At 32.0% G+C, this 115,343-nt stretch carries 127 protein-coding genes, 1 other RNA gene and 1 pseudogene (1 of these 129 cut by a window edge); 49 read left to right on the top strand and 80 right to left on the bottom strand.

Annotated features, from left to right (window positions below; translation table 11 throughout):
- The 4 genes from G5V56_RS18195 to G5V56_RS18180 all read left to right on the top strand — a co-directional run.
- Nucleotides 1-722, top strand: partial view of a glycerol-3-phosphate dehydrogenase/oxidase gene (locus G5V56_RS18195; RefSeq protein WP_166967837.1) — the end only. Its footprint begins 838 nt before the window's first position; 722 of the gene's 1,560 nt are visible here — the last part of the coding sequence; its start codon lies off the left edge, out of view; its stop codon occupies nt 720-722.
- Between the two features lie 45 nt (nt 723-767).
- A complete protein-coding gene (gene glpK, locus G5V56_RS18190; RefSeq protein WP_166967833.1) occupies nt 768-2,264 on the top strand; it encodes a glycerol kinase GlpK in 1,497 nt (498 codons plus the stop codon).
- A gap of 27 nt (nt 2,265-2,291) precedes the next feature.
- A complete protein-coding gene (locus G5V56_RS18185) occupies nt 2,292-3,029 on the top strand; it encodes an MIP/aquaporin family protein (protein ID WP_166967830.1) in 738 nt (245 codons plus the stop codon).
- 326 nt (nt 3,030-3,355) lie between these two features.
- Complete coding sequence (locus tag G5V56_RS18180; protein ID WP_166967826.1) at nt 3,356-3,967, top strand: class I SAM-dependent DNA methyltransferase; 612 nt, start codon at nt 3,356-3,358, stop codon at nt 3,965-3,967.
- A gap of 44 nt (nt 3,968-4,011) precedes the next feature.
- On the opposite strand, the gene G5V56_RS18175 is transcribed toward G5V56_RS18180, so the two are convergent.
- Genes G5V56_RS18175 through G5V56_RS18165 form a run of 3 tightly spaced genes read right to left on the bottom strand, consistent with a single transcriptional unit; the run spans nt 4,012 to nt 6,277 of the window.
- On the bottom strand, nt 4,012-4,647 hold the full coding sequence (locus G5V56_RS18175; RefSeq protein ID WP_166967823.1) for an HAD family hydrolase: 636 nt from the start codon (nt 4,645-4,647) through the stop codon (nt 4,012-4,014).
- Between the two features lie 3 nt (nt 4,648-4,650).
- Nucleotides 4,651-5,334: an SDR family NAD(P)-dependent oxidoreductase gene (locus G5V56_RS18170; protein WP_166967820.1), complete on the bottom strand. Its 684-nt coding sequence runs from the start codon at nt 5,332-5,334 to the stop codon at nt 4,651-4,653.
- On the bottom strand, nt 5,327-6,277 hold the full coding sequence (locus G5V56_RS18165) for a M28 family peptidase (protein WP_166967818.1): 951 nt from the start codon (nt 6,275-6,277) through the stop codon (nt 5,327-5,329). Before G5V56_RS18165 ends, G5V56_RS18170 begins: the two co-directional genes overlap by 8 nt.
- Nucleotides 6,278-6,424: 147 nt before the next feature.
- On the opposite strand from G5V56_RS18165, the gene G5V56_RS18160 reads away from it, so the two are divergent.
- A complete protein-coding gene (locus tag G5V56_RS18160) occupies nt 6,425-7,531 on the top strand; it encodes a nickel-binding protein (protein ID WP_166967816.1) in 1,107 nt (368 codons plus the stop codon).
- Nucleotides 7,532-7,639: 108 nt separating this feature from the next.
- Entirely contained in the window at nt 7,640-8,014 is a 375-nt protein-coding gene (locus G5V56_RS18155; RefSeq protein WP_166967814.1) for a group I truncated hemoglobin, read from the top strand.
- Between the two features lie 75 nt (nt 8,015-8,089).
- Here G5V56_RS18155 and G5V56_RS18150 read toward each other — a convergent pair whose 3' ends face one another.
- The 4 genes from G5V56_RS18150 to G5V56_RS18135 form a co-directional block, all read right to left on the bottom strand.
- Entirely contained in the window at nt 8,090-8,494 is a 405-nt protein-coding gene (locus G5V56_RS18150) for a rhodanese-like domain-containing protein (RefSeq protein WP_166967812.1), read from the bottom strand.
- A 6-nt stretch (nt 8,495-8,500) separates the two neighbouring features.
- On the bottom strand, nt 8,501-8,809 hold the full coding sequence (locus tag G5V56_RS18145; RefSeq protein ID WP_166967810.1) for a rhodanese-like domain-containing protein: 309 nt from the start codon (nt 8,807-8,809) through the stop codon (nt 8,501-8,503).
- A gap of 77 nt (nt 8,810-8,886) precedes the next feature.
- Nucleotides 8,887-9,474, bottom strand: coding sequence for a thioredoxin family protein (locus G5V56_RS18140; RefSeq protein ID WP_394366214.1), 588 nt, complete (start codon nt 9,472-9,474; stop codon nt 8,887-8,889).
- A gap of 33 nt (nt 9,475-9,507) precedes the next feature.
- The gene (locus G5V56_RS18135) at nt 9,508-10,053 is read right to left on the bottom strand and encodes a TlpA disulfide reductase family protein (RefSeq protein WP_166967806.1); all 546 of its coding nucleotides are present in this window, start codon (nt 10,051-10,053) and stop codon (nt 9,508-9,510) included.
- Nucleotides 10,054-10,309: 256 nt separating this feature from the next.
- On the opposite strand from G5V56_RS18135, the gene G5V56_RS18130 reads away from it, so the two are divergent.
- From G5V56_RS18130 to G5V56_RS18055, 16 genes are all read left to right on the top strand, one after another.
- Entirely contained in the window at nt 10,310-11,713 is a 1,404-nt protein-coding gene (locus G5V56_RS18130; protein ID WP_166967804.1) for an anthranilate synthase component I family protein, read from the top strand.
- A 2-nt stretch (nt 11,714-11,715) separates the two neighbouring features.
- Nucleotides 11,716-12,282, top strand: a complete 567-nt coding sequence (locus G5V56_RS18125; RefSeq protein WP_166967802.1) for an anthranilate synthase component II — start codon at nt 11,716-11,718, stop codon at nt 12,280-12,282.
- Nucleotides 12,283-12,285: 3 nt separating this feature from the next.
- On the top strand, nt 12,286-13,278 hold the full coding sequence (gene trpD, locus G5V56_RS18120) for an anthranilate phosphoribosyltransferase (protein ID WP_166967800.1): 993 nt from the start codon (nt 12,286-12,288) through the stop codon (nt 13,276-13,278).
- A 104-nt stretch (nt 13,279-13,382) separates the two neighbouring features.
- Entirely contained in the window at nt 13,383-14,168 is a 786-nt protein-coding gene (gene trpC, locus G5V56_RS18115) for an indole-3-glycerol phosphate synthase TrpC (protein ID WP_166967798.1), read from the top strand.
- Nucleotides 14,165-14,827 (top strand): phosphoribosylanthranilate isomerase, encoded by a 663-nt coding sequence (locus tag G5V56_RS18110; RefSeq protein WP_166967796.1) that lies wholly within the window; start codon nt 14,165-14,167, stop codon nt 14,825-14,827. The genes trpC and G5V56_RS18110 overlap by 4 nt, the downstream gene beginning before the upstream one ends.
- A 64-nt stretch (nt 14,828-14,891) precedes the next feature.
- Entirely contained in the window at nt 14,892-16,073 is a 1,182-nt protein-coding gene (gene trpB / locus G5V56_RS18105; RefSeq protein WP_166967794.1) for a tryptophan synthase subunit beta, read from the top strand.
- 140 nt (nt 16,074-16,213) lie between these two features.
- Nucleotides 16,214-16,978 (top strand): tryptophan synthase subunit alpha, encoded by a 765-nt coding sequence (trpA, locus tag G5V56_RS18100; protein WP_166967792.1) that lies wholly within the window; start codon nt 16,214-16,216, stop codon nt 16,976-16,978.
- Nucleotides 16,979-17,138: 160 nt separating this feature from the next.
- Nucleotides 17,139-17,285 carry a hypothetical protein gene (locus G5V56_RS18095; RefSeq protein WP_166967790.1) on the top strand — a complete coding sequence of 49 codons (147 nt, stop codon included), beginning with the start codon at nt 17,139-17,141 and terminating at the stop codon, nt 17,283-17,285.
- A gap of 154 nt (nt 17,286-17,439) precedes the next feature.
- Nucleotides 17,440-18,720 carry an NAD(P)/FAD-dependent oxidoreductase gene (locus G5V56_RS18090; protein ID WP_166967788.1) on the top strand — a complete coding sequence of 427 codons (1,281 nt, stop codon included), beginning with the start codon at nt 17,440-17,442 and terminating at the stop codon, nt 18,718-18,720.
- Between the two features lie 156 nt (nt 18,721-18,876).
- On the top strand, nt 18,877-19,497 hold the full coding sequence (locus G5V56_RS18085) for a TetR/AcrR family transcriptional regulator (RefSeq protein WP_166967786.1): 621 nt from the start codon (nt 18,877-18,879) through the stop codon (nt 19,495-19,497).
- Nucleotides 19,487-20,803 (top strand): TolC family protein, encoded by a 1,317-nt coding sequence (locus tag G5V56_RS18080; protein ID WP_166967784.1) that lies wholly within the window; start codon nt 19,487-19,489, stop codon nt 20,801-20,803. Before G5V56_RS18085 ends, G5V56_RS18080 begins: the two co-directional genes overlap by 11 nt.
- Nucleotides 20,804-20,813: 10 nt before the next feature.
- Nucleotides 20,814-21,896, top strand: a complete 1,083-nt coding sequence (locus G5V56_RS18075) for an HlyD family secretion protein (RefSeq protein WP_166967782.1) — start codon at nt 20,814-20,816, stop codon at nt 21,894-21,896.
- A gap of 3 nt (nt 21,897-21,899) precedes the next feature.
- Nucleotides 21,900-23,480, top strand: coding sequence for an MDR family MFS transporter (locus tag G5V56_RS18070; protein ID WP_166967780.1), 1,581 nt, complete (start codon nt 21,900-21,902; stop codon nt 23,478-23,480).
- An 83-nt stretch (nt 23,481-23,563) separates the two neighbouring features.
- Nucleotides 23,564-25,084, top strand: coding sequence for a carbon-nitrogen hydrolase family protein (locus tag G5V56_RS18065; RefSeq protein WP_166967778.1), 1,521 nt, complete (start codon nt 23,564-23,566; stop codon nt 25,082-25,084).
- 3 nt (nt 25,085-25,087) lie between these two features.
- Nucleotides 25,088-25,312, top strand: coding sequence for a hypothetical protein (locus tag G5V56_RS18060; protein ID WP_166967776.1), 225 nt, complete (start codon nt 25,088-25,090; stop codon nt 25,310-25,312).
- Nucleotides 25,302-25,757, top strand: a complete 456-nt coding sequence (locus tag G5V56_RS18055) for a tRNA (cytidine(34)-2'-O)-methyltransferase (protein WP_166967774.1) — start codon at nt 25,302-25,304, stop codon at nt 25,755-25,757. Before G5V56_RS18060 ends, G5V56_RS18055 begins: the two co-directional genes overlap by 11 nt.
- A gap of 4 nt (nt 25,758-25,761) precedes the next feature.
- Here G5V56_RS18055 and G5V56_RS18050 read toward each other — a convergent pair whose 3' ends face one another.
- Both G5V56_RS18050 and argS read right to left on the bottom strand, forming a co-directional pair.
- A complete protein-coding gene (locus tag G5V56_RS18050; protein ID WP_166967772.1) occupies nt 25,762-26,397 on the bottom strand; it encodes a cation transporter in 636 nt (211 codons plus the stop codon).
- 47 nt (nt 26,398-26,444) lie between these two features.
- Entirely contained in the window at nt 26,445-28,223 is a 1,779-nt protein-coding gene (gene argS, locus G5V56_RS18045) for an arginine--tRNA ligase (RefSeq protein WP_166967770.1), read from the bottom strand.
- Between the two features lie 541 nt (nt 28,224-28,764).
- Between argS and G5V56_RS18040 the strand changes: the two genes are divergently transcribed.
- Complete coding sequence (locus tag G5V56_RS18040) at nt 28,765-30,822, top strand: tetratricopeptide repeat-containing sensor histidine kinase (RefSeq protein WP_166967768.1); 2,058 nt, start codon at nt 28,765-28,767, stop codon at nt 30,820-30,822.
- 2 nt (nt 30,823-30,824) lie between these two features.
- On the opposite strand, the gene ctlX is transcribed toward G5V56_RS18040, so the two are convergent.
- From ctlX to rpsL, 39 genes are all read right to left on the bottom strand, one after another.
- Nucleotides 30,825-31,763, bottom strand: a complete 939-nt coding sequence (ctlX, locus tag G5V56_RS18035) for a citrulline utilization hydrolase CtlX (RefSeq protein WP_166967766.1) — start codon at nt 31,761-31,763, stop codon at nt 30,825-30,827.
- An 84-nt stretch (nt 31,764-31,847) separates the two neighbouring features.
- Complete coding sequence (locus G5V56_RS18030) at nt 31,848-32,762, bottom strand: dimethylarginine dimethylaminohydrolase family protein (protein ID WP_166967764.1); 915 nt, start codon at nt 32,760-32,762, stop codon at nt 31,848-31,850.
- 63 nt (nt 32,763-32,825) lie between these two features.
- Nucleotides 32,826-34,112, bottom strand: coding sequence for a citrate synthase (locus G5V56_RS18025; RefSeq protein WP_166967762.1), 1,287 nt, complete (start codon nt 34,110-34,112; stop codon nt 32,826-32,828).
- Nucleotides 34,113-34,305: 193 nt separating this feature from the next.
- Nucleotides 34,306-35,616, bottom strand: coding sequence for a citrate (Si)-synthase (locus G5V56_RS18020; protein ID WP_166967760.1), 1,311 nt, complete (start codon nt 35,614-35,616; stop codon nt 34,306-34,308).
- 194 nt (nt 35,617-35,810) lie between these two features.
- Nucleotides 35,811-37,100 carry a phosphopyruvate hydratase gene (gene eno, locus G5V56_RS18015; protein ID WP_166967758.1) on the bottom strand — a complete coding sequence of 430 codons (1,290 nt, stop codon included), beginning with the start codon at nt 37,098-37,100 and terminating at the stop codon, nt 35,811-35,813.
- 149 nt (nt 37,101-37,249) lie between these two features.
- Nucleotides 37,250-38,356 carry a glutamine-hydrolyzing carbamoyl-phosphate synthase small subunit gene (gene carA / locus G5V56_RS18010; protein ID WP_166967756.1) on the bottom strand — a complete coding sequence of 369 codons (1,107 nt, stop codon included), beginning with the start codon at nt 38,354-38,356 and terminating at the stop codon, nt 37,250-37,252.
- 54 nt (nt 38,357-38,410) lie between these two features.
- A complete protein-coding gene (locus tag G5V56_RS18005) occupies nt 38,411-39,154 on the bottom strand; it encodes a hypothetical protein (protein ID WP_166967754.1) in 744 nt (247 codons plus the stop codon).
- Nucleotides 39,155-39,170: 16 nt separating this feature from the next.
- The gene (gene rplQ, locus G5V56_RS18000) at nt 39,171-39,653 is read right to left on the bottom strand and encodes a 50S ribosomal protein L17 (protein WP_166967752.1); all 483 of its coding nucleotides are present in this window, start codon (nt 39,651-39,653) and stop codon (nt 39,171-39,173) included.
- A 59-nt stretch (nt 39,654-39,712) separates the two neighbouring features.
- Nucleotides 39,713-40,705: a DNA-directed RNA polymerase subunit alpha gene (locus G5V56_RS17995; RefSeq protein ID WP_166967750.1), complete on the bottom strand. Its 993-nt coding sequence runs from the start codon at nt 40,703-40,705 to the stop codon at nt 39,713-39,715.
- Nucleotides 40,706-40,802: 97 nt separating this feature from the next.
- Nucleotides 40,803-41,408, bottom strand: coding sequence for a 30S ribosomal protein S4 (rpsD, locus tag G5V56_RS17990; RefSeq protein ID WP_166967748.1), 606 nt, complete (start codon nt 41,406-41,408; stop codon nt 40,803-40,805).
- A 175-nt stretch (nt 41,409-41,583) separates the two neighbouring features.
- Nucleotides 41,584-41,967 (bottom strand): 30S ribosomal protein S11, encoded by a 384-nt coding sequence (gene rpsK / locus G5V56_RS17985; RefSeq protein ID WP_166967746.1) that lies wholly within the window; start codon nt 41,965-41,967, stop codon nt 41,584-41,586.
- Between the two features lie 108 nt (nt 41,968-42,075).
- Complete coding sequence (gene rpsM / locus G5V56_RS17980) at nt 42,076-42,450, bottom strand: 30S ribosomal protein S13 (protein ID WP_166967744.1); 375 nt, start codon at nt 42,448-42,450, stop codon at nt 42,076-42,078.
- Nucleotides 42,451-42,452: 2 nt separating this feature from the next.
- Nucleotides 42,453-42,569: a type B 50S ribosomal protein L36 gene (gene ykgO, locus G5V56_RS17975; RefSeq protein ID WP_010519235.1), complete on the bottom strand. Its 117-nt coding sequence runs from the start codon at nt 42,567-42,569 to the stop codon at nt 42,453-42,455.
- Nucleotides 42,570-42,576: 7 nt separating this feature from the next.
- Nucleotides 42,577-42,792: a translation initiation factor IF-1 gene (gene infA / locus G5V56_RS17970; RefSeq protein ID WP_028289261.1), complete on the bottom strand. Its 216-nt coding sequence runs from the start codon at nt 42,790-42,792 to the stop codon at nt 42,577-42,579.
- 11 nt (nt 42,793-42,803) lie between these two features.
- Entirely contained in the window at nt 42,804-44,150 is a 1,347-nt protein-coding gene (gene secY, locus G5V56_RS17965; protein ID WP_166967742.1) for a preprotein translocase subunit SecY, read from the bottom strand.
- Nucleotides 44,151-44,160: 10 nt separating this feature from the next.
- Complete coding sequence (rplO, locus tag G5V56_RS17960; protein ID WP_166967741.1) at nt 44,161-44,613, bottom strand: 50S ribosomal protein L15; 453 nt, start codon at nt 44,611-44,613, stop codon at nt 44,161-44,163.
- 14 nt (nt 44,614-44,627) lie between these two features.
- A complete protein-coding gene (gene rpmD, locus G5V56_RS17955; protein WP_166967739.1) occupies nt 44,628-44,810 on the bottom strand; it encodes a 50S ribosomal protein L30 in 183 nt (60 codons plus the stop codon).
- Nucleotides 44,811-44,821: 11 nt separating this feature from the next.
- Nucleotides 44,822-45,346 carry a 30S ribosomal protein S5 gene (gene rpsE / locus G5V56_RS17950; protein WP_166967737.1) on the bottom strand — a complete coding sequence of 175 codons (525 nt, stop codon included), beginning with the start codon at nt 45,344-45,346 and terminating at the stop codon, nt 44,822-44,824.
- 6 nt (nt 45,347-45,352) lie between these two features.
- Nucleotides 45,353-45,709 carry a 50S ribosomal protein L18 gene (rplR, locus tag G5V56_RS17945; RefSeq protein ID WP_166967735.1) on the bottom strand — a complete coding sequence of 119 codons (357 nt, stop codon included), beginning with the start codon at nt 45,707-45,709 and terminating at the stop codon, nt 45,353-45,355.
- A gap of 10 nt (nt 45,710-45,719) precedes the next feature.
- Nucleotides 45,720-46,262: a 50S ribosomal protein L6 gene (gene rplF, locus G5V56_RS17940; RefSeq protein ID WP_166967733.1), complete on the bottom strand. Its 543-nt coding sequence runs from the start codon at nt 46,260-46,262 to the stop codon at nt 45,720-45,722.
- Between the two features lie 11 nt (nt 46,263-46,273).
- On the bottom strand, nt 46,274-46,672 hold the full coding sequence (rpsH, locus tag G5V56_RS17935; RefSeq protein WP_166967730.1) for a 30S ribosomal protein S8: 399 nt from the start codon (nt 46,670-46,672) through the stop codon (nt 46,274-46,276).
- A 68-nt stretch (nt 46,673-46,740) separates the two neighbouring features.
- Nucleotides 46,741-47,010: a 30S ribosomal protein S14 gene (gene rpsN, locus G5V56_RS17930; protein ID WP_166967728.1), complete on the bottom strand. Its 270-nt coding sequence runs from the start codon at nt 47,008-47,010 to the stop codon at nt 46,741-46,743.
- A gap of 3 nt (nt 47,011-47,013) precedes the next feature.
- Nucleotides 47,014-47,565 (bottom strand): 50S ribosomal protein L5, encoded by a 552-nt coding sequence (rplE, locus tag G5V56_RS17925; protein WP_166967727.1) that lies wholly within the window; start codon nt 47,563-47,565, stop codon nt 47,014-47,016.
- Between the two features lie 2 nt (nt 47,566-47,567).
- Nucleotides 47,568-47,879 (bottom strand): 50S ribosomal protein L24, encoded by a 312-nt coding sequence (rplX, locus tag G5V56_RS17920; protein ID WP_166967725.1) that lies wholly within the window; start codon nt 47,877-47,879, stop codon nt 47,568-47,570.
- Between the two features lie 11 nt (nt 47,880-47,890).
- Entirely contained in the window at nt 47,891-48,259 is a 369-nt protein-coding gene (rplN, locus tag G5V56_RS17915; RefSeq protein WP_166967723.1) for a 50S ribosomal protein L14, read from the bottom strand.
- A 2-nt stretch (nt 48,260-48,261) separates the two neighbouring features.
- The gene (rpsQ, locus tag G5V56_RS17910) at nt 48,262-48,519 is read right to left on the bottom strand and encodes a 30S ribosomal protein S17 (protein WP_072399584.1); all 258 of its coding nucleotides are present in this window, start codon (nt 48,517-48,519) and stop codon (nt 48,262-48,264) included.
- 12 nt (nt 48,520-48,531) lie between these two features.
- Entirely contained in the window at nt 48,532-48,723 is a 192-nt protein-coding gene (gene rpmC, locus G5V56_RS17905) for a 50S ribosomal protein L29 (RefSeq protein WP_019386275.1), read from the bottom strand.
- A 13-nt stretch (nt 48,724-48,736) separates the two neighbouring features.
- On the bottom strand, nt 48,737-49,156 hold the full coding sequence (rplP, locus tag G5V56_RS17900; protein WP_166967721.1) for a 50S ribosomal protein L16: 420 nt from the start codon (nt 49,154-49,156) through the stop codon (nt 48,737-48,739).
- Between the two features lie 21 nt (nt 49,157-49,177).
- The gene (rpsC, locus tag G5V56_RS17895) at nt 49,178-49,900 is read right to left on the bottom strand and encodes a 30S ribosomal protein S3 (RefSeq protein WP_166967719.1); all 723 of its coding nucleotides are present in this window, start codon (nt 49,898-49,900) and stop codon (nt 49,178-49,180) included.
- 9 nt (nt 49,901-49,909) lie between these two features.
- Nucleotides 49,910-50,317, bottom strand: a complete 408-nt coding sequence (gene rplV / locus G5V56_RS17890; RefSeq protein ID WP_166967717.1) for a 50S ribosomal protein L22 — start codon at nt 50,315-50,317, stop codon at nt 49,910-49,912.
- Nucleotides 50,318-50,323: 6 nt separating this feature from the next.
- A complete protein-coding gene (gene rpsS, locus G5V56_RS17885; RefSeq protein ID WP_044399704.1) occupies nt 50,324-50,602 on the bottom strand; it encodes a 30S ribosomal protein S19 in 279 nt (92 codons plus the stop codon).
- A gap of 3 nt (nt 50,603-50,605) precedes the next feature.
- On the bottom strand, nt 50,606-51,430 hold the full coding sequence (gene rplB, locus G5V56_RS17880; RefSeq protein WP_166967715.1) for a 50S ribosomal protein L2: 825 nt from the start codon (nt 51,428-51,430) through the stop codon (nt 50,606-50,608).
- A gap of 10 nt (nt 51,431-51,440) precedes the next feature.
- On the bottom strand, nt 51,441-51,731 hold the full coding sequence (gene rplW / locus G5V56_RS17875; protein ID WP_166967713.1) for a 50S ribosomal protein L23: 291 nt from the start codon (nt 51,729-51,731) through the stop codon (nt 51,441-51,443).
- Nucleotides 51,732-51,738: 7 nt separating this feature from the next.
- Nucleotides 51,739-52,368 carry a 50S ribosomal protein L4 gene (gene rplD, locus G5V56_RS17870; RefSeq protein WP_166967711.1) on the bottom strand — a complete coding sequence of 210 codons (630 nt, stop codon included), beginning with the start codon at nt 52,366-52,368 and terminating at the stop codon, nt 51,739-51,741.
- Nucleotides 52,368-52,985 (bottom strand): 50S ribosomal protein L3, encoded by a 618-nt coding sequence (gene rplC / locus G5V56_RS17865; protein ID WP_166967709.1) that lies wholly within the window; start codon nt 52,983-52,985, stop codon nt 52,368-52,370. Before rplC ends, rplD begins: the two co-directional genes overlap by 1 nt.
- A gap of 141 nt (nt 52,986-53,126) precedes the next feature.
- Nucleotides 53,127-53,432, bottom strand: coding sequence for a 30S ribosomal protein S10 (rpsJ, locus tag G5V56_RS17860; RefSeq protein WP_007650482.1), 306 nt, complete (start codon nt 53,430-53,432; stop codon nt 53,127-53,129).
- 11 nt (nt 53,433-53,443) lie between these two features.
- Nucleotides 53,444-55,570 carry an elongation factor G gene (gene fusA, locus G5V56_RS17855; protein WP_166967707.1) on the bottom strand — a complete coding sequence of 709 codons (2,127 nt, stop codon included), beginning with the start codon at nt 55,568-55,570 and terminating at the stop codon, nt 53,444-53,446.
- Nucleotides 55,571-55,576: 6 nt separating this feature from the next.
- Nucleotides 55,577-56,053 carry a 30S ribosomal protein S7 gene (rpsG, locus tag G5V56_RS17850; protein WP_166967705.1) on the bottom strand — a complete coding sequence of 159 codons (477 nt, stop codon included), beginning with the start codon at nt 56,051-56,053 and terminating at the stop codon, nt 55,577-55,579.
- Between the two features lie 21 nt (nt 56,054-56,074).
- Nucleotides 56,075-56,449 carry a 30S ribosomal protein S12 gene (gene rpsL, locus G5V56_RS17845; RefSeq protein ID WP_166967703.1) on the bottom strand — a complete coding sequence of 125 codons (375 nt, stop codon included), beginning with the start codon at nt 56,447-56,449 and terminating at the stop codon, nt 56,075-56,077.
- Nucleotides 56,450-56,755: 306 nt separating this feature from the next.
- Here rpsL and G5V56_RS17840 point away from each other — a divergent pair, with 306 nt between their 5' ends.
- The 6 genes from G5V56_RS17840 to rlmB all read left to right on the top strand — a co-directional run bounded on the left by G5V56_RS17840 (nt 56,756) and on the right by rlmB (nt 65,364).
- Nucleotides 56,756-58,447, top strand: a complete 1,692-nt coding sequence (locus G5V56_RS17840) for a POTRA domain-containing protein (RefSeq protein ID WP_166967701.1) — start codon at nt 56,756-56,758, stop codon at nt 58,445-58,447.
- A 118-nt stretch (nt 58,448-58,565) separates the two neighbouring features.
- Entirely contained in the window at nt 58,566-61,796 is a 3,231-nt protein-coding gene (locus tag G5V56_RS17835; protein ID WP_166967699.1) for a SusC/RagA family TonB-linked outer membrane protein, read from the top strand.
- Nucleotides 61,797-61,811: 15 nt separating this feature from the next.
- On the top strand, nt 61,812-63,272 hold the full coding sequence (locus G5V56_RS17830; protein ID WP_166967689.1) for a SusD/RagB family nutrient-binding outer membrane lipoprotein: 1,461 nt from the start codon (nt 61,812-61,814) through the stop codon (nt 63,270-63,272).
- Between the two features lie 13 nt (nt 63,273-63,285).
- On the top strand, nt 63,286-64,044 hold the full coding sequence (locus G5V56_RS17825; protein WP_166967687.1) for a hypothetical protein: 759 nt from the start codon (nt 63,286-63,288) through the stop codon (nt 64,042-64,044).
- A gap of 11 nt (nt 64,045-64,055) precedes the next feature.
- Nucleotides 64,056-64,556 carry a lipid-binding protein gene (locus tag G5V56_RS17820; RefSeq protein WP_166967685.1) on the top strand — a complete coding sequence of 167 codons (501 nt, stop codon included), beginning with the start codon at nt 64,056-64,058 and terminating at the stop codon, nt 64,554-64,556.
- A gap of 70 nt (nt 64,557-64,626) precedes the next feature.
- The gene (gene rlmB, locus G5V56_RS17815) at nt 64,627-65,364 is read left to right on the top strand and encodes a 23S rRNA (guanosine(2251)-2'-O)-methyltransferase RlmB (protein WP_166967683.1); all 738 of its coding nucleotides are present in this window, start codon (nt 64,627-64,629) and stop codon (nt 65,362-65,364) included.
- 27 nt (nt 65,365-65,391) lie between these two features.
- Here rlmB and G5V56_RS17810 read toward each other — a convergent pair whose 3' ends face one another.
- Nucleotides 65,392-66,132, bottom strand: coding sequence for a rhomboid family intramembrane serine protease (locus G5V56_RS17810; RefSeq protein ID WP_166967681.1), 741 nt, complete (start codon nt 66,130-66,132; stop codon nt 65,392-65,394).
- 235 nt (nt 66,133-66,367) lie between these two features.
- Here G5V56_RS17810 and G5V56_RS17805 point away from each other — a divergent pair, with 235 nt between their 5' ends.
- Nucleotides 66,368-67,645: a replication-associated recombination protein A gene (locus G5V56_RS17805; RefSeq protein WP_166967679.1), complete on the top strand. Its 1,278-nt coding sequence runs from the start codon at nt 66,368-66,370 to the stop codon at nt 67,643-67,645.
- Nucleotides 67,646-67,652: 7 nt separating this feature from the next.
- Here G5V56_RS17805 and G5V56_RS17800 read toward each other — a convergent pair whose 3' ends face one another.
- From G5V56_RS17800 to radC, 6 genes are read right to left on the bottom strand one after another with little or no spacing between them, the layout of a single operon-like run.
- A complete protein-coding gene (locus tag G5V56_RS17800; protein ID WP_166967677.1) occupies nt 67,653-68,537 on the bottom strand; it encodes a hypothetical protein in 885 nt (294 codons plus the stop codon).
- Nucleotides 68,527-69,894, bottom strand: coding sequence for a DUF5723 family protein (locus tag G5V56_RS17795; RefSeq protein ID WP_240911464.1), 1,368 nt, complete (start codon nt 69,892-69,894; stop codon nt 68,527-68,529). The genes G5V56_RS17800 and G5V56_RS17795 overlap by 11 nt, the downstream gene beginning before the upstream one ends.
- 47 nt (nt 69,895-69,941) lie before the next feature.
- Nucleotides 69,942-70,499 carry a hypothetical protein gene (locus G5V56_RS17790; RefSeq protein WP_166967675.1) on the bottom strand — a complete coding sequence of 186 codons (558 nt, stop codon included), beginning with the start codon at nt 70,497-70,499 and terminating at the stop codon, nt 69,942-69,944.
- 34 nt (nt 70,500-70,533) lie between these two features.
- The gene (locus G5V56_RS17785) at nt 70,534-71,220 is read right to left on the bottom strand and encodes a YjjG family noncanonical pyrimidine nucleotidase (protein WP_166967673.1); all 687 of its coding nucleotides are present in this window, start codon (nt 71,218-71,220) and stop codon (nt 70,534-70,536) included.
- The gene (locus G5V56_RS17780; RefSeq protein ID WP_166967671.1) at nt 71,213-72,514 is read right to left on the bottom strand and encodes a polysaccharide deacetylase family protein; all 1,302 of its coding nucleotides are present in this window, start codon (nt 72,512-72,514) and stop codon (nt 71,213-71,215) included. The genes G5V56_RS17785 and G5V56_RS17780 overlap by 8 nt, the downstream gene beginning before the upstream one ends.
- Nucleotides 72,515-73,213, bottom strand: coding sequence for a RadC family protein (gene radC / locus G5V56_RS17775; protein ID WP_166967669.1), 699 nt, complete (start codon nt 73,211-73,213; stop codon nt 72,515-72,517).
- Nucleotides 73,214-73,269: 56 nt separating this feature from the next.
- Between radC and G5V56_RS17770 the strand changes: the two genes are divergently transcribed.
- Nucleotides 73,270-73,866, top strand: a complete 597-nt coding sequence (locus tag G5V56_RS17770) for an FMN-binding negative transcriptional regulator (RefSeq protein ID WP_166967667.1) — start codon at nt 73,270-73,272, stop codon at nt 73,864-73,866.
- A gap of 1 nt (nt 73,867) precedes the next feature.
- Here G5V56_RS17770 and G5V56_RS17765 read toward each other — a convergent pair whose 3' ends face one another.
- Genes G5V56_RS17765 through G5V56_RS17755 form a run of 3 tightly spaced genes read right to left on the bottom strand, consistent with a single transcriptional unit; the run spans nt 73,868 to nt 75,568 of the window.
- A complete protein-coding gene (locus tag G5V56_RS17765) occupies nt 73,868-74,095 on the bottom strand; it encodes a VF530 family protein (protein ID WP_166967665.1) in 228 nt (75 codons plus the stop codon).
- Nucleotides 74,076-74,300, bottom strand: a complete 225-nt coding sequence (locus tag G5V56_RS17760) for a DUF6500 family protein (RefSeq protein WP_166967664.1) — start codon at nt 74,298-74,300, stop codon at nt 74,076-74,078. Before G5V56_RS17760 ends, G5V56_RS17765 begins: the two co-directional genes overlap by 20 nt.
- Nucleotides 74,301-74,305: 5 nt before the next feature.
- Nucleotides 74,306-75,568 (bottom strand): DEAD/DEAH box helicase, encoded by a 1,263-nt coding sequence (locus G5V56_RS17755; protein ID WP_166967662.1) that lies wholly within the window; start codon nt 75,566-75,568, stop codon nt 74,306-74,308.
- Nucleotides 75,569-75,974: 406 nt separating this feature from the next.
- On the opposite strand from G5V56_RS17755, the gene G5V56_RS17750 reads away from it, so the two are divergent.
- From G5V56_RS17750 to G5V56_RS17740, 3 genes are all read left to right on the top strand, one after another.
- Complete coding sequence (locus G5V56_RS17750; RefSeq protein WP_166967660.1) at nt 75,975-76,814, top strand: MBL fold metallo-hydrolase; 840 nt, start codon at nt 75,975-75,977, stop codon at nt 76,812-76,814.
- Nucleotides 76,815-76,866: 52 nt separating this feature from the next.
- On the top strand, nt 76,867-77,244 hold the full coding sequence (locus G5V56_RS17745; RefSeq protein WP_166967658.1) for a NifB/NifX family molybdenum-iron cluster-binding protein: 378 nt from the start codon (nt 76,867-76,869) through the stop codon (nt 77,242-77,244).
- A 161-nt stretch (nt 77,245-77,405) separates the two neighbouring features.
- On the top strand, nt 77,406-77,888 hold the full coding sequence (locus G5V56_RS17740) for a CIA30 family protein (RefSeq protein WP_166967656.1): 483 nt from the start codon (nt 77,406-77,408) through the stop codon (nt 77,886-77,888).
- Nucleotides 77,889-77,940: 52 nt separating this feature from the next.
- On the opposite strand, the gene G5V56_RS17735 is transcribed toward G5V56_RS17740, so the two are convergent.
- The 3 genes from G5V56_RS17735 to G5V56_RS17725 form a co-directional block, all read right to left on the bottom strand.
- On the bottom strand, nt 77,941-79,176 hold the full coding sequence (locus tag G5V56_RS17735; RefSeq protein ID WP_166967654.1) for an ABC transporter permease: 1,236 nt from the start codon (nt 79,174-79,176) through the stop codon (nt 77,941-77,943).
- 124 nt (nt 79,177-79,300) lie between these two features.
- The gene (locus G5V56_RS17730; RefSeq protein ID WP_166967652.1) at nt 79,301-80,131 is read right to left on the bottom strand and encodes a sterol desaturase family protein; all 831 of its coding nucleotides are present in this window, start codon (nt 80,129-80,131) and stop codon (nt 79,301-79,303) included.
- Nucleotides 80,132-80,176: 45 nt separating this feature from the next.
- On the bottom strand, nt 80,177-80,668 hold the full coding sequence (locus G5V56_RS17725) for a YkgJ family cysteine cluster protein (RefSeq protein WP_166967650.1): 492 nt from the start codon (nt 80,666-80,668) through the stop codon (nt 80,177-80,179).
- 234 nt (nt 80,669-80,902) lie between these two features.
- On the opposite strand from G5V56_RS17725, the gene G5V56_RS17720 reads away from it, so the two are divergent.
- Nucleotides 80,903-81,598 carry a class I SAM-dependent methyltransferase gene (locus G5V56_RS17720; RefSeq protein WP_166967648.1) on the top strand — a complete coding sequence of 232 codons (696 nt, stop codon included), beginning with the start codon at nt 80,903-80,905 and terminating at the stop codon, nt 81,596-81,598.
- Here G5V56_RS17720 and G5V56_RS17715 read toward each other — a convergent pair.
- From G5V56_RS17715 to G5V56_RS17705, 3 genes are all read right to left on the bottom strand, one after another.
- Complete coding sequence (locus tag G5V56_RS17715) at nt 81,595-83,214, bottom strand: amidohydrolase (protein ID WP_166967646.1); 1,620 nt, start codon at nt 83,212-83,214, stop codon at nt 81,595-81,597. The two genes, G5V56_RS17720 and G5V56_RS17715, sit on opposite strands and share 4 nt — an antisense overlap.
- Nucleotides 83,215-83,298: 84 nt before the next feature.
- Complete coding sequence (locus G5V56_RS17710; RefSeq protein WP_166967644.1) at nt 83,299-85,020, bottom strand: TonB-dependent receptor; 1,722 nt, start codon at nt 85,018-85,020, stop codon at nt 83,299-83,301.
- Between the two features lie 37 nt (nt 85,021-85,057).
- A complete protein-coding gene (locus G5V56_RS17705) occupies nt 85,058-88,096 on the bottom strand; it encodes a tetratricopeptide repeat protein (RefSeq protein WP_166967642.1) in 3,039 nt (1,012 codons plus the stop codon).
- A gap of 200 nt (nt 88,097-88,296) precedes the next feature.
- Between G5V56_RS17705 and G5V56_RS17700 the strand changes: the two genes are divergently transcribed.
- The 3 genes from G5V56_RS17700 to G5V56_RS17690 are packed head-to-tail and all read left to right on the top strand — an operon-like array spanning nt 88,297 to nt 90,896.
- Complete coding sequence (locus G5V56_RS17700) at nt 88,297-88,980, top strand: cell division ATP-binding protein FtsE (RefSeq protein WP_166967640.1); 684 nt, start codon at nt 88,297-88,299, stop codon at nt 88,978-88,980.
- A 19-nt stretch (nt 88,981-88,999) separates the two neighbouring features.
- The gene (locus G5V56_RS17695) at nt 89,000-89,977 is read left to right on the top strand and encodes a class I SAM-dependent methyltransferase (protein ID WP_166967638.1); all 978 of its coding nucleotides are present in this window, start codon (nt 89,000-89,002) and stop codon (nt 89,975-89,977) included.
- 19 nt (nt 89,978-89,996) lie between these two features.
- The gene (locus G5V56_RS17690; protein WP_166967636.1) at nt 89,997-90,896 is read left to right on the top strand and encodes a glycosyltransferase family 2 protein; all 900 of its coding nucleotides are present in this window, start codon (nt 89,997-89,999) and stop codon (nt 90,894-90,896) included.
- On the opposite strand, the gene G5V56_RS17685 is transcribed toward G5V56_RS17690, so the two are convergent.
- Complete coding sequence (locus tag G5V56_RS17685; RefSeq protein ID WP_166967634.1) at nt 90,880-91,953, bottom strand: glycosyltransferase; 1,074 nt, start codon at nt 91,951-91,953, stop codon at nt 90,880-90,882. The genes G5V56_RS17690 and G5V56_RS17685 overlap by 17 nt on opposite strands.
- 6 nt (nt 91,954-91,959) lie before the next feature.
- Nucleotides 91,960-93,048, bottom strand: coding sequence for a glycosyltransferase (locus tag G5V56_RS17680; protein ID WP_166967632.1), 1,089 nt, complete (start codon nt 93,046-93,048; stop codon nt 91,960-91,962).
- A 116-nt stretch (nt 93,049-93,164) separates the two neighbouring features.
- Here G5V56_RS17680 and G5V56_RS17675 point away from each other — a divergent pair, with 116 nt between their 5' ends.
- Entirely contained in the window at nt 93,165-94,094 is a 930-nt protein-coding gene (locus tag G5V56_RS17675; RefSeq protein WP_166967631.1) for a glycosyltransferase family 2 protein, read from the top strand.
- Here G5V56_RS17675 and G5V56_RS17670 read toward each other — a convergent pair.
- The 8 genes from G5V56_RS17670 to typA all read right to left on the bottom strand — a co-directional run bounded on the left by G5V56_RS17670 (nt 94,091) and on the right by typA (nt 103,127).
- Nucleotides 94,091-94,510 (bottom strand): sugar 3,4-ketoisomerase, encoded by a 420-nt coding sequence (locus G5V56_RS17670; RefSeq protein ID WP_166968019.1) that lies wholly within the window; start codon nt 94,508-94,510, stop codon nt 94,091-94,093. The genes G5V56_RS17675 and G5V56_RS17670 overlap by 4 nt on opposite strands.
- Nucleotides 94,511-94,526: 16 nt before the next feature.
- Nucleotides 94,527-95,972: an oligosaccharide flippase family protein gene (locus G5V56_RS17665; RefSeq protein WP_166967629.1), complete on the bottom strand. Its 1,446-nt coding sequence runs from the start codon at nt 95,970-95,972 to the stop codon at nt 94,527-94,529.
- Complete coding sequence (locus tag G5V56_RS17660) at nt 95,973-96,971, bottom strand: hypothetical protein (RefSeq protein WP_166967627.1); 999 nt, start codon at nt 96,969-96,971, stop codon at nt 95,973-95,975. It abuts the gene before it with no gap.
- Nucleotides 96,972-97,541 carry an acyltransferase gene (locus G5V56_RS17655; RefSeq protein ID WP_166967625.1) on the bottom strand — a complete coding sequence of 190 codons (570 nt, stop codon included), beginning with the start codon at nt 97,539-97,541 and terminating at the stop codon, nt 96,972-96,974.
- Nucleotides 97,529-98,644 (bottom strand): DegT/DnrJ/EryC1/StrS family aminotransferase, encoded by a 1,116-nt coding sequence (locus G5V56_RS17650; RefSeq protein ID WP_166967623.1) that lies wholly within the window; start codon nt 98,642-98,644, stop codon nt 97,529-97,531. The genes G5V56_RS17655 and G5V56_RS17650 overlap by 13 nt, the downstream gene beginning before the upstream one ends.
- Nucleotides 98,641-99,618 carry a GNAT family N-acetyltransferase gene (locus G5V56_RS17645; protein WP_166967621.1) on the bottom strand — a complete coding sequence of 326 codons (978 nt, stop codon included), beginning with the start codon at nt 99,616-99,618 and terminating at the stop codon, nt 98,641-98,643. The genes G5V56_RS17650 and G5V56_RS17645 overlap by 4 nt, the downstream gene beginning before the upstream one ends.
- Nucleotides 99,619-99,630: 12 nt before the next feature.
- Complete coding sequence (locus G5V56_RS17640) at nt 99,631-100,935, bottom strand: O-antigen translocase (protein ID WP_166967619.1); 1,305 nt, start codon at nt 100,933-100,935, stop codon at nt 99,631-99,633.
- Between the two features lie 392 nt (nt 100,936-101,327).
- On the bottom strand, nt 101,328-103,127 hold the full coding sequence (gene typA / locus G5V56_RS17635) for a translational GTPase TypA (RefSeq protein ID WP_166967617.1): 1,800 nt from the start codon (nt 103,125-103,127) through the stop codon (nt 101,328-101,330).
- A gap of 195 nt (nt 103,128-103,322) precedes the next feature.
- Here typA and G5V56_RS17630 point away from each other — a divergent pair, with 195 nt between their 5' ends.
- The 3 genes from G5V56_RS17630 to G5V56_RS17620 are packed head-to-tail and all read left to right on the top strand — an operon-like array spanning nt 103,323 to nt 105,400.
- Nucleotides 103,323-103,673: a hypothetical protein gene (locus tag G5V56_RS17630; protein WP_166967615.1), complete on the top strand. Its 351-nt coding sequence runs from the start codon at nt 103,323-103,325 to the stop codon at nt 103,671-103,673.
- Between the two features lie 32 nt (nt 103,674-103,705).
- Nucleotides 103,706-104,524: a 3-deoxy-8-phosphooctulonate synthase gene (kdsA, locus tag G5V56_RS17625; RefSeq protein WP_166967613.1), complete on the top strand. Its 819-nt coding sequence runs from the start codon at nt 103,706-103,708 to the stop codon at nt 104,522-104,524.
- A 15-nt stretch (nt 104,525-104,539) separates the two neighbouring features.
- The gene (locus tag G5V56_RS17620; protein WP_166967611.1) at nt 104,540-105,400 is read left to right on the top strand and encodes a hypothetical protein; all 861 of its coding nucleotides are present in this window, start codon (nt 104,540-104,542) and stop codon (nt 105,398-105,400) included.
- A 3-nt stretch (nt 105,401-105,403) separates the two neighbouring features.
- Here G5V56_RS17620 and G5V56_RS17615 read toward each other — a convergent pair whose 3' ends face one another.
- Nucleotides 105,404-105,751: a DUF1801 domain-containing protein gene (locus G5V56_RS17615; protein WP_166967609.1), complete on the bottom strand. Its 348-nt coding sequence runs from the start codon at nt 105,749-105,751 to the stop codon at nt 105,404-105,406.
- Between the two features lie 96 nt (nt 105,752-105,847).
- Here G5V56_RS17615 and G5V56_RS17610 point away from each other — a divergent pair, with 96 nt between their 5' ends.
- The 5 genes from G5V56_RS17610 to G5V56_RS19230 all read left to right on the top strand — a co-directional run bounded on the left by G5V56_RS17610 (nt 105,848) and on the right by G5V56_RS19230 (nt 109,106).
- The gene (locus G5V56_RS17610) at nt 105,848-106,453 is read left to right on the top strand and encodes a hypothetical protein (RefSeq protein WP_166967607.1); all 606 of its coding nucleotides are present in this window, start codon (nt 105,848-105,850) and stop codon (nt 106,451-106,453) included.
- Between the two features lie 45 nt (nt 106,454-106,498).
- Nucleotides 106,499-106,792, top strand: coding sequence for a winged helix-turn-helix domain-containing protein (locus G5V56_RS17605; RefSeq protein WP_166967605.1), 294 nt, complete (start codon nt 106,499-106,501; stop codon nt 106,790-106,792).
- Between the two features lie 52 nt (nt 106,793-106,844).
- On the top strand, nt 106,845-108,221 hold the full coding sequence (gene creD, locus G5V56_RS17600; RefSeq protein ID WP_166967603.1) for a cell envelope integrity protein CreD: 1,377 nt from the start codon (nt 106,845-106,847) through the stop codon (nt 108,219-108,221).
- Nucleotides 108,222-108,417: 196 nt separating this feature from the next.
- A complete protein-coding gene (locus G5V56_RS17595; RefSeq protein WP_166967601.1) occupies nt 108,418-108,723 on the top strand; it encodes a hypothetical protein in 306 nt (101 codons plus the stop codon).
- 125 nt (nt 108,724-108,848) lie between these two features.
- Entirely contained in the window at nt 108,849-109,106 is a 258-nt protein-coding gene (locus G5V56_RS19230; RefSeq protein WP_394366213.1) for a ribosomal maturation YjgA family protein, read from the top strand.
- Between the two features lie 73 nt (nt 109,107-109,179).
- Here G5V56_RS19230 and G5V56_RS17585 read toward each other — a convergent pair whose 3' ends face one another.
- The 3 genes from G5V56_RS17585 to G5V56_RS17575 form a co-directional block, all read right to left on the bottom strand.
- Nucleotides 109,180-109,926: a slipin family protein gene (locus G5V56_RS17585; RefSeq protein WP_166967597.1), complete on the bottom strand. Its 747-nt coding sequence runs from the start codon at nt 109,924-109,926 to the stop codon at nt 109,180-109,182.
- Between the two features lie 155 nt (nt 109,927-110,081).
- Nucleotides 110,082-110,867 (bottom strand): SDR family NAD(P)-dependent oxidoreductase, encoded by a 786-nt coding sequence (locus tag G5V56_RS17580; RefSeq protein ID WP_166967595.1) that lies wholly within the window; start codon nt 110,865-110,867, stop codon nt 110,082-110,084.
- Between the two features lie 38 nt (nt 110,868-110,905).
- The gene (locus tag G5V56_RS17575; RefSeq protein ID WP_166968017.1) at nt 110,906-112,111 is read right to left on the bottom strand and encodes an NAD(P)-dependent oxidoreductase; all 1,206 of its coding nucleotides are present in this window, start codon (nt 112,109-112,111) and stop codon (nt 110,906-110,908) included.
- Nucleotides 112,112-112,391: 280 nt separating this feature from the next.
- Here G5V56_RS17575 and ssrA point away from each other — a divergent pair.
- Nucleotides 112,392-112,786, top strand: a transfer-messenger RNA (tmRNA) gene (gene ssrA / locus G5V56_RS17570).
- Nucleotides 112,787-113,045: 259 nt separating this feature from the next.
- Nucleotides 113,046-114,296 carry a site-specific integrase gene (locus G5V56_RS17565; RefSeq protein WP_166967593.1) on the top strand — a complete coding sequence of 417 codons (1,251 nt, stop codon included), beginning with the start codon at nt 113,046-113,048 and terminating at the stop codon, nt 114,294-114,296.
- Between the two features lie 184 nt (nt 114,297-114,480).
- Here G5V56_RS17565 and G5V56_RS17560 read toward each other — a convergent pair whose 3' ends face one another.
- Nucleotides 114,481-114,786, bottom strand: a complete 306-nt coding sequence (locus tag G5V56_RS17560) for a DUF6730 family protein (protein WP_166967591.1) — start codon at nt 114,784-114,786, stop codon at nt 114,481-114,483.
- Nucleotides 114,787-114,802: 16 nt separating this feature from the next.
- Nucleotides 114,803-115,343, bottom strand: a pseudogene (locus G5V56_RS19115) (relaxase/mobilization nuclease domain-containing protein); the annotation flags it as partial.

Here is a 115,343-nt window from a genome sequence, read left to right as displayed (position 1 = left end):
CTTGGCATAACAAAGTGGTTGTTGGAACTACAGATACTCCTGTAAAAAAGGAATCTTTAGAACCTATTGCTTTAGAAGAAGAAATAGAATTTATTTTAAATACTGCTTCGCGATATTTAATAAAAACCCCTAAAAGAAGTGATGTTTTAAGTGTGTTTGCAGGATTAAGGCCATTAGCAGCTTCGAAAGGAAACGGAAACAAAACAAAAGAGATTTCTAGAAGTCATAAAATTTTTGAGTCTGAATCTGGATTACTTACCATGGTAGGAGGAAAATGGACCACCTACAGAAAAATGGGAGAAGATTTAGTTGATAAAGCAGAGCGAAATCAAGGTTGGCAGCACATTCCAACTAAAACAAAATATTTAAAAATACATGGTTATAAAGAAAATACAAATCGTAATAACCCACTATACTTTTACGGAACAGATGAAGATAATGTATTAACAATAGCTACTCAAGAAGGAATGAAAGATTATATTAGTACCTCTCTTGAAGTTATTAATGCTCAAGTTGTTTGGGCTGTTAGACACGAGATGGCTCGTACTGTTGAAGATTTTTTAGCTAGAAGAACCCGCTGTCAGTTGTTAGATGCAAAAGAAAGCATAAAAATGGCACCAAAAGTTGCTAAAATCATGGCATATGAATTAAAAGAAGACGATGAATGGCAGCTAAAACAAGTAGCCGATTATATAAAAGTAACCTCAAATTATATTTTATAAGAACTAAATTAATGGAATAGACATAACTAATAAACTAAACGTCATATGAAAAACAAGCTGATTCTAGCCCTAGATCAAGGCACAACATCCTCCAGAGCAATTTTATTTAATAATAATGGAGAAATTGTGAGAATTTCTCAGAAACCGTTTGATCAAATTTTTCCAAAGCCAGGATGGGTAGAACATAATCCTAATGACATTTGGTCTTCTCAAATATCGGTCGCCGCAGAAGTTACTGCTCAAGAAGGAATTTCTGGTGAAGGAATTGCTGCAATAGGAATCACAAATCAACGAGAAACAACCATTGTTTGGGACCGAGAAACAAGTGAACCAATATATAATGCTATTGTATGGCAAGATAGACGAACTGCTAAATACTGTGATGAGTTAAAAGCTGCTGGCCATATTGATATGATTAAAAAGAAAACAGGATTAGTACTAGACGCCTATTTTTCTGCGACTAAATTAAAATGGATTCTTGATAATGTTAAAGGAGCAAGAGAAAAAGCAGAAGCTGGTAAATTATGCTTTGGAACTGTTGACACTTGGCTTGTATGGAAACTAACTAGAGGCAAGATGTTTATTACTGATGTTTCAAATGCAAGTCGTACTATGTTATTGAATATTCACACCTTAGAATGGGATGAAGAATTATTAACACTATTTAATATACCAAAAACAATCTTGCCAACAGTAAAAGAAAGTAGCGAAATTTACGGAACAACAGCTACGACCCTATTCTCAACTAAAATTCCTATTTCTGGTATTGCTGGCGATCAACAGGCTGCTTTATTTGGTCAAATGTGTACTAAACCTGGTATGGTGAAAAACACCTACGGCACAGGATGCTTCTTACTCATGAATACTGGAGATAAAGCTGTTTCCTCCCATAATAATTTACTAACAACAATTGGTTGGAAAATTAACGGAAAAACGACATATGCTCTTGAAGGAAGTGTTTTCGTTGGTGGTGCCGCTATTCAATGGTTGCGTGATGGTGTAAAAATGGTTAAAACAGCACCCGGTATAAACCATTTAGCTGAAACAGTTGAAGACAATGGAGGTGTTTATTTTGTACCCGCAATGACAGGTTTAGGTGCACCTTACTGGGATCAATATGCGCGTGGGGTAATTATGGGAATTACTCGTGGGACAACAGACGCCCATATTTCTCGTGCCACATTAGAAGGCATTGCTTTTCAGGTTTATGATATTGTGAAAGCTATGGAAGCAGATGCTGGCGAGAAAAGTATTGAATTAAGAGTTGATGGTGGTGCAGCGGCAAGCGATTTGTTGATGCAAATTCAATCAGATTTATTTGGATTTAAAATTATTCGTCCTAAAACATTAGAAACAACGGCTTTGGGAGCTGCCTATTTAGCTGGTTTGGCTGTAGGGTATTGGGATAGTATTGACGATATTCAATCGCAATGGATAATTGATAAAGAATTTTATCCAGTAACAGATAAAGAAAAGGTGAAAAACATGTTGCACTACTGGCATAAAGCCGTAAAATGCGCACAAAACTGGATAGAAGAATAAAAATAAATCTTTAAATAAATAAAAATCATGTCAATTCTAGTAGCAGAAATATTAGGCACTATGTTGCTTATTTTATTGGGAAACGGCGTCGTAGCTAATGTTGTATTAAACGGAACTAAAGGAAACAACTCAGGTTGGATGGTAATAACAACGGCATGGGCTTTTGCTGTATTTGTGGGAGTTGTTGTCGCTGGCCCATATAGTGGTGCCCATTTAAATCCTGCAGTAACTATTGGTTTAGCGGTAGCAGGTAAAGTTGCTTGGAGTTTAGTTCCAGAATATATAGCAGGAGAAATGATTGGAGCTATGTTAGGCGCTTTCTTGGTCTGGTTATTTTACAAAGATCACTTTAAAGTCACTGAAGATGAAGGTGGTAAATTGGCTTGTTTTAGCACAGGACCAGCAATAAGAAATACTCTTTCAAACTTAACAAGTGAAATTATAGGAACCTTTGTTTTAATATTTGTAATCTTTTATTTGGCAGGACCAAAACTTGATTTAGTTGGTACTGTTGATGCAAGGGCTATTATAGGGCTGGGTTCTATTGGAGCACTACCTGTTTCTATTTTGGTATGGGTAATTGGTTTGTCATTAGGCGGCACTACTGGATATGCGATTAACCCTGCACGTGATTTAGGCCCAAGAATTATGCACGCTATTTTACCTATAAAAGGAAGCAGTGATTGGGGATACGCCTGGATTCCAATTGTAGGACCTATTATTGGATCTGTAATCGCAGCTTTATTATATGTTTCTCTAGTTTAAAAAAATTAAATGAATCTGTTAGCTTTACTGCTAGTTTTTGTTTCGACATATCTTTTCAAATGAAAGTAATTAATCACCATGATGTATTTTTACGTTCTTTTTCAATTGTTCCGGTCAAAGGTTGTCATGTTTTAGCTGGTTTAAAACTTGTGCCGTGGATTTATCTGAAATATACTCTTGGAGCATGCCTTGCATAATAAAAAACACAGTATTTATTAGAAGTTAAAAGATTGATTTTTTATGAATTTTAACTAACTTCGTTTAACTAAGCTAAACAAGCATTGAAACGTTTTTCATCCTGATATGACCTACAAAAAACACGTTAAATGAAGTCCGTACAAAAAGATTATTTTTCAGAAAAGGCAAAAGACTATGACACACATAAGCCTAGAACTGTAAACGTTGAAAACATTGCACAAGGAATTTTAAAAGAGTCATTTTTTTCAAAAGACATGAGTATTATGGATTTTGGTTCGGGTACTGGATTATTATTAACTGAAGTTGCGCCTTACGTCAAAAAAATTTCAGCAGTTGACATTTCAACTTCAATGAATGAAGTTTTAAGGTCTAAAAAAGATATAATTGAGTGTGAACTTGAACTAATAGAAATTGATTTAACAAAAGAAGCATTTAATAAAACATTTGATGCTATTATTTCTTCCATGACAATTCATCACATAAAAAATGTATTAGAGTTGTTCAGGAAATTTTATTCATTACTAAATAAGAATGGATTTATTGCTATTGCCGACCTTGACCTAGAAGATGGTTCTTTCCACACAACAGATACAGGCGTATTTCATTTTGGATTCGACAGAGAAGAATTTCTAAACACTGCAAAAAAAGCAGGTTTTAAAGATTTAAAAATTGAAACTGTAAGTGTGGTTGAAAAACCTACAGGCAAATATCCTGTATTCTTGTTAACTGGAAGAAAATAATTAGCTTACAGTTATTATCTTAACAATTAAACAAGTCTCAAAAATTACAACATTTTTAAAAGTTGTTCCATATCATCAAACGTTTTGGTAGCCATTCCTTCTAATTCATTATTATAATCATGAGCTGTAAAACCAAACACATCAAAACCTCCGGCAAGAGCTCCTTTAACACCTAATAAGCTATCTTCAATTACAACACATTCGTGTGGTTGAAACCCCATAGTTTTTGCTGCCCACAAAAAGACATCGGGTTCTGGTTTAAATTTCTGAATATCGTAACAACTAAATAGTTTACCTTCAAAATAAGGTAATAAACCAACTAAATTTAAATTAAACTCCATCTTTGATTTCATACCACTAGACGCGACGCAAAATGGCATTTGTAATCGTTCAATAACGTTAGTTACGCCTTCAATAGGTTTCAAATGTTTTTCAAATTCCTCTAAGCTTTTTGTTCTGTATTCGATTTCGAAGGTTTCAGGAATAGACTGTTTTACTAGTTCTTCAATAATTTTAACACACTCCTTAAAATGACTACCTTTAAAATGTTTCATGGCAAAATCTAAATCTATATTCGCTCCAAGTTGGTTTGCCATATCAACCAATATTTGATTACCAATGGGTTCGCTATCTACCAATACACCATCACAATCAAAAATTACACATTTGTAATTACTCATATACTAAGGGGTTGAATTAGAAACTTGAAGTAATTTTCCGTTATAATATTTATTTGCGTTAACAGAAAACTCAAAAATATAGAGCGCCATTTCTAAAGCAGTTGTTGGCGCTTGATAGCCAGGAAATGCCTCCTCTAACATTTCAGTTTGTACTGCACCCAATGCCAAAACATTAAAACTGGGACCGGTTTCTTTATACTCTTCCGCCCATAATTCTGTTAGTGTAATTACTGCAGCTTTACTAGAACTGTAAGCTGCTAACCCTGGAAATTTCATACTACCTTGTACCCCACCCATAGAACTTATGGTTACGACATGGCTCTCTTTTTTCATGAATGGCACAACAATTCTTGTCATTTCAGCAACACCAAAAACATTGGCTTTATAAACGTATTCAAAATCTTTAATGGCTGTTTCGGCAAACGGTTTATTTAAAAGTGTTCCTGCATTGTTAATTAAAATATCAACCTGTTTCCATTCGGTTTTAATAAAATCGATCACTGTTTTGTAATCGCTCTCTTTACTCAAATCAAAAGAAAAAGGGGTAACATTTTTAAGTTTAAGACTCTTAATAGGTTTTTCATTCCGCGACAGCGCCAATACCTTGTGACCTGCTTCGGCGAATAGTTTCACTAATTCAAATCCAATACCTCTGCTGGTTCCTGTTATAATTACATTTTTACTCATTGTTCATTTTAATTTCTTTTGTTGCTGAATTACAAATATGTTCTATGGCAGGAATCATTTTATTAACCAAATTAGCCATATGATTATAATCTAATTTATCGGCTTCATCATCTACGTGATGGTAATAATCATAATTAGACAAATCGCAGCTTGAAATAGTTTGACACGGCGATTTAAACTGCTCATAAAAAGCAAAATTATCGGAACGCTTAAATAAATTATATTTAACCGCTACGTCAGATCGCCCTAAATAATTTGACCCTATTTGAGCATTCATAACCTCAGCCATATTACTTAAATCGTAACCACTCACAAAGGCTTCATAATCTCTATCTTTAAAAGGCACACCAATCATTTCAAAATTAAGCATAGTATATAAATCTATATTTTGTGCTTTTAGCCTTGTCGCTAAATGTTCAGATCCCTTAAGGCCTAACTCTTCGCCTGAAAATAAAGCCATAATAAGACTTCGTTTATTGCTTTTCGTTTTTGAAAAATATTTTGCTAAAGCTAAAACAGCACTCGTTCCTGACGCATCATCGTTAGCCCCATTTGCAATAGAATCATTATCAACTGTTTTCGCATACCCGATATGATCATAATGAGCTCCAATAATAACAAATTCGTTTTTTAATTTAGGATCACTTCCTTCTATAAACCCCACAATATTATAGCCAACAATATCTTTTACATTAAACGTATCTCTATAGGTTTCAAAATAGGGTTTAATTTCATTTTTTTTAAATACATTTTCAATATACTTAGCTGCAGTTTCTATGCCTGGAGTCCCAGTATTACGGCCTTTTAATGCATCTGAAGTCAAAAATGCAACATGCTCTTTTACTTCACTCTGAGAAATTTCTGTTTTATTTATTTGATTCTCTAAAGATGATTTACAACTAATGACTAATCCTAAACACAACAGTATTATTATTTTTTTCATACAACCAATTAATTTGAGTTTAAAGATAAAAAAAACAATACGCCATACATGAGTTTTTACCTTACAAACACAATTTTAATAAATCAGGTTAACTTCTTTTTTTGATTAATACACTAATAATCACTAAATTGAATAAAAATAAACACCATGCCAATATATTTAGATCTTCATGAAATGCCCGATGGAGTTACTGCTGAACATGTTGCAGAAATGCATCAAGCTGATTTAAAAATTGAACATAAGTTTAATTGTCGTGGATTAACCTACTGGTGCGATGAAAAAAGGCAAACAGCTTTTTGTTTGATTGAAGCTCCTAATAAAAAGGCTCTTAAAGACTTGCATACTCACGCACATGGAGATGTTCCAAAGCGTATTATTGAGGTAGATGGCAACATAGTTGAATCATTTTTAGGAAGAATAGAAGATCCTGAAAAATCACAAAATACAGCATTAAACATCATAAACGACCCTGCTTTTAGAGTTTTAATGGTTATTGAAACTAGTAATTTTTTAGATAGACTTGAAGCCAATCAATTTACTATTTTTACTCAAAAATTTCACAATAGTGTATCAAAATGTTTCCATAAGTTTAATGGCAACATTGTCAAAAAAAACAATAATAATTATTTAGTTTCTTTTAAAACTGTTACCGATGCTGTTTTATGCGCACAAAAAATTCAATATCAATTCAAATACGTGACGCCTAAATTTGATCCTTCAAGCAGAAAACTAAACATAGCAATAAGTTCTGGTGTTCCTGTAACAGATAAAGAAAACATATTTGAAGAGGCTATAACTTTAGCAACTCGCATGTGTGATATTATTAAAGAGACTTTTGTTATCACTTCTGAAGTAAACGCACTTTATGAAAGTGAAAACAGAAATGCTACTGTTGATAAAGAGTCTGTAAGAGTATTAAAAGCAACTGATGAAAAATTTCTAACACAATTGATGGATTTTATTGAAGATAAATGGCATAAATCTGATTTTGATGTCAGCTTTTTTAGTAAAGCCTTAGGGTATAGCAAATCACAATTAAACAGAAAATTAAAAAACCTAACAGGACTATCACCTAACAATTTTTTAAAGGAATTCAGGTTACATAAAGCGTTACAATTATTATATAAGCAACAAGGTAATATTTCTGAAATCGCTTTTGAAACAGGATTTAACAGTCCTGCTTATTTTTCGAAATGCTTTTTAGACAAATACCATATTCTCCCTTCAAAATATATTCAACAACATATATCTTAGGTTCCATTTTTTATAAATGACTCAAAATTAGAGTTATTTGAATTAAATGTAGAAGTAAACTACTCATTGTATTTATAAGTTTGGTGTTCAACCAATAAATAAATAATAATGAGTAAAACACTTTTTGAAAGATTAGGTGGTCGTGAAGGTATTTCAACAATCGTTGATGACACCGTTGAGAACCACATGAACAACACAGCAGTAAATGCACGATTTCTTCCTTTAAAAGAGCAACCTGAGCGATTGGCTATTATAAAAAACCACACAATTGATTTTTTTGTTGCTGGTAGTGGTGGACCCAATAATTATAAAGGAAAAGATATGGTAACTGCGCATACGGGTATGAATATAAGTCCTGCAGAATACATGCACGTAATTGATGATATTTTTATGGCTCTAGATAAAAATAATATTGATGAAGACTCTAAAAAAGATGTATTAGCCATTTTATGGTCATTAAAAGAGTCTATTTTATCAAAATAAATCACAATTAAACTAAACCGAAATTAGTAAAACATTACTTACTAAGGCTAAAAAGCACTCAATTTTGGGTGTTTTTTACTTCTTATTAATTTGTAATCCTTCATGTTGCCATTCAACAATACCGCCTTCAAGATCATATATTTTAACAAAACCAGCATCTAGAAGTTTTTCAGAACTCTTAGCACTTCGTCTTCCACTTTTACAATATACAATAACTGGTTTTTCTTTATTTAGTTTTTTGATGTCCTCATCAAATGTTGGTGAGAAATAATCTATATTTTGTGCGTTGGCAATAAATCCTTCACTATACTCTTTTGGAGTTCTTACATCTAATAATTGCACATTATCCTTCTTTAAAAGTGTCTGCATTTCTTTTGGAGAAATAACTTTTAATTTACTATCATCATAGTTTCCTTTGCAACTTGTAAATACAACAAAAAACAAAACAGAAAAAACAACTAATATATTTTTATTTTTCATAATTTATTATTCTATATCACCTTCCCATTGTAACATTCCACCAATAAGATTATAAGCGTTTTCAAAACCTAACTGATTCATAATCTTACAAGCCTGACCACTTCTATTACCCGATCTGCAATAGACATAGTAATTTTTATTCTTATCAAGTTTTTCAATTTCTGAAACAAAATCTTGACCTCTGTAAATATCTATATGAATGGCATTAGGTATCATACCTTCTGCTACTTCGGCATCAGTTCTTACATCTAATATCACAGCTTTTCCATCATTTTCAAGCTGTTCTACCCACTCATCTTGTGTTAAATCTTCCATATTTTTTTATTTATGAATCGCAAAAATAATATATCTATAATAACTTACCATATAAAACAATGAAGTATTCTATAGTATTAAACTTTTATTGAACAGCCTATAGCCTTAGTCTCCTTTTCTTTAATTTCTTCTCCTTTTAACAAAGCATCTACAGCATTTTCTACATACTTTGTTTTAACTGCCGAAGTATCTTTATAATTATCATCAATTGCGCCAATATATCTAACCACGTTTCCTTGTTTTGTTTTTTGCAACACAAACATATGAGGCGTTTTGGTGGCTCCAAATTTTGGATATACATGTTGACCTTCATCAACTAAATATGGAAATGTATAACCTTTTTCTTTAGCCCGCATCTGCATAGCTTTAAAACTGTCTCCCGGCTGTGCCATTGGGTTATTTGGATTAATGGCAATAACAGGATAGCCTTTTGAGGCATACATTTTGTCGAGAGCTATTATTCTATCTTCATAGGCTTTTGCAAACGGACAGGTATTACAGGTAAAAGCAATTATAAATCCTTTTGCGTCATCGTAATCTGATAGAGAAACCATATTTCCATCAATATTCTTTAATTTAAAATCAGACACCACGTCTCCAATTTTATAACTGTCATTTACGGTTGTTGTATTACTATTAAAATCACTTAAAAAAGTGATAATCATAATTGATACTAAAAAAGGTGTTTTCATAAGCTATTATTTTAAAAATTTATTGACTTCGTTTTCTAAAGTTTCATATGTAAAAGATTGTTCGAAAAACTCACTTTTATCATTTTTATATATCATGGTTGCCGGAATTGAACCAGACCAATCCTTATTAATTTGAGGAATCCATGAGTTCATATCAACATCGTCTAAAGCTATTACTTTGGATGTTAGCTTATTTTCTACTATAAAGGGTTTTAACTTGGTTTCATACAAATGTGGAAAATCCAGACTTACTAAAACCACATCAACTTGCTTATCCTTATATGTTTTGTTCAACTTCTCAAAATAAGGTAATTCCTTAACACAAGGCGCACACCAAGTGGCCCAAAAGTTAATAACATGAATCTTATCGTCCTTTTTATTTAAGAACTTTTTAAAACCATTAAAATCATACACATCTAATTGAATACTATCTGTATTAATTTTAATAGCTTGAGCAGTTTCAACTTTGTTTGCTGATGCTTTATTATCGCTTTTGTTTTGTTTGCAACTGGAAAAAATACCTAATAAAATAATAAGCCATATATATTTCATATGCTAAAATTACCTAATACATGACGAGATAGAGAGAGTTTAACAAATTTTTAAATAAAAAAACTATAAAGTATTGTGTAGTTATATTGTCTTTTCTATATTTGATGCAAATAAAAAATATGAACACAATTTTAAATAATACTTGGTGGTGGAGCTTTCGAAACGTCATTTCGTGAAGTAGTCACTTAGTATATTTAAATCTAAAAATATCAAAAAGGCTTGTCGTTCACGACAAGCCTTTTTTTAATGAAAAAAAATGAAAACATTTAGCCTTTACACACATTACAAAAAAATTCTAGCAGATACTATTACGCCTGTTAGTATTTACTTAAAAATTAGAGACAAATACCCAAACAGTATTCTTCTTGAAAGTAGCGACTATCATGCTAACAGTAATAGTTTTTCGTATATCTGTTTTAATCCTATTGCATCTATTAAAGTAGAAAATGAAACAATTGTGCAAAATTTTCCTGATAAAAGTTCTTTATCGACTAAAATTGATGAAAGCACCAATGTTACAGAAGAAATCCATCAATTCACTAAACGGTTTAAGGTGAATTCTGAAACTGATTTCAAATTTATTAATAATGGAATATTTGGTTATTTAGCTTATGATGCCGTACGTTATTTTGAAGATATAGAGATTTCTAAAAAAGAAAACTCTTTAACCATTCCTGATGTTTACTACGCCGTTTATCAAAATATTATTGCCATCAATCATCATAAAAATGAAGCTTATATTTTTGCTCATTGTTATGAAAGTGAAAGTAATATTGATGACATAGACCACTTAATAAAAGCTAGAAATTTTGCCTCCTACGATTTTGCTTCCAATGGAGATATCTCTTCTAATTTAACTGATGAAGAATACAAACATCATGTAGAATTAGCAAAAAAACATTGTGCTCGTGGTGATGTGTTTCAACTTGTATTATCAAAAAGTTTTTCGCAAGAATTTAAGGGTGATGAGTTTAACGTCTACCGCGCTCTAAGAAGTATCAACCCATCTCCTTATCTATTCTATTTTGACTACGGAAATTTTAAAATATTTGGAAGTTCGCCCGAAGCGCAACTTATTGTGAGCGACGGAAAAGCAGAAATCCATCCCATTGCAGGAACGTTTAAACGGACTGGAAACGATTTACAAGATGCCGAATTAGCAAAACAATTAAAGGTTGATGACAAAGAAAATGCCGAGCATGTGATGCTTGTTGATTTAGCAAGAAATGATTTAAGCAGACATGGAAGTCACGTAACGGTCGACACCTACAGAGAAGTTCAGTTTTTCTCGCATGTTATTCATTTGGTAAGTAAAGTAACAGGACAAAAACACAAAGAAACATATACCATGCAAGTGGTCGCAGACACCTTTCCAGCAGGAACATTAAGTGGCGCACCAAAACATCGTGCTATGCAGCTTATCGAACAATACGAAAAAACAAGTCGTTCATTTTACGGTGGTGCTATTGGTTTTATGGATTTTGATGGCAATTTCAATCATGCCATTATGATTAGAACGTTTTTAAGTAAAAACCACCAATTACATTGGCGTGCTGGTGCAGGATTGGTGTCAAAATCAAATCCAGAAACAGAATTACAAGAAGTTTACAACAAATTAGGAGCATTAACAAAAGCTATTGAATTAGCAGAAAATATTTAAAAATGACGAAAGTTTTAGTAATAGATAATTACGATAGTTTTACATATAATCTTGTTCATTATTTAGAAGATTTAGATTGCGATGTAACCGTTGTTAGAAATGATAAATTAACATTAGATGACGTGGAGCCTTTTGATAAGATTGTACTCTCTCCAGGACCAGGCATTCCAGATGAAGCAGGTTTATTAAAACCAATTATCGAAAGATTTGCACCAACTAAAAGTATCTTAGGCGTGTGCTTAGGCCAACAAGCTATCGGAGAAGTTTTTGGAGGATCGCTCATTAATTTAGAGGATGTGTATCATGGCGTTTCTACTAATGTTACCATAAGTGTTGGTGACGAACCACTGTTTAAAGGGTTAGATAAAACTATTGAAGTTGGTCGCTATCATTCGTGGGTTGTAGATCCAAATTTACCAGATGTTTTGGAAGCCACTTCGTTTGACGAAAACGGACAAGTCATGTCATTACGCCATAAGGTATATGATGTTAAAGGTGTTCAATATCATCCAGAATCTGTTTTAACGCCGAATGGGAAACAAATTCTTAAAAATTGGATTAATTCTTAAGCTATGAAACATTTATTAAATAGACTTATAAATCACGAAATCATATCAAGTGATGAAGCAAAACAAGCGTTGGTTAATATATCAAATGGTATGTATAACCAAAGTCAAATAGCATCATTTCTTACAGTTTATATGATGCGGAATATTACGCTTGAAGAATTAAAAGGCTTTAGAGATGCCCTTTTAGAATTATGTATCCCTATAGATTTAAAAGATTTTAATACGATCGATTTATGCGGAACTGGCGGCGATGGAAAAGATACATTTAATATATCAACACTCTCGTCTTTTGTAACGGCAGGTGCTGGTGTTCATGTCGCAAAACATGGGAATTATGGCGTATCTTCCGCTTGCGGATCTTCCAATGTTATGGAATATCTTGGAATAAAATTTTCAAATGATGAAGATTTTTTAAAACGTTCTATTGATAAAGCTGGGATTTGCGTATTACATGCTCCATTATTCCATCCTGCCATGAAAAACGTCGCGCCAATACGTCGCGAATTAGGTGTAAAAACCTTTTTCAACATGTTAGGTCCTATGGTAAATCCTGCTTTTCCACAAAATCAAATGGTTGGTGTTTTTAATTTAGAATTGCTGCGTCTTTACGGCTATTTATATCAGAATACGGATAAAAATTATTCGGTTGTTCATGCCTTAGATGGCTATGATGAAATTTCATTAACTGGTAAAACGAAAGTAATTTCAAACCATTCTGAAAGCATGTTTTCTCCAGAAGATTTAGGCGTTTCGCAAATTAAACAAGAAGAGATTTTTGGTGGAAGCACAGTTGAAGATGCCGCTAAAATATTTATGAATGTCATTCAAGGAAACGGTACCGAAGCTCAAAACAATGTGGTTTGCGCCAATGCCGGTTTAGCCATTGCAACCACCAAACAAATTACGCACAAAGAAGGATTTGAAATGGCTAAAGAGTCATTGCTCTCTGGAAAAGGATTAAAATCATTACAAAAAATTCAAGAATTAAGTAAGTAAAATAACGTCATTACGAGAAGAGAAGCGACGAAGTAATCTCTTGTAAAAAACAGATTGCCACAACTTTTTTTCAAAAAGTCTCGCAATGACGAATCAAAAATAAAATGAACATATTAGACCACATCGTAGCCGACAAACGCCTTGAAGTCGATTTAAGAAAATCGTTAATTCCAATAAAACAATTGGAAACGTCAATTTTGTTTGCGAAACCGACTATTTCATTAGCTTCCGCTTTAAAAAACAGTAATTCGGGTATTATTGCTGAGCATAAACGCAGATCACCTTCAAAATCCGTTATCAATCAAAAATTAAATGTATTTGATGTTGCTAAAGGGTATGAAGATGCAGGCGTTTGTGGCATGTCTGTACTAACTGATGCCAAATATTTTGGAGGTTCTTTAGACGATTTATTAATAGCTCGTGCTAGTTGTAGTTTACCATTGTTACGTAAAGAATTTATTATTGATGCGTATCAAATTATTGAAGCTAAAGCCTATGGCGCCGATGTTCTTTTATTAATTGCAGCTATTTTAACTAAGGAGGAAATCAAACAATTTTCTGAATTAGCGAAAAGCTTGCAACTTGATGTTCTTCTTGAAGTTCATAATGAAGATGAGTTACATAAATCGATTATGCCGAGTCTAGATATGATCGGTGTAAATAACAGAAATCTAAAAACCTTTGAAGTTAGTTTAGATACGAGCAAAACACTAAGCAAACTTATCCCAAACGATTTTGTAAAAGTATCTGAAAGTGGTATTAGCAATATTGAAGCCATTAAAGAATTAAAACCCTACGGGTATCAAGGTTTTTTAATAGGTGAAAATTTTATGAAAACAGATAATGCTGGGTATAGCGCTAAAGAATTTATTAAAGCATTACAATCATGAAGCTAAAAGTTTGCGGTATGAAATATCCAGATAATATTGAACACCTTGCCGCATTGCAACCAGATTATTTGGGCTTTATATTTTATGATAAATCTGCAAGACATTTTAAAGGAGACATACCAAAACTACCAAACACCATTAAAAAAGTGGGAGTCTTTGTTGATACCGATTTAGAAGAGGTCATTGAAAAAATTAAAACACATGATTTACAAGTAGTTCAACTTCATGGTGACGAGTCTCCCGAATATTGCAAAACTTTAAAAAATCAGTTCGAGCGCAGTCGAGAACATATTGACAAAAAAATAGAAATCATCAAGGTATTTTCAATAAAAGACAATTTCGATTTTAATCTTTTAAAACCTTATGAAAGCGTATGTAATTTCTACTTGTTCGACACCAAAGGAAAATTACCTGGTGGAAACGGTTACACCTTCGATTGGAGTGTTTTGAAAAATTATCCATCAACCAAACCCTATTTTTTAAGTGGTGGCATTGGTCTTGAAGAAGTTGAAACAATCAAATCGTTTTTCAGTAAAGAAGAATCAAAATATTGTTATGCCATCGATGTAAATAGTAAATTTGAAATTGAACCAGGATTAAAAAGTATTGAACTATTAAAAGAATTTAAAAATAACGTCATTACGATGAATGAAGAATGAATGTAGACTTAATCTTATCAAAAGATTGCTTCACGTCGTTCACGATGACAAATAAAATATTTATATGAACTACAATGTAAACGAAAAAGGATATTATGGCGAGTTTGGTGGTGCATACATCCCAGAAATGCTATATCCTAATGTAGAAGAATTACGCCAAAACTATCTTAAAATCATGGCAGAACCTTCGTTTAAAGAAGAATTCGATCAGCTACTAAAAGATTATGTTGGTCGGCCGTCACCATTATATTTGGCTAAACGTCTTAGTGAAAAATACAATACCAAAATTTATTTAAAACGTGAGGATCTCAACCATACAGGTGCTCACAAAATCAATAATACTATTGGACAAATTTTAATGGCAAAACGTTTGGGTAAAACTCGCATTATTGCTGAAACGGGTGCGGGGCAACACGGTGTTGCTACTGCAACAGTTTGTGCTTTAATGGGGTTAGAATGTATTGTCTATATGGGCGAAATTGATATTGCACGTCAAGCTCCTAATGTAGCTCGAATGAAAATGTTAGGCGCCACCGTTGTTCCTGCTTTATCGGGAAGTCGCACCTTAAAAGACGCTACCAACGAAGCCATTAGAGATTGGATTAATAATCCCGTCGATACACATTATATTATTGGTTCTGCCATCGGGCCGCATCCGTATCCAGATATGGTAACACGTTTTCAATCGGTTATTTCCGAAGAAATAAAATGGCAGCTAAAAGAACATGAAGGCCGAGAAAATCCCGATTATGTAGTCGCTTGTATTGGTGGTGGCAGTAATGCCGCTGGAACTTATTATCATTTTCTGCACGAAGAAGATGTCAATATTATTTCTGTTGAAGCTGCTGGGCTAGGCATTGATTCTGGTGAAAGCGCCGCAACCTCTGTATTAGGAAAAGAAGGCATAATTCATGGTTGCAAAACATTATTGATGCAAACCAACGACGGACAAATCACTGAGCCCTACTCTATTTCGGCAGGTCTCGATTATCCAGGTGTTGGCCCTATGCATTCGCATTTATCTAAAACCGGGCGCGCCCAATTCATGTCTATCACCGATGCCGATGCCATGAAAGCTGGCTTAGAATTATGCAAATTAGAAGGTATTATTCCAGCCATTGAAACCGCTCACGCCTTGGCTATTTTCGAACATAAAACATTTAAACCAGACGATATAGTCGTAGTGAGTCTCTCTGGTCGTGGCGATAAAGATTTAAATACGTATATAGATTATTTTAAATTATAAAATTATGGCGTTACCACAAGGGTCGGGCTTTCTCAACTCGCTTTCAAAAAGAAGAGCTCAAACAAATTGCTCAATCCCTAACGCAGAATCCGTATTCAAAAGAACATTATTCGTGAATTAGTGGCAATAAACATTTCAAAATGAACAGAATAAATAAAAAATTAAAAGAAAACAAAAAACTCCTCTCTATATATTTTACAGCGGGTTACCCAAATCTTAACGATACCGTTTCCATTATTCAAGATTTAGAAAAAAATGGAGTTGATATGATAGAAATAGGCTTACCCTTTAGTGATCCTTTAGCTGACGGGCCAACTATTCAAAAGAGCTCCACACAAGCGCTTAAAAACGGAATGACTACTAAAGTCCTTTTCGATCAATTAAAAGATATTCGAAAAACGGTTGAAATCCCATTAATCATTATGGGCTATTTTAACCCGATGCTCCAATATGGAGTTGAAGATTTTTGTAAAAAATGTCAGGAAATAGGCATTGATGGTTTAATTATACCCGATTTACCGGTTGATGTGTATCATGATGACTACAAAGCTACTTTTGAAAAATACGGCTTAATTAATGTGTTTTTAATCACACCTCAAACTTCCGATGAGCGCATTCGTTTTATTGATTCCGTTTCAAACGGATTCATTTATATGGTGAGTACCGCGAGTGTTACAGGAAGTCAATCTGGTTTTGGGGAAGAACAAACTGATTACTTTAAACGCATTTCTGACATGAATTTAAAAAACCCACAAATTATTGGTTTTGGTATTTCGGACAACAAAACATTTTCTCAAGCTACTAAATATGCCAAAGGCGCCATTATTGGAAGTGCTTTTATAAAACACCTAAATAATAATGGAAAGAGTACAATCAATAAATTTGTGCATTCAATTTTAAATTAAGCCCCTTTAATAAGCTAGTGATTAAAATTCCTTAAAAGAAAGCAACTACAGCATTAAACATGTAGACGTTTTAACATTTCAACATCAAGTTTTAAGATGTTTTTAATAAAATTTCAGCTTATTATTTTTAAGTTATAGTTGAATCAAAAAAAATAAAACTATGGGAATTATTAAAGACAAAAAGAAATTTGAAAGAACTGAAGAACAAAAAAACCCAACAAATCCAAATATTGGGGGTACCAATAATCAAAAAAACGATTTTGATATTGATGAAAAAACAATAAAAAAACAGCAAAACAAAAAATAATTAGTTTTAGAATTCTTAATTAGAAAAGTTTTTCTAAAACTTAACTTAATAAAAAGGCACCATCGTAAATGGTGTCTTTTTATTAAACATTTAACAACAAAATGCATTCATACTATTAACGAATTTGAGAACTTTGTAATTCAAAAAATTTGCTATGGAAACGGTTCAAAAAATAGTCATTGTGGGTGCTGGATTTGCTGGATTACGCCTCGCACAAGATTTAATAAACAACCCTTCTTTTGAAGTTTATTTAATTGATAAACACAACTTTCATCAATTTCAGCCTTTAATGTATCAAGTTGCTACGGCTCGATTAGAACCTGCAAGTATTTCGTTTCCGCTTAGGAAAGTCTTTCAAAAAGCTAAAAACGTAAAGATTAGAATTGCCGAAGTGATGCATGTGGATTATAACAAACAATTCATTACAACGTCGATAGGGAAATTTGATTACGACCATTTAGTTATCGCTATAGGCTGTACCACCAATTATTTTGGAAATGAAAATTTGAAGGATTATGCCTATCCAATGAAAACAATTCCAGAGGCTATTCAGCTAAGAAATCGTATTCTTCAAACTTTTGAAGATGCTTTAAACACTACTGACCAAGACAAACTTCAATCCTTATTAAATTTTGTTATTGTAGGAGGAGGTCCTACAGGTGTTGAGTTGGCAGGCGCGTTATCAGAGATGAAACGCTATATTCTTCCTAAAGATTATCCTGATAAAGATTTCTCAAAACTAACCATTTATCTGTTAGAAGGAACGCCGCACACACTAAATCCAATGAGCGATGGTTCTAGAAAAATGTCTCAGGAATATTTAGAGGAATTAGGTGTTATTGTTAAAACAAATACTATTGTTAAAGACTATGATGGCGCCATAGTTACCTTAAACAATAGCGATAAAATAGCGTCTAAAAATGTTATTTGGGCTGCTGGCGTTACTGGTAATTTTATTGAGGGTTTTCCTAAAGAAAGCTTTTCAAGAGGAAACCGTTTGATAGTAAATCGATTTAATGAAGTTAAACATTTAGATCATGTTTATGCCTTGGGAGATATTGCTTATATGGAAACTCCTAAATATCCTCATGGACATGCTCAGGTTGCTAGTGTTGCTCTTCAACAAGCTGAACTTTTAGCAAAAAATTTAAAAAACTTAAGCAACCATAAAGCCAAAAAAGAATTTGAATATACCGATAAGGGCTCGATGGCTACTATTGGTAAACGTAAAGCAGTTGTAGATTTACCTAAATTCAGTTTTCAAGGGCGCATGGCTTGGTTTACCTGGATGTTTATCCATTTGATGCTTATATTAAGCGTTAAAAATAAACTCTTGATTTTTATGAATTGGACTATTAGCTATTTTAATAATGACAGTACCTTAAGAATTATAATGAAACCAGCTGTTCAAAAAGTAAAACAAAAAATAGATTAATGCTTTTTCAGAGTTAATCATCTTCTACTCTTTTTTACTACCTCAACTTTAAACCGAAAACCTTTGAGTGTTAAAATTCTATCAAAAATTAAGTTAAACAAACGTTTAATTTAAACATTTGTTTAATTTTGGGGCGTAATTTTAAAAAAGTTCAAGATGGACTTAAATCAAAAACAAATAGAGATATTAGAAACAGCTGAAAAACTGTTTGCTGACAACGGTTTTGATGGTACATCCGTTAGGCAAATTTCAAAAGTGGCAGATATAAATATTGCCATGATATCTTATTACTTCGGATCTAAAGAAAAACTTTTAGAAGCACTTTTAGTATACCGTATGTCTGATTTTAGAATGCAATTAGAGTCTGTAATTTCAAAAAGCAAACCTCATTTGGAAATTTTAGATGACATTATCAGCTTCATTGTAAAACGCATTCATAGAAACAGACGAACTCACAAAATCATCAATTTTGAATTCTCAAACGGAACTAGACAAATTGATTTTAATCTTTATTTAGAACAAAAAAAACAAAATCTTAAAGTCATTGAAGCCTTTGTAAAAACAGGACAAAATAAAGGAGTTTTTACTAACAACGTAAACATACAACTTTTAACAACCACTATTCTAGGTACCTATTTTCATTTTTACTACAACAAAAAATATTACAAAAACTTAATGAATTTAGAAGATGATGCATCTATTGAGCACTATGTTCATAATGAACTCACACAACATATTCAAACCACTATAAAAGCTTTACTTACCTATGAAAATTAAAATTTATATACTGGTCTGTTTTTTATCCATTTCAATCCTAAAAGCACAAGAAACAGAACCTCTAACTATACAAGAAGCTGTTAGTATAGCCCTAAAAAATAGTGATGCTTCGAAGATAGCCGATACTAAGGTTTCATCTGCAGAAAGCGAATTGAACGTCACTAAAAATCTTCAATATCCAGATGTTAAGCTATCTGGACAATATCTATACTTAACCAATGCCAATGTTAATTTAAAAATTAGTACTGGAGAAAATAGTTCTAATTCAGGAAATGGTAGTACACCAAAAGTCAATCAACTACTACTTGGACAAGCCAATGTAACGATGCCCTTATTTTCTGGTTTTAAACTTAAAAACACAATTAAAGCTAGTGATAACTTATATAAAGCTGCAACATTTAGCGCTAAAAACGACAAAGAACAATTAAGTGTTCATGTTATAAATGATTTTTTAAATTTATATAAAGCTGCAAAAACTATTGATTTAATTCAGGAAAATCTGAAAAGTGCACACCAGCGTGTAATAGATTTTTCGGCCATGGAACAAAACGGCTTATTAGCCAGAAATGATTTATTAAAAGCCCAGCTTCAAGAATCTAGTATTCAATTATCACTCGATGAAGCTAAAAAAAACAAACGTATTCTTAATTACAGATTGGCAACACTTTTAAAATTGCCTAAAAACACTCAAATTGAAACTTTAGACCCTGATTTTAATCTAGTCTCTAATCAAACAGCAATTGAATCAGATTTGTCATCAAGAGGTGATTTGGAAGCACTTCGTTACAAAGAAGAAGCTTCAAAAAATCAAATTAAAGTAGCAAAAAGTAAATACTTTCCTTCCTTAGTACTAACGGGAGGCTACATTGCTTTGGATTTACAAAATGCCTTAACCGTTAATAATGCTATGAACGTTGGTCTCGGTATTTCATATAATCTATCTGATATTTTTAAAGCTAAAAGCGATATTAAACTAGCTAAAAGTAAAACCCAAGACCTTGAATACACGATTAATATGGTTTCAGACCAAATTAAAGTGGAAATAGAAAATGCCAAAGAAGACTACCAACTGGCTCTGAAAAAATATAATGTGTATTCAGAATCTGAAATTCAAGCCTCAGAAAATTATCGTATCGTAAAAGATAAATATAATAATGGCTTAGTTGATACGAATGATTTACTAGAAGCCGATGTCGATCAACTTCAAGCTAAGTTAAATGTAACCTATGCTAAAGCCAATATCTCTCAAAAATATTACGAATTACTAAGCGCTCAAGGTCAACTAATAAGCTCAATAAACAACTAATTTTATTAGAATGGAAACAAAGAAAAAAACCAATAAAAAATTCATCATAATTATTTCAACATTAGTCCTTATAGGTCTAATTTATGGCGGTTATAAAATAATACATTCACTGTCTCACGAAGAAACCGATGATGCCCAAATTCAAGCAAACATGAATCCAATAATTCCTCATGTTGGTGGCTTTATTAAAAACGTATACGTAACCGATAATCAGCGCGTAAAAAAAGGGGACACTTTGTTTGTTATAGATGATAGAGATTACATTGTAAAGCTTGAACAGGCTGAAGCTAATTTAGCTGCTGCAAAAAGTGGCTTGTCGGTTTCAAAAGTAAGTATTGATTCGTATAAAGCCAATACTGCAACAGTAGCAGCTCAAGTAAATTCTGCTTACAATAATATTGAAACTGCGAAAACCAAATTATGGCGGGCTACGAATGATTTTGAACGGTATCAAAATTTGTACAACAACCATTCTATTACGGCTCAGCAATATGAACAGGCTTTAGCTGCTAAAAAGGAGGCCGAACAACAAGTTAAAATGTTGGAAAGTCAGAAAAAAGCAACTCAAAGTCAGCAAAATGCAGCTTCACAACAAACCCATATTTCTGAAGAGCAAGTTTCTGTTGCAGAAGCGAATGTGAAAAGTGCAGAAGCGCAAGTTGATGCAGCAAAACTTAATTTAAGTTACACCATAGTTACAGCACCTATTGATGGTCAATTATCAAACGTAAGTTTGCAACCTGGTCAATTTGTACAACCTGGTCAATCATTATTTTACTTAGTAAATACAGAAAACAGATGGGTAGTCGCTAATTTCAAAGAAACACAACTTGAAAAAATGAAAATTGGACAGACCGTAACAGTGCTTGCAGATGCCTATCCAAATGAAAAATTTGAAGCCAAAGTGTCGGCATTTTCACCCGCTACAGGTGCCCGTTTTTCTTTACTACCGCCAGACAATGCAACTGGAAACTTCGTAAAAACAATTCAACGTTTACCTGTTAAAATAGACTTTACAAAAAATAACAACTCAAAAAAATTACAAAAACTACGTTCTGGGATGAATGTAGTTGTAGATGTCCATTTAAAATAAATCATGCAACAAGACGAAAACGACTTAGTTGAATACGGCTTTAGACGTGTCATAATAACCATAACAGCTATTTTATGTGCTCTGTTAGAAATAGTAGACACTACTATTGTTAATGTAGCATTGAATGATATGCGAGGTAGCTTAGGAGCTTCATTAACAGAAATAGCATGGGTAATTACGGCATATGCAATTGCCAATGTTATTATCATACCAATGACAAGCTGGTTATCCAAACAATTTGGAAGGCGAAACTATTTTGCAACATCCATCATTATTTTTACGGCCGCCTCTTTTTTATGTGGTAATGCCGATAATATTTGGGAATTAGTAACTTTTAGATTCATACAAGGTTTAGGTGGTGGTGCTTTATTAGTAACAGCACAAACCATTATTACAGAGAGTTATCCAATAGCAAAACGTGGTATGGCACAAGCTATTTACGGTATGGGTATTATTGTTGGGCCAACACTTGGCCCTCCCTTGGGTGGTTATCTTGTAGATAATTACTCGTGGCCTTACATATTTTATATCAACTTACCTATTGGTATCTTAGCCACATTTTTAACAATTCTATATGTTAGAAGCCCAAAATATGGTTCAAAATTAAAAGCTAAACAAGTAGATTGGTTAGGTATATTTCTTTTAGCCATGTTTATAGGTTCTTTACAATTTGTTTTAGAACACGGACAACAAGACGATTGGTTTGAGGATTCTGTAATACTAAGTTTAAGCATTGCTTCCCTTTTTGGGTTAATACTATTTATTTGGCGAGAATTGACCTATGATAACCCAATAGTGAATTTACGAGTTCTTAAAGATGGCAACCTAAGAATTGGAACTCTTATGACTTTTATTTTAGGGTTTGGTTTGTATGGGTCAACATTCATCATACCAATATACACACAATCAATTTTAGGATTTACGGCGACAGATGCTGGTTTAATGCTAATTCCAAGTTCGATTACTACCGGTATTATGATGCCTTTTATTGGAAAGATGTTACAAAATGGTGTTCCTCAAAAATATTTGGTAACCGCTGGTTTCTCTATTTTTTTCATTTACAGTCTTTGGATGTTTCTTGTAATGACACCTGATACAGGAACAGAACATTTCTTTTGGCCTCTAGTTGTTAGAGGTGTTGGTCTGGGATTATTATTTGTACCAATTACCACATTATCACTTTCTACTTTAAAAGGTAAAGACATAGGTGATGGCGCTGCTTTTACAGGTATGACCAGGCAATTAGGAGGGTCCTTTGGTATCGCTATTATTACTACGTTTATTGCACGGACAACACAACAACACCGTGTAGATTTATTACCAAACATAAGTGCTATTAATTTTAAAGTACAAGAACGAATTCATGGTTTACAGCAATTATTTATTAGCAAAGGATATTCGTTTAATGAAGCGTTGGATAAGGCTTATAAAATGTTAGATTTTACAGTAACAAAACAAGCTACTGTACTATCGTATATGGATGTGTTTTTGTTCCTTGGTGTGTTATTTTTAATCTGTGTTCCTTTTGTATTACTCATCAGAAAAAATGCTGGTAAAGTTGGAGAAATTAGTAACGCTCACTAAAGAAATTAATATTTTCACTTATTTAAGATATTAGCATGAAAATTCACTTTATTTGATGATTCTTTTTTATTATATTGATTGCTATGAAAGATATTGAAAACATTGAGTTAACTTATTTAAATTTAGATGACTATCAAGAGCTTAAAAAAGCAATGATAGAATCTTATACCACGATGCCTGATGCTATTTGGGATGAAGACCACATCAGGACATTAATCAAAAAATTCCCTGAAGGTCAGGTAGTTATAAAAATAAATAATCATATTGCAGGATGCGCGCTGTCAATTATTGTTGATTATGACAAATTTGACGATAACCATACATACAAACAAATTACAGGAAACTATACCTTTAACACGCACACGAAAGATGGTGATATTATTTATGGTATCGATGTTTTTATAAAACCAGAGTTTAGAGGGCTCCGTTTAGGTCGTCGCTTATATGATTACAGAAAAGAGCTTTGCGAACGTCTGAATCTTAAAGGGTTAGCCTTTGGCGGCAGAATACCTAACTATCATAAACATTCAGATACATTAACACCAAAACAATATATTGAAAAAGTAAGACGCAAAGAAATTCACGATCCCGTTTTAAACTTTCAAATCTCAAACGATTTTCATCCCGCTAGAATTCTAAAGAATTATTTGGAAGGTGATGCATCATCTCAAGATTATGCGGTTCTTTTAGAATGGGATAATATCTATTACGAAAAGCAAAACAAGAAGGCTTCAACCATAAAAAAAATAGTTAGACTTGGTTTAGTCCAATGGCAAATGCGTTTATACAAAAACATGGACGACTTGATGCAGCAAGCTGAATTTTTTGTTGACGCCGTATCGGGTTACAGAAGTGATTTCGCATTATTCCCTGAGTTTTTTAACGCCCCCTTAATGGCCGAGAACAACCATTTATCGACGCCTGAAGCTATTCGAGAGTTAGCAAAACATACCGATGAAATTGTACAACGTTTTTCCAAATTAGCCATTTCATATAACATCAATATCATTACAGGTAGCATGCCAGAAATGGTTGATGGAAAACTTCATAACGCGGGTTATTTATGCCGACGCGATGGCAGTATGGAACGCTATGAAAAACTTCATGTGACGCCAGATGAAGCGAAGGTTTGGGGCATGGTTGGTGGTAACCAATTAAAAGCCTTTGATACCGATTGTGGTAAAATCGGCATTTTAATCTGTTACGATTCTGAATTTCCTGAATTAAGCAGATTATTGGCAGATGAAGGGATGGACATTTTATTTGTGCCTTTTTTAACCGATACACAAAACGGATTTTCACGTGTAAGACATTGCGCTCAGGCAAGAGCCATTGAAAATGAATGTTATGTTGCCATTGCCGGAAGTGTGGGTAATTTGCCGAAGGTTCAAAACATGGATATACAATTTGCACAATCTATGGTATTTACGCCTTGCGATTTTGCCTTTCCTACCAATGGTGTAAAAGCTGAAGCTACACAGAATACAGAAATGATTTTAATTGCTGATGTCGATATTGATTTGTTGCGAGAATTAAATCAGTTTGGTAGTGTGAGAAATCTTAAAGATCGTCGAAAAGATATATTTGAATTAAAAAAGAAATAACGCATGTCACCATTTAATAATTGGAAAATCATTTTGTTGCTCTGCCTAACTTTAGGCTTGGCTCCCTTTTTTCCAGAACCGCATATAATAGGTAAACTTCGTTGGATTGCCGGTGGTGCTAAAGGCATGCAACTTATGGATTGGTTCGACACCGTACTTCATGGGTTTCCGTTTATTCTTTTAATTAGAATTATTATTCTAAAATTAGTAAAAAAGAATGGCGCTTAACATCGTTCTCATTGAACCCGAAATACCCAATAACACAGGTAATATTGGAAGATTAGCACTCGCTTCAGATTCCAAATTACATTTGGTAAAACCATTTGGTTTCGAAATTGATGATACGCGTTTAAAACGCGCTGGACTTGATTATTGGCAACACTTAGACGTTGTCTTTTATGAAAATATAGAAGAGTTTTTCAATGTAAACAAAAATGAAAAGATGGTATTTCTCTCCAGCCACGGAACAAAAAATCATTGGGATATTCCATTTGAAGACAATCTATTTTTGGTATTTGGAAAAGAGTCTGTAGGATTGCCTAAACAGGTGACAGAAACTCATTCAGAAAATCTTTTTAAAATTCCATTATATAACAACCATGTTAGAAGCCTAAACTTAGCCAATGCTGTGGGTATTGTTGTTTATGAAGGTCTAAAATATCTAAAAAAATAAGTTTTTAGTGTTTTTGGCAACTACAGTAGGTGTCGCTATTGGCTTTTTCAAAACATTCCTTGCCTTCTTTAAACGCAAAATAAGAAAGGATTAAAGTACCTATACTATCTATATAAGATATCTGAAATAATTCATACAAACCACTACTGACTAATAAAATAACAGACATGTATATGCATACCATTGTACAATTGGCATCCGCCAAAATAGGTTCTGATTTTAATTGCCTTCCAACGCTTCTCTTCCAGAGCACTAATCCCAACATAACGATGATAGAAATAACCGATATTACTAATCCCCAAAATGTCGTTATAGGTTTATGATTAATCCAAATATTGTAAACACTTGTAATAACTAAACCTAAAACAAGCATATAAAAAGCAAAACCTGTAATTCTTAAAGCAGTTCTTTCAAAGTTATCCCTCTTGCTATTAGGATTTTTTTTAATTCTAATAATCATATGAGCAATTCCTAATCCTGAAATGACTTCAATAAAACTATCCGAACCAAAACCAAATAAGGTTAAACTTTCATCTTCAAACCCTAAATACGTAGAAATAATACCTTCTACAATATTATAAACAATCGTAAAAACAGCTAACCAAAATGCTATCTTATATAATTTCTCGTGAGAATTCATAACAATATATTTAGATTATTGCCTTTAATATACTAAAAATAAGAATTTTACATTCGTTCTGGTACATCAATACCCAGCAAACTAAACGCATTTTTTATTGTTAAAGCTACTTTTTTTGAAAGCTGAACTCGAAACAATTTTTCATTCTCATTTTCGGCACCTAAAATAGAAACGTTCTGATAAAACGAATTAAATTCTTTTACCAAATCGTAGGTATAATTGGCTATCAAGGCCGGACTATGAGTTTCCGCTGCATTTTGAATGACTTCAGGAAACTGCTGTAACTGTTTAATCAGTTCCTTTTCCTTTTCGTGAAGCGCGATCTCAGTTACTTCTTTTATTGTATCAAAATCTGCTTTGCGAATAATAGATTGTATTCTGGCATAGGTATATTGAATAAAAGGCCCTGTATTTCCTTGAAAGTCTATAGATTCTTTAGGATCGAAAAGGATTCGTTTTTTAGGATCTACCTTTAAGATAAAATATTTTAAAGCTCCCAACCCTATGGTTTTATAAAGTTCTTGCTTTTCGTCATTTGAATAGCCATCAAGTTTCCCGAGTTCTTCTGAAATTTCTCCCGCTGTAGATGCCATTTCATCAATTAAATCGTCGGCATCAACTACGGTTCCTTCTCTACTCTTCATTTTTCCAGAAGGCAAATCTACCATACCATAACTTAAATGATATAAGTTTTTAGCCCATTCAAATCCAAGCTTTTTCAAGATTAAAAATAAGACTTTAAAGTGATAGTCTTGTTCGTTCCCAACGGTATAAACCATCCCTCCTACATCTGGATAATCTTTAATACGCTGAATAGCAGTACCAATATCTTGGGTCATATAAACGGCCGTACCATCTGCACGCTGTACAATTTTTTTATCTAATCCATCTTCGGTTAAATCGCACCAAACAGATCCATCGTCTTCTTTAAAAAACACGCCAGATTTTAATCCTTCGGCAACAAACTCTTTTCCTAATAAATAGGTATTACTTTCAAAGTACAAGACATCAAAATCTACTCCTAAATTTTTATACGTCATATCAAAACCCTCATATACCCAACCGTTCATCATCTTCCAAAGCGTCACGGTTTCTTCATCTCCAGCTTCCCATTTCAACAACATATCTTGAGCTGCAAGTAAAATAGGTGCTTGTTTTTTAGCCTCTTCTTCAGAAATTCCTTTTTCAACTAACTCTTTAACTTCTTTTTTATATTCCTGGTCAAACTTCACGTAATAATTCCCGACCAGTTTATCGCCTTTTAAACCTGTGCTTTCTGGAGTTTCACCATTTCCAAAACGCTTCCAAGCCAACATACTTTTACAAATATGAATTCCTCTGTCGTTTATAATTTGGGTTTTATAAACTTTCTTGCCTGAAGCCTTTAAAATTTCGGCAACACTATAACCTAATAAATTGTTTCTAATATGTCCTAAATGCAGCGGTTTGTTGGTATTTGGTGATGAATATTCCACCATAATAGCCGCTTCATTTTCATCTGGAGATTTAAAACCAAAATGCGCTTCATCGTTTACACTATTAAAAAAATTAAGATAATAACCATCTTCAATTTCAATATTTAAAAACCCTTTAACCACATTAAAAGCCTTAACTTCATCTACATTCTCTACTAAATAATTGCCAATATCGGTTCCTATTTGAACAGGATTTCCTTTAAAAAATCGAAGCATAGGAAAAATAACAACAGTAATATCTCCAGCAAATTCTTTGCGAGTTGCTTGAAATTCTATAGTATCTAAAACAACATGATACGTTGATTGTACTGCTTTTATAACCTGATGTGATAATGTCTCTTGAAGGCTCATTAATTATAAGTTTTTAAGGGTGCAAAGATAAAACTTTTATTAACGTCTGTTTAGAAAAATCAATTTTAATAAATCGAGAGAGAATGAAATATTTCTGTTTAAAAAGTAAGTTTTACAAAGAAAAGTTTGTTCGTTGTTAGTATATAAATTTTTAAAAATATCAACTATAAAAACATGATTAAACCTTCTGATTAAATTAAAAGAATCTTTATGCTTTAAAATACTGTTAAAACAATAAAAAATTAATCTGAAATTATGATTTAAAATTTTCGCACATGCTTTTTTTCTATGATTTTTGCCGTTTATCTATTCGTCGATTTTTTGTTAAAAAATCAAATTCATTTAATCTAATTTATTGGTAGTAAAACGCTGAAATTAGATTTTTAAAAGGGTTTTTACAACTTTTGTTTATGTATTGCTATTACGCTCTAATATTAGATTTTTTAAAATAACGATAGTACAACTAACTAGAATAGTCTTAATTCCCTCAATAAGAAGCGTTCTATGATTATAATATTATTGGTTGTATTCAAATAATTGTATGGGGAAAATAATTACTTTGATTTTACTTTTATCGGTGTTCTTTGGTTTCTCTCAAACCAAGGAGATAGATAGTCTTTCCATAGAATTAGCATTTCAAGAATCAGATACTTCTAAAGTTGAAACGTCATTAAAACTTATTAAAAGGCTTTATGATATTAAGGATTATGATAGAGCTTTAAAGTATATTATTGAAAGTGAAAAACTTTCGATTAGCGAAAACTATACTAGAGGTATTGCTAAAGTTACCTACTACAAGTCGTTAATTTATGCAAGTAAAAATGATTATATCAATGCAGTAACTGGCTATGCCAAAGCAAAAACACTATTTAGTCAATTAAAAGATACTCTTGGAATAGCAAAAGTAAATAACAGTATTGGTTTAATTGAAATCGATAGAGGCAATTATGTTAAAGGTTTACAATACTCTTTAGCTGCCATTGACGAATTAGACAAACATCATTTGTATATTGAACTCTCTTCAGCATATAACAATGCAGCCAGAGCATATTATAAAATGAATGCTTTTGATAAAGGTATTGAATACTATTTAAAAGCACTTCAATTACAAAAACGACTAAGAAATAAGGATGGTATTATTGAATCTAATAGTCGTTTAGCAGAAATGTATTCGTTCCAAAAAGAGTATAGAAAATCTATTGAATATTATGAAACCGTCCTTGAAAATGTTGGAGATTCCAATGATTCTATTCGAGGTAATATATTACCAAAGTTAGGAGGAGAATATCTTAAGTTTAATGATTATGATACTGCTGCTAAGTATTTGCTTCAGGGTTTAAGACTTAATAGAAAATCTAATAACAAATTAGGCTTAACAATTGCATTAAACAATCTTGGTGAGTTAAATTTAAACCAAGGAAAGTTTATTACAGCAGAAGACCAACTAATGGAAGCTGGCGCACTAGCTAAATCTATTGATGACAAACCTGGTTTACTAAGGCATTATAAATTAATGAAGGCCTTAGATTCTACCAGAAACAAATTTGAAGCTGCCTTTTTATGGCAACGTAAATATTATGATTTAAAAGATAGTCTTGAAAAAAAGGACATTGATAAAGACTCCATAACCAATGCTAGTCTTGAGTTAAATCCTGATTTTGAAACTAATATTGTCAATCCAGATTCTATAAAAATTCCAAAAGGAGGAGATCTAGAAAGCAAAGAAAAATACAATCGTTTTAAATTAATATTTTATGCGTTGTTGGCTGCATTAGCTATCGTTTCAACATTTTTAGTTTTAATATTCTTAAAGCGAAATAACAGTATAAAATACACTCAAGAATTAGAAGAAAAGAATATTAAAATAGAATTACAAAACAAAGCTTTTCAAGAGCAGACAGAACATCTTGAAAATGTAAATAATGTAAAAGACAAACTATTCTCTATTGTTTCTCATGATTTAAAAGACTCGCTGTCATCCATTAATGGTTTTATAGATTTATTAAAAGATGGATCATTAACAAGAGAAGAATTTGATAATTTAATACCTGAATTAAGTGAAAATGCAAATAATGCATCGTTATTATTATTCAATTTACTTAACTGGTCTAAATCACAAATGCAATCTTTAGAACCTAATCCTAGTTTGTTTGACGTTCAAGAAGTTTTTGAAGATAAAATAAAATTAATTGAACAACGGTTAGAAAGCAAAGGTATTGATTTAATAGACCATTCATTACGTGATTTTGCCTATGCAGATAAAAGTATGTTTGAAATAGTCATTCAAAATCTACTGGCCAATGCTACAAAATTCTGTAAAAAAGGGGATTCTATTACAATTTCAAATCATATTAGTAACGGAAGTTGTATTATAAGTGTTGCTGATACAGGTGTTGGCATCTCTAAAGAAAATATAGATAAACTTTTTAAAAGTAATTCCTTTAGCACCATTGGCACTAAAAATGAAAAAGGAACAGGTCTTGGTTTATCAATTTGTAAAGAATTGGTAGAATTAAACCATGGTAAAATATGGGTAGAAAGTAATTTAAATGTTGGTAGTACTTTTTATGTACAACTTCCAAAATCTAAACCGGTATAAGTCTAAGCCTTTGGCAAAAACACTTCAGCCATCATACATCTTGCACTTCCACCACCACAAGTTTCTATGGTTTCTAAAGAACTAGATATAATACTTGTATTATGTTTATTTAAAGTTTCTAGTTGAGTTTTTGATAATGAATCATAAGCTGATTGGCTCATAATTAAATATAAGTCACCATTTACACCTTTTACTTGTAACATATTACCAGCAAAATTATTGACTTGAGCTTCCGTAATATCAATAATTGTTTTACTATCTTCTTTTAAGTGCTTGATAACATTTTTACGTTCTTTTTTATCATCAATACTAGATAAACAAATAACAGCGAATGTTTCTCCAAGGCACATCATAACATTGGTATGGTATATGGCTTTTCGTTCTCCATTAACCGTTTGATTTGCTGTAAAAATTACTGGCGTATATTCAAAATCTTCACAAAACTCAATCAACAAATCTTCATCTGCTCTTGGTGATAACGCACAATAGGCTTTTCTATGAACTCTATCCAACAACAAACTACCCGTTCCTTCAAGAAAAATAGATTCATCCTCGGCACTTGTATAATCAATAATATTGTGAATAATAAAACCTGATTTCTCTAAAGTTTCTAAAATATCTTCACGACGCTCTAAACGTCGATTTTCGGCAAACATGGGATATAAACCAACAGTACCGTTTTCATGAAAAGACACCCAATTATTTGGGAAAATAGAATCTGGCGTATCACTCTCTTTTATATCATTAACTACAATTACATTGACACCTTTATTTTGAAGCTTTTCAACAAAGTCATCAAATTCCTTTTGTGCTTTAGCATTAACTGCTGCTGGCAATAAACTATTTAATTCCTTTTGGTAATAATTATTGACGGCTGTTTGTTCATTCATCCTAAAGTTAACAGGACGAACCATTAAAATTGTATTTGTAGTTTGTTGCATTAATGAAAATTTTATGATGCAAAAGTAAAACTAATTGTTTTGATAAGTAGAATTTAAAGATCTCTTTTTGCAACTTCACAAAACTCAATCTCTAATCAACGGCAGTGTAGAACAACGTAACAAGCCTTCTTGTTTGGCTATTTCTGCATAAGGTACTTCTTCAACGGTAAAACCTTGCTCACGTAACCATGTGTTTAAACGTGTGAAATTTTGTTCAGAAATAATAACGCTTTCAGAAATTGAAAACACATTACTGTTCATATTATACATTTCCTCTTTAGTGATTTCAAAAATATTGTCTTTGCCAAAAAAGTCTACTAGCCATTCATATTCCCGTTCTATTAGAAATCCATTTTTATGAAGAATCGCTTTACCTTTTCCTATAGGTTGAAAACAACAATCTAAATGAAGTGCATTTTCCTTTGGATCTGTATTTGATTTTCTCAATTCGAAACTCTTAACCGTTTTGTTTGGAAACAACTCCTGTATAGCAATTACCGCATCCATATTAGTTCTGGCGGTAATATAATCTGCATAATCGTCACTAGAGTAAGTCCCTATAAATATATAGTCATTCCAGGGCATAACATCGCCTCCTTCAGCATGACATTCTTCAGGTAAAATAATCCTATTTTCAGGTGCTATTTGATTCCACAAATAATCAATAGCATGAATTTCTTCATCTCTATTGGGCAAAATATTAGCTCTTATAATTTTATCTTCTATGACAAATGCTATATCGCGTGAAAAAATTTGATTACAATCTTTTATCACTTCTGGCCGATATACCTGAACGTCATACTTTTTAAAAACAGCAGCAACAGATTCCATTTCCAAAATCATATCGGCTTCTTTTGGATACGTCCCTGCTTTTACATGCTGAATACTTTTAGGATCATAACAATCTTCTACTTTGGGTACTGGCCCATTGCTCTCTGCGGTTCCTAAAACAACAGCACGCAAACGTGATGTTTCATTTTTTATATTTAGTTTTATCATAGAGCTAAGATAAAAAAAGCTTCATATAAAATATGAAGCCTTTGATATAATTATAAAGTAAATTTATCTTTTATCAACCTCAACAAAAGACCTTTCAGTAGCTCCAACATAAAGTTGTCTTGGTCTTCCTATAGGTTCATTATTCAATCTCATTTCTCTCCATTGTGCAATCCAACCAGGTAAGCGACCTAATGCGAACATAACGGTAAACATATCAGTTGGTATACCCATAGCTCTATAAATAATTCCAGAATAAAAATCTACATTTGGATATAATTTACGATCTACAAAGTAAGGGTCTTTTAAGGCTTCTTGTTCTAATCCTTTTGCAATATCTAAAATTGGATCTTCAATACCTAAATCTTCTAATACTTCATCTGCTGCTTTCTTAATAATTCTTGCTCTAGGATCGAAATTTTTATAAACTCTATGACCAAATCCCATTAATCTGAATGGATCATTTTTATCTTTGGCTTTAGCCATATACTTTTTAGTATCACCATCATCTGCCTTAATAGCTTCAAGCATTTCTAAAACGGCTTGGTTAGCACCTCCATGAAGCGGTCCCCAAAGTGCGGAAATCCCTGCAGAAAGCGAGGCAAATAATCCGGCATGAGAAGACCCTACTATTCTTACTGTAGAGGTAGAGCAATTTTGTTCGTGATCTGCATGGAGAATTAATAATTTATCTAAAGCCTCAATTAATACTTTATTTTGAACATAATCTTCATTAGGTTGTTTAAACATCATTTTTAAGACATTTTCTACATATCCTATATTTTTTTCTCCGTAATCTAATGGTAATCCATTCTTTTTTCTAAGCGTCCAAGCTACAAGAACAGGGAATTTCCCCATAATCTTAACAATAGCTTTATACATATCTTCTTCAGAATTGACATTTACTGAAGATGGGTTGAATGCAGTCAAAGCACTAGTAAGTGAGGACAAAACTCCCATTGGATGTGCCGTTTTTGGAAACGCATCTAATATTTTTTTAACATCTTCATCTACAACAGACTGAGCCTTAATATCATTATGGAACTTAAGATTTTGTTCTTGTGTTGGTAGTTCTCCAAAAATTAAAAGGTATGCTACTTCCAAAAAATCAGCTTTTTCAGCTAATTCTTCAATAGAATAGCCTCTATATCTTAAAATACCTTTTTCACCGTCCAAAAATGTTATAGCACTTTCGCAAGAACCTGTATTTTTAAAACCAGAGTCTAATGTGATAATTCCTTTAGTACTATTTCGTAAACTAGAAATATCAATTGCAGTTTCATTTTCTGTTCCTGATTTTAATGGAAAATCATATTTTTGACCATTTAATTCTAAAGTAGCTTTTTCTGACATAAATAATAAAATTAATTTTTCTTTTTTTGCGGAATGCTAATTTACGAAAATAACCACTATAATTATATTTACTAACTATAATTATTGGTTAAATTTTATACAAAAAAAGCATTTATTAAAAATAAATGCTTTTGCTAAAAATATTTAAAAAATCAAATTGTTTGTTTACTTATTCTTAAATGAAAGGCAACCATTAATTTTTTGCTTTTACCATCTCTTCTAACATTTCTGTTGTAATTGATTTAGGCCTTTCTAATGAATATCCTAAAGCTCTATCCCAAATGATATTTGATAATACACCAAATGATCTTCCAATAGAAAATAATACCGTATAGAAATCATATTGGGTCACACCATAATGCCATTGTACAACACCTGATTGGGCATCTACATTTGGCCAAGGGTTTTTAGCTTTGCCATGTTCTTGTAAAATATCTGGAACAACCTTATATAAGGCATCAACATATTTAAATAACTCGTCATCTGGCATATGCTTTAAACAAAACTCTCTTTGAACTGTATACCTAGGGTCTGTTTTACGAAGTACGGCATGACCATATCCTGGTATTACCTGACCACTATTTAAGGTTTCCCATACGTATTTTTTCATTTCCTCATCTGACGGAATTTCACCATTCATCTGCTCTCTTAAGCCTTGTAACCATCTCAGCACTTCTTGATTTGCTAAACCGTGTAAAGGTCCTGCTAATCCATTAATCATTGCTGATGTTGCATAATAAACATCTGAAAGAGAACTAGCCACTAAATGACCTGTATGAGCACTTACGTTTCCACTTTCATGATCTGCATGAATAATAAAATACATTCTTGCAACATCATCATATGGTTTATCTTTTCCCATCATGTAAGCAAAATTTCCACCAAGATCTAATGAAGGATCCGGATAGCGATGCCCTTTTTCAGGATGGTAAAGTTTGTTATAAATATAAGCACCGATTAAAGGCATTTTAGCAAGCAGATTTGTTGCATCTTCGTATGTACAACTCCAATAATCCATTTTACTCATTCCTTTTTTATAACTCGTATTAAAATGAGATTCTCTTTCTAAACTCATCACTGCAGCCGACAAAATAGCCATTGGGTGACTGTTGCTAGGAAACGCATCAATAACATCCCAAACATATCGTGGTATAAATCTTCTGTTTTTAAAATCAACCATTAAATATTTGACTTCTTCTTTAGTAGGCATTTCTCCAGTAAGTAATAAATAATATAGTCCTTCTACATAAGGCATATCTGCTCCTTCTGGCTTTGGTAGTTTCTCTAAAACTTCTGGTAATGTAAATCCTCTATAACGAATTCCTTCAAGAGGGTCTAAATAAGAGATATCTGTAACCAGACTTTTGATTCCTCGCATTCCGCCAATAACTTGAGCAACCGTTACATGATCAATAATTGTATCTCCGTGCTCTTCTAAAAGTTTAGCAGTTCTGGGTCTATGTTCCTGAATCTTAGCGTATAATTTGTCCTTTAAATTATTCATTATGTTAGTTTGTTTGTTTATCCCAAAGAGTTTATCTTCTAAATTTATTATATAATTAAGATTTAAAACATGACTTATGTCACTAAACAACAGATAAGTAACAATTGTTACATATGACCTAAATGAAAAATAAGAACATAAAAAAAGCCAAATTCAAATGAATTTGGCTTTTTTTAAAATATAGTGTATTACTTTTATTTTATTTTAAAAGCATTTTCTTGCGGAAAATAAGCTGTTTCACCAAGTTCTTCTTCTATACGAAGTAATTGGTTGTATTTAGCCATACGGTCACTACGTGATGCAGAACCTGTTTTAATTTGTCCACAATTCAATGCTACAGCTAAATCAGCAATAGTATTATCTTCAGTTTCACCTGAACGATGCGACATTACTGTTGTATATCCAGCATTTTTAGCCATATTTACAGCGGCAATAGTTTCAGTTAAAGAACCTATTTGGTTTACTTTAATTAAGATTGAATTAGCAATACCTTCTTCAATACCTCGAGATAAACGCTCAACATTAGTAACAAATAAATCATCACCAACTAGTTGGACTTTATCACCAACAAGTTCGGTTAAATATTTCCAACCTTCCCAATCGTTCTCATCCATACCATCTTCTATTGAAATGATTGGATATTTAGATACCAATTCTGATAAATAATCTGCTTGTTCTTTTGATGTTCTTACAACACCTGTATCACCTTCAAATTTTTTGTAGTTATATTTTCCGTTTTCGTAGAATTCAGCAGAAGCACAATCTAAAGCAATCTTAACTTCTTCTCCAAATTTATATCCAGCGTTATTAACAGCTTTTGCAATAGTTTCAATAGCGTCTTCAGTACCGTCAAGCGTTGGTGCAAAACCACCTTCATCACCTACAGCAGTACTTAAGTTTCTATCGTGTAATACTTTTTTAAGATTATGGAAAATTTCAGTTCCCATTTGCATAGCATGTGTAAAGTTTTTAGCTTTTACAGGCATAATCATAAACTCTTGAAACGCAATAGGCGCATCACTATGAGAACCTCCATTAATAATGTTCATCATTGGTACTGGAAGCGTGTTTGCTGAAACCCCACCAACGTATCGGTATAATGGCAACCCTAACTCTCCAGCAGCAGCTTTAGCAACCGCTAAAGACACTCCTAAAATAGCGTTAGCACCTAATTTAGATTTATTTTTTGTACCATCTAAATCAATCATCATTTGATCGATTAAGTTCTGTTCGAATACAGATGTTCCTAATAATTCTGGAGCGATAATAGAATTTACGTTATCAACTGCTTTTAAAACACCTTTTCCCATATAAGCTTTTCCACCATCTCTTAATTCAACGGCTTCGTGCTCTCCTGTAGAAGCTCCAGATGGTACTGCAGCTCTTCCTAAAACATCATTTTCTGTAACAACATCTACTTCAACAGTAGGATTTCCTCTAGAATCTAGAATTTGTCTAGCATGGATATTAATTATTATACTCATAAGTACTATTTTTAAACTTTTTATTATTCAAATTTACGGTTTAATCTTCTTTTAATTTACCTATTTTTAAAGAATTACACAAATTAAAGTCTATAACGTTTTAGTAACACAAAAGCCTTAAAAATTATTTAGGTTTTTAAGGCTTTTAGTTAATTATTTTTAATGTTTTCAATAAACTGATCAAAAAGATAAGACGAATCATGTGGTCCTGGACTAGCCTCTGGATGATATTGTACTGAAAAACAGTTTTTAGATTTCATTGCTAAACCAGCAACTGTATGATCATTTAAGTGGACATGTGTAACTTCTAAATCTAGATTCGATTCTGCTTCTTCTCTATTAACGGCAAAGCCATGATTTTGAGAAGTAATTTCACCTTTTCCAGTTTTTAAATTTTTTACAGGATGATTTATCCCCCTATGGCCATTATGCATTTTATAAGTTGAAACCCCGTTGGCAAGTGCTATAACTTGATGTCCCAAGCAAATTCCAAAAAGAGGTAAATCTCGTTTTATAATTTCTTTTGCTAAAGCTTGAGCTTCAACCAATGGCTCTGGATCTCCTGGTCCATTTGATAAAAAATAACCATCTGGATTAAAAGATTCTAAATCTTCAAATGTAGCGTTGTATGGAAATACTTTGACATAAATATCTCGCTTAGCAATATTTCTAAGAATATTCTTTTTAATTCCAATATCAAGTGCAGAAACCTTATATGTTGCATTCTCATCGCCAAAATAGTAAGGCTCTTTTGTAGACACTTTTGAAGCTAATTCCAAGCCATTCATACTAGGAAATTCAGAAAGCTGTTGTTTTAATTGATCAATATTATCAACATCCGTAGTAATTACAGCATTCATGGCGCCATGATCTCTTATATAACTTACCAAAGCTCGTGTATCTACATCTGAAATAGCAAACAAGTTATTAGTGTTTAAAAAATCTTCTAATGAAGAATCGGCCGCGTCACGTGAATAATCGTAACTAAAATTTTTACAGATTAACCCAGCTATTTTAACAGAATCTGATTCGACTTCATCAGCATTAGTACCATAGTTTCCAATATGAGCATTGGTAGTTACCATGAGCTGACCAAAATAAGAAGGGTCGGTAAAAATTTCTTGATAACCGGTCATTCCAGTATTAAAACAGACTTCTCCAAAAGCTGTTCCTTGTTTGTTTCCTACAGATTTTCCATAAAAAATGGTTCCATCTGCTAATAAAATAATGGCTATTTGTCTTTTTTGGTATTTCATTTGTTTCGTAAGGTTTGGCAAAATTGCAAAAAAAAAGGATAAACTAAAAATAGTTTATCCTTTCTTTTTGGAGTTTTTTATAGAATCATAGTAGGCCAATACATCCTTGACATCAGACACCTTATTATACTTGAGCCTTCTTTTTTTAACAAATCTTTTTACCTGATTTACATATAAATCATCTATTAATTTCAATATCTCTGACTTCTTCAGTTTTATAGGAGTCATCTGTTCGCCATTACTTTTTTTGATATAAAAAGATCTATTATGAATATATTTTTTTGGATTAATATAAGTCTTTGTTAATGGGTTGATATCACCTGGAGTAATTTTTAATTTATAATTTGACAACAGAGAATAATCATCAGAAAACCAAATTAATTCAAAAAAAGTATCTCTAAACAACTCTTTATTATAATAAGATTTAAATACACTATTGTTAACTATAACTTTTTCAACCTTGTTAGCCATTGGGTTAACAATTAAAATAGAGTCATTATCCAGTTTTATTTCAAACCTTTCATTCTGTAAATTATAATTTATTAAATCAATATTAAATATCTTATCGTTTAGCCATATCTTAGCTAAATTGTTCCAGTTTTTAAAAAGATATACACTTCCCTCAATATTCTTATTAGAACTAGTTTTTCCTCGACCATATTCAATTATATTCAGCCCAAAAAGACTGTTTGATTCCTTAGAACCTATCGTAAGTCTAGATGTTCCTGGCAGACCAGTTTGAGCAAAACAACCCAAAGTCATTGTAAAGAATAAAAATAAATAATTTAATCTATACATATTAAATTATTTATTTTTATTCTTCTTCATCATTGGTTGCTTTTGGCTCTACAACTGGAGCTGCTGGTGTTTCAGTTTTACTTCCACCTCTTCTACTTCTTCTAGTTGTTTTCTTCTTAGCTTTACCTGCGTTGTAGATTTCGTTATAATCTACAAGCTCAATCATAGCCATATCAGCGTTATCACCCAAACGATTTCCAAGTTTAATAATTCTTGTATAACCTCCTGGTCTGTCTGCAACCTTAGCAGCTACATCTCTAAATAATTCTGCTACTGCTTCTTTTTGTCTTAAGCGAGACATTACAATACGTCTGTTGTGAGTTGTATCTTCTTTAGACTTAGTAATCATTGGCTCAACAAATTGTTTTAAAGCTTTTGCTTTAGCAACTGTTGTGTTAATACGTTTATGCTCTATTAATGAACATGCCATATTAGCTAACATTGATTTTCTGTGAGCAGTTTGTCTGCCTAAGTGATTTATTTTTTTTCCGTGTCTCATGACATTTGTTTTATCATCTTGCTACCAAACTCGACGTGCGAGGAGCAAAATATGATTAATTAATCTTTATCTAATTTATATTTACTTAAATCCATTCCGAAGTTAAGACCTTTAACAATTACAAGCTCTTCAAGCTCAGTTAAAGATTTTTTACCAAAATTACGGAACTTCATCAAGTCGTTTTTATTGAATGATACTAAGTCTCCTAATGTATCAACTTCTGCCGCTTTTAAACAATTTAATGCACGTACAGATAAATCCATATCAATTAACTTAGTTTTAAGCAATTGTCTCATATGAAGCGATTCTTCATCATAAGTTTCTGTTTGTGCAATTTCATCAGCTTCTAAAGTAATTCTCTCGTCTGAGAATAACATGAAATGGTGAATTAATGTTTTTGCAGCTTCGGTTAAAGCATCTTGAGGTGTAATTGATCCATCTGTGATGATTTCAAAAACTAATTTTTCATAATCAGTTTTTTGCTCAACACGATAGTTTTCAATACTATATTTTACGTTTTTTATAGGCGTATAAATAGAGTCAGTAAAAATAGTTCCTATTGGTGCAGAAGCTTTATGATTTTCTTCAGCAGGAACGTATCCTCTACCTTTTTCAATAGTTATTTCCATGTTTAAACTCACTTTAGGATCTAAATTACAGATTACTAATTCTGAATTTAAAACTTGAAATCCTGAAATAAATTTTTGGAAATCACCAGCTGTAATTTGTTCTTGTCCAGAAATTGAAATAGAAATAGATTCATTGTCTATATCTTCAATTTGTCTTTTAAAACGTACTTGTTTTAAATTTAAAATAATTTCTGTAACATCTTCTACAACACCCGAAATTGCAGAAAATTCATGATCTACACCTTCTATTCTAACCGATGTAATTGCAAATCCTTCTAAAGAAGATAATAAAACTCTTCTTAAAGCATTTCCTACTGTTAAGCCATAACCAGGTTCTAAAGGTCTAAATTCAAATTTACCTTCAAAATCGGTAGAATCAATCATGATTACTTTATCCGGCTTTTGGAAATTAAATACTGCCATACTTTTTCTTCGTTTTAATTGTTATTTAGTTGCGCGGTTTATAAGTTTGAAGAAGTACGAATAAACCCTTTAGCTAAATACCAATATTGTTAATTTATTATTTAGAATATAATTCGACAATGAATTGCTCATTAATGTTTTCTGGAATTTGAAGTCTAGAAGGCACAGAAACGTAAGTTCCTTGTTTAGTTTCATTATTCCATGTAATCCACTCATATACATGATTGGAATTTGACAATGATCTTTCAATAGCTTCTAATGATTTCGATTTCTCTCTTACAGCTACAACATCTCCTGCTTTTAATTGGTATGATGGAATGTTTACCAATTCACCATTTACCGTAATATGTCTGTGAGAAACTAATTGTCTAGCACCACTTCTAGAAGGAGCTATACCCATTCTAAAAACTACATTATCTAATCTAGATTCGCAAAGTTGTAATAACACCTCACCTGTAATTCCTTGAGCAGCTCTTGCGCTTTTAAACATATTTCTGAATTGACGCTCTAGTACACCATACGTGTATTTTGCTTTTTGCTTTTCCATTAATTGGATAGCATATTCAGATTTTTTTCCACGACGTTTATTTGCACCGTGTTGACCTGGAGGATAATTTCTTTTTTCAAAAGATTTATCTTCTCCAAAAATAGCCTCACCAAATTTACGAGCTATTTTAGTTTTAGGACCAGTATATCTTGCCATTTTAAATTGTTGTTTTAAGAGTGATTATGAATTAAGGTCTTAATCTTATCCTTCGATAATCGTTGATCTCTTGTTGATACTTGTTAATTATTTTTTTTTCAGTCTGCAAATTTACACATAAAAATTAATACCAACTGTATATTAAGTTGATATTAATTTTTAATAGTTGTGTAAACTAAACTCTTCTACGTTTTGGAGGTCTACAACCATTATGTGGTAATGGGGTAACATCGATAATTTCTGTTACTTCTATACCTGCATTATGAATAGAACGAATAGCAGATTCTCTACCATTTCCTGGTCCTTTAACGTACACTTTTACTTTCTTTAAGCCAGCTTCTTGAGCTACTTTTGAAGCGTCTTCTGCAGCTAATTGAGCAGCATAAGGAGTGTTTTTCTTAGAACCTCTAAATCCCATTTTACCAGCTGAAGACCATGAAATAACATCGCCTTTTTTATTGGTAAGTGAAATAATGATGTTGTTAAAAGAAGCAGTAACATGCGCTTCACCAACAGCATCTACAATAACTTTACGTTTTTTTGTACTTGTCTTTGCCATATTTTCTAGTTCTTAGTTGTTAGTTGATAGTCGCTAGAATCCTAAACCTTTATAATTTCAAACAGATTCCTTCCAACGTCTAATTACTAAAGACTAAATTTCTAATTATTACTTAGTTGCTTTTTTCTTGTTAGCAACAGTTTTTCTTCTACCTTTTCTGGTTCTAGAGTTGTTTTTAGTGCGTTGTCCTCTTAACGGAAGACCCGCTCTATGACGAATTCCTCTGTAACAACCTATGTCCATTAATCGCTTAATGCTTAATTGAGTTTCAGAACGCAATTCTCCCTCTATAGTAAAGGATGAAACAGCTTCACGAATGTGCCCAATTTGATCATCAGTCCAATCTTGAACTTTAATGCTTTCATCAACCTTAGCTGATGCTAAAATTTCTTTTGCTCTACTTCTACCTATCCCATAGATATAAGTTAAGGAAATAACTCCTCTTTTGTTTTTTGGTATGTCTACACCTGCAATTCTTGCCATAACTACCCTTGTCTTTGTTTGAATCTAGGATTCTTTTTATTTATTACGTAAAGTCTTCCTTTTCTGCGCACGATTTTGCAATCTGCACTTCTCTTTTTAATTGATGCTCTTACTTTCATCGTCGTATTAGTATCTATAAGTTATTCGAGCCTTAGACAAATCATAAGGACTCATTTCTAATTTTACTTTATCCCCTGGTAATAATTTTATATAATGCATACGCATCTTACCAGAGATATGCGCTGTCACAATATGACCGTTTTCTAATTCAACACGAAACATTGCATTTGATAATGCTTCTATGATGGTTCCGTCTTGTTCTATTGCTGCTTGTTTTGCCATGGTATCTCTATTTAAGCTATTGCTTTTCTATTTTTACCAGTTTTCATCAAGCCATCATAATGTCTATTTAACAAGTATGAATTTACTTGTTGCATAGTATCAATGGCTACACCTACTAAAATTATTAATGATGTTCCACCAAAAAATAACGCCCAACCTTGTTGCACTCCCATAATTTTAACTATTAAAGCTGGGAACACAGCTATAAGTGCTAAGAATATAGAACCCGGTAAGGTTATTTGCGACATTATTTTATCTAAGTACTCTGAAGTTTCTGAACCCGGACGAATACCAGGAATAAAACCTCCACTACGCTTTAAATCATCTGCCATTTTGTTAGTTGGCACTGTAATCGCAGTATAAAAATATGTAAATATTATAATTAATATAGCGAATGTAATATTATAAGCCAGTCCAAAAATATCTGCATAATTAGTTTGTAACCAAATTCCTGTTGCCGTTTCTTTTAATAACGACGATCTACCTATTAAACCAGGCACAAACATAATAGCTTGAGCAAATATAATTGGCATAACTCCAGATGCATTTAGTTTTAATGGTATGTACTGTCTTGAACCTGCTGCTATATTCTTTTCATAACTTCCAGATGCTGTTCTTCTAGCGTATTGAACTGCAATTTTTCTAACTGCCATTACTAATAATATACAAGCTAAAATAACCACAAACCAAATAACCATTTCAAAAAGAATAAGCATCACATTATTACCTTCTAATCTATTGGCTGCATTTTGAATAAACGCTGCCGGCATTCTCGCAATAATACCTACCATGATTAAAAGAGAAATACCATTACCAATACCTTTATCGGTAATTTTCTCTCCCAACCACATAGCAAAAATAGTTCCTGTTACCAATATAGTAATTGAAGAGAAATAAAACAATGGGCCAGTCCCTAGTAAAAATGCACTTTGAGGTATTCCTAAAGCTGGTAAGCTTGCTAAATAACCTGGTGCTTGCAACAAACAGATAGCAATAGTCAACCAACGTGTAATTTGATTGATTTTCTTTTGACCACTAGCGCCCTCTTTTTGTAGCTTTTGTAAATAAGGAATTGCAATTCCCATTAACTGAACTACAATAGAAGCAGAAATGTAAGGCATAATACCAAGGGCAAATACTGATGCTTTTGCAAAAGCACCACCTGTAAAAGCGTTAAGCAATCCAAGTAAGCCAGAATCAGTACTACTAGCTAAACCTTGTAGTTGCGCTTCATCAATGCCAGGTAAGGTTACCTGTGCTCCAAAACGATAAACTAAAAGTAAACCTACTGTAATAATGATTCGGTTTCTTAGCTCCTCTATTTTCCAAACATTCTTTATTGACTCTATAAATTTCATATATAATATCTTATAAAGTTACAACTTCACCACCAGCAGCTTCTATTGCAGCTTTTGCAGTTGCTGTAAACTTATGAGCAGATACTTTTAATTTAGCCTTTAATTCACCTCTTCCCATGATTTTAACCAAATCATTTTTCCCAACTAATCCTAGAGAGAATAAGGTTTCAAAATCAACTGTATCCTTAATTTTCTTATCATCAACCAATTGTTGTAAGGTATCTAAATTCACACCTTGATATTCCACACGGTTAATGTTAGTAAAACCAAATTTAGGAACACGTCTTTGAAGCGGCATCTGACCACCTTCAAAACCTATCTTTTTAGAATAACCAGAACGAGATTTAGCTCCTTTGTGACCACGTGTAGCAGTACCACCTTTACCAGAACCTTGTCCTCTACCTATTCTTTTTCCTTGATTTTTAACTGAACCTTCTGCAGGTTTTAAATTACTTAAATCCATTTCAGTATTTATTGTTATTTAATTTCTTCAACAGAAACTAAGTGATTTACTTTACTTACCATACCAAGTATACTTGATGTAGCTTCATGCTCAACAACTTGACCAATCTTTCTAAGACCAAGAGACTCTAAAGTTCTTTTTTGTCTTTGAGTACGATTGATTGCGCTTTTAACTTTAGTTACTTTTATCTTTGCCATCTCTATCTTGATTATGCGTTAAAAACTTTTTCAAGTGTAATTCCTCTATCTGTAGCTATAGTTCTTGCATCTCTTAATTGTAATAAAGCATCAAATGTAGCTTTTACAACATTGTGAGGATTTGAAGATCCTTGAGATTTTGACAATACATCATGAACCCCAACGGCTTCAAGTACTGTTCTTACAGCTCCACCAGCAATAACTCCTGTACCAGGAGCAGCAGGAATAATATTTACTCTAGCTCCACCGTATTTACCTTTTTGCTCGTGTGGCAAGGTCCCTTTTAATATAGGAATTCTAACAAGATTTTTCTTTGCATCTTCAATGGCTTTTGCAATTGCACTCGCCACATCTTTAGATTTTCCTAAACCTTGTCCTACAACACCAGCTTCATCACCAACTACCACAATTGCTGAAAAACCGAATGCTCTACCACCTTTAGTTACTTTTGTAACTCTTTGTACACCAACTAAACGATCTTTAAGATCTAATCCACCTGGTTTTACTAACTCTGCGCTTTTGTATTTTCGATACATAATTTCTTAGAATTTAAGTCCTGCTTCTCTAGCTCCTTCAGCTAATGATTTTACTCTACCATGATATAAATATCCACCTCTATCAAAAGAGATAGTTTCTACACCTGCTTTTAAAGCTTTTTCAGCAATAGCTTTTCCTACTAACGTAGCAGCTTCTGATTTGTTAACTTTTGCAGAACTAATGTCTTTATCTCTTGAAGATGCTGCACTGATTGTTTTACCAGATACATCATCAACTATTTGAGCATAAATTTCTTTATTACTTCTAAAAACAGTTAATCTTGGTCTAGCTTCTGTTCCAGAAACTATCTTACGAATTCTGTTTTTGATTCTTATTCTTCTTTCGAATTTTGTTAATGCCATAACTTACTTATTAAGCTGATTTACCTGCTTTTCTTCTTAATACTTCACCAACAAACTTAATTCCTTTTCCTTTGTAAGGTTCTGGTCTTCTAAAACCACGGATTTTCGCTGCAACTTGTCCTACAAGTTGTTTGTCGTGTGATGTTAATTTAATGATTGGGTTTTTACCTTTCTCAGTTACTGTTTCTACTTTAACTTCTGGAGCTAAATCCATAACAATATTATGAGAAAAACCTAACGCTAATTCCAATTTCTGACCTTGGTTACTAGCTCTATACCCTACTCCTACTAACTCTAATTCTTTAGTCCATCCTTTAGATACACCTTCAATCATGTTAAGCATTAAAGATCTGTAAAGACCATGTTTTGCTTTTTGGTCTTTTGAATCAGAAGAACGTGTTACTAAAACATTGCCATCTTCAACTTTAATATTTACAGAATCAAAATTTTGAGTTAGTTCTCCTAATTTTCCTTTTACTGTAACAATATCATCTTTGATATCAACTGTAACTCCATCTGGAATTGCTACTGGGTTATTACCTATTCTTGACATGTCTTATCTTTTTAGTAAACGTAACACAATACTTCTCCACCTACATTGTCTCTTTTGGCTTGTTTACCTGTCATTACTCCATGAGAAGTAGAAACAATGGCAATACCAAGACCATTAAGAATTCTAGGAAGCTCTTTTGAACTTGCGTATTTACGTAAACCTGGTTTACTTATTCTTTGAATCTTCTTGATTACAGGCTCTTTTGTTTCCTTATTGTACTTAAGAGCTATTTTAATAGTTCCTTGTACTGTGGAATCATCAAACTTGTAACTTAAAATATATCCTTGTTCGAATAATATTTTAGTGATGTCCTTTTTTAAATTAGATGCAGGTATCTCAACCACTCTATGGTTGGCACGCACTGCGTTTCTAATTCTTGTCAAATAATCCGCTATTGGATCTGTGTACATAATGCATTGATTTTGCGACTTTGGTTTTCAACCTATGTTGAACCTTAAATCTGATTATTAATATAATATTACCAACTTGCTTTTCTTACTCCAGGAATCAACCCTTGATTGGCCATTTCTCTGAACATAACACGAGAAATTCCAAAAGTTCTGATATATCCTTTTGGTCTTCCTGTTAATTTACATCTATTATGCATACGAATAGGAGATGCGTTTTTTGGCAACTTTTGTAATGCTTCATAATCGCCTGCTTCTTTTAAAGCTTTACGTTTTTCAGCATACTTAGCTACTGTTTTAGCTCTTTTTACCTCACGGGCTTTCATTGATTCTTTAGCCATATCTTAATTCTTTTGAAAAGGTAATCCTAATTCGGTTAATAATGATTTTGCTTCTTTATCTGTTTCAGCAGAGGTTACAAATGTAATATCCATACCTGAGATTTTATTGACTTTATCAATATTAATCTCTGGGAAGATAATTTGTTCGGTAATACCTAAATTGTAATTACCTCTTCCATCAAAACCTGTTGCTTTTATTCCGTTAAAATCTCTTACACGAGGTAAAGCAGTAGTAACCAATCTGTCTAAAAACTCATACATTCTATCTCCACGTAAAGTTACTTTTGCGCCAATTGGCATCCCTTTACGAAGTTTAAATGATGCAACATCCTTTTTAGATATTGTTGATATAGCTTTTTGCCCAGTTATAGTTGTTAACTCTTCTACAGCATAGTCAATTAACTTTTTATCTGCAACAGCTGCACCAACACCCTTAGATACTACTATCTTTTTAAGTTTTGGTACTTGCATTACATTACTATAACCAAATTCGTCTGTAAGAGATGCAATTACTTTGCTTTTATACTCTTCTTTAAGTCTAGGTGAATATGCCATAACTATATTACTTCATTTGATTTTGTTGAAAATCTTACTTTCTTATCGCCTTCCATTCTGTATCCAACTCTAGTTGTCTCACCTTTCGCGGTTAACAACGATAAGTTAGAAACATGAATAGGAGCTTCTTTCTCTACAATACCACCTTGAGGGTTTTGAGCACTTGGCTTTGTATGTTTTTTTACAACATTTACACCTTCAACAATGGCTTTGTTTTTATCTAATAATACCTTTTGCACTTTACCTTCAGATCCTTTATGGTCTCCAGCAATTACTTTTACGGTATCTCCTGATTTTATTTTAAACTTTGTCATCTTATTAGTCATTAAAGCACTTCTGGTGCTAATGATACAATTTTCATGAATTGTTTATCACGAAGTTCTCTAGCAACAGGACCAAATACACGTGTTCCTCTCATTTCTCCTTGCGGATTTAAAAGTACACAAGCATTGTCGTCAAATCTTATATAAGATCCGTCTGGTCTTCTTACTTCTTTTAAAGTACGTACAACTACTGCTGTAGAAACAGCACCTTTTTTAATGTTTCCATTAGGTGTTGCGTCTTTTACAGAAACTACTATTTTGTCTCCTACAGAAGCGTATCTTCTTTTAGTACCACCTAGAACACGTATTGTTAATACTTCTTTTGCTCCAGTGTTATCTGCTACCTTAAGTCTTGATTCTTGTTGTACCATAATTACTTAGCTCTTTCTATTATTTCAACTAATCTCCAACATTTAGATTTACTTAAAGGTCTTGTTTCCATGATCTTTACAGTATCACCAATGTTACAATCGTTTGTTTCATCGTGTGCAACGTATTTTTTCGTTTTTAACACGAATTTTCCATACATAGGATGTTTTACTTTTTTAACCTCAGCAACTACAATTGATTTTTGCATTTTGTTACTGGTAACAACTCCTATACGTTCTTTTCTTAAATTTCTTGTTTCCATCTTATAGCAGAATTATTGTAATTCTCTTTTAGTTAATTCTGTTGCAATTCTAGCTACAGTTCGTCTTATTGAACGTAACTGAATTGGATTTTCTAAAGGAGATATTGCATGAGCTAATTTTAGGTCTGAATAACTCTTTTTGGTTTCACTAAGTTTCTCTTGCAACTCAGCTACAGATAATTCTTTAATTTCTGATTGTTTCATAATATCAAATAAATTATGCTTCGTAATCTCTAGCGATTATAAACTTAGTTTTTACAGGTAATTTTTGAGCGGCTAAACGTAAAGCTTCTTTAGCAATATCTAACGGCACTCCTCCTACTTCAAAAAGTATTCTTCCTGGTTTAACAACTGCTACCCAATATTCAACGGCACCTTTACCTTTACCCATACGTACTTCAAGAGGTTTCTTTGTGATAGGCTTATCTGGAAATATTTTAATCCAAAGTTGCCCTTCTCTTTTCATATAACGTGTAGCGGCAATACGAGCTGCTTCAATTTGACGCGATGTTAAAAAATCTGAGTCTAATGATTTTATTCCAAAAGTTCCGTTTGAAAGTTGGTGTCCTCTTTGAGAAAGACCTTTCATACGTCCTTTTTGCTGTTTACGAAATTTTGTTCTTTTAGGCTGTAACATTTTTCTTTACTTTATAAAAAATTACTTTCTACGACGAGGTTTTGAATTTCCACCACGTCCTCCGGCTCCACCTTTTCCTTGCTTTTTGGACAATCCAACAAGAGGAGAAAGTTCTCTTTTACCATATACTTCACCCTTCATGATCCATACTTTAACACCTAATCTACCATAAGTAGTATGTGCCTCAACTAAAGCATAATCAATATCGGCTCTAAAAGTTGATAAAGGAATACGTCCTTCTTTATAGTGTTCGCTACGCGCCATTTCAGCTCCATTTAAACGACCACTAATTTGGATTTTAATTCCTTCAGCATTCATACGCATTGTAGCAGCAATAGCCATTTTTATCGCACGTCTGTAAGAAATTCTATTTTCTATTTGACGAGCAATACTTGATCCTACTAAAAATGCATCAAGTTCAGGTCTTTTAATTTCAAAAATATTAATCTGAACTTCTTTACCAGTAATTTTCTTAAGCTCTTCTTTTAACTTGTCTACCTCTTGACCGCCTTTACCAATAATGATACCTGGACGAGCCGTTGTGATAGTAACGGTTACAAGCTTTAAAGTTCTCTCAATAATTACTCTACTTACACTAGCTTTAGATAAACGTACATGTACGTATTTTCTAATTTTATCGTCTTCGGCAAGCTTATCTCCATAGTCATTACCTCCGTACCAGTTAGATTCCCATCCTCTGATAATTCCTAAGCGATTTCCGATTGGATTTGTTTTTTGTCCCATACTTCTATCTTAGCTTTGTGTGTTATTGTTAGCTCCAACTACAATTGTTACGTGGTTAGAACGTTTTCTAATTCTGTGTGCGCGACCTTGAGGTGCTGGGCGTAATCTTTTTAACATTGCGCCACCATCAACTCTAATCTCTTGTACTATTAATTCGGCTTCTTCAATATTTGCCTCTTCATTTTTAGATTGCCAGTTAGCAATTGCTGATAACAACAATTTTTCTAATTTAGATGAAGCTTCTTTTTGACTAAATTTCAAAATACTAAGCGCTTTCTCTACGCGTTCGCCTCTTACTAAATCAGCTACTAAACGCATTTTTCTTGGTGATGTAGGACAATTGTTAAGTTTAGCAAAAGCAATTTGCTTTTTCCCTTCCTTAATAGCGTCCGCCATTTGTTTTTTACGACTTCCCATTGCTTACTATTTTTTACCTTTATTTTTTGCACCTGCGTGACCTCTAAATGATCTTGTTGGTGAAAATTCTCCTAATTTATGACCTACCATGTTTTCTGTTACATACACTGGTACAAATTGACGGCCATTGTGAACTGCTATTGTTTGACCAACAAAATCTGGAGTAATCATACTGGCTCTTGACCAAGTTTTGATTACTGTTTTTTTGTTAGCTTCAACATTTACAGCTACTTTTTTCTCTAATTTATAATGAACGTAAGGTCCTTTTTTTAATGATCTTGCCATGTCTTATTTCTTTCTACGTTCTACAATATATTTATTACTTGCATTCTTTTTAGAACGGGTTCTGTATCCTTTAGCTGGGATTCCGTTTCTAGAACGTGGATGTCCTCCTGAAGATTTACCTTCACCACCACCCATTGGATGATCGACTGGATTCATAACTACTGGTCTAGTACGTGGTCGTCTTCCTAACCATCTTGTTCTACCTGCTTTACCAGATACTAACAATTGATGATCTGAATTTGATACCACTCCAACGGTTGCTAAACAATTTGCTAATATCAATCGAGTTTCACCAGATGGTAATTTAATTGATGCAAATTTTCCATCTCTTGCCATTAACTGAGCAAAAGCCCCTGCACTACGAGCCATAACAGCTCCTTGTCCTGGTCTTAACTCTACACAAGAAATTATAGTTCCTAGAGGAATTTGACTTAATGGCATGGCATTTCCTATTTCTGGAGCAACATTCTCTCCAGATACAACAGTTTGCCCAACTTTTAAACCATTTTGCGCAATTATGTACCTTTTTTCGCCATCTTGATAATTCAATAAGGCTATAAAAGCAGTTCTGTTTGGATCATATTCAATAGACTTAACTTCTGCTGGAATTCCAGCTTTGTTACGTTTAAAATCGATAATACGATACTTTCTTTTATGACCTCCACCTAAATAGCGCATGGTCATTTTTCCTTGACTGTTTCTACCACCAGACTTTTTATTCGGAGCTAATAAACTTTTCTCCGGCTTATCAGTAGTTATGGCGTCAAATCCATTTACTACTCTAAATCGCTGTCCTGGTGTGATTGGTTTTAATTTTCTTACTGACATTTTTGTCTAATTACATGTTACTGTATAAATCAATCATTTCACCTTCCGCCAGTTGTACAATTGCTTTTTTAACAGCATTTGTTTTACCATGTTGAATACCTGTTTTTGTATAACGGGTTCTTCTATCTGGACGGACATTTATAGTACGAACTTTTTCAACAGAAACACCATAAGCAGCTTCAACCGCTTTTTTAATTTCCACCTTGTTCGCCTTTGTATTCACAGCAAATGTATAGCAGTTTCTTAACTCACTACTTGCAGTTGCTTTTTCTGTGATTATCGGTTTAATTAAGATATTCATTTGTTTCTTATTTACTTAAATTCGATTCAATTCCTTCTAAAGAGCTCTCTAAAAGCACAATTTGATTTGCATTTAAAATCTTATAAGTGCTTAATTCTGAATTAGTTATAACTTCAGACCCTTTTAAATTGCGTGACGACAAATATACATTATTATTTGACGCTCCCAACACAAAGAGAGATTTTTTGTTTTCTAAGCTTAATGCCTTTAAAACCGCAGTAAAATTTTTGGTTTTTGGAGCATCAAAATTGAAGTCTTCCATAACTACAATTGACTTTTCTCCGGCTTTAATACTTAGCGCTGATTTACGTGCTAAACGCTTTAAACTTTTATTAAGTTTGAAACTGTAATTTCTAGGTCTTGGACCGAACATACGACCACCACCTTTAAATACACCAGACTTAATACTACCTGCTCTTGCAGTACCAGTTCCTTTTTGCTTTTTAATCTTACGTGTACTACCAGAAATCTCAGCTCTTTCCTTAGATTTGTGAGTTCCTTGCCTTTGGTTTGCTAAATATTGTTTAACATCCAAATATACTGCGTGATTATTAGGCTCAATAGCAAACACATCATTAGAAAGGTCTGCCTTTCTACCTGTGTCTTTTCCGTTTATATCTAAAACTGCTACTTTCATTATTTTCTAATAATTACATAAGAATTTTTGTGTCCAGGTACACACCCTTTTACAACCAGTAAGTTCTTTTCAGCAACTACTTTTAAAACTCTTAAATTTTCAACTTTAACTTTATCACCACCCATTCTTCCGGCCATTTTCATTCCTTTGAAAACTCTTGCAGGATATGAAGCAGCTCCAATAGATCCCGGTGCTCTTAAACGGTTATGTTGACCGTGAGTAGCTTGACCTACACCACCGAAACCATGACGCTTAACAACGCCCTGAAAACCTTTTCCTTTTGATATCCCAGAGATATCAACAAATTCACCTTCTATAAAGTGCTCAACAGTGATAGCATCACCTAATTTGTACTCCTCCTCAAAACCTTTGAATTCTACGATTTTGCGTTTTACAGAAGTTCCTGCTTTTTTAGCGTGACCTTGATCAGCTTTAGTAGCACTTTTTTCTGTCGCGTCATCGAAACCTAATTGAACAGCTTTGTAGCCGTCAACTTCTTCAGTTCTGACTTGGGTAACGATACATGGTCCAGCTTCGATTACTGTACAAGGAATGTTCTTTCCGTTGTCATCAAAGATGCTGGTCATACCGATTTTTTTTCCAATTAACCCAGACATAATTATTTATTTAATTTATTACTTATTTATTTAAAAAAATTCAGGGTCAAAATACTTTCAACCCTGAATGTATTTTTACCGTTTTTCCCGCGACCACATCGGTGGGACATGTGAGATTCCCGACTTCGCAGGAATAACAAATTATACTTTAATCTCTACTTCAACACCACTTGGTAATTCAAGCTTCATCAACGCATCAATCGTTTTTGATGAAGAGCTATAAATATCAAGTAATCTCTTGTAAGAACTTAATTGAAATTGTTCTCTAGACTTTTTATTAACGTGTGGAGAACGTAATACAGTAAAAATTTTCTTGTGAGTTGGCAATGGAATTGGACCCGTTACAACAGCACCTGTACTTTTTACTGTTTTTACAATCTTATCTGCTGATTTATCAACTAAGTTATGATCGTAAGACTTTAATTTTATTCTGATTTTTTGACTCATTTCCTTAAATTTTAAGCTTCAATGCCTTTAGCTGCTTTTATTACTTCTTCAGATATATTTGATGGTGTTTCAGCATAGTGTGAAAATTCCATAGTTGATGTTGCTCTACCAGAAGATAATGTTCTTAATGTGGTTACATAACCAAACATTTCTGATAATGGCACGGTAGCTTTTACTGTTTTCGCTCCAGCTCTATCTCCCATATCACTTACTTGTCCTCTGCGACGGTTCAAGTCTCCTACAATATCACCCATGTTTTCTTCAGGAGTAATTACCTCAAGTTTCATAATAGGCTCCATGATTACAGCTTTAGCAGCTTTAGCAGCAGCTTTAAAACCTAATTTTGCAGCTAATTCGAATGATAATTGATCAGAATCGACATCATGGTAAGATCCATCTTTCAATGTTACTTTCATAGCATCTACTTCGTATCCTGCCAATGGACCATTGACCATTGCCATTTTAAATCCTTTTTCAATTGAAGGGATAAATTCTTTAGGAACGTTACCACCTTTAATTTCAGAAACAAATTCTAAACCTACTTTTCCTTCTTCAGCAGGCTCTAATGTAAATACGATATCGGCAAATTTACCACGACCTCCAGATTGTTTTTTGTAAACTTCTCTGTGATCTGCTTTACGTGTAATAGCTTCTTTGTACTCTACTTGTGGTTGACCTTGATTTACTTCCACTTTAAATTCGCGACGTAAACGATCAACAATAATATCTAAGTGAAGCTCACCCATTCCAGAAATAATAGTCTGTCCTGACGCTTCATCTGTTCTAACAGTAAATGTTGGATCTTCTTCAGCAAGTTTAGATAAAGCCATGCCTAATTTATCAACATCTGCTTTCGTTTTAGGCTCAACAGCAATACCAATTACTGGATCAGGGAAATTCATTGACTCTAAAACAATTGGATGTTTCTCATCAGACATAGTATCACCTGTCTTAATGTCTTTAAACCCTACTGCTGCTCCAATATCTCCTGCTTCAATAAAATCGATAGCATTTTGCTTATTTGAGTGCATTTGGTATATACGAGAGATACGCTCTTTTTTTCCTGAACGGTTGTTCAAAATGTAAGATCCTGCATCTAAACGACCTGAATAAGCTCTAAAGAATGCCAAACGACCAACAAAAGGATCTGTTGCAATTTTAAATGCTAAAGCTGCAAATGGCTCTTTTACGTCTGGTTTACGTCTTTCTTCTTTTTCTGTATCTGGATTGATACCTATAACACTTTCTCTATCCATTGGAGAAGGCAAATAACGACATACAGCATCTAATAAGAACTGAACCCCTTTATTTTTGAAGGCTGAACCACAAATCATTGGAATAATAGACATATCCATTACAGCGGCTCTAAGTGCAGCATGCACTTCATCTTCTGTAATAGAGTCTTCATCTTCCATATATTTTTCTAGCAGATTCTCATCATAAGCAGCAACTTCTTCAATAAGTTTACCTCTTAATTCAGCGGCTTCTGCTTTTAATTCTTCTGGAATATCAATAACATCAAACGTAGCTCCTTGTGTTTCGTCATGCCAAATAATAGCACGGTTTTTTACTAAGTCAACGATACCTTTAAAATCTATCTCGTCACCAATGTTCATAACAATTGGCACAGCGTTAGACCCTAACATATCTTTAACCTGTTGGCATACATTCATAAAGTTTGCACCTTGACGGTCCATTTTATTTACAAAACCAATACGAGGCACTTTATAGTTATCAGCTAGTCTCCAGTTAGTTTCAGATTGAGGCTCAACGCCATCAACTGCACTAAATAAAAACACTAAACCATCTAATACACGTAATGAACGGTTTACTTCAACCGTAAAATCTACGTGACCAGGAGTATCAATAATATTAAAATGATAGCTTTGTGAATCATCTGTTGGTAAGCCATCAACTCTTGGAAATACCCATTCGCATGTTGTAGCTGCAGACGTAATAGTAATACCACGTTCTTGCTCTTGCTCCATCCAGTCCATTGTTGCAGCACCATCATGTACTTCTCCAATTTTATGAGAAACTCCCGTATAATAAAGTACGCGCTCTGTTGTTGTTGTTTTACCAGCATCAATATGAGCCGCAATTCCTATATTTCTTGTTAATCTTAAATCTCTTGCCATTTCTTATTAAAATCTAAAGTGAGAGAATGCTTTATTAGCTTCTGCCATTTTATGAGTATCCACTCGTTTCTTAACTGCTGCTCCTTCTTCTTTAGCTGCCGCTAAAATCTCTGAAGCTAAGCGTTGCGCCATAGATTTTTCGTTTCTTTTACGCGAATAGCTAATTAACCATTTCATTGCAGTTGAAACTTTACGATCTGGACGTATTTGCATTGGTATTTGAAATGTTGCACCCCCAACACGACGACTACTTACTTCTACGTGAGGCATCACATTTGATAAGGCATCTTTCCAAGTTTCTAATGCTGTTTTTTCTTCGTCAGTTTTTTTAGACTCTACAATATCAATTGCATCATAGAATACTTTAAAAGCTACTGACTTCTTTCCATCCCACATCATCATATTAACGAAACGAGTTACTAACTGGTCGTTAAAGCGTGGATCTGGTAAAAGCGGTCTCTTTTTTGCTGCTCTTTTTCTCATGTCTTCTTCTTAAAGTTTAAATTACTTCTTAGGGCGTTTTGCACCATACTTAGATCTACGTTGTGTTCTACCTGCAACACCTGCTGTGTCTAAAGCACCACGAACGATGTGATATCTAACTCCTGGCAAATCTTTTACCCTTCCTCCTCTAACCAATACTATCGAGTGCTCTTGTAGATTGTGTCCTTCACCTGGAATGTATGCGTTTACTTCGTTACCGTTAGTTAACCTTACCCTTGCAACTTTACGCATTGCTGAGTTTGGTTTTTTTGGTGTTGTTGTGTAAACACGAGTACATACTCCACGTCTTTGAGGACAAGAATCTAAAGCAGCCGATTTACTCTTCTTGGTTATTTTGGCTCTTCCTGTTCTTACTAATTGTGAAATTGTTGGCATATATTTTATATGTTTTTTTAAATACCTCTTCTAAGAGGGCTGCAAATGTAGAAATAAAAAAGTATTTTTCAAACCCTAATTGATTAATTTTCACAACATAGACAATAATTTTTTAGTGATGCTATGTAATCCCTAAATTTACATCCGTATTAAAGCGGCTTATTCTTTATTATTTGGGGCTTTAACGACTATTATTAAAGTTAAAATTTATTGCAATTTTAACAGAAATTAAAAATTACACAACAACCTATTTTATAAGTAGCGTTTTTCCGTTAGTTTTACACCGTCTTAATTCGTGTTTTAGTTGTGCAAAAAACAAAAATTTTACTCCTTGTCATATGTATTCATTTTACATCTCATATTTGGTGTCAAAATTTAAGCTTAAAAGTAACCAGTCAAAGCAACTTAAAAGAACATGTAATCGATTCTTTAGATTATTTAAAAACTCACAAAGATTACAACTCTCTGATTTCAGAAATTGACACCATTCAAAAAAAACTTTATAAAATAGGCTATTTTGAAAACCTATATGAAACAACTAAAATTAATGACTCAACCTATCAGGCTAAATTTCAACTAAAAAAAATATATAGGTATATACATATATATTATGACAAAAATTTAGTTGCTCCATCTATCCTTAATTATGTTTCGAAACAAGTTAATGACTCCTTTTTTATTTTACCCGTAAATAAGATTGAGAGTGCTTTACATATCATTAATTCGAAACTAGCAGAAAATGGCTATCCATTTTCAAAATTACACTTAACTAACATTCGCTCAGATAACGAAACAAATTTAAAAGCAGATTTAGTAATTAACGACACTACCGAAAAACGCGTTATTAGCGCTATTAAAATAAAAGGCTATGAGAAATTTCCAGAATCTTTTTTAAGGTACTATTTAAAAATCAAGCCCAATCAACCTTTTAATTTAAGTCTTATAAAATTAAAAACCGAACAATTAAACAACTTACGCTTCGCCAATCAAATTAAAACACCCGAAGTTTTATTCACCAAAGATTCTACTAACCTATATATGTATATTGAAAAATCAAAAAGCAATACCTTTGATGGGTTTTTGGGTTTTGGAACAAATGAGGCAACCAACAAAATAGATCTTAACGGATATTTAAACTTAAATCTAACCAATAATTTAAATTACGGGGAATCATTCAGCTTACTTTATAAAAGTACCCAGAATCAACAAAAAAAGTTTGAAGTTAACGTAACATTACCTTATCTATTAAAAACTCCCATTGGCGTAGAATTCCAACTTCATATTTTTAAACAAGACTCTACATTTACAACCGTTAATCAAGCCGCTAAACTTCATTATCAAATAAATACACAGCATAATATATTTACAGGTATTAAAACAACTGAATCCAACAATCTATTAAACCTAAATACTACTGCCAATTTTGAGGATTATAAATCTAACTTTATAACTTTTGGATATGAATTCACGAAACCACAAGTTCATAGCTTGTTATTTCCAATAAATTCTGATATACGTATTGAAACAGGATTTGGACAAAGAAAACATCTTGACACAACCGAAAAACAAACCTTATTAAGCTTTGATGCGTTTAAAATAATAAACCTAAACAGAAAAAATAGTATTTACACAAGGCTTGTTGGAGCTAATCTCATTTCTAACACGTATTTTGAAAATGAATTATCAAGGTTTGGAGGTATCAATTCCATACGTGGTTTTAACGAGAATAGCTTGTTGGCAACGTCATACGCCTTGATAAACTCAGAATATAGATTACAATTAAGCAACACCATATATATACACTCTATTATTGATGTAGGGTATCTGGAAAACAAAATAACCAAAACCAATGAAAAACTAACAGGTTTTGGTTTTGGTTTCGGCATTTTATCCAACGCTGGCTTATTCAAATTAAATTACGCTAATGGAAGAAGTCAAGGCCAAGTTTTTAAATTCTCAAATTCACAAGTACATATTAGCTTAACCTCTAATTTTTAGCGTTTAATATTACTATTCTGATTTTTTTCTAAAGAAATACCAAATTTTAACCATTTTTTATTGTTTAATTAACTTTTTATTATGATTTTTGGCATTGACTAATTCAAATAATTATAAAATGAAAACAAAGTTTAGTGGAATTCTAACGCTATTCCTAGCGTTTGTTGTGCAATTAACGTTTGCACAAGAAAAGACTATTTCGGGGACTGTATCAGATAATACTGGTTTACCTCTCCCTGGGGCAACAGTCTTAGTTAAAGGTACTTCAACAGGTACTTCAACCGATTTTGATGGTAAATATTCAATAACAGCAAGCCAAGGAGCAACTCTTGTGTTTAGTTTTGTTGGATACACCACACAAGAAATAAAGGTTGGAGCATCCAATTCAATTAATGTCACCATGAAAGAAGATGCAGAAGCTTTAGAAGAAGTAGTTGTTACTGCTTTTGGTACTGGCGACAGAAATGCTAAGGAAACGGTTTATGCAAACCAAACAGTAAAAGGAGAAGACTTACTTTCTGTGCCAAACAAAAACGCCTTAGAAGCGTTAAGAGGTAAAACAGCTGGTGTAAATCTAACTACTGGTTCTGGGTCGGTTGGTGCATCTACAAGAATTGTATTAAGAGGTTCGGGATCGCTTACTGGTAATAACAATGCTTTAATTGTTATTGATGGTGTTGCAATTGATAATAGTGCCTCTAGAGGAGGTGCTGGAGCTTCTACTACTGGATATGCTGATTTTGGTAATAGATTCAATGACGTCAATCCTGACGATATAGCATCTGTAACTATTTTAAAAGGACCTTCAGCAACCTCGCTGTATGGATCACGTGGTGCTTCAGGTGTTGTGCTTATTACAACTAAAACTGGAAAAGGCAGAAAAATGCAAATCAATTACACCGGTTCGACTTCAATGGAAAGAGCGATTATTCTCTTACAACGCACAAATAAGTTTGGACAAGGGTTCGATAATTCAAGTGTTGATTCTGGTGAAAACTGGAATTGGGGTCCTGCTCTAGATGGTGTTGTAAGACCATGGACAAGTCCTATTGATTCCGATGGAGATGGGTCATTAGAAGCCTTAACAAGACCATATAGTGCTGTAAAAAACCAATTACAGGACTTTTTTAATACCGGGTATACTATAACGAACAATTTAAACATATCTGGATCTACAGATGGTTTTACTTATTATGTTTCTTATGGTAATACAGATCAATCAGGTACGCTTGACAACACAACTTACAAAAGAAACAATATTACGTTTAACTCTTCTGCAAAATTAAGCGACAAACTTCAATCAGATTTTAAAGTTAGTTATGCTAATGTAAAACAAAATACAGCTCAAGAAGGATCTAGAGCATTTGAAGGAAATAATGCCTATGCAATGGCTATTCAATCTCCAGTTAATATCCCATTTACTGAGTTAAGAGATTATAAAAGTCCATTTCATGATATTAATGGGTACTGGGGTTCTTACTCTTCTGTAAATCCTTACTATATTCTTAACGAATACGGAAACGAAGCAAATATTGATAACTTTTTGGCTAATGCCTCTTTAACTTATAATTTTTTAGAAAATTTTTCGATATCAGGTCGCTTTGGTGGTAATATTGTAAATACACAAACAGATGTATGGACGCCAACTTTTACCCCAGCCGAACAGCTCGTTTGGACTGACAACTTAGGAATAACAACAAGAAATTCAAGACATAGTTCATTGGGAGAATACGTTAACTCGAATTCTAAGGTTGAAAATCTTGATGCTACAATTATGCTTAATTTCAACACAGAATTAAGTAAAGACCTAAAACTAACAGCAGCAGCTGGTTATAATTTCTTTCAAAGAAAGACTAACCGTTTAACAGGAAGTACAATAGGTGGCTTGGTAGTTCCAGATGTATACAATTTGGCTAACAGTAGTCAACAACCTACTTCTAGCATGTATAGATCCAAATATAGAATTTACGGTGTTTTAGGTAATGCAACGATTGGTTATAAAGATGCTGCATTTTTAGAATTTTCAGCAAGAAATGACTGGTCTTCTACGCTTCCCGCAACAAACAACTCCTTTTTATACGGCGCTATTGGTGGTTCTTTGGTCTTAACAGATTTATTTGACATAAAAAATGATGTTTTAAATTACGCTAAATTAAGAGGTAGTTACGGTACATCTGGTAAAGATGCAGATTTATACTTACTAAACTCCTACTTCGTGGGTAATCCCACAATTGTAGATTTAGGTGATTACGCACTTACATTTCCAAAAAATGGTGTACCTGGATTTACAATTGGAAACACTATTGGAAATCCAGATTTAAAACCCGAATTAACAACTACTTATGAAGCTGGTGTCGATTTTGGTTTCTTTAAAAACAAAGTTAGCGTGGCTTATACATATTATCATTCAATTCACGATAATCAGCTTGTTACAATCAGCCTTCCACGATCTACAGGTTACACACAAACAGTAAGTAATATTGGTAAAATGGAGAACAAGGGGCATGAGTTATCTCTTACTTTAAAACCTCTTAATGGTGTGATTGACGGTTTAGATTTTGAATTGTTTGGAGCTTATTCTACAAATGATAATAAAGTAATAACAATTACAGACGATATAGACGAGTTAACAATTGGTACTTTTGGATTTGCCGCCGGTACTACGGTTTCTATAGTCGCAAAAGAAGGGTTGCCATATGGTACTTTTAAAGGTAATGATTTTAAGAAAAATGACCAAGGACAAGTTATTGTTGACCCGAATACTGGTTTTCCTGTTTATACTGATGATGATGTATATTTAGGTAATAACCAACCTGATTATTTACTTAATTTTGGTGCAAATATCAATTACAAGGGATTTGGATTTAGGATTTTATTTGATAGGAAAAAAGGAGGACTATTTGCTTCTCAAACTAAATACAATACTAATTTTAATGGTACTAATGTTAACACTACAATTTATAATAGAGAACCGTTTATCTTTCCAAATTCTGTAGCGGATAATGGAGATGGAACATTCTCTGAAAATACTGTTCAAATTACTGAGCAAGATTATTTTACTAGTTATGATCCTCCTGTTTCAACGCAATTAATCGATGGTAGTTTCCTTAAATTAAGGGAAGTGGAATTTAGTTATACCTTTTCAAAAGAATTATTAAAAGGTACTTTCTTAACTAATGCTAGAATATCTTTATTTGGTAAAAACCTTAAGTTTTGGTTACCTGATGAAAACAAATATGCTGATCCCGAAATTAATGGTCCTGGTTTAACAGGCAATGCCCAAGGTATTGAAACATCACAGACACCTCCTTCAAGTAGCTTAGGATTGAACTTACAATTGTCATTTTAATAAAAAAATAATACGATGAAGAACAAAATAAACATATTTCTTATTCTATTATTAACACTAAGCTTTTCATGTAATGATAGCTTAGAAGAAGTTAATATAGACCCAAACACTTTCCCATCTGCTGGAGATGCTCAAGTTTTAAGCTCCGCTATTGGCTATATGGGATATATTGTTGACACAGATTTAAATTACAGCCAATCATTCCTTTGGAGTCAATATTACACATGGGGTACTGGGGTTGCAATTGGAAATGACGAACGTTATGTATCTACAGCTGGTGATTTTAATGGTTACTGGCAACGTGCATATGCTAACTCACTTGTCGATTTAAATTATATAACAAAAAATAGCAATTCTGCCGCTTATAGAGGGATAGCTAATGTATTAAAAGCCTATCTATTTCAAGGTTTAGTTGATCATTTTGGCGATATTCCATTTACAGAAGCCATTTCAGGTGCTATTGACGATGGCTCAATTTTAACACCAAACTTTGATTCGGCAGAGACAGTAATATATCCTGGCCTAGTTACCATGTTGGATGACGCTCTAAGTGATTTGGCATTGGCAGAATCAGCTACTGTTGGAGAAGACGACTTTATCTATGGAGGCAATATAGCAAAATGGATAAAATTTGCTAATTCATTAAAGTTAAGAGTTTTAATGAGAACGTCTGAAGTAAGTCCACAATCCTCAACTGTACAAGCCCTTATTAGTAATGGTACTTTTATTGAGTCTATTGATGATATGCCTTTTATTCCATTTTCCGGAAACACTGGTGATGAAAATCCAATGTTTGCAAGAGCAGAATTTGGAGTAGGAATGTTTTATTATGCTAGTAATGCATCATTAAATGTACTTGAATCACTAAATGACCCTAGAGGAGACGTGCTTTATAAAAAAGCGACTACAGGAACATTTGCAGGTTCATTACACGGAATAGACCAAGGTACCATAGACGACGAGTCCTTTACTGCAAAAGATACTGATTACAGTCTGTCTTCTGATTATGCTTATGGATCAACAAACCCAGTTATTTTAATGAGTCCATGGGAAGTTTGGTTTTTAAGAGCTGAAGCTGATGCACGATATGGTACGAGTGATGATGCTGCTACAGCATTTTCTACAGCTATTGAATTGAACTTTAACTATATGGAAGTTCCTGATCCTGCTTCTTATATTAGCACATTAAATTTTGCTGGAGCATCTACTTTAGATGACCAACTTGATCTAATAGCTGTACAAAAATGGATATCTTTAAATGGAACGCAAGAGGATGAAGGATGGATTGAAACTAGAAGATTTGATAGACCTGCTAGCAGACTATTTACTGATGGAATTTTTCAAACTCCACCATTATCTGTTTTACCTAGTGGAACCTTTCCTTCTTCATGGTTATACCCAGAGTCTGAAAGAAGTTTAAACCCAAATGCATTACCACAAAGAACAATTACGGATGCTATTTTTTGGGATAATTAAAAAAAAAAAAAAGATGAAAAAATATAAATTAATATTATGTACGTTTTCAATCATAGGATTGATTTTAACTAGTTGTAACCCAAGTGTAGAGGCTCCTGGTGCAAGTGACACTTCAGAAGTAACGTACCTTCCTTTGATTACATTAGTGGGAGGTGATTTTACCCTAGATTGTACCGCTAGCTCCTTTACAGATCCAGGAGCAAGTGCTTCAGCTGGAGGTACAGCAATAGACTTAACCACAAATTTAAGTGGAAAATACTTTGGAGGAACTTCAGTAGATGCTGGTCCTGATTCGTATTCAGTAGCATATAGTGCTTTTAATTCCGATGGTATTCCTGCAACTGCATTTAGATCCGTTTTATGGCCGGAATGTAATGGTGATCTCGTAACTAGTATTGCTGGGATGTATACAGCTTCAGTTGCACGAAACGGAAGTTCTCCCGATGGTTACCAAGATAATGGTCCTTTTATTATTAAGGATTTAGGTAATGATAGATATGCAATATCTGACGCACAAGGTGGCTGGTATGAATATGGAAGAGCAATTGGTGTAGCTTATGCCACACCAGGTATGGTTCTTAAGGCAAATGATATTGCTGCAAACGATTTTACTGCTGAAGGTACTGTACCAACTAATACTTTTGGAGGTGTAAATACTTTTGTTAGTCTAACTGTAGATCCGGCTACTAAAACTCTTGTTCTTACGGTTGATTGGGATTTTGGTTATACATTTAAAACAACCCTTACTCAAACTGATATTTACTATAATTAAAAATGAAAGAAATGAAACATAAAAAAATTATAAAAAAATTAAGCTTCTTATTTTTAAGCTTTGCCATGATTACTTCCTTTATATCATGTGATCAAGTTGAATCAGTACCCGACAAAAGTGATATACTTATTAGTGAAGTTACAGGAACATGGGTTGTAGATATGGTATGGGATGGTGATCCACAAGGGACTAATACCATTAGTATTTACAACACCGCAGCTAATGACACAAACTTTATGTGGATAGATGATCAAGAGCATAGTTGGGGTTTAAAAGCAAAAGTTCCATTAAATTTTCAGTCGTTAACATTTAGTGGTGCAGATTTAGATGAACTCTATTATGGCGTAACGGTAAATATAACTGACGGAAAAATTATTAAGGGAGGTGCTACAACACCGAGTGGAGATACTGTAGATAGCATTTCTTTTAAAGCAGAATTTTCAGATATTCCAGGTGAAATTTGGGAATATTCTGGATATAAGAGCACTGCTAAAATTAATGATTTACCTTAACACACATTAAATCTAAAGAATTAGAAAAAAAGCACCTCATAATTGGGGTGTTTTTTTTTACCTTTACCCCATGCAAGAACAAACACAAATTTTTGGAATTAGAGCGGTTATAGAGGCTATTAATGCTGGAGAAACTATTGATAAAGTCTTTCTTCAAAAAGGATTAAAAGGCGAGTTATTTACTGAGTTAGAAAGTCTTTTAAGAAAAAAAAGTATTAATTCATCGTATGTGCCTGTTGAAAAACTTAATAGATTAACAAAGAACAATCACCAAGGTGTTGTTGCTCAAATTTCCCCTATTGAATTTCATGATTTAGAGAATCTTGTAGTGAGTGTTATGGAATCTGGGAAAACACCGTTATTTTTACTGCTTGATCAATTAAGCGATGTTAGAAATTTTGGTGCCATAATTAGAACGGCGGAATGTACAGGTGTCAATGGCATTGTGATACAAAAAAAGGGAGGTGCTCCTGTAAATGGTGACACGATTAAAACAAGTGCTGGTGCTATTTTTAAAGTTCCTATTTGTAAAGTAGACCATATTAAAGACGCTGTATTTTATATGCAAGCCTCAGGTATCAAAGTGATTGCAGCCACCGAAAAAACTAACAATACACTTTACGATGTCTCTTTTAAAGAACCTTGTGCTATTATAATGGGGTCTGAAGACCGCGGTATCAACCCATCAATTTTAAAAGTGGTAGATGATAAAGCTAAACTGCCGTTGCTTGGAGACATAGAATCCTTAAATGTGTCTGTTGCGTGTGGTGCTTTTTTATATGAGGCTGTTAGGCAGAGACTGAGTTAGACTTAAAAAGTAAAAAATAATAATCTCTTAACTATTTTCAGTATTATTCTTTTTATAAATGTAGTTTATTTCGGGTTGCTCCTGCTCTACTTCTGTTTCTAAATTATCTATTTCAATAAAATTACCATCTTTATCAAAGTGTTTTAAAAAAGGGTCGTTGTCTTCATTATAATGGTCCTGCTCCCATACATATTTTTTAGGTTTCGCAATTTCTCTTTTAAAAAATACCGCGAAAAACAAACCCGTTAGTAAACCAGATAAATGCCCTTCCCATGAAATAGTCTCATCTACTGGAAACACATACCATATCATGCTTCCATAAAGAAAAATTACTAAAAGTGATAATGCTATAAGTCTGTAATATTTGGTAAAAACACCTTTAAAAAACATGAAACTAAATAATACATAAATTAATCCGCTGGCACCAATATGATAAGACGGTCTACCAATACACCATGTTAAAAAACCAGAGATTAAAATCCCATAAATAATGACTTTCCAGGCTATAGGTTTGTAGAAATAAAACAAGGCCATTGACAATATAAACAAGGGAATGGTATTATGATATATATGTTGAATGCTTCCATGTATAAACGGGCTAAAAATAATCCCTCTTAATCCTTTAAGAGTTTGCGGATAAATACCGTATTTACTGAAGTTGACACTATATTGAATTTCAAATATAAACACCGTCCAAATAATAAGCACAAAAAATACCGGGTATATTATGACGCCTCTATAGAATTTAAAATGGTCTTGATTATTCATTAATTTAAATATAGCAAATAATTAACCAACTTGGTGCTGGGTGCTAAATTGGCAGATTTACCAGCGTGAGGGATTGAAGCCCTTCGACTGCGCTCAGGACAAGCTAATCCCTTTTTTGTTTTTCTCAAAAAAGATATAGCCTAAAGCTCGACGCCGCTTTTTTGCGATGGTACGCCCAAAAATTTAATAGCATAGAGATTACTTTTTGCAACGGAATTGTTTTAATTTTACAATTATGAATGAACCATTAGCTGAACGTTTACGCCCTCAAACTTTAGATGACTATGTGAGTCAGACCCATTTAGTTGGTAAACAGGGAGCGCTAACACAGCATATTAAACAAGGGCTTATTCCATCCATGCTTTTATGGGGGCCTCCCGGAACTGGTAAAACCACGCTTGCTAACATTATAGCTACCGAATCTGGCAGACCATTTTATACGCTTAGTGCCATTAATTCGGGGGTAAAGGACGTACGAGATGTTATTGATAAAGCGAAACAGAGTGGTGGATTATTTACCACAAAAAACCCTATTTTATTCATTGATGAAATCCATCGCTTTAGTAAATCGCAACAAGATTCCTTATTGCAAGCTGTAGAAAAGGGTTGGATAACTTTAATTGGTGCTACTACCGAGAATCCTAGTTTTGAGGTTATTCCTGCATTATTATCTCGTTGTCAAGTGTATATATTAAATGCCTTTAGCAAAAGCGATTTAGAGACACTTTTAAAGCGGGCTATTGAACAAGACGATACAATCTCTAAAAAAACCATTAAACTACAGGAAACTAATGCCTTAATAAGACTTTCTGGCGGTGATGCCAGAAAATTATTAAATATTTTTGAACTGATTGTGAATGCTGATTCCAGTAAAGAAATTATTATTACTGATGAAATTGTTTTGAAAAAGGTTCAAAATAATACAGTGCGATATGATAAAACTGGTGAGCAACATTATGATATTATTTCAGCCTTTATAAAATCAATTCGCGGAAGCGACCCTAATGCTGCCATATATTGGTTAGCTAGAATGATTGAAGGTGGAGAGGATGTTAAATTTATAGCTAGGCGCTTACTTATTTTGGCAAGTGAAGATATAGGCAATGCTAATCCTACCGCCTTAGTGATTGCCAATAACTCATTTCAAGCTGTATCAACCATTGGATATCCTGAATCTCGAATCATTTTAAGTCAATGTGCTACTTATTTAGCTTGTTCTCCAAAAAGTAATGCTGCTTATATGGCAATTGGTAAAGCTCAGCAATTAGTTAAAGAAACAGGTGATTTATCGGTTCCGATAGATTTAAGAAATGCACCAACTAAACTAATGAAAGAATTGGGGTATGGTGATACGTATAAATACGCTCACAACTACGAAAATAATTTTGCCAATCAAGAATTTATGCCAGATGATATAAAAGGCACTAAACTTTATGATCCTGGTAATAATGCCAGAGAAAAAGCACATCGTGATTTTTTAAAACAACGTTGGAACGATAAATATGAATATTAAGAGAGGTTTAAAACTTAATATTTAATGATCTTTGTTTTAAAGTACCATTCTCGTAATATTCAAGAATCCATTGACCATCTTTATTAAGTAAAGTTCCGTTCAAACCTTCTACCAAAAACACATTTTCTAAACTTGTTTTTTTGATTTTATAAACCACCTTTGGCGAACTATCTACCAATTGAAAACCATTATCAATAGCTTGAGCATATAACACATCTGAAACGGATGCTTCTGGTTGAGCTACTTTAGGTGTCTCTGTTTTTACTGGTGCTTGAATTGTTTCTTTTTGAACCACTTCCGTTTTAGGGACTTCCATTTTAGGGGCTTCTAATTCTACTTCAGCTTCTTTCTTAGCTTTTAGCGCTTGAAGTTCTTCTTTTAATTGTTGTATCTCTTGGGCTGCCTCAGCAGTATTATTCGTTTCATCTTTAGCTTCTGCAACCGCATCGTTCTTTTTTGGAACATAGTTATAATTAATAGTCTCGAATGATTTAAAAGCATCTCTTAAAGCCTCATTATAAGCCTTACTATATTCCTTTTCTCTGCTTTCGCCAGTTTGAGTTGTATATACTATTTGATCATTACAATCCTTTAACTCTACATTTAACTTCGTTTTAAAAAGCCCTGAATCTTTGATAACATCCGATTTTAAAGCTAAACATCTATTTTTAATTAATTCATCAGGATAATTATCACCTTCCATCAATGTTTCAAATCCATATTTATTAAACAAAAACTTAGTCAATTCGTTTAATCTGTATTGATTTGCTTCCTTTAAGAATTCATATTTTTTTGGAACAATAACATACTTGTAATCATTTAAATTTGACTGTGCGAATGTGTTTGAAATAACAAATAATACGGTTAGTATTGTAAAAATCTTAATCTTCATGTTTTTTAAAAATATAGTTAAACCCTAGTTGTAAAGATACACTTTGTGCGTTATATACGTTTTGATATTCTAAAAAATTGTCTGCCATAACATAAAAATTAAGATTTCCTATGTTAGCAGAAACTCCTAAACCTATATTACTTAACGTATATGAATCTAGCGTATAGGTGGCTTTAGCTTGCAAGCCTTTAAAAATTCTTCTGTAATAATAAGCTGTTAAGGCTAATTGCGGCTGCCTTGGTCTGTTTACAGCAAATAATTGTAGACCTATGGCGTTTTGATATCCACCATCTGGAATTAAACAATTACATTCTTGACTGGTTTTTTCTCCAAAAGTATAATTTACTGACACATTTAGTTTTTCTGGACGCCATGTTGTGTACTTTGTATATGTCGTATCTACTACAAAAACATCTTCAAATTGTGTTTTTATCTCATTCCAATAATCTTCTGCTGTTTGTCCTGTTCCTGTTTCTGGAAAAAGAGGATTAACACCCTCAAACACATAATTACCTTCAACTTTATAATTTTCAACATCTTTGGTGTGTCTTATAAAACCAACATCCTGTAAACTTGCATCAACCATCCACTGTTTATTTAGCTGGTATGTGAATCCAACATCAAAACCCAAACCTAAATTTCCTCCTAAAAAAAGACGCTTTTTTATATCCTTTAAAGCTGTCTCAGAATTTGCGTTATCACCTGTTAAACTTGTTAAACCAGAGGTTCTTAATTCTAAATCTAAATTAAATATATGATCATAAAAATTATTCGTCCCATCTACTGTAATAAAATATCCTTTATTATTTGTAGAGTTTGCGTTCATGATGCTTGAATATATTTTACCTCTAACACCAAAAGTGAAATTTTTGTTTACTTTTTTATTATAACCAACATGAAAAACAGAGATAAGTTCTGCCTTTGCATTAAAATCACTTGCCTTAAAAACCCTATTGATATTTGATTGGTTACCTTCATATGCTAAAATGGCATAATCCTTTGGAAAATACCCTATAAAATCAAACTCTTGATATAACCCAAAGCTTATATATTTATCCTTTTCATAACTGGGTCCTATTTTAAATCCTCCAGAAAATACTTCTAACTGCTCATTAATGCTTAAAAAATCATTCGACTTCATACTGTAAATAGCATTTTGAAGTTTTAAGTTAAAATCTCGACCATCATTGGCAAACACATCATAAACAGTACTACCTGTGGTACCAACATTTACATGAATATGAGATAATAATGGTATTCCAAAATACCAATCATTAGTTACCTTTCCTCCTGGGTTAAGCAATAAAGCTTGAGGTATATCAGAAAACCCATAGAGGATTTGCTTGTTTTGTGACAAAGCAAAACATGATACTAGTATAATAATTATGAAAATATGTTTCTTTATCAACGCTCAATTTTTAAATAAAATGATCCTTTAGATTTGAGTGTTATTCTTCCTATAGTATTTTCATTTATTGGCTCGCCTGGAAGAATATATAAGGTAAATACTAACTTGGTCGTGTTTTTTAATGCTTCTAATGCATCATTTTCAAAAACTTCTAAGTGTTCAGTAACAAGTGGGCTATGATCCGGAGATCCACTTGAAGAAAAAGAAAATCTATGCTGCAATTGATTGCTATCATCAAACATATCAACCTCAACAATAAAACTTCTATTAATAGAATTTGTCGTTTCTAATAAAAATTCTGCTTTAACAAGATGATCAACAACAAAGCTATCATTAAAAAAATCAATATTTACAGAGTCTTGAAGATATGACGTTTCGTTTCCATTAACTAAAAACTTATTGGCAGGCTCGTCAATATATACCAAACTAGACTCAAAAACCGGAGTTAATTGTAAATCATTAAATTGGTTGAAATCAACATCTTTTGTGCAAGAGACACAGACCAAAACACATAGAAATGCTTTTATATAGTATTTGAAAATTTGATTGAACATGGTTATTAGAAACGGAAATAATGATTACATAGTATCACAAATATTTCTTTAAATGAATTAAATTATCTATTTGTTTAATGTTGCCATCAAAACTTTGATTAGTTACATCAAAAAAGATAGTATCCATTCCAATATTGTTTGCTCCAAGTATATCAGCTTCATAATTATCGCCTATCATGATGCTTCTATTTGCACTTGTATTAGCAATTTCAATGGCATAATTAAAAATTTTAGGATTGGGTTTTTTAACGCCGACAGCTTCGGAATTAGTGACCGTTTTAAAATAATGGTCTATCTTAGAATGCATCAATTTTTTCTGTTGAACTTCCTTGAACCCATTAGTAATAATATGAAGTGAATATTTTAAACTTAAATAATCAAGTATTTCAATGGTGTTTTCAAATAAATGATTAAATGATGAAAGATGGGTAATATAATCTTCAGATAATTTATAAATAAGTTCTTCATCCATAACCTTATTGATTGCTAAAAAGGCATCATTTAATCTTCTAAAACGTAAGGATTCTTTGTCTATTTTCTCTTCTCTAAATAGTTTCCAATATTGTAAATTAATAGGTTCATAATGAAACAGAAACTCTGTTATATCAACATCAACCGCGTTTAACTTGAAAATTTTTTCGAACGTTAATGCTGAATTTTTATCAAAATCCCAAAGGGTATGATCTAAATCAAAAAAAACATCTGTAATCTTATTATTCATTATTAGTAGATTCTATGATAATATTAAACAACTCTTTGAAACCATCCCAACGATCCGACTCACTAAAAGTATAGTTGTGAAAAACAGGAACAAACTCTCCATCAACCTTTTTCACTTCATCAATAACTTCATTTAAAACTTTCTTTTTATCTAACAAGGATTTTGTTTTTAATAAGGAATAATCCATTAAATGATATGACCAGACTTTTAAAGGCGTTTGCACTTCAAAATCTAAATCATAAAACAAAAATGGCGTACAAGTACCTGCCCTGAATCCTATATGATTAACATAACCCATTGTGTAATCTTCCTGAATTTCAAGCTCTATTAGGTTTCTATATGATTCTGGTAAGTTAAGCTTTGAAAATGATTGTCTAGAAGCTGTTAAAGATGTGTTTATAATTGCTTCCATTCTTAATTTTTCTTTTTTTAAAATTACGGGATCATGAATAGCAAAATAAGATGCCTTTAAACCTACTTTACAGTAGTCTGCAACTTGTTTAATAAGAGATACAAATCCCTTTTTATTGGGGTTGATACCTTTATCATAGGTTGAATAAGCCCCAATTAGAAAAAAGAATAAAAATTTATGCTTGGTTTGTTTCTGTTTATTTATAATGTACTTAAACGTATCAAAAGGATCGTGCTTAAAACCAAAAATAACCATGTATCTGTCGTACAAGCTTTTAAGCTTTAGCCTGCTTAAATCTTTTAAGGTACCGCCAAAAGTTCTTAGTAATCCCTTCATCCTAAAATTATAGGCACTAGGAACATCAATAATTGGACTTATGCTATAAGTTCTTTGAGGAAATTTATATTTCGGATACTGTTCTTGTAACTTATCTCTGAACTTATAGGCCCAAATATCAACTACAGGTTGGTTTAAAAATCCATATTTAAAGGCGATACTTTCGGTTGCTGAAAACCGTCCAAATTCATCATTTACATGAGGTAAATATTCCTCGTAGCGTGATAATAAATAAAAAGACGCTGCAAAAATATCATAAGGAATATGACTTTTATCGCCATTTAAAAAGAAACATTTGGTAGTATCCCAATCATGAACATTAATTTCAATGTCGGATAGTCCTTGTTCGTATAAAATATCATGACTTTTTACAAAAAACTCATTACCCAATTGTTGTTTGGTATACGACATTTTTATACTATCATGCCCAATAAATTCTTCGATAGTTGTTGTAAACGACACTTCAACACCTAATATTCTGGTACATATATGTTTAAAAACGAACTTTAATCTTGGGGTGATTTTATGGGTATAAACTAATAGCATTTATAGTATGTTTTCATCAGCAAAACTAAAATAGTTCTTTTCGGTTACAATCAAGTGGTCTAACACTTTTATATCTAAACTTTCTGAAGCCAATTTTAATTTATTAGTAATTTGTTTATCAGCTTCGCTAGGTTTTAAAGTTCCTGAAGGGTGATTATGAGCAAGAATTAACCCTGTAGCACCAACTTCTAAAGCTTGCTTCAAAACCAATCGAACATCAACCAAAGTGCCTGTAATACCACCTTTACTTAACTGATTTTTATGAATGACTTTATTGGAATTATTTAAATAAATAATCCAAAATTCTTCGTGTTGTAATTCACCAATAATAGGCTGCATCAATTCAAAAACCGATGCACTAGAAGTTATTTTTTTCTTTTGAAGAGCATCTTCTCCTCGTCGGCGGCGTCCTAACTCTAAAGCGGCTGCAATAGTAATGGCTTTGGCTTCACCAATTCCTTTAAAGGTCATTAATTGTTTTATGGACAGTTTTCCTAACTCGCTTAAATTATTACCTACACTTGCTAAAATACGTTTAGATAGGTCTACGGCGCTCTCCTCTCTATTACCTGAGCCAATTAAAATCGCCACCAATTCAGCATCACTTAATGCCGCTTTACCCTTGTACAATAATTTTTCTCGTGGCTGATCATCTTGCGACCAATTTTTAATAGAGAACGAGGTAGATTTTTCTTGCATTTGATAAAGATAAATATTGTAATTTTATAAATCAACAATTTAAATTGACTAATAACTTGAATTATCCTCCAAAACAACATCAAGATAGCAATAGGAATCACATGATAGATGTGATTAAAACCTATCCATTAGCGACTATAATTTCTGTAAAAAACAACGAACCTTATATCACTCATTTACCTTTAATTTTTAGAGAAGAGGACGGAAAACTTATTGGTCACATTGATAAATTTAACCCTCAAGCTGACTTACTGAAAGACAATAACCCCATTAGCATTATTTTTTCTGGGCCACAATGTTATATTTCACCAAGTATTTACAGCACCACACAATTGCCAACTTGGAACTATATAAAAGTTCATTTAAAGGGCACTGTAAATGCCATTGAAAGCAAAGAGGCATTAAAAGAATCTTTAATAATAATGACTGCCTTTTTTGAGCAACCAAACCATAAATACATTTTAGCGCCAGACAATCCTAGAATGGAAGGCGCTTTAGACTATATAAAAATGTTTGAAATTGATATTACAGATTGGGAAGGGAAATTTAAACTATCACAGGATAAAAAACCACAGGATATTGCAAATGCTAAGGAAGAACTTATTCGAAGAAATCAAGAAAGTATTGCTTCCTTTTTAGACAAAGTATTTTAGTTTATCGTTTCTGTTTTTTAAGCATTTCCAAGTACATATTCTCTACTTTAGTTCTCGCCCAAGATGTTCTTCTTAAAAATTTTAAACTAGATTTTACTGATGGATTATCTGTAAAACACTTTATTTTTATGGTATAGCCCATATATTCCCAGCCATAATGAGAAACTAATTCATTAATAATGCTTTCTAAGGTAATACCATGCAATGGGTTATTTGGTTGAGATTGCATGTACTAAATTTTTAATTTTTACAGCTTTTTCAAAATGATCTAACTTATGTGTCATAATCCACCAAGTTGCTACTTCCATTAACAATTCTGGATTCTCATTTTTATTAGAGAAAAAAGCATAAAAAGACACGCCCACATGGTCTCCTTTTGCTGCTATTTTCTTATTGCAGACTTCAATAATTCTATCTCTTAAAATCTTTTGCATGCTTATTAACCTCGTCGTTTATTGTTTTGTCGTCTTCTAGAATTGTTACCACCAGAACTTCTTGAATTTGTATGATTTTTAGATGAGTTTCTACCTTGTCGTTGTTGTCTCTTTTCCGGTTCAGTTGGGGCATTAGGATCGGGCTCAAAACCTTCCATAATATCACTTTCAATTCTGAAACCAAGTAGTTTTTCAATATCTTTTAGATAACTCGTTTCATCCGCACTTACTAAAGAAATAGCTTCGCCACTGGCTCCTGCTCTACCGGTTCGACCAATTCTATGCACATAATCCTCTGGAATATTAGGGATTTCAAAATTAATAACATGCGGAAGTAACGGAATATCCAGTCCACGAGCTGCTATATCTGTAGCAACCAATACTCTAACATCACCACTTTTAAAACCTGCCAAAGCTTTTGTTCTGGCGGCTTGACTTTTATTTCCATGAATAGCTGCCGATGAAATGTTGGCGCTAACTAAATTTTTACATAATTTATTGGCTCCATGCTTTGTTCTTGTAAACATAAGCACTTGTTTCCAATTACCATCAGAAATCAATTTAATAGCCAAACCTGACTTTTTACCTTTTGAAACACGATATATTTTTTGGTTAATAGCATCAACAGTAGAATTTTCTGGTGTTGCTTCAACCATTACTGGCTCTCTTAAAATACCTTGAGCCAATTTCTTGATATCATGAGAAAATGTTGCTGAAAACATCAAATTTTGTCGTTTTGTCGGCATCATTTTTATAATACGCTCTATATCTCTTAAAAAACCCATATCTAACATACGGTCTGCTTCGTCAAGCACCAAAATCTCAACACGCTTTAATGACAATAGTCCCTGGTTTTGTAAATCAAGTAAACGTCCTGGAGTTGCCACTAAAACATCGATACCTTGTCTTATCGTTGCTGCTTGTGGCTTTTGATTAACACCTCCAAAAATTACTGCAGAACGTAAATCTAAAAACTCGCTGTATTCTTTAACATTAGCGTACACCTGTGCTGCCAACTCTCGGGTTGGAGTTAATATTAATGCCCGAATAGGCCTGAATTTCTCTTTAGGGTTTTCAGATAAAACATGTAAAAGAGGCAACGTGAACCCTGCTGTTTTTCCAGTTCCTGTTTGAGCCGATGCTAACACATCATAACCTTCTAAAATAAGAGGAATTGCTTTTTCTTGTATAGGACTTGGAGTTGTGTATCCCTTTTTGCTAATTGCTTTTAGCAAGGCTTGGGATAAGCCTAAAGAATTAAATGACATATAAATTGGTTGTAAATGACAATCTATTATAGTGTCATTTTTTTAATTAAGGTGCAAAGATACGCTTATTTATTGGTATCTTGTGTTTATTTGATTTTGCCATTATTATTTGTACCAAACTGCCTTGATTATATTAATTGAAATTTTAATGAAACTGTCTTCAAAAAGTTTTGCAAATTTAATTTAAAAAACTTTATTTATGAACCTGTGTTCGTTATCTTTGTAGTAAATATAGGAGAACTTATCGTCAAGTAGATGTTGACAAACTTATGGAAGTGGGAAATATTCAATTTGATAAAGATTGGTATAAATGAAAAAAAATTACAAGTTAACTTAAGACATTCATAAGAATTGAAATACTCAAACTGTAATCCTTCAATTAAGCAATCTATAAAACAAAGCTTAGATGCAAATTACAACACTTATAGAAAATAAGCATACAAATGATACATTAAAGGCTGAACATGGTTTATCATTATACATTAAAACCGATAGTCACAACATTCTATTTGATACAGGGCAAAGTAATTTGTTTATTCAAAATGCCGAAACCTTAAAAATTGATTTAAAAGAGGTTGATATCGTTGTTATTTCTCATGCACATTATGATCATATTGGTGGATTAATTGATTTTTTAAACTTAAATACAAAAGCAAAAGTTTATTTAAAAAAAGAAATTTTTGATTATCAATATGTTTCCATTCGTGAGAACGTCAAAAAAAATATTGGATTTTCAAAAAAATTGCTAACCTATAAAGATAGATTTGTATGTCTTGATACTGATATTTTAACTTTTGATAACTTATATTTTATACCTAATATCAATAAAATATATCCCTTACCAAAAGGTAACGATATTCTTTATAAACAAAAATATCATACATTTTATAAAGACGATTTTAAACATGAACTCATTTTTGCAATCAAAGAAAGTAATGGTATTCATCTATTTTCTGGTTGTGCCCATAATGGTATTTTAAATATGGTTTCAACAGTTAAGGAGACTATAGATGACGTAAGTATTAAAACCATAATAGGAGGCTTTCATTTGGTCGCTGGTAATCATTTTGTTAAAAACGAAACTGACCAAGAAATTACCATCATTGCAAAAGAATTAAAAAAGTTAGCAAACGGAGCTCATTATTACACAGGTCATTGTACAAGTAGTAGCGCCTTCGATAAATTATCATTAACGTTAGGATCCGACTTACAAAATCTTGTAATGGGGCATAACATTGAGGTATAATTCTTAACAAAAAGAATACATAATTTTAAATATAACATAAAAACATAATCCTATGAAAATTGCAGTTCCAGTTACAGACAACAACCAAATAGATGACCATTTTGGACATTGTGAGTTTTACAATGTTTACACTATTTCAGAAGAAAACAACGATATTATTAATGTAGAATCTATAGAATCTGAACAAGGTTGTGGTTGCAAATCTAATATAGCGAGTACCTTGGCAGAAATTGGTGTAAAAACCATGCTTGCTGGCGGTATAGGTAATGGTGCCATTAACGTACTTAACAACTCTGGAATAGAAGTGATTCGCGGTTGTTCAGGTGACCCAACAGTGGTTGTAAAACAATATACTCAAGGACTAATTACTGATGGAGGTTCTAGTTGCGACCATCATCATGATCATGAGCATCAATGTAGCAATCATTAACTAATCATAATATAGTAGAATTGCTTTGTTAAAGATTTCTACTATATTTATGTTTGTTTGATGATTCATATAAATCCAAAAAAGTTATAGTATCTTAGTTGTGATTATCTTAGTCATGACTGAGATACTTTTTTAACTATGCCATAAACATTCAATCCTCAATGACCTTATTCAATTTTAAAACCACAAGCGATATATCAAACTGGAAAATTGTAGATGATGTAGTAATGGGAGGACGTTCCAATGGTTCTTTTGGTTTAACCAATGAAGGTTTTGGTAGTTTTTATGGACATGTTTCTTTAGAAAATAATGGAGGATTTTCTATGGTAAAATATACCTTTGATACTAAACATGTTGAAGGCTTTTCAAAAGTATGCCTACATATAAAAGGTGATGGCAAAACCTTTCAATTCAGAATTAAAACAAGTAATCATGATGAGCATTCGTATGTTTGTCAATTTTCTACATCAAATGATTGGGAAATTATTGAAATTCCGTTTACAACTCTTTATCCTACTTTTAGAGGCAGACAACTACACATGGAAAACTATCCTGGAAAACAAATGGAACAGATTGCGTTTTTAATTGGCAATAAAAAAGCAGAATCTTTTAAACTGGAAATTGAGCGTATTGAGCTAAAGTAGCTCATTTTGATATTCCATATTTATTAAACTGAAAACTCTCCTTAAAACCCAATTATTCAAACCTAATGGCTTTTACTGGTGATATTTTAGTTACCAAATAAGATGGTAGTAATAGCATAAGCATACACAATACCAACGTTCCTATATTTAAAGCCAATATATAGGTAAAATTGATATAAACGGGGGCTTCGCTTACGTAATAGACGCTAGGATCTAACGGAAATAATTTAAAATACTTTTGAGAATATAACAATCCTAAGCCTATCAAATTTCCCCAAAATAATCCTAAAATAATTAAATAGGATGCATTATACAGAAACAGTTTTCTTATACTCCAATTGTTGCTTCCAAGAGCTTTTAAAATACCAATCATTTGGGTACGCTCTAATATTAAAACCAATAGAGCTGTTACCATATTGATACCAGCCACTAAAATCATAATAGCAATAATACCGTAGATATTTTTGTCAAATATTTTTATCCACTCAAAAATGGAAGCATATTTTTCACTAATCGTTTGTGTATTTAATGTAGATGGTGTGTTTTGATAAATTTCAATTCCTTTTTGCTTCAACTGACTATAATCATCAATAAACACCTCAAAATTTCCCACTTGGTCAGCATCCCAATTATTGATACGCTGTATATGTCGAATATCACCAATAATATACGTTGCATCAAAATCCTGAAATCCAGAATTGTAAATGCCAACAATTGTATACGTTATGATGTTGGGTAATTTATTGGGGTCATCTTTTCTAAATATCATTTGAAATTTATCACCCACTTTAAATTTTAATCGGTTAGCAATGTATTGAGACATCAACACCTCTTCATTTCTTTTTTTTGTGAAATCAGGCAAGCGACCTTCAACTAAAAAATCCTTGAAATAATCCCAACTATAATCGGCACCAACTCCTTTTAAAACCACACCTTCAAAATCAGTTTCAGTACGAATCACACCAAATTTGGTTGCTACTGCTTGAATGTGTTTTATACCCTCTACAGATTTGAACTCTGGATAAAAATCTTGTTTTGTTGAAATTGGGGATATGCTTTCTTGAGAATTATTACTATCAAAATTTGATATAATCACATGGCCATTAAAGGCAACCACTTTATCACGTATTTTTTGTTGTAATCCTATACCCGTTGCGATAGCTATCATCATAACCACAATACCTATGGCGATGGCTGATATTCCTATTTTAATGATGGGTGCGGAAATACTACTTTTATAGGCTTTACTGCCAATAATGCGCTTTGCTATAAAATACTCGAAATTCAAATTGCGTTTTGATTATATAATTTCAAAAATACAGTTTTATTATTTGTTTTAGTATTGATTTCCTACTGAAACTTTCTAAAAAAATTAAAACAAAAAAGAAGGTAGTTCTACAAAAATCTAGAATCTAAACCAAAGTAGTTGGCTTTTTATATTTCTGAAAAGGTTGTTTTAACAAATTTATAATTTGTCCGTTTTCAAGCTCATCAGGAAAGATGTCAACACCAAAAACAAGTTGTTCTCTATCTAAATACCTGTAGGTTCCCAATAATCTATCCCAAACAGAAAATATATTACCATAATTAGAATCTGTATATGGCAATACATAATGATGATGTACTTTGTGCATATCTGGTGATACTAAAACATAGCTAATTAGTTTATCTACCGTCTTAGGTAATTTAATATTGGCATGATTAAACTGTGTTGACACCAATGATAACGATTGATACAACATAACAATGCCCATAGGTGCACCAATAATAAACACCCCGAAAAGTGTAAAAACAAAACGAATCACACTTTCTATAGGATGATGCCTATTAGCGGTTGTAGTATCTACATGGTGATCTGTATGATGCACCAAATGAACCATCCACAATGACTTTACTTTATGTTCTACCCAATGTGGTACGTAGGCTCCAAAAAAATCCATTAATAAAATGCCCAAAATAATATATAATCCTAAAGACATTTCGGGTAACCAATTTAGAATTCCAAAATTATTACTCATCACCCAATCAGCCGATTTTAATAACAAAAAAGCCAACACGAAGTTTACGATAATAGTTGTGAGTGTAAAAAATATATTAGGAACAGCGTGCCGCCATTTTTTATATTTAAACTTAAATAAGGGAACCGCACTTTCTAGCAACCAAAAAAAAGTTAAACCACCTACTAAAATCAAACTTCTATGCGAAGATGGAATGGTTTCAAAGTAGTTTAAAAAATCTTGCATGTCCTTTAGTTTTTGCTCTTAAATATAATAAAAAAGGAACATAATTTATTTTATTCTTTTTTTCATTTCTTCAACAATGTTAAAAGCTGCAGGGCAAATTGCTACATTTTTAAGAGTAAGATTTGATATTTGCTGAAACTTTTTTCTGTCAGTATGCGGAAACTCACTGCATGCTTTTGGTCTCACCTCATAAATAGAACAGTAATTATCGGTTCCTAAAAAGGTACAGGGAACACTTTGAAGCACATAATCGTTATCTTCATCTACCCGCAGATATTGACTAATAAACTGCTGTGGTTTTAACCTAAAATGTTTTGAAATACGCTCAATATCTTTATCTGTAAATAACGGTCCCGTAGTTTTACAACAATTGGCACATTGTAAACAATCTGTTTTTTCAAACTCTTTTTCGTGCAACTCTTGCATCACATAATCTAAATCCTTTGGTGTCTTCTTTTTTAGCTTAGCGAAGAATTTTTTGTTTTCGTTATGCTTATCTTTGGCGAGCTTTGGAAGATTATTTATAAAGTCTTGCATGGTGTAAAAATAATGCTTTTCGTCTTTACGAAGGAAGTTATGACTGAAGTAATCTTTAAAATTGAAACACTTAATTGAAAAGATTGCCGTACCTCGAGCACGCTCGAAATAGGCTATCTAAAAGTTTAGCAATGTTATAAAATTATGAAACGAGCATGCTAAAAGCATTATCACCCAACGGAATGATTATTTGCGAACAGCATGTGACCGCCGAAAAACAATAAATATTAACACATGAAAGACTTATTTGGGCAAGCTTTATTAGATTATCAGAACGGGCAATTTTCTGAAGATATCATCACTTCTACAAATATTTCTGATGAAGACGACTTACCTATTTCATATTTGTTTAGGGATTATAAAAACATGCCGAAATTGGAGCAAAAAGCTTTAAAATTAGCTAAAGGAACTATTTTAGACGTTGGTTGCGGAGCTGGAAGTCATAGCTTATATCTTCAAGAAAAAGGATTAAGCGTAAAAGCAATTGACATTTCAAAAGGCGCTATTGAAGTTGCTAGACATCGTGGTGTTTTAAATACTGAAGTAAAACATATTTTAGATGAAACCGACACCTTTGACACTGTTTTGTTACTGATGAATGGCACTGGTATTTTTCAGGAATTATCTCAAGTTTCAAAATATCTGAAACATTTAAAATCGTTATTAAACCTTAACGGACAAATTTTAATAGATTCATCTGATATTAAATACATGTATGAAGATGACGATGGCGGTTTTTGGATAGATACCAATGCCAACTATTATGGCGAACTTGATTACTTTTTAAGCTATAAAGGTAAAAAAGAAGTTCCTATGAAATGGCTATATCTTGATTTTGACACCTTAAAACTTGCTTGTGAAACCGTTGGCTTACATTGCGAACTAGTTTTAGAAGGTGAACATTTTGATTATTTAGCAAGATTGTATTAATTAAATACAGACTCGCCACCTACAAACGTTTGTAGTGTTTTCATTTCTGGAATTTCTTTAACCGGAACTTCCATAATGTTTTTATCAAGTATAATAAAATCGGCAAATTTACCGGCTTCAATACTACCCTTTTCACCTTCTTCAAAATTGGAATAAGCTGCCCAAATAGTCATCCCTTTTAAGGTTTCTTCTCTACTTAAAGAATTTTCCATTTGAAATCCATCCTTTGGATATCCTTTTACATCTTGTCTAGCAACGGCCGCATAAAAGGTTAAAAACGGACTTACTTGTTCTACAGGGAAATCGGTTCCTAAAGCTACTTTTCCATAATGGTTTAACAAATCCTTATAGGCATAGGCTCCTTTTATACGCTCATGCCCTAACCTATCTTCTGCCCAATACATATCGCTGGTAGCATGCGTTGGTTGAACAGATGGGATGATATCATCAAACAACTCAAAATCTTCAGGTGAAATAACTTGTGCATGTTCAATTTTCCAGCGTCTGTCTTTTTTACCTTCCAAGGCATTCTTATAAATACGTAAAACAGCATGATTTGCAGAATCTCCAATAGCATGTGTATTCATTTGATACTCTGAATTAGCAATTCGCTTCGCATAGGTATCAAACGTTTTTAAATCGGTTAATTGTAATCCAAAATGGTTTGGCTTGTCGCTGTAAGACTTTCTTAGTAAAGCACCTCTTGATCCCAAGGCGCCATCGGCATAAAATTTAAAAGAACGCACATCAAGCTTATCCGTTTTAATAATGCCTTTATTTAAATAATAATCTACATTGTTTGGAGTTCCAGAAACCATGGCGTAGACTCGCATTTTTAAATCGCCTGTCTGCTGCAAACTATCAATGATTTCAATAACCCCTTTATCTAATCCAGCATCATTTACAGTTGTTAAACCATATCCAAAACAAATATCTTGTGCTTTTAACAAAGCGTTTACTACATCATTTCTCGTAGGTTTAGGCCAGTACTTCGTAACTAATTGTTGTGCTCTATCAATAAGAACACCTGTTAGTTTACCGTCTTCAATAACTAATTCGCCTCCTTCAACTTTACTATCAATTGTTACATTTCCTAAATCTAATGCTGATTGATTAACTAAACAGGCATGCCCATCTATTCGTTTTAGCAACACCGGTGTATTTGGAAATAAACTATCCAGTTTAGCCTTATTAGGAAATTCTTTTATATCCCAATCATTCTGATCCCAACCGCTTCCTCTTATATATTCTGAAGGGTGAGTTTTAGTATATTCAATAATTTTATTAATTATCTCCTCAAAACTAGTCGTTCCAACTAAATCTACTTGTTGTGAATTAAATCCTAAAGCTAAAAAATGACAATGTGCATCAATAAATCCAGGCACAATAGTTTGTCCCTTTGCATCAATAAGATTATCTGATGTATATTTTTCTTGAATATCCTTTGAATTACCGACCTCAATAAATTTACTGTCTTTGATGGCAAAAGCTTCTGCTTTATCAAAACTTGAATTAACGGTATAGACATTAGCATTAATAACAACCGAATCTACTTTTATTTTTTGTTGACAAGAAGTTAATGCAGTAAGGACTAAAATGGAAAGTAATTTTATCATCATATCTATTTTGGAATTGAGTAAAAATACAAAAAGCGTTCAAACTATTGAACGCTTCATTTTATTTATTATAAATATATCTAACTAAAAGTCAAACTTGTAAGTAGCTCCTGCTAAAAACTGAATACCCTGAACAGGAAAATTTTGCCATTTTTGATAGCCTTGATCTCCTAAATTATTGCCTTTTGCAAATATAGACAATTGGTCGTTTACGTGATATCCCAAATGAAGGTTTGCATCAAAAAAACTATCCAAAGTAACGGTAAATGGCGTTGTCGCAATAAAGGGATCATTCAAGTAAAATTGATCTTTACGCTCTCCTGTATAGAACAAATTAGCGCCAGCAAACCAATGTTCATCAATTTGATAATCTAAAAACAAGGAACCTTTAATATCTGGTAAATTCCATGCTTCTACCTGTGTATCGCTTGTATAACTGAAATATTCAGCTTTAATACCTAATTTAAAATTTCGGTTAACATCCACATTTATTTCTCCTACCAAACTAAAGATATCAACATCGTCATATACGATACCAAAAGAATTTCCATACGAATAATCTTGTGATGTTGCTGTAATATCATTATTAATAAAAAGTGCTTTATTTCTATCAGCTACATAACGCCCACTAATATTATAACTCATATTGCTGGATACTTTTCCTTTTAAACCAACATATGCATTATATAATTGGTCTGTTGGTTGAATAAATAAAGTAGGTGACACAAACGGATTTTCTGAAGCAAAATCATAATAGGAATTTTGAATAAGTCCACCTTTAACACCTCCATAGGCAATTAAAATATCATTGACTAGCCTATAGGAAGCTGTTACATTGGGATAAATATATAACTTACTGTCACTAGCCTCTGTATCGTTTAAATAAAAAACTGATGCTCCTAAATTAACAGTTAAATCATCTTGTTTTAGTTGATATTTAGGTGTGACTCCTATTTGAAAATTACCGTATTTTAATTCGTCTGTGGTCACATAATTTCTATCAAAAGTACCTCCCAAATAATCAAAAACGATGTCGGTTGAAATTTCTTCTCTGTTAATTGGAATATCAATCGTCGACTTTATAACAAACCTATTTTCGCCAGACCCTTGATTATCACCAAAACGTCTAAATAAGAAACTTCCTGAATTAATATAGGTGTTTTCAAACGTGACATCACTTCCAAAATGAGCTCCAAAAAATGAATGTTTCCCATCTACGCCATTTGCACTAGCATCTGCTATCATAGATTGTGGTAACCCATACCAATTATACATTTGATGTTGAAAACCGGCGTCTACGTTCCAAGTTAAATCTCTTAATCTATTTGAATAGGTTACATTCATTTTTGAATTAGAAAATTTATCATCAAGAAGTAAATTTTCAATTCCACCTTGTGAAGAATGATGACTTATATAACCGCTAACACTTTCGGTTCTACTAATGGCATTATTTAAATAAACTTCACCTAAGATTGTCGTGTAAGTTCCTACACCTAAAGTGGCATAATTATCATATAATTTAACTGGTTTTGATTTTTCAACCAAAGCCGCTTTTCCTTTTGCTGGTGTAAATGTAGAGGCCACAGGAAATGAAAAAATATTGTATTTAATAGTCTTTTTAGTCGCTGTTTCTTCGTCATCAATAGTAGGTGTTTCTTTTACCTTAAAGGCGTCAGATATCGTTGGTGTATATGGTTTTACAACGTTAATAACCCCTGTATTTATGGTATCTTTCTCTTGAGAATACAAGAGTGTACTACTTAATGTTATGAGGACTAAAATTATGTGATTTATGTGCTTTCGCATAGGTTTGTTATTGATTAAAATAATGATTGATAAACTATTAATCTTCAGTTTTAATGGATGAATTTGTTTTAGCTTCTTCTGCTTTTATACGATTTAATTCTGATGTTGCTTCTGAAACTACGTCATCAAACTCCTTGAAATTTTCAATAACACTTTCTAAAATATAAGTAGCTTGATAAGCATCATTAAGTGCATAATAATTCTTGGCCATAAGCACCAGCCCTTTGGCGCTGTAATATTTATAGCCCGAATAGTCCTTAGCTAATTTTTGCACCGTATTGTTTGACGCCTCAAAGTTTTGATCTTTATTTTTAAAGTATGCATTGTAGTATAAAGCTTCCGCTGCCGTTTCACCGGTTGCAACCGTTTCAACCTTAGCATAATTTAGTTTTGCTTTAGCTTCATCACCTGTTTTCATGGCTGAACGAGCTATGATAATATGGGCATCTGCTTCTATTTTATTATCTATTTTAGAATTAGATAGTACTTTTTCAGCATAAGAAACTGCCTCCTTATACTTTTCTAACTGATAATTAGCTTTCATTAAATTAGATTGCGCAAATACAACATTCTGCGGGAAATTAGCTTCCTGTTCCAATCTATGCAATAACGGCATTGCCAGATTAAAGTTTTTCGTTTCTAAATAAAATTGCGATAAACGCAATAAGGCCTCCTCTGTAAATTCATTTTGTGGTGCCTCAACAACGTATTTATAATGAGGTGCAGCATTGGCAGCTAAATCTTTTTTATAATATAATTGTGCCACATAAAAATGCGCTTGCAAGATGTGCGCTCCATTTGAGAATTGACTGATATATCCGTTGAATTGAGAAATTGCTTTATCTGTATTGTTATCTAAATATTGCTTTTCTGCCGCCTCATAGGTTGCATTTTCCAAATCGGAATCTGAAACCTCAACATAATCTAGAGTTTTCACCCAAGACGCATAATCATTAACGCGACCTAAATCAATATAAATTAAACGCGCCGTAGAGACCGCTTGATTTGCCTCAGGCGTATTAGGGTAATCGGCGGCCACTTTTTTAAATTTATTCAACGCTTGCTCGCTTTTACTTGAATTATAATAAACCAATCCTTGACGTAGTAATGATTTTGGGACAAACGAACTCATTTTATACTCTGTATTCAAACGATTATACATTTGTATAGCCTTATCTGTTTCATTGGCTTTTACATATGAATTTCCTAACTCATACATGGCATCATCACGCAATTTAGAATTTGGATAATCTATAATAAATTGTTCTAATTCGGCTATCTTTTTTGAGGATTGCCCAATATAACCAGCACTAAGCGCCTTTTGAAAAAAAGCATAATCAGAATCGACCTCACCTAATTTATTCGCATCATTGTATGCCTTAATGGCATCATTATAATCACTAGACACAAAATAAGCATCTCCCAAACGTAAATAGGCATCATTCAATCTTACTTTATCTTCCTTTTTAGTGGCTACAAATTGACTAAAATAATGACTAGCCTGTTTATAGTTTTTAAGTTTAAAATAGGTATAACCTAGGTTATAGTCTATATTTTCAAATTCGGGAGTTGATTTTGCAATAGCTTGTTGCTCAAACTGTTTAAATCCTATTAATGCGTCTTCATAATTGGTTAAATTATAGTCTGTTTCAGCTTTCCAAAATGTTGCTCGAGCAGTATATTTGTCGTCTCTCGGTTCTTTTAGTGATTCACTAAATAAATTTCCAGCTTCAAGATATTGTCCTTCATTATAAAGTTCAATACCCCTGTAGAAAGCTACTTTTTGATAAGCCACTTTATTTTCAAAACTGTTTTTACCTTGAAGTAATTTCAAGGCTTCTTTATAGTTTTTAGACGTAATATAGGAATCAATTAAAAGAGTTTCTATCTCATCTTTATAGCTTGACTTTGGATATTTATCAAGATACGAAGCTAAAACCTGAGGAGCAGATTGATATGGATTTCCTATTTCATAACTAATTTTAGCATAATTAAGCCATGCATCTTCTTGGATTTTTAAATCATAAGTCATCTCTGATGCATTTCTGAATGCATTGAGAGCCTCTTGCTTTTTATCAAGATATATGTAACTTTCTCCTAAATGATAATAGGCATTTTGCGCCGTAGCATCTTTTCCTCCTATTATTTTATTAAATTCTGAAATAGCATTTTCATAATCCTTTTGCTTATAATATGCATACCCTAATTGATAATAATCTATATTATTCCATTTTGCAGTTTTATCTCTTTTACCTTGTTTTCCTTTATAAGCTTTTAAATACGGAATGGCATCAGCGTATTTTTCTAAATTGAAATAGCTTTCGCCTATAATTTTTGATAGTTCAGAAACTTCATTTTCATCACTGGTTGGTAATCTATCTTTAGCTAATTCTATGGCCTTTTCAAACTTACCAAGCTTAAAATTTAAGTCTGCTTGATAATATGACAATTTTTCTTTGTAGCGTTCTTGGTCGCTCACTTGGTCAAAATATGCATTCGCTGCATCGTAATCATCACCTTCATAGGCCATAAATCCTATATAATATTTAGCTTGAGACCCATATTCTTGAGAGTTTTCAACACGACTTAGGTATTTTTTGGCATCCTTATATTGTTTCGCCGCAAAAGCAGAATAACCATTCTTAAAATTGAATTCTTGCATTTCTTTATGCGAAAGAGCATTTTCATTTACCTTAGCATACCATTTTCTAGCATAAGCATATTTTGAATTTTCAAAATAGTAATCTCCTACATCAACAAAGGCTGTATTACGTTTAGGACTTGTAGGATATGTTTCTACAAAATCTTCAACTAATTTATCAGCATTTTGTTGATTTAATCTTACGGCACAATTAGCAATATAATAAGCACAATCTGATTGCAAAACCTCCTCATCGGCTGTTTTTTTAACTGCTCCGAATAACGATTGAGATGCTAAATATTGTTGATTGTTATATAATGTTAGGGCTTTTTGATAGTCTACTAAATCATTAGTATATGCTGCAGACTGTTGTGCTTTTAATTGTAAGCCAAAACAAATGGCTATCCAAAGTAAAACAGTATTTTTTAGAGTCATTAAAATTATGGTTTTATTTAAAATCAAAGATAATTTAATCTAAATCTTATAACGCAACAATCGTGCTATAATTATAAACCAAGTTATTAAAATTTAAAAAAAGTAATTCCGAAAGCTTAAGCCTTAAACTTTTAGTCCTTAACTTTTAACTTTAACTTTTTAGTAATACATTTACACTACTCAAAAATTTACTATAATTTATGTCCAATCCTATTTTACAGTTAAAAGATGCTTCCATTTCACAAGGAGATAGCCTTGTCCTTACGAATGTTAATGTAGAAATCAATAAAGGTGAATTTGTTTATTTAATAGGAAAAACGGGATCTGGAAAAAGTAGTTTTATGAAAATCCTCTATGGGGATTTGGTTCTTACCGAAGGGGAAGGTCATATAGTCGGGTTTAACTTAAAAGGCTTAAAAGACAAAGATATTCCTTTTTTAAGACGAAAATTAGGTATTGTGTTCCAGGACTTTAAACTCCTCTCCGACAGAACCGTCAATGATAATTTATTATTTGTTTTAAAAGCTACAGGCTGGAAAGATAAAAACGAAATGAATACAAGGGTTGAAGAGGTTTTAAATAAAGTTGGCATGAAAACCAAAGGCTTTAAATATCCTCATGAACTATCTGGTGGCGAACAACAGCGTATTGCCATTGCCAGAGCTCTGCTAAATAACCCTGAACTTATACTAGCTGACGAACCTACTGGAAACCTTGACCCACAAACTAGCATTGAGGTTATGGAAGTTTTACAGGAAATTAATAAAAACGGAAATACCATTTTAATGGCCACACATGATTATGCTTTGCTCCTTAAATATCCGAGCAAAACTTTAAAGTGTGATGAAAATGAGGTTTTTGAAGTGGTGCAGAGGCGGGGTTAAACATATGTAAAGAAAAAAAATGCGAATAATCACAGTAGATGATCTTGTTGACATTTATAACAAAACAAAACAGAGAGGCATTCAGTTCATTATTTCAAAATTAAACTTTAGCTCAATTAAAAGAACTAAAAGTGCTTTTGATGAATTAAACATACAATCTGCAAATTGGTGGGTTATTCCAAAATTACATAAGAGATGGAATAGGCTAATTACCCACAATGAAACCATTGAATACAAAAGATTCACTGTTGACACATTTCTATCAAATAATAAAAAATTAAAAATGCTATCCATTGGAAGTGGTGATTGTATGCAAGAATTAGAATTTGCCTCTTATGAGAATTTTGAAAAAATATTGTGCATAGACATAACCGATAAACTTTTAGATAATGCTAGAGAAATTGCGAAAACAAAGGAATTAAAAAACATTATTTTTAAAACTCAAAACATATATGACTATGAATTCTCTGAAAATGAATTTGATTTAGTTTTCTTCCATGCTTCATTGCATCATTTCAAAAATATTGAGGATTTCTTATCTAATAAAGTCAAGAAAACTCTTAAAAAAAATGGAACATTAATAATAAACGAATTTGTAGGTGCTAACAGGCTTCAATTTCCCAAACATCAAATAAAATCGATTAATGAAGCTTTAAAATTAATTCCCAGGAAATATAGAAAACGCTTCAGATCAAATTTATACAAAGATAAAGTATACGGTTCCGGCCTTATTAGAATGATGCTTGCAGACCCCTCTGAATGCATTGAATCAGAAAATATACTACCAACAGTCCACAACTATTTTAAAACAATATATGAAGCTCCATTTGGTGGTAATATTTTAATGACAACACTTAAAGATATATCACACCATTTTATTGAACTAGATTACGAGAAAGAAAAAATTCTAGATAAGCTTTTTGAATTTGAAGATTCGTATTTAAAAAAACATCCTAGTGATTTTATTTTTGGTGTTTATGAGAATTTGAAAAGTTGAAATATAACATTAATCACAAATGCTTTCAATATTAATCCCAACATATAATTACAATGTTTATCCGCTTGCTTGTCAATTAGAGAAACAAGCTCTTAATACTAATATTACTTTTGAAATTATTTGTTTTGATGATGGTTCTAAATCTTCTGCTAATATTGAAAACGAAAAGATAAACCAATTAAACCATTCAAAATTTATTGCCTTAAATGACAACATTGGATTAAGCAACAACCGTAATGCCCTAGCAAAAGCATCAAAATACGAGTATCTTCTATTTATTGATGGAGATTCTATTTTACACGACAATGAATTTATACTGAGATACATCAAAGTTCTAGAAAGTAATCCAGACGTGATATATGGAGGCAGAATCCACCCTGATTCTGTTGAACCTAATAGAAAATTACGATGGAAATACGGTAAATTTATTGAAGATAAATCTGCCTCTATCAGAAAAAAGAACCCCTATAAAACTTTAATGTTTAATAATACATTCATAAAAAAAAAATGTTTTAATGCCATAAAGTTTAATCCAGAAATAAAAAAATATGGTCATGAAGATACTTTATTTGCTTATGACGCCAATTTATCTAAACTAAATGTAACCCACATTAACAATGCTGTGATGCATGGTGATATAGATAATAATGAAACTTTTATTAATAAAACAGAAAGAGCCCTAGTAAACATTTTAATCTTATACAACAACCATAAAATCTCTCATAAATTTGTTAAGATTTTATGGTTGTATGACATTATGGGAAGCTTAAAACTAAATGGGGTAATGGCTTTTTTGTTTGATTTTATCAAACAAAATCTAAAAAAGCAACTATCTTCTAAAAACCCTTCTTTGATTTTATTTGAAATTTATAAAATAGGCTATCTGTGTTCATTAAAAAATGTCAGTAAAGAGATTTAAATACACTGTCCCAATGTTTCATTATTTTATTTAAATTATATTTTTCAATACTGCTTTTAGCTTTTTCTCCCATTTTATACCTAAGATTTTTATCTCCAATAAGTAGATTTACTTTTTCCACAAAAGCATCCATATCATTTTCTTTCACAAGAAAACCATTTTCCTTATTTTGAATTATGGTTTTTGTGCCTGATGTTCCATCAAAAGCTATAACAGGTTTACCAAATGCCATCGCCTCAATTAAAACCAAACCAAAGGCTTCAGATTCTGATGTTGATAATAGCATTGATGCCTCAGAATAAATTTTTTCAACATTATCAATAGGGTCATAAAATTGAATATTACTTTCAAGATTTTTATCCGAAACCATTCTTTTCAATAATAGATTTTCACCCATATAACCATAAATTTTCAGCACCCAATCAGGGTGCGTTTTTACAACTAATTCCCAAATTAGAATTAATTTATCATATCCTTTTTCATAGGAATGTCGTCCAACTGCAATAACAATTTTACTGTCTTTTTTATTGCTGCTTTTTGGTAAACTAAACCATAACGGATTGGATAATACCTGGATGTTAACACTCTTCCAATCATTTTTCTCTTCTTCATTTAAAACAATAAAATATTTATATGAATTAATACTCATTTGCAGTAACCAATTGGATAAAGTCAACTTAAATTTTTCAAATAAAGATGATGCACTAATATTTCTACTACAATGCCTTTCATAAATCAAAGGCATCTTTCTGGTTATTAAATATGGCAGAAGCGAACCTTTTAGACCATTATCACAGTTCAAAATTATGTCAGGCTCAATAGTATCTATAAGAACATTTAGTTCTTTTTTATAATTAAAAAGTTGTTTTGTATCTATTACAAAAAACTTTATTTGACTATTAAACTCATAAAAAAAGCCAAGATTATTTTGATTTGTGTTAATTACAAAAATCTCGTAGTGATACTTGTCAATTAAATAATTTAATTTAACTGAAAGTATTCTAGAAACACCTCCAGAATCTTGCAAATTAGTTGTTATGTATAATAGTTTTTTCAAAAAAAATTAATTATAATTCATTAACTCTAACCATTGTTTACCTATAACTTTTAATGAAAATTTCTCAACACTTCTCTCTGAATTTACTTTACATATATGGTATAATTCTTGGTCTGTTACCATAATATTTATTCCTTTTACTAATTCGTCTATATTTTGATCTTCAATCAAAAGACCATTTATTTTATGTTGAATAACTTCCTTTGGACCTGTAGGGCAATCAAAAGCCACAACAGGTGTTCCACAACTTAAAGATTCTATCAAAACCATTGGCAAACCTTCATATAAACTTGACATTATGAAAAACTTAGCTTTACTGAAATATTTATATGGATTTTCTTTAAAACCTAAAAAATGCACTAAAGGACCAACCCCATAACTTTGTGCTTTATTAATTAACTCTCCCTTTTTTACACCTTCTCCTAAGACAACTAAAGCTATCCTTTTTTTAGGTAATATTGATTTTGAGTACGCATATATCAATTTATCAAATTGTTTCTCATTTGTGCTAAATTGTCCTGCTCCAAGAACAAATTCAAAATCTAAATCAATCTCTTCCAATTTCATGGTTTTTATTCGCTCTACATCTAAAGGATTGCATATTTTTATTACATTATTTAATTGATGTCTTTCTTCAATAAGATTTTTCATCCTATCGTTAATAGCAATAATTTTATAGCATTTTCCATAAATCAACTTAGTTAAAAAAACCTGCTTAGGCATGTAAACATCAATTTTAGAACTATGAACCGTATAGATTGTCTTTCCTTTATAAATGCATTTGCTAATGAGTAGTTCTTGTATTAAATTTATACGAAAGCGAAAATCTATTATGAAGTCAAATTGATGTTTTTTTATATATTTATTTAAATAATAAAATCGCTTTAATTTATTAAAAATGGTATTGGCTTCACTTTTTAATTTCCCTAGATTAAATACTGTTCCAGAATGCTCATAACCGACTTCATCATGAAATATAATGATATGGACTTCTATCCCTTTTTTGTGAAAAAAATTAGAAAGATTGGCTATTACTTTTTCACTACCACCTGTACTTAACCTAAAACCTACTAAAGCAATTTTTTTATTTCTCATTTTCTTCGCAACATGACACTTATCAAAAATAAGTGATTAATTTTTCTGTTTTACCTCTATTTCAATTAAATTTTAATAATATTAAGTAAATTTAAAGCAGTTTTTATTTCTTAAATATGATAGATTTATCGGTTCACCTAATTACATATAATAACGAAAAACATATTGAGGAAACACTATTATCTATTCTAAAACAAAAAGTAGATTTTAATTACGAAATTGTGGTTGGTGATGACTGTTCTACTGATAATACATTAGATATTATTAATACCTATCAATCACGTTTCCCACATCTTTTCAAAGTTAAAAAAAATGAACATCAGCTCGGAATTTTAGGAAACTTTAAAGCAACACTTGATAGATGTGAAGGCAATTATGTGTTTGATATTGCAGGTGATGATTTGCTAAAGCATGATAAAGCACTTCAAAAAATGGTAGATGTTTTAAAAAGAGATGATAGCCTTGGTTTTATTGATAGTGGTATTGATTTTCTATATGAAAAAAATAATACTATAAAACCTTTTAGAAATAAAAAGGTTATTCAAGCAACTAGAGAGGTATACAAAAAGCTGCTGCTACTAGGAAAATTAACCCCTATTGGTTTATGTTTTAGCAAAAAACATCTAAATAAATTTGTTGATTTTGACACCTACTTAAATATGAACCTCACTATTGAAGACTACCCTATTCTGGTAGATTTAGTAATGAATACAAATTTTACTACTATAGACGAATCATTACATATATATAGAATTCATGATGATTCTTATTCACATAAAAAAAGTTTTGAAAATCATGTTTTTTTAAAAAATCAAATGAAAAACTTATTTGATTTTTTTAAAAAAAAGTATAATTATAATTCTGTTCTTAATGAAAGATTTAATAACGATTACAATAAAGAGTTCTTGTTTTTAGCTGGTTATTTTGAACAAAAAGAAATTGGAAAAGAAACCTTTAAAAAATTAAAATCAAAAAGTATAAAAGATTATATTAATTATGCTGCTAGTCAAAACAAATTATTCAGAAGGCTAATCTCAATAGTTTAGTATTGTTTTTTTATACTAGTAAATTTTTCAAAACTCCTTATGTAGTCTTTCTCATTATAAACATCTGAAGCTAATACTAAACAAACTGCTCCTGAAGAAAAATTTTCTAGTTCACGCCAAATCATATTAGGAATTAATAAACCTTGATTTGGCTTATTAAGTGTGACGTTTTTTTTTGCTCCATTTTCATCTTGCATTATCACGTTAAAACTACCGCTTAAGGCAATTAAAAACTCTTTTTGCTCTTTATGGGCATGCCCCCCCCTATAAGTTCCACTAGGAATATCATATAAATAATATACTCTTTTAAAGGGAAACGGTAATATATCTTTTTCTAAAACAGATATATTACCTCTCTCGTCATGAATCTTAGGTATATCTATAACCTTTATACTGTCTATAAACAAATTACTAATATATTTAGTAAACTCTCTAAAACCTGAGTTTATTTTTTAATTGAAATAACGAATATATAATACTTAACAATGTAACTATTATTATGTATATATTAAAATTCTTGAACGTAGTACTTAATACTATTATAACTACCAGACTTCCAATAAATAACGAAAACACTATAGTTCTTAATGTTTCTTTTCTAAATTTAAACTTATAGTACTTATTTACTAAATAATAATTATAAATTCCTGACACAATAAACATTGTAACCATTGCCATACCCAGACCTATTAACCCAAAGTAGTGGAAAAGAAGTATCGAAGCGATAACATTTATACCGTCACCTAAAAGATTTTGTTTCAAAAAAAGTAATTTGTTTCCTTTTATTAGTGTTATAAAACCTAAAGGCCATACAATAGCTTTAAAAATTATGGCTATCAAGCCTATTTTTAAAATATGTAGCACACTTAAAAATTCTTTAGTATATAAAAATGTAACCAAAAATGGCGCTATTAAGTATAAAACCAATACTGCAGGAACTACCAATAATAAAGCTAGTTCTGTTTGATCGTTCACTAAATTATTAAAGCTTTTCTGGTCGTTTTCATAATCACATAATCTTGGATAAAAATCATTGGTCATGGCCGCAAAAATCAACCCAAGATAACCAACCAAAATTGTATTACTTACTTGATATACGCCTAATATTTCATAGGAATAGTATTTTATTAAAAACCACCGAATGCTATAAAAACATAGTTGTCCAAAAACTACACTAGCAGATAACAACAAACCTAATTTTGCCATTGGCAACCCCTCTATATATGCCTGCTTAATAGTAATTGTATTTATTGCTACTTTAATATTTCTTGTAAAATATAGGCTTAATAAAAAAGCACCCATAGCAGTTAGAATAACTACAGGAATAATAGCATTAATACCATAAAAATAATAGCCTAAAGCAGCTATAATTGAAGATAAAATAGCAACAGAAATATTGTATTTAACAATTGAAACTGCTCGTTTTTTTGCTTGTAAAACAGCAATTTTAATACTGGCAATAGATGTAAACACAAAATAAAAAGATAAAGAAATAACCCATAAATAATGCGCCTTACTCTCAAAAACAACTTCATTTATTTGTTTAACAAACACTAATGCAACTATTGCTCCTAAAACTCCTGTTGCAAGAGCCCATTTATAAACTATTTTAATTAATCTTTTAGATTTTAAACCATTTATATCTTGATCTGTCAGTGCTATTTCTCTAACACTACTATCGGAAATCCCAAAATTTGTAAATCCTCGAATTAACCCTAATACATTTTCTAATAATCCAATAATCCCAACGCCTAATGGTCCTAAAAAAATCGCTGCTATTTTGTTGCTAAACAAACGAACCAAAATTTTTATGAGTTGAGATACTCCATATAATCCTGTGTTTTTAAAAATTATTTTATAAAAGCTCTTGTGCTGCATTTATATATCACATCCCATTTTCTGGAACTCTTCTTTAAAGTTAAGTACCCAATATTGCCATTGAGAAATATATCTTTCTGATTTATTGCTGAGTTTTAAAATTCTCTTTATCTCATTTTCATCGATGTCTAAGTCTAAATTACTACAAAACAATTCATCGTTTAACAACCAATATTCATTTAAAGTGACATTAAAGTCATGAATCGAAAAATCAGGAAGCTTATATTTTGGAAAAGCGGAAGATATAAAACCTGTTTTTACTACCTCTTTTTTTGTTCTACCAAAAGCCACTTTATTTTTATTATTATATTTAATAGCTTTTATTAATTGTTGCTTTTCATTAATAGTATTATTTGCATTACTCCATATCTTTAAATAATAATCCTTTTTAAAAATAGCTCCTGCAACAGAATAAATAGTATAGTATTGTAATTCTTTTTGGAAAGAATACAATCCTAAAATAGACATTAGTTTTTTCCATAATGGATTGTACTTTGTATAAATATATTCAAAAATCAATGGATTTCTAAATTGTATAATTGGATTGTAAAGTATAATATTGTCCACATTTTTTATTGAAACATCTCCTATAACTTTTGTGTTAGAAACCCAAAATAATTTAAGTAAAGCGATATTTTCTTTTCGACAATTATTTTTTAATCTAGAAACATCTATCTTATCTGTAAACCACATATCATCTTCTAAAACAAAAAAGTAATCTGATATATTTAGCGCACTGTCATACCAAAAATTATAGGGGATAATTTCAGGTAATTTATAATTGCCATCTTCAATCTGTTTTGATTTTTTATCATAATTATCAGATTTTAAAACAATTACATTAGGGAATTTTGATTGTATCTTCTGTAAATAAATATTAGGCGTACCATCATCTAAAATATAAATATGCCCTGAAAAGTTTTTTAAATGTACTGAGATGCTATACAAACAACGATTTAAATAGTATACTCGATTAAAAGATTTTATGAGAATATCCATTTATAATGTTTTGATTATTCTAGCAGGATTTCCTGCAACAACAGTATTTATTGGTATAGAACTACTCACTAGACTTCCATTACCAATTACTACGTTGTCCCCAATTATTACACCTTTTAAAATTGTAACATTGTTTCCTATAAATACATTTTTACCAATTTTTACAGATTTTGAAGGTGGATTTATAGCATTGCGCTTAATAGGATCTATATGATGAAAATCGCTATCAATCACAGAGAAGTTAATACCAATTGTACAATTATCTTGAATTTCAATATGTTTCATTGAAACTATATTGAAATTATTGTTTATAACAACATTATTTCCTATTTCAATTCTTGATGTTTTGGTTCTAGCTTCTATATAGCTGTAATGTGAATAATAAAGCGCAGATTGTGCGTAACCAAAATTTATATTATCTCCTAAAATAATTTCGCCTTCTCCTGAAAAAAGAACTGGTGAATTAAGTTTTGGTTTAAAGCCTGTAAATTGGTTATCAGATAGTAATTTATACTTCAGTATTCTTGTTTTAACAAACAGGTAATATTTTATTTTATTTAATAAAAACATTCATATTTATTTAAAACTTTAATAATTTTTTCAACTTCATCATCCTTCATATAAGGATTAATAGGAATACTTAGCACTTGATCATGTATATTTTCAGTAATAGGAAACGATAAATCATGCCATTCTTTTAAGGCCTCTTGTTTATGTGGCGCTATAGGATAAAATATAAGCGTCTGTATTTTATTTTTTAATAAATAATCTTGTAACTCTTTTCTATATTCTGTTCTTATAACAAATACGTGAAATACATGATTTTCAGTTCCATCCCAATAAGGCAATACTATTTTTTTGTTATTTATATTATCTAAATAACGCTTCGCAATAATTCTTCGTTTCGCATTTTCTAAATCTAGATATGGTAATTTTATGTTTAAAAACACAGATTGAATTTCATCTAATCTATTATTTACACCCTGTATATCATTCTTGTATTTGCTAATTCTACCATAATTACGTAATTTACTAATAGTTTCTGCTAAAACTTTATTATTTGTTGTAATCGCACCCGCATCACCTAATGCGCCAAGATTTTTAGTAGGATAAAAACTAAAGGCTGCTGCGTGACTTAAATTCCCAGCTTTTTTATTTAATTGAGAATCAAACGCTCCGTGTGCCTGTGCAGCATCCTCTACAATTAATAAATCGTGTTGCTTTGATAATTCTGTGATGCTTTTCATTTCACATAACTGTCCGTATAAATGCACTACTAAAATTGCTTTAGTTTTATCAGAAATATACTTTCTGATTTCTTTGGAGTCAATATTAAAAGTATTTGGACTTGGCTCAACTAAAACAGGTTTTAAACCTGCGTTTATTATTGCTAATATTGAAGCAATATAAGTATTAGCCGCAACTATAACGGAATCTCCTTCTTTTAGTTTTCCTAAAGCCATATAAGCTTTAAAAATTAAGGTAAGACCATCTAAACCATTACTAACACCAATACAATAATTTGTACCGCAGTATTTTGCAAATGATCTCTCAAATTCTAAAACTTGCTGTCCTAATATATATTGTCCGCTATTTAAAAAATTGTTAAAGGCCTTTTTTAGATCATTTTCATAACGCTTATTCACAGCTTTTAAATCTAAAAATTTTATCATATCAAAACATTTTCTAGCAAATTATAGTTTTTTATTTCAACATTATAAAAATTTTGAGTTATAGTTCTTGCGCCAAAACCCTCTTTCCAAAATTGTAATCCTTTATTTATTTGTTTTCCTTCATTTTCATTAGAAGCCCCAAAATCAAAATATTCCTTGTCAATAAACACATTTTTAATTAGATGATGAAACAACATATCTAAACTCCCTAATTTATTTGTATTTAAATCTCCTGAAATATATTGGGCATGGGCTACACTTTTTGTTATAAAAATTGTTGTACCAGCAACAATTTTATTTTCATGATAAATATTATATTGCTTTATGTAATCAGGAAACTTTTGTTTTAACAACTTTATCTCTTCAATTGAATGAACAGGAGAAACGTTGTATTTCTCTTTTAGATTCGGAATTAAAATTTCATTCCAAAAACTATCAAAATTATCTTCTTCTTTTATAGATAACCTGTGTTTTAAAGCTCTTTTGTATCCTTTAATTCTATCTTTTGAAAACTTTAATGAAGTTTTTTGGTTTACTACAGAAAGTGTGTCTCTTTTAATTAATTTAGCGTTCAACAAAAACATACAATAAAGCATTTCATCACTTGGCAATTGATTATATATACTAGGTAACAACTTAATTGACATAACTTTAAAGGCATTTGTATGTAAAAACTTTAAAAGAGTATAAAAGCATTTTAAAACTGACTCAAATTTTATATCACTTTGAATTAACAAACCTCCATAAGTAAGACCTTGGTGAGAAATAATATCATTACTCGATTTATTTGCTGGAAATAACGCCATCACCTTTTTATCCTTATATACAATTAAAGAATAATCTTCAAACCTATCTTTATGATACTCCATAAAATCTCTATGAAATAAAAATGTTGCGTTTTTTGAAGTCATAACGAATTCATTCCACTCATCATAAAATTGTGGTGAATATTTGATGACTTCGTAACTTTGCATTAAAAGTATATTTTAGTTTGCTTTCTTAAACGTATCTACCTTAAAAAGAGAGGTGCCAAATATGGTTAAAATTAAGGCATAATACATTAAATAACTTACAAAATGTCCAATAACAGCTCCTTTAACACCATATAAATCAATAAAATAGATACTTGTTAAATAGAGTATAATTACCAAAAAAGCTTCAGTAATTAAATAATGCCAAAACATTTTTTTAGCTAAAAACTGATAGGCGATAACAATGGATAATACTTTTAAAAAATCGCCTAATAATTGCCACATAAACAACTCTCCAACAGGCCCAAATTCATCTGAAAAAATAGCAGTTACAATGTAAGATTTTAAAAAATAAATTAAAATTAAACCAAGAGCAAACATTGGCATTACCGTTTTATAAAAACTAAAGACCTCTTTTCTAAACTCTTTAACATCCTCAATTTCTGAAAAACGTGGTAAAATATAAAATGCCATCAACGAACTAACCAGCATTAAATAATACTTTGAAATTCTGAGCATAGCCTCCCAAAAACCAGCATCTTTATAACCTATGGTATCAATTATATGCGAACGAATAGCCAAGACAATCAGAGGCAATATTACTGCAGAAAATAGCGCCATTAAAGAATATGAACTCATCTTCTTAAAAAAAGAAAAGCTTACTGATTTTACCTTAATAAGAGGAACTAAACTACGCCGGTTAATTATCCCTACTAAGGTAATCAAACATATAAGAGACTCTGCTATGGCAATAGAAATTAAAGCTCCATCAATCTTATTTTGATAAATTAAAAGTAAGGTTATTGAAACCCCTAAAATTTGTCCAATAATATTGATGATTATTAACATTTTATAATTTGAATACCCATTCATTATTGAAAATGAAAACATGTTCAACGCATAAAAAGGAAGTACTAAAGCAAAAATCTTAATAACATATGCGTAGTTATTGTAGCTAGGAAAAATTAGATTATTTATAGATTCAGCATTTAAATAACAAGTGAAGGAAACCAAAATTGTAGCAATAAAGCCAAAATAAAAAACAGTAGAGAGAACCCTGCTAAGTTTTATGGCATTATCCTTAAACTCGGCCACATAACGCACTGTACCGTTATAAAAGCCTAAAATAGAAACTGTTTGAACAGAACTTACAAAGTTTCGTAAATTCCCTATTAAAGCCAATCCTTCAACTCCAATAAAAATAGCAATAGCTTTTGAAGTTAATACCCCAGCAATTATTCTAGTTAATACTGATGCTGTTTGTAAAGAGGCAACCCTAACTAAAACATTCTTATTTATGTAGTCTATTAATTTTCTCAATTAATATGATTTTGCATTTTATCATGAAATAAACAGTTAGGTTATATAAAAATTGCACGGCAACCTTAAATATTTTGTTTTTTTCAATCGAACCAAATATACAAAATCATTTATTGCAACTTAAGAATTTTGAATACGGATATAATAGAAAAGTATTCTAATTCTTTTTGAAGACTAAGTAATATAAGTTAATAAAAAGTATAGCTAAATTGGTTATTACAATAGGCTTAGATATTGGAGTTAAAATAAAACCATAAATAACAAATAGTAAACACCCAAAGGAGTTTACTAGTCGCAATTTTATAACAGATTTCATTAAAAATGATAATAATACGGTTGCCATAGCCGCATAACCAACCCACTCTACCACTGAAATTCCTATAAATTCCATATTATGCTATCTTGTTTCTTTTTCTTTCTACTTCGGTGAGATGGATTTTACGTAAACGTAAAAATTTAGGAGTTACCTCAACATACTCGTCTTTTTGAATATATTCAAGAGCCTCTTCTAACGAAAATTTAATAGCCGGTACAATTTTAGCTTTATCGTCAGCTCCAGAAGATCGTACGTTACTTAATTTTTTTGTTTTCGTTACATTAACCGTCATATCGTCACCACGAGAATTCTCCCCGATAACCTGACCTTCGTAAATATCTTCACCTGGATCCACAAAAAAGCGTCCTCTATCTTGTAGTTTATCAATTGAATACGGAATAGCTTGACCTTTTTCCATAGACACCAAACTACCATTTTGACGTTCTGGAATACCTCCTTTTAACGGTTGATATTCTTTAAAACGGTGTGCCATAATAGCTTCACCTGCAGTAGCTGTTAACAATTGATTACGTAATCCTATAATACCTCTTGATGGAATCATGAATTTACAAATCATGCGTTCGCCTTTGGCTTCCATACTTAGCATTTCACCTTTACGCAACGAAACCATTTCTATGGCTTTACCTGATACTGTTTCTGGCAAATCGATCGTCATTTCTTCTACTGGCTCACATTTAACGCCATTGATTTCTCTGATAATAACTTGTGGCTGCCCTATTTGAAGCTCATATCCTTCACGCCGCATAGTTTCTATAAGTACAGATAAATGCAATACACCACGACCAAAAACCATAAATTTATCAGCACTATCTGTTGCTTCAAGTCGAAGCGCCAAATTCTTTTCTAATTCTTTATTTAATCTATCTTTTATATGTCTTGAAGTTACATATTTACCATCTTTACCAAAGAAAGGTGAATCATTAATAGTGAATAGCATACTCATTGTTGGCTCATCAATAGCAATAGTTTTCAATCCTTCTGGATTTTCAAAATCTGCAACAGTATCTCCAATATCAAATCCTTCCAATCCAACTAAAGCACAAATATCACCAGCTTGAACACTCTCTACTTTTTTGCGCCCCAAGCCTTCAAAAATATGAAGTTCCTTAATTTTTGATTTTACTATTTTACCATCTCTTTTCACTAAAGAAATATTCATTCCTGTTTTTAGTTCACCACGTTGCAAACGACCAATAGCTATTCGTCCTGTAAAGGAAGAATAATCTAGCGATGTAATTAGCATTTGAGTAGTTCCTTCTTCTATTTTAGGAGATGGAATGTGCTCAATAACCATATCCAATAAAGGTTCAATAGTTTTGGTTTCACTTTTCCAATCATCACTCATCCAGTTATTTTTGGCAGAACCATAAACGGTTGGAAAGTCTAGTTGCCATTCTTCGGCTCCCAATTCAAACATTAAATCAAAAACAGATTCATGTACCTCTTCTGGTGTACAGTTTTCTTTATCAACTTTATTGATAACAACACATGGTTTTAAACCTAAATCAATAGCTTTTTGTAATACAAAACGCGTTTGTGGCATAGGCCCTTCAAAGGCATCAACTAATAATAAAACACCATCAGCCATATTAAGAACACGCTCTACTTCACCACCAAAATCGGCGTGACCAGGGGTATCAATAATATTAATTTTTGTGTCTTTATAAATCACAGAGACGTTTTTAGATGTAATTGTAATACCTCTTTCACGTTCTAAATCATTGTTATCAAGAATTAAATCACCAGTATTTTCATTGTCACGAAACAAATGACAGTGATACATAATTTTATCAACTAAGGTTGTTTTTCCGTGATCTACGTGTGCGATGATTGCAATGTTTTTTATATTAGCCATAATATGCCTTATTTTAAGCGTGCAAATGTACGTGATATTTTGGAATCTAGTTAATTAAATGTTATTTTTAATTTTTATATGAATTGAACTAACTATTTTAGTTAAACACTTGATTAGCAGTTAAAATAATTTTATTTTTAGTCACTGTAAACAAATGTAAATTGTATTTTTTAACACTCTCAACTCTCTCACAAAATGAAAACTTTAATTAATTATTCAAAATTTATTCCTTATTTATATTTTATCGCTGTAACTACGTTATTGTTTACAGACATAAATGGTATTAAAGCATATCCGGTGTTATTATTAAGTATTCCTTTTTTTTGGCAAATTATTAAACCAAACAAAACCTTAAACTTCTCTCTAGGTATTACTTTTTTATGTTTAAGTTCGTACTTAATACTCATCTACTTATCTGATACATTTAGTATGATTACCATATCGCAATCGTTCAAAAGCCTTTTAATATTTAGCGGTTTTTTTGTATTTACTTATTTTATTATGGCTTCTTGGATATTAAGAAATAGTATACGTAGAAGCTTTTAAATACGTAACTTTGCATTTTTAAATGTAAAGATATGAGACTTGATAATGTCCCTAAGTTAAAATACAGTAATTCAAATAATTTTTTCTTGCTATGTGGTCCGTGCGCTATTGAAGGCGAAGACATGGCTATGCGCATTGCTGAAAAAGTAGTAAAAATAACCGATAAACTTGAGATTCCATATGTTTTTAAAGGTAGTTTTAAAAAAGCTAATCGAAGTAGAATTGATAGTTTTACTGGAATTGGAGATGAAAAAGCTTTAAAAATTCTTGAAAAAGTCTCTAGAACTTTTGACATTCCAACGGTAACTGATATTCATGAAATATCTGATGCCGAATTGGCATCTCAATATGTTGATGTATTGCAAATACCCGCGTTTTTGGTACGTCAAACAGATTTGGTAGTCGCTGCTGCAAAAACAGGCAAAGTAGTCAATCTTAAAAAAGGACAGTTTATGAGTCCTGAAAGCATGAAACATGCCGTTCAAAAAGTTAAGGATGCTGGCAATGAAAAAGCCTGGATAACCGATAGAGGTACCATGTTTGGATACCAAGACATGATTGTTGATTTTCGTGGTATTCCAACCATGAGAGCTTTTGCACCAACCGTTCTTGATGTTACTCATTCACTACAACAGCCTAACCAAACAAGTGGTGTAACGGGTGGAAGACCAGATATGATTGAAACTATTGCACGTGCCGGCGTTGTTAATAATGTAGATGGTTTATTTATAGAAACTCATTTTGATCCTGCTAACGCTAAAAGTGATGGCGCCAACATGCTACATTTAGATTATTTAGAACAACTTTTAACAAATCTTATCTCCATAAGAAAAACAATAAATACCCTATAATTTATTTATAAAACCATGAATTATTTTAACTACAAAGTCCTATTGGGCTTTACATTACTGTTATTTAGCATCAATATATTTGCTCAAGATTCTGAACCTACAAAGTATACCGCAACAAAAAAAGGGAAGTTTTTTATAAGTTGGGGAGGAAACAGAGAATCATTTTCAAAATCTGACATTCACTTTAAAGGTGAAGATTACGATTTCACCATACAAGATGCTTTTGCAAAAGACAAACCCAAAGGTTGGCATATAGACTATATAAATCCAACTAGAATAACAATTCCTCAAACCAATGTAAAAATTGGTTATTACATTAATGATCATTATGCTATTTCTCTTGGTGTAGACCACATGAAATACGTTATGCAAAGAAATAGATACAGAACTTTAGATGGATACATAAACCTACCATCTACAGAACCTGGTTCGATTTACAATGGCACCTATGATAATGAAGAGTTCTATGTTTCTGAAGATTTTTTAAAATTTGAACATACTAACGGGTTAAATTACGTGTATGCAGAATTCGCCAGAGTTGATGATATCTCTTCGCTTTTTGAAATTAAAAATACAGACAAGTTTCAAATTAACCTTACAGAAGGTATTGGTTTTGGAATTTTATATCCTAAAACAAATACGACCTTGTTACAAAAAGACAGATATGATGAGTTTCATTTAGCTGGCTATGGTGCCTCAATAAACGTTGGCCTAAATTTTACGTTCTTCAAGAATTTCTTTATTGAAACCGATTTAAAAGGAGGCTATATTAATATGCCAGATATTAGAACAACTAGTAATACAGCTGAAAGCGCTTCACAACATTTCAGGTATTTTGAACGTATCATATCTATAGGAGGAATATTTAAAGTATAAAAATCAATAAAGATTTTTAGCACTATTTAAAACATCTATTAAAACGGAGTCGTCAATAGATTCTAAAGAAATATATCTTAAAGACACCATTTTTTTTCTGTTTTCTGTTATCAAATGATCTTTATGAATTTGTATTTGTTGACCTTTCACAAAGCCAACATCTACATAATGTCGTTTATGGCTTGCATTAAAATAGCAAAACGGTTTTCCATAGATATAATAAAATGGGATTTTGTATTTATACTTTAATTCTACTTCAGGAATTACGTTCTCAACGATTACTTGCAAATGTATTAATATAGCTCTATAAGGTTCTGGTTGATTGATAATATAGTGTTCTGCAGGCTTCAAGGATTAAAACAGATTTATTATTTTTTCAAACTTAATGAAATTTTATTATGTTAATTAAAATTAATTTATTTACTTTGTAATTCAAAGTACTTTTATATGGAATCAAAAGATTATTTAAAAGATCTCAGCGAGATTAAAGATTTAATGAATAAATCATCTCGCTTTATTTCATTAAGTGGTTTATCTGGAATTTTAGCAGGCACTTATGCATTAATCGGAGCTGCTATTGCTTATTGGTTAGTTACAAATTACAGTTATGGCACCTTAATTCTTGATGGCAAAATTTTTAGATTAGTAATGTTAGATTTATGTCTTGTTGCATTTTTAAGCATTATTACCGGTATTATTTTAACCACTAGAAAAGCTAAAAAAAATAATACAAAAATGTGGGATGCTACATCAAAACGATTGGTAATAAACTTTCTTATTCCTTTGGTTGCAGGAGGCCTATATATTTTAATTATTTTAAGTAATGGTAAGTATGGACAAACTGGCGGTTTAATGCTTATTTTTTATGGGCTAGCTTTAGTAAACGCCTCAAAGTATAGTATTGGAGACATTAGGTATTTAGGCTATATTGAAATTATTTTAGGGTTAATTGCTACTTTATTTCCAGGGTACGGATTTTGGCTTTGGGTTTTAGGTTTCGGAGTAATGCATATAGTTTATGGAACTTGGATGCACTTTAAATATGATAAATAAACCATCAATTAAAACTTAGATTCCTAACTTCGTAGGAATAAAAAAATGAGCATCATAAACAACATAAATAAAGTTTTTGATCATCGCATTAGATTAGGCATTATGTCTATTTTAATGGTGAATGAATTTGCCGATTTTAATATGTTGAAAGAATTATTAGGTACCACAGACGGCAATTTAGCCAGCCACACCAAAGCCCTTGAAAAAGCCGAATATATAAAAGTTGAAAAACAGTTTATTGGCAGAAAGCCAAACACCCGCTACTCTACTACTAAACTGGGAGAAATGGAGTTTAAAAAGCATATTGAAGCTCTAGAAAAATTAATCAATAAACAATAACTATTTTTTTATCAATTTACTTTGTATTTCAAAGTACTTTAAATTTATTATTATGGAAAACAAAAAGCATCAACATCAAAACAAAATCGCTAACTGGCTAAAAACATCAATAACAGCTAGAATGCTCATGGTAGGATTTTTAATCATTATTTTATTAATTCCGCTTTCATATATAAACAGCCTTATTACCGAACGCTCAGTGCGACAACAAGATGTTGTTCAAGAAATAAATGGAAAATGGGGAAATAATGTATTGGTATACGGACCTATTTTAAAAATTCCTTATCAAACATATACCGAAACCAAAATTTATAACGAAATAACCAAAACGTATTTAAAAGAAACTCAAACCCAAATTAATTACGCTTACATTTTTCCAGAATCATTGACTTCAAAGGTTAAGGTAAACTCCAAAAAACTAAAACGAGGTAATTTTGAATCAGCTGTTTTTACAACAGATATGAATTTTTCTGGTTATTATATTCCAACAGATTTAACTTCAAAAGATATAAAACCAGAAGATATTCAGTGGGATAAAGCCACCGTTATCATTGAGACATCAAACTTAAAAGGCATAAAAAGCGATATGCTTATAAAACTAAACAATAATAACTACGCCTTTCAAACTAATTATAATGAAGACTCAAACAACAGAAATCGAAATTTAGATGTATTAGAATCAAGCTTTATAAATGCAAATGATATTTCAAATAATGAAAATGCCAATTTTAGTATATCAATCACATTTAATGGAAGTCAACAATTAGAAATTATTCCTATAGGAAAAACAACAACAATGAGTATGACTTCTAATTGGGCAGATCCAAGTTTTATTGGCAACTATTTACCCAATGATGAAACCAAAACAATATCAAAAGAAGGCTTTAAAGCCGATTGGAAAGTACTACACATTAATCGCGCTTTTTCACAACAGCACCTAAATAAAATACCCAATCTGAAAGAATTTGCTTTTGGTACAAAATTTATGGTTATGGTAGACGAATATCAAAAAAGTGAGCGCTCTGCTAAATACGGATTCTTGGTTATTGCACTAACCTTCTTAATATTCTTCTTAATCCAAACATTAAGTAAAATAGATATTCACCCTTTTCAATATTTAATGATCGGGTTGGCACTCACTATGTTTTACACATTATTAGTTTCTATTTCAGAACATAGTAACTTTTTAAAAGCCTACGTAATTGCCGGTATTTCGGTTGTTATTCTCATTACACTATATTCAAAATCCATATTGAAAACATCTAAGTTCCCTGCATTTATTGGGTTATCGCTTTCAGCTCTTTACACGTTTATTTATGTAATTATTCAATTAGAAAATTACGCACTTTTAGTCGGCAGTATTGGGCTCTTCTTAATATTAGCACTAGTAATGTTTGTCTCAAGAAAAATAGATTGGAATAACGGTTAATGCTATTAATTGGTTGGTGTGGGCGTTTCCCCCGAGAAAATTGGGGGTTGCGCTTTACTCAAAGCTTTTATTTAAAATTAATGAAATTGGGAATATATATTTCACTACTCGCTCCCTACTGCGTCGGGGAGCTCAAACAATTAGCCTGCGGTGAGTGCAGTCGAACCGTTCAATCGCTAACGCAAAATAACTATACATGAAAGATTTAATATTTTTTGAAAAAACAATCGCTTTACTAAGCTTTTTAATAGGAACGGCATTATTGTCCATCTATCTATATTTTGGTAATCCTAACACTATTAAAACCGTTGGTTTATATTTTGTAATAACAGCTTTTATAATAAATAGTTTACTTTTTTTTATTAATCTAATAGGTATAATAATAGATAACAAAAATAGAGTTGAACTTATTAAGACTTGCGGGATCATGCTTTTGAATATCCCAATAGCAATCTTATACCTCTATATGATTATTTCAATAATATTCTCTCCAAAATTTTAAATCAATGAAATTACGGTTTAATAAAACATATGTAATTATTACCATTGTACTTTTTATAACCGAAGCATTAATAGCTATATATTTAAAGCAAGGTTTTATTCGGCATACCTTTGGAGATTTTTTTAGTGGTTATACTTATTTACTGCTTCTTTAAAAGTTTTATACCCAACAATCATTTTAAAATTGCCATGTTGGTTTTAGCATTTGCTTTTTTAATTGAGTTTTTACAATTAGTAAATATTCTAGAAATGTTTAATCTACAAAACAACCACCTCGTAAAATTGATACTTGGAAGTACATTTCAAATTTCGGATGTAGTTGCTTATACTCTTGGGATTTTGACCGTTATAATTTTTGAACTTAAACTAAAAAATGAGAACTAACGTAAAAACATCTTTTCATTAATAGCTGTTTCAATAGCCAAAATATCAACTTATAAAACTCATTAAAACCACATTATTTGTCATCTTTTTTGTTACCTCTAGGTAAGACTTCTTCAGGGAATGGAAATAGTATGGTTGAATTTTTTTCTGAGGCAATATTAGATAAGGTTTGATATAACCTTAACTTAATGGCAGATGGCGATTGATCTATAAGCTTACCTGCTTCTAATAGTTTACCAGCTGCTTGCTCTTCGGCTAAAGCTAAAATAATGCGGGCTCGTCTTGAACGCTCTGCCTCTGCTTGATTTGCCATCATACGTTTCATATTTTCTGGCAATTGAATATCTTTAATCTTAACATCAATTATATCAATACCCCATTGCTTAGTTTCTACTTCTACAATGTTCTTAATGTTTTTTCCCATTTCTTCTCGTTTAGATAAAATTGTGTCCAATTCAACCTTACCACAAACATCGCGCAGAGCAGCTTGTGATAATTGGGTAATGGCAAATTGGTATTCTTCAACTTCCAATACTGCCATTTCTGGATCAATTACTTTAAAAAATACCACACCATCAATACTACATGGTACATTATCTTCAGTCATGACTTCTTGAGAAACTATATTTATGGTAATAACTCTGATATCTACTATTTGAATAGTCTCAACAAATGGAATAATCCATCTAAATCCTGGTTGCATGATTTTAATATATTTACCAAACCTAAATTTTAAAGCTCGTTTGTATTCAAAAATTATGCGTATCCCTGATAACAGAAACAACACAATAATGGCCGCAAAAACTAAAAACAAATTCATGATAGTTATCTTATAAGTTAATAATATTATTAGCTCATAAGTTAATCATTTTCAAACGATTATTAAATGACATATGTCAGATAACTCAAGAAATTATGCTATCTAAACTGATTCTTTAATTTTTAATAAATGATTATAGTGAAGCTTTACAAAATCTAGTCGATTTTCCTGTTTTTTTCCTGAATATTCCTGATAATTTTAGTCGCCATACTTCTTGAAACAAATCGATGTAACGATGCAAGGAATTTATTAATCAACCCTGGAATGGCTACTATTTTGCCTTTTTGCATAGCATTATAACCATAGAGCGCAACTTCAGAAGGACATGCCATATTAAAATCTATCTTATTATCTGAAGCACTTTCTGAAACAACCTCTTGAAACGATGTTTTTGTTGGCCCAGGACATAATACAGTAACGGTAACACCGGTTCCTTTAAGCTCATTAGCTATGGCTTCAGAAAATGATAACAAATAGGATTTTGAAGCATAATATATAGACATTAAAGGACCTGGTTGAAACGCAGCTAAAGATGAGATGTTAAGAATTTTACCAGACCTTCTATTTATCATACCATCTAATAACAGTTTAGTTAAATGGGTACTTGTAATAACATGCACATGTATCATATCTAACTCGCGTTCCCATTCTGTATTATTGAACGATCCAAACAAACCGAACCCTGCATTGTTAACCAAAATATCAATAGGCACATCATTAATAGCTTCTACTATTTCAACCGCCACATTAGGTTTACTTAAATCTTTTACAAGAACATCAACCTTACATTTGTATGTTTCTATTATTTCTGCCTTAACCTCTTTTAGTTTTTCAGCATCAACATCTATTAATATTAAATTATAATTATCATTGGCTAATAGTAATGATAATTCATAACCTAAGCCTGAGGCAGCTCCTGTTATTAAAGCAGTTTTAGTCATTAAATAAGTTTAAATTTAAGAAAATAGATGGGTGCAAGCTAATCATTTCCTTCAACAAAATCCTGTAAATAAGCAAACCGTTCAGTGAGTTTACCCTTATCAGTTATTTTGGCCCTTGCCAAAATACCATCTTTATCATTATTAAAAAAAGCGGGAATAACATGTTGCAAAAACATATCTCCAAAGCCTTCGCTGGCATCTTTTGGTAGTTCGCATGGCAAATTATCTACCGCCATGACAGCAACAGCATTCTCTTTTTTATAATCTGTTTCAGTTTCTGTTTGTGGGTCGTAACCATAAATAGGCTCTGCAATGGTTGAAGCACGCAATGTTGTTGCTACGGGACCATCGACATCACAACTTATATCGGCTACGACTTTAATATTAAAATCTGGTGATTTTACATCGGCTCTGGTATATAAATAGGGTGCGCCGTCGCCATAAAAATGGCCTGCAATATAAAAATCGGTTACTTTAGCAAAACGCATAAAATTAGAGTCATACTCTTTTGGATTATCAAAGAAATCAAACATATCTTTCACTTGTCCATCTTTGCGTTTGTTATAATCTAACACATCAATTTTACAATAAACAGGTTCATTAAAAGTTTCACTTAAATAAGCTTTTACAGATACATTTTTAATAGACATGGCATCTAACATTTCTTGTGCACCATTAGCTACTTTACCACTTCCTGTTAAAAGGATTTTAATATTTGGCACCTCTAGGGTATTTAAAACATCTATCAGTTTTTTTTGATCGTGTAAGGTTTCGGCCTTTGGTAAATTCCAAGAATTAAACTTTAAACCCCAAGCTCTGAAACCGTTATAAGTTCCTACAATTCCTGCGTAACGTCCAAAACCTATTAAACGAAATCCTTTTTCATTTACGATGGTTTCATGGTCATATAATTCAATGTTCTTTTCTAAGACGGCCTTAAGTAATTTTCTATTATAGTGCTGTTTTTTGATAGTATGTGAGAAGAAAAAATATTTTTTATTGGGTATCAAATTTTCTATTGGTACTTCCTTTACACCTATAAGCACATCGCAATCTGAGACATCTGTTACAACATCAAAACCAGCTTTTTTATAGGCTTTGTCTTGAAAAACTCTAACGTCTGACGCTTCTACTTTAAAAATAGCTTCTGGAAATTGTTGTTTTGCTTCCTCTAATTCTGATGGAGAAAACACGACACGACGATCTGGCGGGCTTTTACGTTCTTTTATGATGGCAAATTTGATACTCATATAGTTATATTTTAATTATCAATTTTAAAAACTGACATTGTAGTTTTTGGTATAAATTTTGCACTAATGTAAGAGGATTTGAATGGTTATACAAACTTTTTGATACCTTTGCATCCCGCGTTAAGGATTGAAGCGGTATCCTTTTTTGGCATTAAAAGCAAAAAAGATATAGCAGAAAGCCTGACGCACTTTTGCCATTAAAAGCTAAAGTGGGTAACGCTATTATTTAAATTATTTTTCAATTAATAAGATTCCTGCCTTCGCAGGTATAAATGGGGTCGACTGGTTTTGACAGCGAGATTAATTGAACGGTAAGCACGTCGTGTAATGACTTTGAGACACGTAAAAGGCTAGGTCAAACTTTAAACGGCGAGAATAACTACGCTTTAGCTGCTTAATCTGAATTTTAGTAAGATTAGCCTAGGCACACAAGGTGTGCAAGCTTTATGTCTCCAGAAAGCCTTGATTGACGGCGTTCTATTTTGAGGCATCGTAAATGTCGATATAGAAAGTAAAGTGCTTTGATTTACTTTTGAAACTAAAGAAGCTAAGTTATAAGTAGGTTGTCTTTAACCAGCTTATAATCGAAAACCTAAGAAAAGAATAAACGTGTAGAAAGCCCTTTGGTTACTTGTTTGGACGAGAGTTCGATTCTCTCCGACTCCACTATTTGAGTATCAAAACTCATCAAAAATCCTGTAAATATATGATTTACAGGGTTTTTCATTTTATTTGATTTCAATTAATATCAATTAAAACCCCTTCAATCGAGACCAATTCGGTGACCCCTTTTGAATTTTGTAAATAGGTCTCGCTAAGTGCAATATTTTACTGATTTTCAATAGTTTATGAAATTATGATGTTAGGTTTTTAATTATTATTTTCATACCTTTTTAGAGCTTTAGCGAGACCTAAAATTTATAATATTATGAAAACAGACTTTTCAATACATTTTCACCTAATAAACTCAAAGATTAACAACAGAGGATTAGCCCCTATTTACTTACGGTTAACTGTAAACAATAAACGTGTAGAATATAGTATTAGCAGAAGGTTAGAATCTAAATTTTGGAATCCAAAAACTCAGCGTGTGATGGGTACAAATCGAGATTCTGTAGAAATTAATAATCACATCGACAATCTTAAACATAAACTATATAAAATACACCAAAGGCTCATTGACGAGGATGCACGTATCTCCTCAACTTCAATGTTAACCCTTTTAAAAGGAGGTGGAAAGAAAGTAAGATTCATACTTGAAATTTTTAAAGAACATAACGAAAGGACAGACTTATTGGCTGGTAAAGACATTTCTGTAAGCACAGCAAAGCGATATTGGACATGTTATGATCATGTAAAACAATTTATTGAAGAGGAATATAGTTTAGAAGATTATAAACTCAGAGACATTGACTATCGTTTTGTCACCAAATTTGAATTCTTTTTGAAAACCGTTAGAATGTGCAATCACAACTCAGCATTAAAGTATATTAATAATTTTAAAAAAATTATTCGGATTGCTTTAGCTAATCAATGGATGGATAAAGATCCTTTTTATAATTACAAAGTTAAATTCGAAGCCGTAGAGCGTGAATTTTTGACTTCTGAAGAGGTATCCTTGCTTTATACAAAAGAGCTTTATTTTGATCGGCTAAAAATTGTAAGAGATATGTTCATTTTTTCTTGTTACACGGGACTTGCTTATTCTGATGTTAAAAAACTTTCTAAAAATGATATTACAACAGGAATAGACGGAGGTTTATGGATAAATATTAAACGAACAAAAACTAATACTCGTAGTAGCATACCTCTTCTACCTGTGGCTCAAGAAATTTTAAATAAATACGCATACCATCCAGACGCTATGAATTCTGATTGTTTAATTCCTGTGTTTAGCAACCAAAAATCTAATGCTTTTTTAAAGGAAATTGCTACACTATGTGGAATCTCAAAACCTTTAACTACACATTTAGCTAGACATACATTTGCTACAACAATAACACTAACTAATGGAGTACCAATAGAATCAGTAAGTAAAATGTTAGGTCACAAATCCTTAAGAACAACTCAGCATTATGCTAAAATTGTTGATAGAAAAGTAAGTGATGATATGAAAATTTTAAAAGAAAAATTGGAAGCTCAAACTAGTATTAACAAAACTAAATCAAAAAAACATTAAGCTATTATAGTAACACATTAGAGGTAAATCAAATTCTGATTGAAGGACTTAGTCCCTCATTTTAAATACCAATTTTCTATAATGACCCTAAATACTGACAATTATGTCGACTCTCTTTTTATAACTTTAGGTTAAAACAATTAAATTAAATTGACCTAAATTAACATTTGATTGCAATACCAACCTAAACAAACAAGACTAATCCAAAAGATAGTAATAAGGATAATATAAACACCACAACCGCCCAAGTAGGATAAATTTTAGCTTGATTTATTTTATCATTAAAGCGTCTTTCAAAACCTTCTATCATGTTTTTGTGTATGGCCATTTGTTTTTGATGTGCTTCAATAATGGATTTGTATTCCGATACATCCATCTTAATTTTGGTGTCTTTTAATTGGTCATTAATGTTCTCTAGTTTCTCAACACCATTTTTAAAATCATTGATTTCATTAACCATTAAGGCTGTTAGTTCTTCCAGTTTTGTCATGATTGTTATGTTTAAGTTAATATCCTAAGTCCATCCCTTTATCAATGGCTCTTTTAATAATGAACTTGGTGATCTTTAAAGCTACGTTTGGCGTGAGATCTACCACTTTACCAGCTAGTTTGATACTTACATTGTTGTCTTTTAAAATACTTTTTCCTTGAATCCCAGACATCTCTTTTCCTATATTACCCATTGACATATTGCGATGTACTTCACTCCCTTTAAGATTATGGCCATCGAACTCAAACCGAAAGCCCTGTAATTTGTTTTGTTTGTTGATTGTTGGAATGACCTTGACCCCATTGACTTCCATCGCTTTTACATACGCATCAAAGGATTTCGGCTGGAACTGTTTCATGGTCAGATCATGCCTACGCTTAATCTCCATTCGTATTTCTATTAGATTTAATTCCTTTTCAAATTGGATTTGCTTGACCGTAGTCAATCCCATATGTTCCGCTACTTTTTCTGCTGCCTGCTGACTTCGTTTACCTATAAAGCTATCATTATAGGCCACGCCTTTAAAATCAATGCGATTGACATATAAATGGATATGT

Origin of the sequence: Yeosuana marina (genome assembly GCF_011762485.1) — a bacterium.
In the GTDB taxonomy this organism is placed as follows: domain Bacteria; phylum Bacteroidota; class Bacteroidia; order Flavobacteriales; family Flavobacteriaceae; genus Yeosuana; species Yeosuana marina.
The sequence above is the reverse complement of the archived record's forward strand: the minus strand, read 5'-3'. Positions and strand labels throughout refer to the sequence as shown.

Coding starts and splice junctions, on each gene's coding strand:
- G5V56_RS17560 (WP_166967591.1), bottom strand. CDS start 114,786: ATGACAAAACTGGAAGAACTAACAGCCTTAATGGTTAATGAAATCAAT.
- G5V56_RS18175 (WP_166967823.1), bottom strand. CDS start 4,647: ATGAGTAATTACAAATGTGTAATTTTTGATTGTGATGGTGTATTGGTA.
- G5V56_RS18170 (WP_166967820.1), bottom strand. CDS start 5,334: ATGAGTAAAAATGTAATTATAACAGGAACCAGCAGAGGTATTGGATTT.
- trpC (WP_166967798.1), top strand. CDS start 13,383: ATGAACATATTAGACCACATCGTAGCCGACAAACGCCTTGAAGTCGAT.
- G5V56_RS17715 (WP_166967646.1), bottom strand. CDS start 83,214: ATGATAAAATTACTTTCCATTTTAGTCCTTACTGCATTAACTTCTTGT.
- G5V56_RS17780 (WP_166967671.1), bottom strand. CDS start 72,514: ATGCTATTAGTTTATACCCATAAAATCACCCCAAGATTAAAGTTCGTT.
- ykgO (WP_010519235.1), bottom strand. CDS start 42,569: ATGAAAGTAAGAGCATCAATTAAAAAGAGAAGTGCAGATTGCAAAATC.
- creD (WP_166967603.1), top strand. CDS start 106,845: ATGGAAAACAAAAAGCATCAACATCAAAACAAAATCGCTAACTGGCTA.
- G5V56_RS18070 (WP_166967780.1), top strand. CDS start 21,900: ATGCAACAAGACGAAAACGACTTAGTTGAATACGGCTTTAGACGTGTC.
- rplC (WP_166967709.1), bottom strand. CDS start 52,985: ATGTCTGGGTTAATTGGAAAAAAAATCGGTATGACCAGCATCTTTGAT.
- G5V56_RS17800 (WP_166967677.1), bottom strand. CDS start 68,537: ATGAAGATTAAGATTTTTACAATACTAACCGTATTATTTGTTATTTCA.
- G5V56_RS17690 (WP_166967636.1), top strand. CDS start 89,997: ATGCTTTCAATATTAATCCCAACATATAATTACAATGTTTATCCGCTT.
- G5V56_RS17810 (WP_166967681.1), bottom strand. CDS start 66,132: ATGAATAATCAAGACCATTTTAAATTCTATAGAGGCGTCATAATATAC.
- G5V56_RS17740 (WP_166967656.1), top strand. CDS start 77,406: ATGACCTTATTCAATTTTAAAACCACAAGCGATATATCAAACTGGAAA.
- G5V56_RS18005 (WP_166967754.1), bottom strand. CDS start 39,154: ATGTATAGATTAAATTATTTATTTTTATTCTTTACAATGACTTTGGGT.
- rpsG (WP_166967705.1), bottom strand. CDS start 56,053: ATGAGAAAAAGAGCAGCAAAAAAGAGACCGCTTTTACCAGATCCACGC.
- rplN (WP_166967723.1), bottom strand. CDS start 48,259: ATGGTACAACAAGAATCAAGACTTAAGGTAGCAGATAACACTGGAGCA.
- rpsM (WP_166967744.1), bottom strand. CDS start 42,450: ATGGCAAGAATTGCAGGTGTAGACATACCAAAAAACAAAAGAGGAGTT.
- G5V56_RS17830 (WP_166967689.1), top strand. CDS start 61,812: ATGAAGAACAAAATAAACATATTTCTTATTCTATTATTAACACTAAGC.
- G5V56_RS18135 (WP_166967806.1), bottom strand. CDS start 10,053: ATGAAATATATATGGCTTATTATTTTATTAGGTATTTTTTCCAGTTGC.
- kdsA (WP_166967613.1), top strand. CDS start 103,706: ATGAGACTTGATAATGTCCCTAAGTTAAAATACAGTAATTCAAATAAT.
- G5V56_RS17720 (WP_166967648.1), top strand. CDS start 80,903: ATGAAAGACTTATTTGGGCAAGCTTTATTAGATTATCAGAACGGGCAA.
- G5V56_RS17655 (WP_166967625.1), bottom strand. CDS start 97,541: ATGTTTTTATTAAATAAAATAAAATATTACCTGTTTGTTAAAACAAGA.
- G5V56_RS18140 (WP_394366214.1), bottom strand. CDS start 9,474: ATGATTATCACTTTTTTAAGTGATTTTAATAGTAATACAACAACCGTA.
- G5V56_RS17700 (WP_166967640.1), top strand. CDS start 88,297: ATGTCCAATCCTATTTTACAGTTAAAAGATGCTTCCATTTCACAAGGA.
- G5V56_RS17695 (WP_166967638.1), top strand. CDS start 89,000: ATGCGAATAATCACAGTAGATGATCTTGTTGACATTTATAACAAAACA.
- rplW (WP_166967713.1), bottom strand. CDS start 51,731: ATGAATATCTTAATTAAACCGATAATCACAGAAAAAGCAACTGCAAGT.
- G5V56_RS17660 (WP_166967627.1), bottom strand. CDS start 96,971: ATGGATATTCTCATAAAATCTTTTAATCGAGTATACTATTTAAATCGT.
- rpsQ (WP_072399584.1), bottom strand. CDS start 48,519: ATGGAAACAAGAAATTTAAGAAAAGAACGTATAGGAGTTGTTACCAGT.
- radC (WP_166967669.1), bottom strand. CDS start 73,213: ATGCAAGAAAAATCTACCTCGTTCTCTATTAAAAATTGGTCGCAAGAT.
- rplD (WP_166967711.1), bottom strand. CDS start 52,368: ATGAAAGTAGCAGTTTTAGATATAAACGGAAAAGACACAGGTAGAAAG.
- G5V56_RS17710 (WP_166967644.1), bottom strand. CDS start 85,020: ATGCGAAAGCACATAAATCACATAATTTTAGTCCTCATAACATTAAGT.
- trpB (WP_166967794.1), top strand. CDS start 14,892: ATGAACTACAATGTAAACGAAAAAGGATATTATGGCGAGTTTGGTGGT.
- rpmC (WP_019386275.1), bottom strand. CDS start 48,723: ATGAAACAATCAGAAATTAAAGAATTATCTGTAGCTGAGTTGCAAGAG.
- G5V56_RS18050 (WP_166967772.1), bottom strand. CDS start 26,397: ATGAATTCTCACGAGAAATTATATAAGATAGCATTTTGGTTAGCTGTT.
- G5V56_RS17645 (WP_166967621.1), bottom strand. CDS start 99,618: ATGCAAAGTTACGAAGTCATCAAATATTCACCACAATTTTATGATGAG.
- argS (WP_166967770.1), bottom strand. CDS start 28,223: ATGAGCCTTCAAGAGACATTATCACATCAGGTTATAAAAGCAGTACAA.
- G5V56_RS18150 (WP_166967812.1), bottom strand. CDS start 8,494: ATGAAAAATAAAAATATATTAGTTGTTTTTTCTGTTTTGTTTTTTGTT.
- G5V56_RS18125 (WP_166967802.1), top strand. CDS start 11,716: ATGACGAAAGTTTTAGTAATAGATAATTACGATAGTTTTACATATAAT.
- typA (WP_166967617.1), bottom strand. CDS start 103,127: ATGGCTAATATAAAAAACATTGCAATCATCGCACACGTAGATCACGGA.
- G5V56_RS17725 (WP_166967650.1), bottom strand. CDS start 80,668: ATGCAAGACTTTATAAATAATCTTCCAAAGCTCGCCAAAGATAAGCAT.
- rpsL (WP_166967703.1), bottom strand. CDS start 56,449: ATGCCAACAATTTCACAATTAGTAAGAACAGGAAGAGCCAAAATAACC.
- G5V56_RS17765 (WP_166967665.1), bottom strand. CDS start 74,095: ATGCAATCTCAACCAAATAACCCATTGCATGGTATTACCTTAGAAAGC.
- G5V56_RS18090 (WP_166967788.1), top strand. CDS start 17,440: ATGGAAACGGTTCAAAAAATAGTCATTGTGGGTGCTGGATTTGCTGGA.
- G5V56_RS17805 (WP_166967679.1), top strand. CDS start 66,368: ATGAATGAACCATTAGCTGAACGTTTACGCCCTCAAACTTTAGATGAC.
- infA (WP_028289261.1), bottom strand. CDS start 42,792: ATGGCAAAACAAGCAGCAATAGAACAAGACGGAACCATCATAGAAGCA.
- G5V56_RS17630 (WP_166967615.1), top strand. CDS start 103,323: ATGAAAACTTTAATTAATTATTCAAAATTTATTCCTTATTTATATTTT.
- G5V56_RS17585 (WP_166967597.1), bottom strand. CDS start 109,926: ATGAATTTGTTTTTAGTTTTTGCGGCCATTATTGTGTTGTTTCTGTTA.
- G5V56_RS18080 (WP_166967784.1), top strand. CDS start 19,487: ATGAAAATTAAAATTTATATACTGGTCTGTTTTTTATCCATTTCAATC.
- G5V56_RS17675 (WP_166967631.1), top strand. CDS start 93,165: ATGATAGATTTATCGGTTCACCTAATTACATATAATAACGAAAAACAT.
- rplF (WP_166967733.1), bottom strand. CDS start 46,262: ATGTCAAGAATAGGTAATAACCCAGTAGCAATTCCAGATGGAGTTACA.
- rplR (WP_166967735.1), bottom strand. CDS start 45,709: ATGGCATTAACAAAATTCGAAAGAAGAATAAGAATCAAAAACAGAATT.
- rpsE (WP_166967737.1), bottom strand. CDS start 45,346: ATGTATCGAAAATACAAAAGCGCAGAGTTAGTAAAACCAGGTGGATTA.
- G5V56_RS18155 (WP_166967814.1), top strand. CDS start 7,640: ATGAGTAAAACACTTTTTGAAAGATTAGGTGGTCGTGAAGGTATTTCA.
- G5V56_RS17580 (WP_166967595.1), bottom strand. CDS start 110,867: ATGACTAAAACTGCTTTAATAACAGGAGCTGCCTCAGGCTTAGGTTAT.
- trpD (WP_166967800.1), top strand. CDS start 12,286: ATGAAACATTTATTAAATAGACTTATAAATCACGAAATCATATCAAGT.
- G5V56_RS18180 (WP_166967826.1), top strand. CDS start 3,356: ATGAAGTCCGTACAAAAAGATTATTTTTCAGAAAAGGCAAAAGACTAT.
- trpA (WP_166967792.1), top strand. CDS start 16,214: ATGAACAGAATAAATAAAAAATTAAAAGAAAACAAAAAACTCCTCTCT.
- G5V56_RS17680 (WP_166967632.1), bottom strand. CDS start 93,048: ATGAGAAATAAAAAAATTGCTTTAGTAGGTTTTAGGTTAAGTACAGGT.
- secY (WP_166967742.1), bottom strand. CDS start 44,150: ATGAAATTTATAGAGTCAATAAAGAATGTTTGGAAAATAGAGGAGCTA.
- G5V56_RS18020 (WP_166967760.1), bottom strand. CDS start 35,616: ATGAATAATTTAAAGGACAAATTATACGCTAAGATTCAGGAACATAGA.
- G5V56_RS17790 (WP_166967675.1), bottom strand. CDS start 70,499: ATGTTCAATCAAATTTTCAAATACTATATAAAAGCATTTCTATGTGTT.
- G5V56_RS17730 (WP_166967652.1), bottom strand. CDS start 80,131: ATGCAAGATTTTTTAAACTACTTTGAAACCATTCCATCTTCGCATAGA.
- rpmD (WP_166967739.1), bottom strand. CDS start 44,810: ATGGCAAAGATAAAAGTAACTAAAGTTAAAAGCGCAATCAATCGTACT.
- glpK (WP_166967833.1), top strand. CDS start 768: ATGAAAAACAAGCTGATTCTAGCCCTAGATCAAGGCACAACATCCTCC.
- rplV (WP_166967717.1), bottom strand. CDS start 50,317: ATGGGAAGTCGTAAAAAACAAATGGCGGACGCTATTAAGGAAGGGAAA.
- G5V56_RS17825 (WP_166967687.1), top strand. CDS start 63,286: ATGAAAAAATATAAATTAATATTATGTACGTTTTCAATCATAGGATTG.
- G5V56_RS18030 (WP_166967764.1), bottom strand. CDS start 32,762: ATGATAAAACTAAATATAAAAAATGAAACATCACGTTTGCGTGCTGTT.
- rpsK (WP_166967746.1), bottom strand. CDS start 41,967: ATGGCAAAGACAAGTACAAAAAAACGTAAAGTTATTGTAGATGCTGTT.
- rpsS (WP_044399704.1), bottom strand. CDS start 50,602: ATGGCAAGATCATTAAAAAAAGGACCTTACGTTCATTATAAATTAGAG.
- G5V56_RS17565 (WP_166967593.1), top strand. CDS start 113,046: ATGAAAACAGACTTTTCAATACATTTTCACCTAATAAACTCAAAGATT.
- G5V56_RS18185 (WP_166967830.1), top strand. CDS start 2,292: ATGTCAATTCTAGTAGCAGAAATATTAGGCACTATGTTGCTTATTTTA.
- G5V56_RS18095 (WP_166967790.1), top strand. CDS start 17,139: ATGGGAATTATTAAAGACAAAAAGAAATTTGAAAGAACTGAAGAACAA.
- rplQ (WP_166967752.1), bottom strand. CDS start 39,653: ATGAGACACGGAAAAAAAATAAATCACTTAGGCAGACAAACTGCTCAC.
- G5V56_RS17620 (WP_166967611.1), top strand. CDS start 104,540: ATGAATTATTTTAACTACAAAGTCCTATTGGGCTTTACATTACTGTTA.
- rpsJ (WP_007650482.1), bottom strand. CDS start 53,432: ATGAGTCAAAAAATCAGAATAAAATTAAAGTCTTACGATCATAACTTA.
- rplP (WP_166967721.1), bottom strand. CDS start 49,156: ATGTTACAGCCTAAAAGAACAAAATTTCGTAAACAGCAAAAAGGACGT.
- rpsD (WP_166967748.1), bottom strand. CDS start 41,408: ATGGCAAGATATACTGGTCCTAAAACTAAAATAGCTCGTAAATTTGGT.
- rlmB (WP_166967683.1), top strand. CDS start 64,627: ATGCAAGAACAAACACAAATTTTTGGAATTAGAGCGGTTATAGAGGCT.
- G5V56_RS17595 (WP_166967601.1), top strand. CDS start 108,418: ATGAAAGATTTAATATTTTTTGAAAAAACAATCGCTTTACTAAGCTTT.
- G5V56_RS17665 (WP_166967629.1), bottom strand. CDS start 95,972: ATGCAGCACAAGAGCTTTTATAAAATAATTTTTAAAAACACAGGATTA.
- G5V56_RS18040 (WP_166967768.1), top strand. CDS start 28,765: ATGGGGAAAATAATTACTTTGATTTTACTTTTATCGGTGTTCTTTGGT.
- G5V56_RS17745 (WP_166967658.1), top strand. CDS start 76,867: ATGAAAATTGCAGTTCCAGTTACAGACAACAACCAAATAGATGACCAT.
- G5V56_RS17610 (WP_166967607.1), top strand. CDS start 105,848: ATGGAATCAAAAGATTATTTAAAAGATCTCAGCGAGATTAAAGATTTA.
- G5V56_RS17650 (WP_166967623.1), bottom strand. CDS start 98,644: ATGATAAAATTTTTAGATTTAAAAGCTGTGAATAAGCGTTATGAAAAT.
- fusA (WP_166967707.1), bottom strand. CDS start 55,570: ATGGCAAGAGATTTAAGATTAACAAGAAATATAGGAATTGCGGCTCAT.
- G5V56_RS18110 (WP_166967796.1), top strand. CDS start 14,165: ATGAAGCTAAAAGTTTGCGGTATGAAATATCCAGATAATATTGAACAC.
- G5V56_RS18165 (WP_166967818.1), bottom strand. CDS start 6,277: ATGAAAAAAATAATAATACTGTTGTGTTTAGGATTAGTCATTAGTTGT.
- G5V56_RS18130 (WP_166967804.1), top strand. CDS start 10,310: ATGAAAACATTTAGCCTTTACACACATTACAAAAAAATTCTAGCAGAT.
- G5V56_RS18160 (WP_166967816.1), top strand. CDS start 6,425: ATGCCAATATATTTAGATCTTCATGAAATGCCCGATGGAGTTACTGCT.
- rpsH (WP_166967730.1), bottom strand. CDS start 46,672: ATGTACACAGATCCAATAGCGGATTATTTGACAAGAATTAGAAACGCA.
- G5V56_RS17995 (WP_166967750.1), bottom strand. CDS start 40,705: ATGGCAGTATTTAATTTCCAAAAGCCGGATAAAGTAATCATGATTGAT.
- ctlX (WP_166967766.1), bottom strand. CDS start 31,763: ATGCAACAAACTACAAATACAATTTTAATGGTTCGTCCTGTTAACTTT.
- rpsC (WP_166967719.1), bottom strand. CDS start 49,900: ATGGGACAAAAAACAAATCCAATCGGAAATCGCTTAGGAATTATCAGA.
- G5V56_RS18085 (WP_166967786.1), top strand. CDS start 18,877: ATGGACTTAAATCAAAAACAAATAGAGATATTAGAAACAGCTGAAAAA.
- G5V56_RS17750 (WP_166967660.1), top strand. CDS start 75,975: ATGCAAATTACAACACTTATAGAAAATAAGCATACAAATGATACATTA.
- G5V56_RS17820 (WP_166967685.1), top strand. CDS start 64,056: ATGAAACATAAAAAAATTATAAAAAAATTAAGCTTCTTATTTTTAAGC.
- G5V56_RS17755 (WP_166967662.1), bottom strand. CDS start 75,568: ATGTCATTTAATTCTTTAGGCTTATCCCAAGCCTTGCTAAAAGCAATT.
- G5V56_RS17605 (WP_166967605.1), top strand. CDS start 106,499: ATGAGCATCATAAACAACATAAATAAAGTTTTTGATCATCGCATTAGA.
- G5V56_RS17785 (WP_166967673.1), bottom strand. CDS start 71,220: ATGAATAATAAGATTACAGATGTTTTTTTTGATTTAGATCATACCCTT.
- eno (WP_166967758.1), bottom strand. CDS start 37,100: ATGAGTATAATAATTAATATCCATGCTAGACAAATTCTAGATTCTAGA.
- rplO (WP_166967741.1), bottom strand. CDS start 44,613: ATGGATTTAAGTAATTTAAAACCTGCAGAAGGTTCAGTTAAAAATCAA.
- rplE (WP_166967727.1), bottom strand. CDS start 47,565: ATGGCATATTCACCTAGACTTAAAGAAGAGTATAAAAGCAAAGTAATT.
- G5V56_RS17835 (WP_166967699.1), top strand. CDS start 58,566: ATGAAAACAAAGTTTAGTGGAATTCTAACGCTATTCCTAGCGTTTGTT.
- rpsN (WP_166967728.1), bottom strand. CDS start 47,010: ATGGCTAAAGAATCAATGAAAGCCCGTGAGGTAAAAAGAGCTAAAACA.
- G5V56_RS17760 (WP_166967664.1), bottom strand. CDS start 74,300: ATGCAAAAGATTTTAAGAGATAGAATTATTGAAGTCTGCAATAAGAAA.
- G5V56_RS17705 (WP_166967642.1), bottom strand. CDS start 88,096: ATGACTCTAAAAAATACTGTTTTACTTTGGATAGCCATTTGTTTTGGC.
- G5V56_RS18060 (WP_166967776.1), top strand. CDS start 25,088: ATGTCACCATTTAATAATTGGAAAATCATTTTGTTGCTCTGCCTAACT.
- G5V56_RS18055 (WP_166967774.1), top strand. CDS start 25,302: ATGGCGCTTAACATCGTTCTCATTGAACCCGAAATACCCAATAACACA.
- G5V56_RS18145 (WP_166967810.1), bottom strand. CDS start 8,809: ATGGAAGATTTAACACAAGATGAGTGGGTAGAACAGCTTGAAAATGAT.
- G5V56_RS18065 (WP_166967778.1), top strand. CDS start 23,564: ATGAAAGATATTGAAAACATTGAGTTAACTTATTTAAATTTAGATGAC.
- G5V56_RS18025 (WP_166967762.1), bottom strand. CDS start 34,112: ATGTCAGAAAAAGCTACTTTAGAATTAAATGGTCAAAAATATGATTTT.
- rplX (WP_166967725.1), bottom strand. CDS start 47,879: ATGACAAAGTTTAAAATAAAATCAGGAGATACCGTAAAAGTAATTGCT.
- rplB (WP_166967715.1), bottom strand. CDS start 51,430: ATGTCAGTAAGAAAATTAAAACCAATCACACCAGGACAGCGATTTAGA.
- carA (WP_166967756.1), bottom strand. CDS start 38,356: ATGAAATACCAAAAAAGACAAATAGCCATTATTTTATTAGCAGATGGA.
- G5V56_RS18075 (WP_166967782.1), top strand. CDS start 20,814: ATGGAAACAAAGAAAAAAACCAATAAAAAATTCATCATAATTATTTCA.